Origin of the sequence: Lysobacter niastensis (assembly GCF_015453285.1) — a bacterium.
Classification (GTDB): Bacteria; Pseudomonadota; Gammaproteobacteria; order Xanthomonadales; family Xanthomonadaceae; genus Lysobacter_J; species Lysobacter_J niastensis.
Window position 1 is genome coordinate 56,182 of the sequence record NZ_JADLZT010000009.1, and the last position, 115,343, is coordinate 171,524.

The window sequence follows — 115,343 nt, forward strand, 5'->3', positions numbered from 1 at the left end:
CACCATCGAAGACCTGAAGTCGCACACGTGCATCAACCGGAGGCTGCCTAACGGTCGGCTGTTGTGCTGGGATTTCAAGGTCAATGGCCTCGCACACCCCGTCACGCCGCAAGGCGATATCGTGCTCAACGATGACGACCTGATGATGAGCGCCGTGCGGAACGGTCGCGGGCTGGCGCAGCTACCGGAGTTCCAGGTCTCCGAAGCGTTGCGAAAAGGTGAGTTGGTGACCTGTCTCTGCGAGTTCGCAGCCGACGATCAGGGACATTACCTGTGCTACTTGAGCCGGCGGCAACTGCCCAAGCGCATTCGTGTCTTCATCGACTACATCACCACCCGCGTCCGCGCCTTGAATCTGGCTTGCGTGACGGAAATGGCCCGCTTCCACACAAGCCGGGCGCACGATGCGGATGCACCGAACGCTAGCGATGGAATCACAGGCTGAAGCTCGTATCCGTGCATGGTTCGAATGTCGTGCATTCGGGCCAATGCCTAGGTGCAGGCGATGATCAGCTCCTGGCATCGCCAGAGTTAACGCAGACTCTGCGCGTAGCCCGAGCCTGCGGACCCCAGCCAGCCGCGCATCGCCTGAGCAGCGCGATACCTGACAACCTTGACCCACGATCCACGACACATATGAACACACTGCCCTCCTCCACGGACCTCCTGGACAAGTACTACGGCGATGAAGCGCAAGCGCTCTTCACCAGCCGCGTTCGCGTGACCTCGGGCGAGGCTGGGCACGGATGGTTCTCCGGTCTCGTCAGGTCGGATGACGGTGCGCTTGACCTGAACCTGCGCCTGCACAGCGCACTCGGTGGCCCGGGCGGCGGCACCAATCCGGAGCAACTGCTCGCGGCCAGCTATGCCGCCTGTTTCCACGGCGCCTTGTCGCTGCTGGCAAACCGCGCCGGCGTCGCGCTCACGGAATTGACCGTCGATGCCGCGGTGACGCTCGCCCGCGACCCGATTGATGGGCTCTACCTGCTGTCGGCCGACATTCGGGCAAACCTCCCCGGTCTTGATCGCGCGCTTGCCGCGCAACTGGTGCGCAACACTGAGCGCTTCTGCCCCTTCGCGAAGATGTTCCGACATGGCATCGATCACGTGGTGGCGGTCACGACCGAATCGGAAGCGGGGTCGTCGCACTTCGGACAAGATCACGCCTAACCTCGTCTCACCTATTTCAAGCCATCCACGCATACGGCATTCCGTCGTCGATGCATGAAGCGAGAGGACTGTTGCATCCCTCCCCGGGGCGGCTTACTCGCGTCGGCGTGGCTTAGGGGCACCACCGAGGCCGCAACCGAGGCGACCCCACAGTTCGCCATCGCCTTCAGAACGCGTGACTGACGGTGAGGCTGCCAAAGACTGGCGTCTCCTGCTGCCCGTCGAACTCACGCGTGCCGTGGTATCGGGCTAGCGCGAACTTCCATCGGTGCCGCATTAGCACCACGCCGTATCCGAGGTTCGCGACAACGTGGCGCTTGTCGACGCTGGGACTGTCACGCCAGGTATTTCCGTCCAGGGTGATGTCCAGGAGTACCCAGCGCGTATCAAAAGTCACGAACAGATGCGCGCCGGGTACGTACTGACTCCGCGCATCGCGCGTCGGTGCCGTGTTTTCGCCGGCTGGACGCATCGGAGTGCTTCCGAAGTCGTCCGGAAGGTTCACGCCGAAGCGGAACTCCGCGCCGGTATTGAGGTAGGTCGCCAGGTTGCCAAAGCTACCGCCGTAGTGGGCGATGGTGTCCCATCCCCAGCCTCCTACGCCGTTATCGGTGGAGAAGCGGCGCATGCGTTCGTGGACGAGGCGGAAGACCAACTCGTTCTCCAGCTGGTTGCCCCAGCCCCGGAACTTGTCTGCACCAATGAGCTGATGCACGCCGTTCTGGGCTTGCTTGCCCATCGCCGCCGGCCCGACGATGCCGACCTGCAGCTGCGTGGTGCGCAGCTGGTCGCCTTCGCGTGCGTTGTAGCCAGATCCCATCACCAACACGCCGGCATACGGGCGGTCATCTTCTATCAGTTCGCTGCGACTGAAGTCGGTCGGCGTGTAGATCCTATGCGTTAAGGTCGAGATCATGTTGAGCTGGTCGAACGATTTCGGATGCAACACGCCCAGGTAGCGGTTCGCCAACTTGGCGAGGCGCGGGATGCAAGGATCGTCTGTGTAGTCGCGCAGGTTGGGCGATACCAGCGTCAGCTGCACGCCATTGGTATAGCCCTGGTCCTGCCCGCCGGCCATGTCATTGTCGACACGAAGGTTGATGATCGGACGAGGGCGACCGCTGGTGCACGCTTCGCGCCCTTGCGCCTGGGCAGGTAAGAAAAGACAAAGCGAGAGCGCAGCGGCTGTCTGCAGCCACTTGGCGACGGGATCAGAATGCATACGTTCCGACTATGAAGTCCCGGCTTGTTTGAGCTACGGCCGAAACCTGTCTTGGATAGGTGCTTCTTGCCCGCCGTATCGTCGAGGTGCTGATCGGTTAGGCGGAGGGGGACGCTGAGCCGACATAGGAGGCTGTGCACGACGGCAAGTGCACTCACTTACAGCTGCCTCGACGAACGACACCCGTCGGTACCTATTCCGGCGGACAAGAAGCATTGACGCTTTACTCAGCCCTGATCACCCAGGTCAACATCGGAATCCAAGGCTCAAGGCTGAGAGGACAGGCGACAGGTTAGGTTTACCCTCGTGCCATGGGTAGCCCCAGTGCGGGATGCATTGTGTTGTCCGGCGCGCAATAGAAGAGACCGGCGTTTCGCTGATTGGTATCCCGTCGTTGCCATCGCGGGATCCACCCTCTGATGCATTTCAGTCAACAGCCTGCACACATCGTTGTGGCTACAGCCGCCACTCCCGACCTCCTAGGATCCGGGTCTGTCGAAACGGCTGAACAGAGCGATGGCTACAGACAACATCACGACAGCGCCGGAGCATGTGAGCAGGCGGAATGAGATCGTGCAAAACGTGGCAGACGCGCTTCGGGACAGCCACGGCGCAACAAGCATTGGTGCACTCCTTGCGAGCGCCTCTGTTTCACGGGAGGAAGTCGAACGCGAACTCGGAAGCAACGAGGCGCTCATATCCGCCGTCGCGGAGACCATCGCGCAGCGGCTCATGGTGCCCCTCACCGAGCCTCCGACCGAAGCGTCATTCATCCGTCAGCTTGTCGAATTCTCCCGACGCGCGACGCATGAATATTCTGGCCTGCGGGTGAAGCGTCTCTATCGGATCCTGGTGGCCGATACCACCCACGAGCCCGCGATCAAGGGTGCGGTCTACAGGCACGGACCGGAGCTGGTTCGCAGGGAACTGGCCCGCTTTTTCGCATCAGCACAGTCGGCCGGCGTCAGGCTGGGAGTCGACAGCTCTCTGCTTGCCACCTACTTCATGGCGTTTCTGAGGAGCTATTGGGACCTCTCGGACATGTCAGGAGCGACAACTGGTGCCCCCAGCGATCACGAAATCGGCAAGCTCGTCGAGGTGTTCTTTTCAGGTGTTCAGGCGGAGACGAAGGATGCTTAGGTCCCTCGCCAGGACATTCGCCGACGATTCCGGTCTGTCCGCCATCGGCCGGCCATTCGTGCGCAAGACCGTTCCTATCGCCTGCACACCGAGGACAGAAACGATCGAAACAAACGCCAACGGCTCTCCATTGTCGATTCCACCCGCAACCTGGCTCATCTGTTTCGTGCCGGGATTGCGACATCAATGGTGGCACCGGTTCGCCGATACCAGGCACAAACATGTGTTCGCCCTGAGACCGCTCGGCGATGGCACATGGCTATTGGTAGAACCCTGGTGGACGCGAATGATGGTGAGCGTGCTGACACTGGACGAAGCCGTGAGATTCCTGCGATGGGGCGCCATGGGCGACATCCTGAGGGTGCGCGAGTCGATTCCGGGGCGCGGCAGCCAGTTCCGGGGTTGGGCGAACTGCAGCGTGCTCGTGTCGTTCCTGCTCGGTCGGTCCTATTGGACCTGGACACCCAACGGCCTATACCGGAAGCTGCTGGCAGAACCCGACGTCAAAGCGTTGGACTTGGCCTGCTTCCTGAAGACTCACCTCCTGGAGGAAGTGGGCAAGCACGAAAACGTTGCCCTGAAGGCGATCCCGGCACGGCGCCATGAACAGCTCGAGGAAGTGCTGCTCGAGCTTGGGACGGCCCTCGTTACGGCAATGGTGTCCCCCCCTGCCGTCGGGCTGCACAAGGCCGCAATCTCCGAATGTGTCCGCTTCGATCGCGCTGTCGCTGCCTACTGGGCATCCGGTCCCGAGCGGGCCGCAGCGCGCATCCGGAAAATCTTGCTCGATGCAAGGCAACGAGGTGAGATCGGCTTCGACGATTGCAGGACCGCCGCGCGTCGGTTCCTGGCCATGCTGCAGGGCAACTTTCACATGGAGATTGTCTTTGGCCTTCGCGCTGCACCCTGCGCGAAGGAGGTCCGCGACCATGTCACGTTCGCCGTTGCCGTCTTTCTGCGCGGCGCGCATCCGCCAGGCGCGTCCAGGGAGAACACCACGCGTTGTCGATCGCTCACCGATGGCAACGCAGCACCCGTCGCTCAAGGGCTGATCCGCGAAGTCGGCGAGTCGATTCGTGAGATCGTGCGCGGCGACGACTGGGAATCGGTGGCGGACTGGGCCGAGACGGTGTGGAGTGACTATGTAGCCTGCACGGGACTCACCTGGGAGCAGGCCTCGGGACGCATCCGTCGGGCATGGGAGTCCTGTAGCGCAGCGAGTTCTTGCTCCTCCCCGGGATGATCCCGCTTCGCAAGCTGCCGCCCATCACGGCAGCTTGCGAGCGGCCCATCACCGCGCCAAGCCTCCGGGGCTGAGAGCGATGCGATGAGCGCACCACGTTCCTTCGCTGGGTGGGGACCATGGATGGCCACAAGTTCGAGAGCTTGGAGGTGATCGTGGACGACGAGCAGGGCCTGATTGTGGAGCGTACTATTGCTCTACGACCGTATCCGGCTCTGAAGCTGTTCCGCGACGCCATGTATGAACGCCTCAAGGACAAGCTGCCGCCCGATGTTTGGGACTATCCGGCCGAGGCTTGAGCTCCCGGTGTTGCGGTACTGCAGCAGCATCTCTTGAGGATGCCGATGATGTTGTCCCAATCCTTGCAGCACTACTGGAGCGGCGAGTTTCTCGTCGCCAATGGCCTCATCGGCCTGAACCTGCTCGGCGCGCTGTTGCTGGGCATGCTCGTGGGCTACGAACGTTCCTACCAAGGCCGGGCAGCCGGCATGCGCACCTATGGCCTGGTATGCATGGCATCCACCGCCCTGATCGTGTTCTTGGGATATGCACCGTTGTGGTATGGGGGTTCGGGTGCTCCGGCCTCCGTCGACCCTACGCGCGTAGTGCAGGGCATCGTCACCGGAATAGGTTTTCTCTGCGCAGGCGTGATCATGAAGGATGGCCTGAGTATCCGGGGCCTGACTACAGCGGCTTCCATCTGGGCAGTTTCTGCCGTAGGCATACTGCTCGGTGTCGGCTTCTATGCCGCCGCCCTTCTACTCGCCCTGCTGTGCGCGCTCTCCATGTCGCTGCTGCACCGCCTTGAAGCACGCCTGCCGGGACGCGCCACGCTGGACATCACGGTGACCTTCCGCCAAGACTTCAAGCCCGATCTGGAGGCAGTGGCAAAGCTTGCCCACGCGCGGGGCTACCAGGTCCTGCGCGACAGTCTGTCCATCACGTTCGCCGACAACCAGCCCGTGTGGCGCTTTGCTGCCGTAGCCATAGAAAGATCCAGGGCCCTGTCCCCTGCGATGCTCGCCCAAGAACTTTCTGTTTCCGTGGGCATCGCCAGATTCAGCATCACGCCCGTTCGTAGCTGAGGACAGAACCTACGGAGCTTGATTTGCGCTGGCTCGCTGATCGATTCCCGGCCATGCCCATGGCAGTCACACCAGCAGGCAGTTCGTTGTAGACGCGACCAACGCCTTCGAGGTTTCTTCGTTTAGGCCACTCGCCATCGCGTGCTCCCAGAATCGCCGCTTCGATCGCATGAAAGCTTGTTACAGCAGTCCCAGCTGAGTGGCTTTCAGCGTCGCGGCGGCACGGGTTGAGCAGTCCAGCTTGCGGAATACGCTCTCAACATGTGTGCGCACGGTGCTGGGACTGATGGACAGCTTCTGCGCGACTTGCTTGTTGCTCGCGCCCAAGCTGATCCAGCGCAGGATCTCGCGCTCGCGTTCCGAGAGCAGACCGGCCGATGGTGTGGCCGACGACTTGGCAGTCGTCGACCGCGGCTTGTCGACCAGGGCGCGAACGGCGTCGAGGTCGTAGCGTCCCGCGGCGGCCTCAGCCTTGAGCATGTCGCCTGCGGCAGCCTCAGAGTACGCCTCGCGCCAAGGGCGCGCGGCTCGCAGCGCTACAAGCGCCGCTGCCGCGGCGAGGATGCGCCCCTCCACGGGGAAGTTGGCGTCCTTCGCTTCGCGGAAGTAGCCGGAGCCATCTGGCCGCTCGTACGCGTACGACGCGACTTCCGCCTCGCCGGCGAGCGAGCCGATCTGCCGCGCCGCCCGGCCAGTCCAGTACGGCGCCAAGCGAACGCGCTCCCACGACGATTCTGCGAGGCGGCCCGGTGTGTCCCAGACCATGTTGGGCACTGACGCTCGCCCCATGCCGTGTATTAGCGCAGCGCGATACAGCCGCTGCTGACGCATTTCGTCCAGGCCGAGCTGACGCGCTGCATTGCGCGCCAGTTGGGCAACCTGTCGTGAGTATCCGGTCATCCAGGGCAACTTGAGATCGATCACGTCTGCCAGTATCTCCAGCGACGTCGTGCGGTCGGCAAAGTTCGCGTCCAGTGAGCAAGCGCCACTCAGCGTCGGATCGTTGTCGAGCGCCGCGAGCCATTGCCGGGCGTGCGCCAGCACTACATCGGCGAGTTCGCGCGGATACAGCACCTCGGCACGCTCGCCGATGAGACGGCACGCCTGATCGAAGCCATAGAGCCGGTTGAAGATGTCGAGGTCGCCGGCCAACGAGGCCATGTAGACGGCCATCGGAACCTGGTCGCCGCGCAGGCCATCCGGCGCGCCCGTTCCGTCTTGGCTTTCGAACAGATGACGCAACGCAAACTCGGTGTCGTCGTCGAGGCCCAGCTGCCCCGCGATGTCGCCCGATACTTCGCAGTGGATGCGCGACAGCGAAAGGAACGCCGATCCCTTGTTACGGGTGCCGGAACGAAAGCTGCTCCCGGAGGACTGCATGGCAAGCAGTGCCTTGCGTCCACTCACGTCATCTCCGAACAACTGGGCGAACTCCGGCGCGTTCGCCGTGCAGCCGGACCAGCGCAACAGCGCGACCGCCATGGCGCGTGAGCACGCCGCCTTGCTTGCACCCGATTCATGGGCAAGCTGCCCGGTAATCCAGGCGGCGCGTGGCGAGTGATCGGTGGGCTGCCCCATGGCGAGATCACCGACGAATGCCAGCGACCGGATCACGTCCAGCAAGGGGACGGAGGAATCGTCCACGGCCTTCATTACCTCTGCACGGGGTGGAGGGGAAGTCTATCCCCGCCCTTCCCGCTCGGGCCTCGGTCATTCAACCGATGGTGCGCGCGAGGGCCCGACGGCAATCTGCGCCACAAGGCTGGATCGCCAGCCCTCCGCCGAAAGACCGACCCGCCCACTACCCGCTCCTCTGGAGAATCCCATGAAACTGAAGTCGCTAGCGCTCGCTGCGGTTGCTGCCCTGTCCCTGGCCTCCACCGCTTATGCCGCCAAGCCCACCCAGGCCTCGAAGCCCGTCAAGAACGTCGTGCTCGTCCACGGCGGTTTCGTCGACGGGTCGGGCTGGCAGAAGGTCTACAACATCCTCAAGAAGGACGGTTACAACGTCAGCATCGTCCAGAACCCCACCAGTTCGCTCGCGGACGATGTCGCCGTCACCAAGCGCGTCATTGCCCAGCAGGATGGCCCGGTCGTGCTGGTGGGACATTCCTACGGCGGCGTGGTGATCTCCGAAGCCGGCACCGATCCGAAGGTCGAGCGACTGGTCTACATCGCCGCCTTCGCGCCTGACGCCGGCGAGTCGGTGCAGACGCTGATCGCCAATCCGCCGCCGGGTGCACCGCAGCCGCCGATCCTGCCGCCGCAGGACGGGTTCCTGGCGCTTGATCGCGCGAAGTTCGCTGCTTCGTTTGCAGGCGACCTTCCGGCCGAAGAGGCAGAGTTCATGGCTGCGTCGCAGGTGCCGTGGGGCGTCGAGGCCCTCGCAGGCAAGGTCACCGTGCCGGCATGGAAGTCGAAGCCGAGCTGGTACCTCGTGGCCACCGACGACCGCATGATCCCGCCACCGGCTCAGCAGTCGATGGCCAAGCGTGCGGGTGCGACGGTTGCCGAAGCGGCAGGCAGCCACGCTATCTACGTGTCCCAGCCTGAGGCCGTCGCCCAGCTGATCGAACGCGCGGCCCAGGGCAAGAAGTAAAGCACCGCGCTTCGAGCCGACCCAGCGCCCCGCATTTGCGGGGCGCTACGTTGCGATGGGCGGTCGCATCGTCCCGGACTCTATGAAGCGCTGGTGCCACGACAGTGCCTCGCCCAGCAGGTGCGGTGTGTGTTTGCCATAGCTTTCCCGGCATGCGCGATCGAAGTAGTCCTGAAGCGCAGGGCGGTACGCGGGATGCGAACACGACGCGATGATGCTCCGGGCTCGCTGCTTCGGTGACAGGCCCCGCAGGTCGGCAAGCCCCTGCTCCGTCACAACCACCATGACGTCGTGTTCGGTGTGATCCACATGGCTTGCCATGGGGACGATGGTCGAGATGGCGCCGTCCTTTGCGGTACTCGGAGCCATGAACACCGACAGGTAGGCGTTGCGTGCGAAGTCGCCGCTGCCACCGATTCCGTTCATGATGCGGCTGCCGGCCACGTGCGTGGAGTTGACGTTGCCGTAGATGTCGGCCTCGATCATGCCGTTCATCGCGATGCAGCCCAACCGCCGGATTAGCTCGGGATGATTGGATATCTCCTGCGGGCGCAGCACGATCCGCTCGCGGTAGTACTCGACGCGGGACAGGAACTCGCTGAGGCCGGAGGGGCTCAGCGCGAATGAAGTCGCCGATGCCATCCGCAGCACGCCGGTCCCGATCAGGTTCAGCATCGCGTCCTGTATGACCTCGGTGTACGCGGTCAGGTCCCGGTAGCCGGACCCGCCCAGGCCGTCGAGCACGGCATTGGCGATGTTGCCCACGCCGGACTGCAACGGCAGCAGGTTCTTCGCAAGACGCCCGCGTCTGACCTCGTGCGCCAGGAACTCCAGCAGGTGTCCGGCGATCTGCTTCGATTCTGCGTCCGGCGCCGCGAAGGGCGAGTTCCGGTCCGGGGCATCGACCTCGACCACCGCGATCACTTTGGCGGGATCACATCGAAGGTAGGGCTCGCCGATTCGATCATCCGGATGGAGCAGCGGGATCGGCTTTCGATTCGGCGGCAATGCGGTGCCGTAGTAGACATCGTGCATGCCCTTCAGTTCGGCGGGCTGCCATCGATTGACCTCGAGGATGACCTGCCCAGCCTGCTCGAGCCAGGTCTTGTTGTTGCCGATCGACGAGGAAGGCACAAGGCGGCCCTCCTCGTCGATATCGGTCACCTCGACTACCGCGATATCGATGTTCCCGAAATACCCGAACCATGTGTGCTGGGCGACATGGCTGAGGTGCATGTCGATGTATTCAAGCTCGCCCTCGTTGATCCGGGCTCGCAGCGTGGGATCGGACTGGTATGGCAATCGAAGCTCGATTCCGCGCGCACGCGCGAGCTCGCCATCGAGCTCTGGCGCGGTGGAAGCGCCGGTGAGGACGCGGATGCGGAACTCGTCGCCCGAGTCATTGGCCTGCTGGATGCGCGCAGCGAGCGCCTTCGGCACGGCTTTCGGGTAGCCGGCGCCCGTGAACCCGCTCATGGCCACGGTCATGCCAGGGCGGATCAACGCGGCGGCCTCTTCTGCCGACATGCGCTTCTCGCGCAGCGCTTCGTTGCGGATACGCTCGCTCATGCGCGCCTCATTTTTACCTGGCTTCTTCGCGTATTTCCGCGACCGGCCTAGGCCGCCATGTCGAGGACGATGCGGCCTTCGATCTCGCCTTTGCGCATGCGGTCGAAGATGTCGTTGATGTTCTCCAGCTTGTCGGCGGCAACGGTCGCGGCGACCTTGCCCTGAGCGGCGAACTCCAGCGATTCCTGCAAGTCCAGACGGGTACCGACGATCGAGCCGCGCACCGTTATGCCGTTGAGCACCATGCCGAAGATGTCCAGCGGGAAGCTGCCCGGCGGCAGGCCCACCAGCGACATCGTGCCGCGACGCCGCAACATTCCCAGCGCCTGCTCGAAGGCTTTCGGCGACACCGCGGTGACCAGCGCGCCATGCGCACCGCCGATCTCCTGCTTCAGGAACTGGGCTGGATCGGTGTTGAGTGCATTGACCGTGACGGTGGCGCCCAGGCGCCGCGCCAGGTCGAGCTTGTCGTCATCCACGTCCACCGCGGCCACGTTCAGCCCCATCGCCTTCGCATACTGCACCGCCATGTGGCCCAGGCCGCCAATGCCGGAGATGACCACCCAGTCGCCGGGGCGGGTGTCGGTCATCTTCAGGCCTTTATAGACAGTGACGCCGGCGCACAGCACCGGCGCGATCTCGACAAAACCAATGTCCTTCGGCAGGTGGCCAACGTAGCCGGCGTTGGCTAACACGTACTGCGCAAAGCCGCCGTTGACCGAATAGCCGGTGTTGCGCTGTTGCTCGCACAACGTCTCCCAGCCCCCCAGGCAGTGTTCGCAGAAACCACAGGCCGAATACAGCCACGGAATGCCGACGCGGTCGCCTTCCTTGACGTGGCTGACGTTGGTGCCGACGGCGACCACGTGGCCCACGCCCTCGTGGCCGGGGATGAAAGGCGGCGACGGCTTCACCGGCCAGTCGCCCTCGGCCGCGTGCAGGTCGGTGTGGCACACGCCGCAGGCCTCGATCTTCACCAATACGTCGCCGGGTCCGGGCCGCGGCACGGGAACTTCCTCGATCGCCAGAGGCTGGCCGAACGCACGCACCACCGCGGCCTTCATGGTTCTGTCCATCGCTCGATCTCCTTCGGGGGAAGGTCGGCACCGGCCACCCTACTCCGTGGCCCCTTGCCTGCCGTTGCCTTGAGCGCAACCCGGGTCAGTCGTATCCCCAGACCTTGAGCTGGGCCGACTGCGCTTTGCCAAGGATCTTGTATTGGACGGTCACCGACTGCAGGCGGGCCTTCATCCCCGGAGCATTCGCCGGTGCCGTTTGTCCTCCGGCCTTGATGACACCGACATTCCGCTTCGTGTCGTCGCGGCGGTTGTCCCAGTGCAGGACGAGCGACGTGACCTCCACGTCAGCGCCTTCTACGGAGATCTTCACCTGCTTGATGTTCTTGTCCCACATGCCACCGGTGCTTTTGATTTCAGTGCTCGGGTCGGCGGCCTTCAGCGTCTGTTCGCCGAGCACGAACCATTGGTCCGCCGCAATCGCGATGCCCATGAAGGAAACGGATGCGACCACGAGCGAAGCCATCAAGGTGCGAATGTTCGATTTCATCGACATCTCCTGATTCCAGTGACTGCCGCTGACGCCCTTCGGGAGAGCAGCGGGTGCTGTCCCCGTATATCCATCGCTGCGTTAACGCCGCGTCGGAATCACGGGTGGTGGGTCGGTTACAGAAGGTCGGCTGCGTAGTGCGGCCAATGGATTGCTCATCCATGCCAGGCGGTATCGCATTGCCAGCGGGCGTCATGACACTAGCCGTTGTAGGTGATGAGCACCGTTCCCGGATCGCCGTCAGTGGTACGCGGTTGCCCCGCGCGTGTTCGGGATTGATTCGACCCGATATTTCTGCAATATTGGAAATATGGAAACGAAAGCCGCAATCGACGCCTTGAGCGCCTTGAGCCATGAATCCCGACTGGGCGCGTTCCGGCACCTGGTGCAGGCCGGTCCCGACGGACTGGCGGTCGGCGAACTCCGCGAGCGCCTCGATATCCCGCCGGCGACGTTGACCGCGCACCTCAACGTGTTGCGCGCCGCCGACCTCGTGCACGACCAGCGAGAGGGCCGCGTGATCCGCGTGCGCGCCAACTACGCGCAAATGAATGCCCTGCTCTCCTACCTGACCGAGAACTGCTGCGAGGGGGCGTCGTGCGACGTCGCTGCCGCATGCACGCCGCGCAAAGCGGCGTCCTGAAGATAAGCAATCACCATCCGGGATGACGATGAAACGTGTTCTTTTTGTCTGCGTGGAGAACTCCAACCGCAGCCAGATGGCGGAGGCCTTCGCGCGCATGCACGGTGGCGATGCCATCGAGTCGCTCAGCGCCGGTTCGCGGCCATCGGGCCGGATCAACTCCAAGGCGATCCGATTCATGTCGGAACTGGGATACGACCTGACCACGCACAGTTCGAAGTCGCTCGACCAGGTCGACGGCGAGTTCGATGCCGTGATCACGATGGGCTGCGGCGACAACTGTCCGTGGGTGCCCGCGAAGCGCCGCGAGGATTGGGCCCTGCCCGACCCCCGCGACATGGACGACGATGGCTATCGCGCAGTGCGCGACGAGATCTCGTCGCGGGTGCAAGCGTTGCTGGCGACGCTGTGATGCCGTTGGCGCGCCGGCTGCTTGCCGAATTCGTGGGCACGGCCCTGCTGCTGGCCACGGTGGTCGGCTCGGGAATCATGGGCGTCGCGCTGTCGGGCGGCAATGACGGCATCGCGTTGCTGGCCAATGCCGCCGCGACCGCCGGTGCGCTGTACGTGCTGATCGTGTTGTTCGGGCCCGTCTCTGGTGCGCATTTCAATCCCGTCGTGACGCTGGCGATGCGCATGCGTGGCGAGATCGGCAAGCGCGAAGCCATCGCCTATGTCGTGGTCCAGGCAGTGGCTGCGATCGCGGGCGTGTTGCTGGCGCACGGGATGTTCGACCTGCCGCTGCTGCAGCCGGGCACGCACGCGCGCACCGGCATGGCGCAATGGCTCAGTGAGGCCGTCGCCACGTTCGGACTGCTGCTGACGATCCTGCTGGGAATGCGCCATCGCCCGGCGGCGGTGCCGGCACTGGTAGCCGCGTACATCTTCGCCGCGTACTGGTTCACCGCCAGCACATCGTTCGCCAATCCCGCAGTCACGCTGGCCCGCTCGCTGACGCAGACCTTCGCCGGCATACGGCCTGTCGACGTGCCGGGTTTCGTGCTGGCGCAAGTGCTCGGCATGCTGGCCGGATACGCGATCGCCACGCTGCTCGCGCCGGATGCACGCACGCAACCGGGCGAGGAACCGCCTGCAGTGTCAGCGAAGGATCCTGCCTAGCGGCAGTGCCTATTCCTCGAGGGTGAATCCAACCTTCAAGGTGACCTGCCAGTGAGCGACCTTCCCGTTCTCGACGTGGCCGCGCGTGCCCGTCACTTCGAACCAGCGGATATCGCGGACCGTCTTGGAGGCGCGCTCGATCGCCGTGCGAATGGCGTCGTCGCAGCCGGTGGGCGATGAACCGGTGAGTTCCAGCGTTTTGTAGACGTGATGGGTCATGGTCCTGATCTCCGTGTGTTGGGGCCAGCCGGCGCGTTTGATCGGAAGGCCGGCGGGTTGCCCTCGCCGGCCTCTGGTTGCATCTGGTCAGTGGTTACTTGGCTGGAGCGCTGCCCGGCGGGAAGTCCGCGAACATCTTGTCGATCCCGGCCTGGACCGTGGCGTTGATCTTCTCCTGCGAGCTCGGAATGGTGTCCGAGGCCGTGCCACGCCAGATCGCCTGTTTGGTCTTCGTGTCGAACATGTCGACCACCAGCGTGCCGACGTTGTACGTCCTCACCGTCGTGGTGGCGCTGCCCATGCCCCAGCCACCGCCCCAGCGATAACCGCCCCAGGCGGGACCGCTGTAAAACGTGTCGAGGGTCTGCTGCTGTTGCGTGGCCACGTGTGCGGCGACACCGACATCGGCGTTCGGCGACTGCGTCCAGCCCTTGGACTGCAACTTCGCATCGATGGCCGCAACGATGCGCTGCTGGGCCAGCGGCGATGCGCCTTCCGGCTTGGACAACCAGGTGTAGGTGCGGTAATTGCCGAACTGCGCGCTCGGATCGTGGTCGGTGTTGACCGTCGGCGAACTGGCGCAGCCGGCCAGCACCGCCGTGAGTACGAGGCCTAGAGCAAGAGATTTCATGGAGCCTCCCTGGAATGTCGTGGGTGGATTTCGCGCGGGACGCAGGTCCTGCCGCCGCAGTTCGCGCCTGACTCGCGGTCTAGTGGATAACGCGGAATGCAGGGCGAAATAGCCCCCGGTGGCGTGAAGCACGCGTGAAGCAAGTCGCCGTCTTCCGCGAGCGGATTCCCCTTGTTCCCGGCACCGCTCAGAACGAGATCGGGACGCGCGCCGTCAGGGTCAGGTCCGGCGTATCGCGAGTCAGGCCGGCGCCCACCGCTACGTTGAGCGACACCTTGTCGTTGAAGCGGTAGGTGCCGCCGAGCAACAACGTGCCAAGCGTGAGCCGCACGGCGCCTGGTGCGTCCTGCCCGTTCTGTTCGGCCGGCGCGATGACACTCTGGTCGTAGCCGATGCTGATCGATGCCTTCTCGTTGAGCGCCAGGCCAAGGCCGAGATTGATTCCCCAGATGTCGCCCGCCTTCACGTCGCCGATCGATTCCTTCACCCCGTCGACCAGTGTCCGCGTGACGTTGTCGCGTTCGAAGTTGTAGAGATAGCTGAAGCTGCCGAAGAACACGACCGGGTCGGACGGATACAGCCAGGTCACGCCGGTCTGCATCGATTCGAAACCGGTACCGGTCGGCAGTTCCACAGGAAGTCCGGTGCCGGTCGTGTTGGCGACGCAGCGCGTGATGCAGTCGGTGACGACCTCGAACAGGTCCTTGCCGGTGCGGCTCTTGTAGCGCAGCCAGCCGATGTAGAACGCCTTGTCAGGGCCGCCGCGGTTGATCTGGTAACGGGCCGTTGCCTCGACGTCGCCCAGGCCATGCCCGTCGGCGGTGAATACGTTGTCGACCGCGGTGCCGGTGAAGATCTCGCGGCTGACGGTATCGCCGTTGAGATAAACGTACGGCACCTTCGCTTCGAGTTCGAAGCGGTTGGTGAAGCCGTAGCGGCCGGTGATCGTCGCGATGCCCGACGTGGTCTTGACCTGGCGCACGTCGATCAGGCCGATCAGCAGGGCTGGAATGATCGTGAAGCCGACCAGCGCGACGCGGTCGTTCGACGAATAGCCGTATTGCAACGACGGTTCGAGGATGAACTTGCCTTTCGGCGTCAGCACGCCCGGCTGATCGAAGATCTGCGCGACTTCAGGGGGACGCGAGGCTTCCACCGGCGCTTGGCCGACGGGTTGCGGCTTGTCCTGCTGCGCGATGTTGCGTACCACCGCGGGCGAGCCCTGCTGGCCCACCGCAGGCACCACCGCGACGGGGGCCGCGCCCGCGCCACGCTCGGCATCCAGGCGCTCATCGTTCAGTGCCTGCTGCAGCTGCTGCACGCTCTGTTCCTGCTGCGCCAGCGCCTGGCGCAGCTCCTCGAGGCGCCGCGTCTGTGCGTTGATCTCGCGCTGCATGGCATCGAGCCGGTCGCCGCTGGCCGAAGGCGGCGGTGGCGAGGACGGCTCCTGCGCGTGGACCACCCCGGCCGTGGCGAGCCACAGGCAGGAAACCAGAGTCAGGGGACGAGTCATCGGCGAGGTCTTCATGCGATGTCCTTCGTGAAGAGAACGCGCTGCGATTCGGATTCAGGGTAGCCGCGTGGCGGTGACGATGGCGTCGCGCATCGCCGCCTGTGCGCTCATCTCCTGGAAGAGGCCGAGCGTATCGACCCCGATGTTCAAGGTCGTGACGGCCCGAATATCCTGACCGTCGAGGGTGTTCTGGATGACGACGCCCTGCAGGCCGCCCGCAGGCTCGAAATGGTTGCCCGGACCGATCTGGATCAGCATGCCTTCCTTGAACCGGGCCAGTTCGGTGGCCTGCTCCGTCGTCATGCGGGCGATGTCGGGAATGTTCACGCGCGTAGTCGCGAGCAGTTCGCCGTTGACCATGACGACGCGTTCGATGCCGAAGGAAAGCGTCATGCCGGAGGGTGTGTCGAAACCGCCTCGCAGCGAATCGAGCCGCTCGGGATCGACCGGCTTCCATTCCGGCCCGAATCCGGAATCCGGAAGCTCCTGCCCTGCACCGGCCATGGGCAACATGGCGGCAGCCAGCAGCAGTACAACGGCGATCGTTCGCGGCGTGTCCATGTCCGGCTGCTCAGATGTCGCCCGGCCTGCGCCTGGGCGTGACGATGTTGTAGAGGCTGTCGCGCGCGATGCCGACATCCAGCGGCGCCGGCGGCGCGGTGCCCCAGTCGCGCGGCTGGTTGAAGCGCGCCAGTTCGCGGCGGTTATGCACGACGAACAGCACGCGGTTGTCCCACAGCTTCTCGAACCGCGACAACGGCATGGCTCGGGTGCCACGCGCAGGATCGCCGAGCAGCACGCGTCCGTTGCGCAGTCCTTTGACCACCACGAAATGGCGATATCCGCGGTCGTTGAGCAGAACGATCGCCGGCACGCCTTCTTCCGCCAGCTTGTGCACCGGCAATTCGAAGCCGTCGGCGGCAAACCCGTGGGACTGCAGGTAGCGCCGGATGTCGAGCAGTGAAAATCCTTCGCGTCTTATCTTGGCCTGGTCGCCATTGGCGTACATCTGCGTGAAGACATCCACCTCGGAGACCGGAATCCCGTACTGGTAGGTCAGCAGCGTGGCCGTGGCCGCCGAGCCGCAACTGAAGTCGTACTGCTGCGGCACCGTGGTGCGGAAGCGTGCCTCCTTCACGCTGACGACGCGGACGCGGTAATCGCCACCGGGCGGCACCCGCACATCCACCGTTCCCGCGTGCACGGACGCGCTGGCGAGCGCCAGCGCCACCAGCATGTGCAGGAGCCTGCGCGCGCGCGTCATGGCGAAGGCGGCGGTGCGAACTGCACGTTGACGATCATCGCGTTCTGGATCAACACGTTCGCACCGGTGTTCTGGATCACCGTGGAGATGCCATTCGCGTTGGCGAACGATCCCGCATCGACATTGTTGTGGCCGGTGACGACGTGGTCGGCGGTGTTGTCCTGCACGTTGCCGTTCACCAGGATGTCGTTCTCGACGGTGTCGGCACCGCCGCGCAGCGATTCGAGTGCTTCGAGTGCGATTGGATTTCCCAGCCCTGCATCCGCGGAAACCAGCGCTCCCGACGATGCTCCTTCAGTGTCGATCCCAGGCGGCTGCAGCCATGCCGGATCACCAGGTTCGGCCGCAAACGCGACTCCCGAGGGAATCGCCAGTGCGAAGAAAAACGCGCTGAGTATTGTGTGATGAGCTCGCATGGTCATGCTCCTTCGCCATGCGTTCCCGGTGCGCGTGCGGTCACCCGCGCGGAAAGCTCCCTGCCGGCGGAGGCTCCGGCAGGGAGTTCCAACACGCGCACGACATGCCACAGGCGAACGCCCGTGGCATGTCGAGGGAGCGCGTTTATGGGCCTACGGTCAGGTTGGCCTGCACGGTGACACCCTGCTGGATCAGGGAGGCGATGCCGCTGTTCTGCGCCGCCACCATGATGCCGGCCGCCGACTGCCCAACGCTGGTCATGCTGCTGGACATGTCGAAGGTGCCTGCGTCGTTCGCCACCGATCCACCGGATCCACCCGATCCGCCGGTGCCGTCGCCGCCATTGCCGCCGGTGCCGTCGCCGCCAGTCCCGCCGGCGCCGTCGCCACCGTTGCCACCGGTCGAGGCCAGTGTGCCGCCTGCGCCGCCGCTGGAGGCGCTATTGCCACCTGTCGCGCTGCCACCGGTCCCACCGGAACCGGAGCCGCCATCACCCGCGGTCGCGGCGACTGAGCCGCCACTGCCTGCGGTCGACGTGCTCGCTCCTGCCGTGGCCGAGGCGGACCCCGTCGACCCCGCACCGCCAGTGCCGGACCCGGCACCGCCTGTGGAGTCGCCTTCCTCGCTTTCTGACGATGCCCCGCCTGCGCCGGCCGCTGCGCCGCCAAGCGCAACATCGGCCGCAATCGCGGCGCCGCCATCACCGGATGCATCACCGCCGTCGGCCCCCGTGCCGCCGGCACCACCGCCGGCACCACCATCGCCGCTGTCGCCGGTGCCGCCGCTGGCCAGGCCGCCGTCACCGGAGGCCGACCCGCCATAGCCACCGCTGGCGCTGCCATCACCGCCGGCGCCGCCGTCCCCGCCACCGCCCGCACCTGCGTTGCCCGATCCACCGGACCCGGCATTGCCAGCACCGCCGGCCGCGCCATTGGCACTGCCGTTGTTGGTAGCGATGTTGCCGATGTTGGTGACGCTCAGCCCTGTCACGGATCCTTCAAGCGTGGTCGAAGCCACGATGGAAGAATTGCTGGTGTTGAACGTTGACGTGGCTGTCGCTGTTCCGCCGTTGTTCGCGGCAGCAGCACCGTTATCGGCAGCGTTATCGCCGGTGCTGTTGTCGGAGTTGTCGCTGTTATCGGAGTTGTCGCTGTTGTCGGAATTGTCCGCGGCGGTAAAGGTGTCATCACCTTCGCCGCCATCACCGTTGGTCTGCTGTGCCCAGGCCTGGCTGCCGAACCCAAGGCCAATGAGCACTGCCGTTGTGATCAAGCTTCTACGAATGCGCATTTGTTTTCTCCTTTTGCACCGCGACGTCCCGGGGGAGGCATCGGTCGGTGCACTGGTATCCACGCAACTGCGATGCCAACGACTCTTCACGGGCGCTAAGCGGTTGTTTGGAAAGACAAACGGCAGCTGACGCAAAGCGTCAGTACGGCATTCAGCAGCGTTCGGTACGCCGCATGCGCGTGCTTGTTTCAGAATCGATAACGTGCCCATGCGCTGACTGGGCGCGTGGGCAGTGGCACTCGCGTGCAAGTGATTGATGCTGCTGGCCGGAAAGGGACGAAGCCCGATTCAGTCCGACGTTACGCAGGTGAAACGAAGTCTTTCCCTGCCCTATTACATCGGGTGCACCCGGTTGTGCTTTCAACCGTTTGCAGCAGTGTGCTGATGCAACTTATGCGTTGCGGGAGGGTAACGCTTTGAGTTTCTGAACAATCATGCCTCATCACCACTCACGCCAACGTCACCTCGTGCCGCGTCGCGAGCGGAGCGTAGGCGGTCGAGCTTTTCCTTGAGCTTGATCTCCAGGCCGCGGCCCACGGGCTCGTAATACACGCGCTCGCCCATCGCATCCGGAAAGCCAGTCTGGCCGAGTGCGACACCACCTTCTGCATCATGGTCGTACTGATAGCCCTTGGAATACCCAAGCTGCTTCATCAGTCGCGTCGGTGCATTGCGCAGATGCAGCGGCACATCCTGGGTGCCGTACTCGCGGACATCGCGTCGAGCAGCGTTGTAGGCGTTGTAGGCGGCATTGGACTTCGCCGTGCTGGCCAGGTAGATCGTCAGCTGAGCAAGCGCCAGCTCGCCCTCGGGACTGCCGAGACGGTCAAAGGTGTCCCATGCGTCGATCGCCATCTGCAGGGCGCGAGGGTCGGCCAAGCCGATGTCCTCGACCGCCATGCGGGTGAGGCGTCGCGCCAGGTAATGCGGATCGCAACCGCCGTCGAGCATCCGCGCCAGCCAGTACACCGCGGCATCGGGATTGGAGCTGCGAACGGACTTGTGCAGCGCCGATATCTGGTCGTAGAACTGCTCGCCACCCTTGTCGAAGCGGCGCGTACGATCCGCGAGCACCTGCGCGAGCGTCGCGGCGGTGATCTCTCCGTCCTCGCCTTCGGCCAGCTCCGCGGCGATTTCGAGCAGCGTCAACCCGCGGCGCACGTCGCCGTCGGCAGCGCGGGCGATCTCGGCCAGCGATTCGTCGGCCACGCGCAGGCCACGCGTCCCGAGTCCGCGTTCCTCGTCGGCCAGTGCCAGCCTGAGGGCGGACTGGATGTCGTCGGCGGACACCGCCTCCATGACGTGCACGCGGCAGCGCGACAGCAATGCCGAATTGAGTTCGAACGAGGGGTTCTCGGTGGTCGCACCGATGAAGATGATCGTGCCGCGCTCGATGTGCGGCAGGAACGCATCCTGTTGCGTCTTGTTGAAGCGGTGGACCTCGTCGACGAACAGCACGGTGCGCACGCCCTCGGCGAAGCGCTGAGCCGCCTCGGCCAGCACCTGTCGAACCTCGGGCAAGCCGGACAGCACCGCCGAGATGGCCTGGAACTCCGCGTGCGCGTACCTGGCCAGCAGCAATGCCAGCGTGGTCTTCCCGCAACCGGGCGGCCCCCACAGCACCATCGAATGCACGCGCCCCGATTCGATCGCACGGCGCAGCGCCGACTTCGGCGCCAGCAGTCGGCGCTGCCCGACCATCTCGTCGAGGGTGCGCGGCCGCATGCGCTCGGCGAGCGGCCGCAAGGCGTCGTTATCGACGCTCAGCAGGTCGTTGTCGGGGACGTTGCGGCGGGATCGGCTCACATGCCGATTCTAGCTTGCAGGCAAAGCCCCACGGCGCGACCGAAGGCTCAACCCTCGCCGCCGATCACGTCCACGCCCTTGGGCGGGGTGTACTTGAACTTGTCGGGTGCGAAAGCGGGATTGCGCTTCCAGTCGCTGAAACCGATCTCGGTCTTCTGGCCCAGCACATCGACCACCTGCATGCGCACCAGGCCGCCCTTCCCGAATCCAAGCAGCGCGCTGCGGAAGCTTGCGTCGTCCTGCTTCTTCGGCGTCAGCTGCAGCCAGTTGAGCCCATCGCGCGCGCCGACGTCCTTGACGTTGAACTGCGCGTCGAGCTTGCCCGGATCGATCAGCGCGGACAGCGGGCTGTTCTGCTCTTCGATACCTTGCGGGCGCACGGTGACCTGCTGCAGGTCGGGGTCGTAGACCCATACCTTCTTGCCGTCGGCGACGATCAGTTGCGGGTACGGCTTGGTGTACTCCCACCGGAACAGGCGAGGCGCCGACAGCGCCACCTGGCCGGTGGAGTTTTCCTTGAGCTTGCCCTGCGGGTCGAACACCTTCTGGGTAAAGCGGCCATCCAGGCCCTTCAGTCCCTGGGTGAAGGCGTTGAGGTCGTCGCGCGCACCGGCCCAGGCCGGCAGGGTCAACAACAGCGCGGCCAGAGCGCCGGCTATACGGAATGCACGCATGGAAAACTCCAATCGATCGTTGGCGGCGAGTGTGCCGCGCATTGGCTGAACAGGCTTGTAGCCCGCCCTATTTCGGTGGCGGCGGTGCCAGCACGCTGCGGTCGCCGTTGTGTTCCGGCGCAGTGACTATCCCCGCGGCTTCCATCGCCTCGATCAGGCGCGCTGCGCGGTTGTAGCCGATCTTGAGGCGACGCTGCACGCCCGAGATCGAGGCGCGCCGCGTTTCGGTGACGATGCGCACGGCTTCGTCGTAGAGCGGATCGGACTCGTCGCCGCCACCACCCGATTCCGGCAGGCCGGTTGCGCCCACCACGACGCCATCGCCCAGTGCCTGCACTTCGTCGAGCACGCCCTCGATGTAATCGGGGCCGCCGCCGACCTGCTTGAGATGCTCGACGACGCGATGCACTTCCTCGTCGCTGACGAAGGCGCCGTGCACGCGCTCCGGCATCGCCGTGCCGGGCGGCAGGTACAGCATGTCGCCGTGGCCGAGCAGCGTTTCCGCGCCGGACTGGTCGAGGATGGTGCGGGAGTCGATCTTGCTCGACACCTGGAATGCGATGCGCGTGGGGATGTTGGCCTTGATCAGGCCGGTGATCACGTCGACCGACGGACGCTGCGTGGCCAGGATCAGATGGATGCCGGCGGCGCGCGCCTTCTGCGCCAGTCGCGCGATCAGCTCTTCGACCTTCTTGCCGACGATCATCATCATGTCGGCGAATTCGTCGATGAAGATGACGATGAACGGCAGCGTTTCCAGTGGACGCGGAGCCTCACCGAGTTCCGCGTTCGGCTTGAACAGCGGGTCCATCATCGGCTGACCCGCCTCTTCGGCGTCCTTCACTTTCTTGTTGAAGCCGGCCAGGTTGCGCACGCCCACCGCCGACATCAGCTTGTAGCGCCGCTCCATCTCCGCCACGCACCAGCGCAAGCCGTTGGCGGCTTCCTTCATGTCGGTCACGACCGGCGCCAGCAGATGCGGAATGCCCTGGTAGACCGAGAGCTCCAGCATCTTCGGGTCGATCATCAGCATCCGCAGGTCCTTCGCGGAAGCCTTGTACAGCAGCGACAGCACCATCGCGTTGACCGCGACGGACTTGCCCGAACCGGTGGTGCCGGCGACCAGCAGATGCGGCATGCGCGCCAGGTCGGCCACGGTTGGACGGCCGGCGATGTCCTTGCCCAGCGCCAGTGTCAGCGGGCTGGTGGACTTGTCGTATTCCTTCGAACGCAGCAGCTCGGACAGGAAGATCATCTCGCGCGAGGTGTTCGGCGTTTCCAGGCCGATCACCGACTTGCCCGGGATCACGTCGACGACGCGCACCGACTTCACCGACAGGCCGCGCGCGATGTCCTTGTCGAGCGAGCTGATCTGGCTGACCTTCACGCCCGGCGCGGGTTCCAGCTCGAAGCGCGTGATCACGGGGCCGGGATAGGCACCGACCACCTGCGCATCGATGCGGAAATCCTTGAGCTTGAACTCGATCTGCCGCGACAGCGTCTCCAGCGTCTCTTCGCTGTAGCCCTTGGGTTGCGGCTTGGGGTCGTCGAGTAGCGCCAGCGGCGGAATGCCGGTGCCGTCGCCGGTGTGGAACAGCGGGATCTGCGTTTCGCGCTTGGCGCGGTCGCTCTTCTCGACGACCGGCGCCGGTGGCGGCTCGATCCTGACCGGCGCACGCTTGGCGCGCAGCTCGGTGTCGACCTTGCGTGCTTCTTCGCGTTCCTCGCGGAACGCGCGCGTCTGCTGCCACTCGGTGGCCTGCTGGCTGCCGCGGCGGAACACCTTGCTCAGCAGCGGACCCAGCGCCAGCGTCCACTGGCCAATCTTGTCCATCACCGTCAGCCAGGACAGGCCGGTGGCGAGCGTGACCGAGATCAGCAGCAGCGCGAGCAGGAACAGGTTGCCGCCCACCGGGCCGAAGCCGCTATAGAGCGACTTGCCGACGAGCTGACCGAGGATGCCGCCGCTGCGGGCCGAGAAGTCGGCGGCGGGGCCGACGCGCAGTTCCAGCAGGCCGGTGGCCGACACCAGGAATCCGACGATGCCGACCAGACGCAGCGCGGGACCGAGGTCGACGTCTCCATCGCCATCGCTGTCCATGCCGAACAGCGCGATCCAGGCGATTGCGCCCAGCATCAGCGGCAGCAGGAAGGCGACGTAGCCGCACAGGTACAGCAGCACGTCGGCGGTCCAGGCCCCTACCCGGCCACCGACGTTGTGGAGCGGCGCGGTGATCGAACCGGAATGCGACCAGCCCGGGTCCTGGGGCGAGAAGGTGACGAGACTCGCCAGCAGATACAGCAGCAGCGGCGCGATCAGGATCAGCGCGATGTCGCGCATCAGCCGCTGACGGCGCGGCGACGGCGGGAGTTTCTCCGCCTTGAGTTTCTTCCGGCTTGCCGCGGGTGCCTGCGCCACCGTGATGTTCTGCCTCAGCTACTTACCGTTAGTTATTGAATATACGGCGAAACCCTGCCAGATGACAGGGTTTCGGCGTACATCACATTACCAGCCCCACACGGCTCGTCCTACCCAGCCCCCTGAGTCAGGGGGCGATCCGTGCCGAAGGCGCGAATGGGGGGTACGAAGAGCGTGGCAGGGCCCAAGGTTTGCACGGCAAACCTTGGGGTAATCCCTGGCGAGGACTGGATTACAGCTGCATGCCCTGCAGGGCCGGGTGCACCAGCTTGCCGCCCTCGACATTGATGCCGCGGACCAGCGCCTGGTTCTCGCGCCAGTTGCCCGAAGCCAGCTTGTTGACCCACGGCAGGATCGCCGCGCAGATCGCCTGCGAGCTGGTCTGCGGCACGGCGCCCGGCATGTTGGTCACGCAGAAGTGGGTCACGCCCTCTTCAACGTAGGTCGGCTCCTTCCAGGTGGTCGGACGCGAGGTTTCGAAGCAGCCGCCCTGGTCGATCGAGATGTCGACGACGACGCTGCCCGGCTCCATCGCCTTGAGCATGTCGCGGGTCAGCACGTGCGGAGCCTTGGCGCCCGTCACCAGCACCGCGCCGACGACCAGGTCGGCCGAGGCGACTTCGCGCGCGACGACGTCGGCATACGGGTACAGCGTGGTGACGTTGTTGCCCAGGGCCATCATCTCGTCCATGCGGTCCTGGCGCATTTCGAACACGACCACGTTCGAGCCGCCGGCTGCGGCCAGTTGCGCCGAGGCGCTACCCGCCTTGCCGGCGCCGAACACGACGACCTTGCCGCGCTCGGTCGACGGCAGGCCGCCGAGCAGCTTGCCCTTGCCGCCTTCCGGCTGGTGCAGCAGGTGCGTACCGACCTGCACGGCGATCTTGCCGGCGATGACCGACATCGGAGCCAGCAGCGGCAGGTCGCCGTTCGGCAGTTCGACGGTCTCGAACGCCACGCCGGTCAGGCCGATGTCGAGCAGCTTCTTGGTCAGCACGGGCTCTGCGGCCAGGTGCAGGTAGCAGAACAGCAGGTGATCCTTGCGCAGGTGCTTGAGGTCGCCTTCGATCGGCTCCTTCACCTTCACGATCAGCTCGCCCTTCTCGTACAGCGACGCCGCATCGGGGGCGATCTTCACGCCAAGCTGCGTGTACTGCTCGTCCTTGAAGCCAGACTTGATGCCTGCATCCTTCTCGATCCAGACCTCATGGCCACGCTTGACCAGGTCGCCGGCCGCGGCCGGAACGAGCGCAACGCGCCCTTCAAGAGTCTTGGTTTCCTTGGGAACGCCGATCCGCATATCTCTACCTTCAGGATTTTGTGAGGCCCGCGCCGAGCACGGGCCTGTGTGGGGGGATTTGAAGCAAAAAACGCCGCATCGGCGGCGCGTCCCTGCCATTTTCTCCCAGTCGTGTCGTGGGCCTCACGGCGCAGTGCAACATTGCGTCCGGCCGTGCGCCTTGTTTTGCCCGGGTGCCGCCGCCAAGCTATGGCATCGACCTTCCGTCAACACGCCTGCGTATGGCGGAAACGCCATGCGCAGAAGCGCTCACAACAGCCCGCGATTATACCCATGACCCCATCCAAGCACTCCCGCGTCATCATCCTCGGCTCCGGTCCGGCCGGTTGGACCGCCGCCGTGTACGCCGCGCGCGCCAACCTCAAGCCACTGGTGATCACCGGCCTGCAGATGGGTGGCCAGCTGATGACCACGACCGAGGTCGACAACTGGCCCGGCGACGCGCATGGCCTGCTGGGGCCCGACCTGATGGCGCGCATGCAGGCGCATGCGGAGCGCTTCGATACCGAGGTCGTGTTCGACCACATCCACAGCGCCGACCTGTCGCAGCGTCCATTCAGGCTGACGGGCGACAGCGGTGAATACACCGCCGATGCGCTGATCCTTGCCACGGGTGCGACCGCCAAGTACCTCGGTCTGCCCTCGGAGGAGACATTCAAGGGTCGCGGCGTCTCCGCCTGCGCGACGTGCGACGGCTTCTTCTACAAGGACCAGGACGTGGCGGTGATCGGCGGCGGCAACACCGCGGTCGAGGAAGCGCTGTACCTGTCCAACATCGCGCGCAAGGTCTACCTCGTGCATCGCCGCGACACACTGCGCGCCGAGAAGATCATGCAGGACAAGCTGTTCGCGAAGATCCAGACCGGCAAGATCGAACCCGTGTGGCATCACCAGGTCGACGAAGTGCTCGGCAACGATGCCGGAGTTACTGGCTTGCGCGTGAAATCCGTGCAGGACGGTTCGACGCGCGAACTGTCGATCCATGGCCTCTTCGTCGCTATCGGCCACACGCCGAACACGTCGCTGTTCGAAGGCCAGCTGGAAATGAAGAACGGCTACCTCGTCATCAAGACCGGTCTCGAAGGCAATTCCACGCAGACTTCGGTCCAGGGCGTGTTCGCCGCCGGTGACGTCGCCGACCAGGTCTATCGCCAGGCCATCACGTCGGCCGGCTTCGGTTGCATGGCCGCACTCGACGCCGAGAAGTTCCTCGACAAGGAAGGTTGAGGCGGGAACGCACCTTCGTGGAAATCCGCGCCAACCTGCAGGACAACCTGCCCAGCAGCGACCTGGCGCGGATCCACGATTACCTGTCCCGCGAGTCCTACTGGGCCGCGGGCATCCCGCTCGACACGCTGCACCGCGCCCTGCGGCACTCGATCTGCTACGGCGGCTACCTCAACGGCGAACTCATCGCCTTCGCCCGTTCGATCACGGACCAGGCGACGTTCGCCTATCTTGCCGACGTGTTCGTACTCGAGCCGCATCGCGGCTACGGCCATGGCCGCGCGATCGTGGCCGCCCTCATGGCGGACGAACGGCTGCAAGGACTGCGTCGCTGGCATCTGGTGACGAGGGACATGCAGAAGCTCTATGCCGGACTGGATTTCACGGAGCTGACCCAGCCCGAGCTACATATGCAGAAGCACGATCCCGACGTCTACCGACGCGGCTGACATGGCAACTGCGCGCATCGTCGAATCGCTCGCGGAGATACCGGCCGGAGCCTGGGATGCACTGCACGACGGCCGTAATCCTTTCATCACCCATGCCTTCCTCTCCGGCCTGGAGCAACACGGCTGCCTGCGCGAACGCTGGGGCTGGACGCCTCGCCATCTCACGCTGTGGGAAGGCGACGACCTGATCGCCGCGGCCCCCGCATACCTGAAGGAGAACTCGCACGGCGAGTTCGTGTTCGATCATGCGTGGGCGCATGCCTATGCGCAGCATGGACTCGACTATTTCCCCAAGTGGCTGTGCGCCGTGCCCTACTCGCCGGTAACCGGTCCTCGCCTGCTGGCGCGCGATGGCAGTCACCGCAGGGCATTGGCGGATGTCATGACCGGCCTGTGCGAGCGCAACGGCCTGTCGTCGGTGCACGTCAATTTCCACGACGACGAGGACGAAGCGGCATTCGACGACGAATGGCTGGCGCGCATCGACGTGCAATACCACTGGCGCAACGATCGCGGCTGGAAGAGCTTCGACGATTACCTGGCGGCGTTCGACCACAAACATCGCAAGAACATCCGTCAGGAGCGCGCCAAGGCGGCCCGCGCCGGCATCGGGTTCCGCATCGTCGACGGCGCCCAGGCCACGGAAGAAGATCTCGCCGCCATGCACGGGTTCTATCTCGAGACGTTTGCCGCGTACGGCAACCATCCGGCGCTGACCCTCGAGTTCCTGCAGCACCTGGCCGCGACGATGCCATCGGCGCTGGTGCTGTTTCTGGCAATGCGCGATGGCCAGCCGATCGCCGGCGCCCTGTGCCTGCGCGGCGGCGATACCCTGTACGGCCGCTATTGGGGTGCTAGCGAGACCCTGCCCGGCCTGCACTTCGAGACCTGCTATTACCAGGGCGTGGAGTACTGCCTGCGCCATGGCCTCACCCGCTTCGAACCCGGCGCACAGGGCGAGCACAAGCTGGCACGTGGTTTCATGCCCGCCATCGTGCGCAGCCGCCACTGGATCGCCCACGAAGGATTCCGTGCCGCGCTGAAGATCTGGTGCGCCCAGGAATCGGCATCGATCCGACAGTACGCGGCCACGTTGTCCGCGCACTCGCCATTCAAGGCATCGGCATGAGTGCGATGCCCACCCTGCTCTCGCCAGACCCGGCGTCTCCATTTCCGCCGGTGGAACAGGCGCTGCGCCATCCCGACGGCTTGCTCGCCGTCGGAGGCGATCTGTCGCCGACGCGCCTGCTCAATGCCTACCGGCACGGCATCTTTCCCTGGTACTCCAGAGGCCAGCCGATCCTCTGGTGGAGTCCCGACCCGCGCGCCGTATTCCGTACTGACGGCGTCCTTCTTGGCTCCCGGTTCCGCCGCAGGCTGCGCAGCAGCGACTGGGTAGTCCGTGCCGACACCGCCTTCGCCGAAGTGATCGACGCCTGCGCGCACACGCCGAGACCGGGGCAGCGCGGTACCTGGATCACGAAGGAAATGATTGCCGCCTACATGCGCATGCATGCCCTCGGCCATGCGCACTCCTTCGAGGTGCTCTCGGGGAACCGGCTGGTCGGCGGGATCTACGGCGTCGCGGTGGGGCGGGTATTTTTTGGCGAGAGCATGTTCAGCGTCGAATCGGGTGGCTCCAAGGTCGCGCTGGCGGCCCTCGCCCGCCATCTGCACGAGTGGGGCTGGCCGCTGGTCGACGCCCAGGTTGAGAACGAGCACCTGATGAGCCTTGGCGCGGAGCTCTGGCCGCGGCACCGCTTCAAGGGCGCGGTGGAAACGCTGGGTGCCCAGCCCGGATTGCCGGGGCCGTGGGCGGATCGCGTCGGCGACTGGCCCGCCCACCGGCTCGCGGAGGCCGCGGGCGGGGGCCCGTAAAGGGCGGGTTAACCGATTTTTTGCACCCGAGGCACCCGCATGGCAAAATGCTGGGCTTCGTCCCTCGCCTTATTCCAAGGTCAGGGCACACAGAGATTCCAGGAACCTCATGGCAAAAGACGATGTGATCGAATTCGAGGGCACGGTGGCGGAAACCCTTCCGAACACCATGTTCCGGGTGCGCCTCGAAAACGGGCACGAAATCATTGCCCACATCTCCGGCCGCATGCGGAAGAACTACATCCGCATCCTGACCGGCGATAAGGTGAAGGTCGAGATGACCCCCTACGACCTGACCAAGGGTCGCATCACTTACCGCATGAAGTAACAGCAGTAAGTCATTGACGAAAAAGGCGGCCATCGGCCGCCTTTTTGTTTGCCGCTACTACCGGGAGGCTCGCCGCCTCCCGGCCGCATGGATTAGACCGTGGCCGGCAACAGCTTCTCGGGCTCGGCCTGGGCTTCCACGACCAGTTCGTCGTCCTTGACGTCGACGGTGACCCGGCCGCCGCCGACCAGCTTGCCAAACAGCAGCTCGTCCGCGAGCGGGCGCTTGATCTTGTCCTGGATCAGGCGCGCCATCGGGCGGGCACCCATCAGCGGGTCGAAGCCGTGCTGGGCCAGCCAGTCGCGGGCGGTCGGCGTCGCCGTGAGCGTGACGTTCTTCTCGTGCAGCTGCGCCTCCAGCTCGATCAGGAACTTGTCGACCACGCGCAGGATGTGCTCCATGCCCAGCGCCTGGAACTGCACCACCGCGTCCAGACGGTTGCGGAACTCGGGGCTGAAGCTGCGGCGGATCACTTCCATCGCATCGGTCGAGTGGTCCTGACGGGTGAAGCCGATCGTGCGCCGCGACGCCTGGGCGGCACCGGCATTCGTCGTCATCACCAGGATCACGTTCTTGAAGTTGGCTTCGCGGCCGTTGGTGTCGGTCAGGATGCCGCGGTCCATTACCTGCAGCAGGATGTTGAAGATGTCCGGGTGGGCCTTCTCCACCTCATCCAGCAGCAGCACGCAGTGCGGCGTCTTGACGATCTTCTCGGTCAGCAGGCCGCCCTGGTCGAAGCCGACGTAGCCCGGAGGCGCGCCGATCAGGCGGGACACCGAATGCGGCTCCATGTACTCGGACATGTCGAAGCGGACCAGCTCGATGCCGAGCTGCAGCGCGAGCTGCTTGGTCACCTCGGTCTTGCCCACGCCGGTCGGGCCGGCGAACAGGAAGTTGCCGATAGGCTTGTCGGGATTGGCCAGGCCGGAGCGCGCGAGCTTGATCGCAGAGGTCAGCGTCTCGATCGCCGGATCCTGGCCGAAGATGACCATCTTCAGGTTGCGCTCGAGGTTCTTCAGCACGTCCTTGTCGCTGGCCGATACCTGCTTGGCCGGGATGCGCGCCATCTTGGCGACGATCGTCTCGATCTCCTCGACATCGATCAGGCTCTTGCGCACGCCTTCGGCCAGCAGGCGCTGGCGCGCACCCGCTTCGTCGATCACGTCGATGGCCTTGTCCGGCAGCAGGCGGTCGCCGATGTGCTTGACCGACAGGTCGACAGCGGCATGCAGCGCCTCGTCGGCGTAGGTCACGCCGTGATGCGCCTCGTACTTCGGCTTCAGTCCTACCAGGATCTCGTAAGCCTCGCCCACCGTCGGTTCGACGATGTCGATCTTCTGGAAGCGGCGAGCCAGTGCCCGGTCCTTTTCGAAGATGCCGCGGTATTCCTGGAACGTCGTCGAACCGATGCAGCGCAACTCGCCCGACGCCAGGGCCGGCTTGATCAGGTTGGACGCGTCCATCGTGCCGCCACTCGCACTGCCGGCGCCGATGATGGTGTGGATCTCGTCGATGAAGAGGATCGAATCTGGCAAGCGCTTGAGCTGGGTCAGCACCGCCTTCAGGCGCTTCTCGAAGTCGCCGCGGTACTTGGTGCCGGCCACGAGCGCGCCGAGGTCGAGCGCGTAGATGGTCGCGTCGGCCAGCACCTCCGGCACGTCGCCGTCGACGATGCGCTTGGCGAGGCCTTCGGCGATCGCGGTCTTGCCGACGCCGGCCTCGCCGACGTACAGCGGATTGTTCTTGCGGCGGCGGCACAGGACCTGGATGGTCCGCTCGACTTCGTCGGCGCGGCCGACCAGCGGATCGATCCGGCCTTCGCGCGCGAGCTGGTTGAGGTTGACCGCGAACTCGGCCAGCGCATCGGAGCGGCCTTCGCCCTCGCCCCCCTCGCCCCGCGCCTCGCCCTCCTCGGCATGGTGGCTGCCGTTGTCCTCGGCACCGTGCTTGGCGATACCGTGGGAGATGTAGTTCACGACATCGAGGCGGGCAACGTCCTGCTGGTTGAGGAAGTACACCGCGTGCGAATCCTTCTCGCCAAAGATGGCCACCAGCACATTGGCACCGGTGACTTCCTTCTTGCCGGACGACTGCACGTGATAGACCGCCCGCTGCAGCACGCGCTGGAAACCGAGCGTGGGCTGGGTATCGCGATCGACGTCCTCGGGCAATACCGAGACCGAGGTGGCGATGGCCTGCTCGAGGTCGCTGCGCAGGCGCGCCAGGTCTGCACCGCAGGCCTTGAGGACCGCTTCGGCTGACGGGTTATCGAGCAGGGCCAGCAGCAGGTGCTCGACCGTCATGTACTCGTGGCGCGCCTCGCGGGCACGCTTGTAACACTGGCCGATGCTGTATTCGAGATCCTTGCTGAACATGGGGCTGAAGCCTCCGGAAAGCTACTGCTGTCCTAGATGGGGACGCGCACCGGCATTTCCATGCCGACCCTCATTGGACCTGCGGGGACGGCACCGGTTCCTCTGCTCACTGACAAGGACGTCGTCAGCGATGGATTTAGGCCTTTTCCATCGTGCACAGCAAGGGGTGCTGGTGGAGCCTTGAAAATTCGTTCACCTGGGCGACCTTGGATTCGGCCACCTCACGGGTGAAGACCCCGCAGACGCCGCGGCCGCGGGTATGCACGTGAAGCATGATCTGCGTGGCCTTCTCGGCGTTCATGGTGAAGAAGCGCATCAGCACCTCGACCACGAAGTCCATGGGGGTGTAGTCGTCGTTCAGCAGCAGGACGGAGTACAGGGGTGGCCGGGCGACCTCCGGCTTGCCGGTTTCAACCAATACGCCGTGGTTATGTTCTGGGTTGTTCTGTTTTGCCATGGGTGAATTATAGGGTGCACGGTCCGGACGGGTCGTGGACGGCCGTGCGCGGCGCTGCAACAATGCGGGATGTTTCGTTTGGGCTGGATCATGCGCCTGCGTTTGCTGCTCACCCCTCCGCTGCTGGCCACCGCCCTGCTTCCTTTCGCCGCAGTGGCTGCGGAAGACGCCATGTCGGCCGGAACACAGCGTTCTGCCGGCGCAGCCACCACCATCGCGCAGCAACTGGACTCGCTGGGCTACAGGTACGAGCGCGACAAGACGGGCGACTATCAGCTGACCTTCCGGCTCGATGACGAGCGCACCCAGCTCGTCTACGTCCTTGCCGGCGTCGAGGAGTTCGGCACCCACCGCATCCGGGAAATATGGGCCCCGGCATACCGGGCACCCGATGGCGGGATCCCCGCAGATGTCGCCAACCGGCTGCTCGAAGACAGCCAGTCGAGCAAACTCGGCAGTTGGGTCAAACAGGGCGACATGGCGGTCTTCGTCGTGAAGATTCCGGCCGACGCTTCCACGCAGCAGCTCGACGACGCGATCGATGCGGCCACGCGCAGCGCCGACCAGATGGAAGCCGCATTGACCCCGGACAAGGACGAGTTCTGAGATGAGCTATCGGGAAGGACGTTTCTGGCAGCCCGACGTCACCGTCGCGACGGTGGTGGTCGACGGCGGACGCCTGTTGATGGTCGAGGAGTCGGTCGGCGGCCGCCTGGTGCTGAACCAGCCTGCGGGCCATCTCGAACCCGACGAAACACTGATCGAGGCTGCGCTTCGCGAGACCCGCGAGGAAACGGGCTGGGAGGTGCGGCTGACCGCCTTCGTCGGTGCCTACCAGTGGAAGGCGCCACTCAACGGCGACGGCACGGGCGGCCGTCACTACCTGCGCTTCGCGTTTGCCGCCGAGCCACTCCATCACGACCCTGCACGCCCGCTCGACGAGGGAATCGTCCAGGCGCTGTGGATGACGCCGAGCGAGCTCCAGGCCGCCCAGGCGCGGCACCGCAGCCCTCTGGTGTGGCGCGTGGCAGCGGACTTCCTGGCCGGACGCCGGCAGCCGCTGGAGCTGATCCAGCACCTGCCATGAAGCCCGTACCCGCCGTGAGCGCATCCCGGCCATGACATCGCCGCGCACCATCGTCGGCATGTCCGGGGGCGTCGACTCGTCCGTTGCGGCGTTGCGGCTGCGCGACGCCGGCGAGCCGATCGCCGGCCTTTTCATGCAGAACTGGGCCGACGACGGAAGCGGCGACTGCCGCGCCGAGGACGACCGCCGCGATGCCGTCGCGGTCAGCGGCAGACTCGGCATTCCGATCCATTTCCGCGACTTCTCGCAGGCGTACTGGGACGGCGTGTTCGAACACTTCCTCGCCGAGTATGCAGCCGGCCGCACGCCCAACCCGGATGTGCTGTGCAACCGCGAGATCAAGTTCAAATACTTCCTTGATGCGGCTCATCAGCTTGGCGCGCAGTTCATTGCGACCGGCCATTACGCGCGCGTCGCCGAGGTGGGCGGTCGCCATCGGCTGCTGCGTGCAGTCGACCGCAGCAAGGACCAGAGCTACTTCCTGCACCAGCTCGGCCAGGCGCAGCTGGCATCGACGAAGTTCCCGCTCGGCGAACTGCTCAAGCGCGACGTGCGGCAGATGGCGCTTGAAGCCGGCCTGCCCACCGCAGCCAAGAAGGACTCCACCGGCATCTGCTTCATCGGTGAGCGCGACTTCCGTGAGTTCCTCGGGCGTTACCTGCCTGCCCGTCAGGGCGAGATGCGGACGCCCGACGGCCATGCGATCGGCCAGCACCCCGGCGTGTTCTACTTCACGCTGGGACAGCGCGAAGGTCTGAACATCGGCGGCGTGCGCGGCTTCGAGGCGGCGCCGTGGTACGTGGTCGGCAAGGATGTCGCGCGCAATGTGCTGTATGTCGACCAGGGGGCGGACAGCCCGTGGTTGCAATCGGAGATGCTCTGGTCGGAGACCGCCCATTGGATCGACGGCGCGCCGCCGGCGGCCCGGTTCTCCTGCACCGCACAGACCCGCTACCGCCAGGCCGACGAAACCTGTGAAGTGACGGTCCAGGACGATGGACGACTGGAAGTCCGCTTCTCCCGCCCCCAACGTGCAGTCACGCCCGGACAGTCGCTGGTCCTCTACGACGGCGAGGTCTGCCTTGGCGGCGCCGTGATCGCGGCCACCGACGCTCCGTTGGAACTGCGTCTGCGGAACGACGCAGCGTAAAAACCCGATTCGAACCACCCGATCCATTGGGCGTTCCGCACGGAAGCGCCACCACTTCAGGCAGAGCATGAACGACAAGCGAGTCAACCCGATGCACGAGCGCACCCTGGCGCTGGCCGGGCTGGTCCAGGCACTGGCCCAGGTGCGCCGCGTCGCGGACACCGGCCAGGCCAATGCCGCCATTCTGACCACGGCGATGGACTCGGTGTTCCGGATCGATGCCTCGTCACCCGCCGACGTTTACGGCGGCATCGAGGCGCTGCGCCCCGGCTTGACGCTGCTGCGCGACTACTTCGGCAACCAGGCACGCGACGAGCAGTTGCCGCGCCTCGCGTTAGCCGTGCTCCAACTGGAACGCCGCTTCGTCCGCGAGGATGCGATGGCGGAGCGGGTGCAGGCCGGTATCCGCGCACAGTCCGGCGAGGCCCTGCGCCTCGGCAGCAGCCACCCCGACGTCCTGGCCACCCTTGGCAGCCTGTATTCGGAAACACTCAGCCACCTGCGCCCGCGCGTCCTCGTGCAGGGCAATCCGCACTACCTCGGGCAAGCCACCGTCGTTTCGGAAGTCCGCGCGATCCTGCTCGCCGCCGTTCGTTCGGCGGTGTTGTGGCGCCAGCTGGGCGGCAGCCTTTGGGACCTGGTCCTGCGACGTCGCGACATGCTTGCCGCGATCCAGGGCCACCTGGGCTGAGGTCGCCCAGCAATCTCGCTCAGCCGGAGAACGCTCCCGGCCAACCGCTGCCACCGCTCTGGGCCCATGCCCACGCAACGGCTGCAATCAGCGCCAGTGCGAGCATCCAACGCAACGTCTGTTCGACCCGGTCCCGGGTTTTGTGCGTCTTCATGTTGTCCCCCCTGCAGCGTGCATCTAACGCCAGTACACATTGCAAGTCTGCGATTACTGTCACGCACTGAGCGCACGACGTCGGCCATCGCGCAGGACGATGACAACGAACACAAAAAAAAACCCCGGCCAGGCCGGGGTTTTTGTTGCCGCCGATTCAGAATCGAATGATTCGGAGCCGGCGTTCAAGAGTGAAACATCCCTGCATGATTCAGGATCGCAACATCACGCAGCGACCGTATCCGCGACCTGCTTGTAGTCCTCGATCTGGTCGAAGTTCATGTAGCGGTAGATCTCGGCGCCCTTGGCGTTGATCACGCCGATATCCGCCATGTACTCCTCACGCGTCGGGATGCGACCCAGGCGCGAGCAGATCGCAGCGAGCTCCGCCGAGCCCAGGTACACGTTGGTGTTGCGGCCGAGGCGGTTCGGGAAGTTGCGGGTGCTGGTCGAGAACACCGTCGCGCCCTCGCGCGCCTGCGCCTGGTTGCCCATGCACAGCGAGCAGCCCGGCATCTCCATGCGCGCGCCGGCGGTGCCGAACGTGCCGTAGTGGCCTTCCTTGGTCAGCTCGGAAGCATCCATCTTGGTCGGCGGCGCGACCCACAGTCGCGTCGGGATGTCGCGCTTGCCTTCCAGCAGCTTGGCGGCGGCACGGAAGTGGCCGATGTTGGTCATGCACGAGCCGATGAACACTTCGTCGATGACCGCGCCGGCGACGTCGGACAGCGTCTTCACATCGTCCGGATCGTTCGGGCAGGCCAGGATCGGCTCGACGATTTCGTTGAGGTCGATCTCGATGACCGCGGCGTACTCCGCGTCGGCATCGCCTTCCAGCAACTGCGGGTTGGCCAGCCAGGCTTCCATCGCCTTGATGCGGCGCGCCAGCGAGCGCGGATCGGCATAACCCTCGGCGATCATCCACTTCAGCAGCGTGATGTTGCTGGTGAGGTATTCGATGATCGGTGCCTGGTCGAGCTTGACCGTGCAGCCTGCGGCCGAACGCTCGGCCGAGGCGTCGGACAGTTCGAACGCCTGCTCCACCTTCAGCTGCGGCAGGCCTTCGATTTCGAGGATGCGGCCGGAGAAGATGTTCTTCTTGCCCTGCTTGGCGACGGTCAGCAGGCCCTGCTTGATGGCAGCCAGCGGGATCGCGTTGACGAGATCGCGCAGGGTCACGCCCGGCTGCATCTCGCCCTTGAAGCGCACCAGCACCGACTCCGGCATGTCCAGCGGCATCACGCCGGTGGCCGCGGCGAACGCGACCAGGCCGGAGCCGGCCGGGAACGAGATGCCCACCGGGAAGCGGGTGTGCGAGTCGCCGCCGGTACCCACGGTGTCGGGCAGCAGCATGCGGTTGAGCCAAGAGTGAATGACGCCGTCGCCCGGACGCAGCGAAATGCCGCCACGGTTGGAGATGAACTCCGGCAGCGTGTGGTGCGTTTTCACGTCCACCGGCTTCGGATAGGCGGCCGTGTGGCAGAACGACTGCATGACGAGGTCGGCCGAGAAGCCCAGGCAAGCCAGGTCCTTCAGCTCGTCGCGGGTCATCGGGCCGGTCGTATCCTGCGAGCCGACCGAGGTCATCTTCGGCTCGCAATAGGTACCCGGGCGCACGCCCTCACCTTCCGGCAGACCGCAGGCGCGGCCGACCATCTTCTGCGCGAGCGAGTAGCCCTTGCCGGTGTCGGCCGGGTTCTGCGGCAGGCGGAACAGCGTCGACGGCGCCAGGCCCAGGGCCTCGCGCGCCTTGGCGGTCAGGCCACGGCCGACGATCAGCGGAATGCGGCCGCCAGCACGGACTTCATCCAGCAGCACGTCGGACTTCAGCGCGAACTCGGCGATCACTTCGCCATTCTTCAGCGCCTTGCCGTCGTACGGACGCAGCTCGACGACGTCGCCCATGTTCATCTGCGACACGTCCAGTTCGATCGGCAGTGCGCCGGCGTCTTCCATCGTGTTGTAGAAGATCGGGGCGATCTTGGAGCCCAGGCACACGCCGCCGAAGCGCTTGTTCGGAATGAACGGAATGTCCTCGCCGGTGAACCACAGCACCGAGTTGGTGGCGGACTTGCGCGAGGAACCGGTGCCGACCACGTCGCCGACGTAAGCGACGAGATGGCCCTTGGCCTTCAGCGACTCGATGAAGGCGACCGGGCCGCGCTTGCCGTCCTCTTCCGGCTCGATGCCGTCGCGCTTGTTCTTGAGCATCGCCAGCGCGTGCAGCGGGATGTCCGGGCGCGTGGTCGCGTCGGGGGCCGGCGACAGGTCGTCGGTGTTGGTTTCGCCGGTCACCTTGAAGACGGTGATGGTCAGGCTCTCCGGCACTTCCGGACGGCTGGTGAACCACTCGGCATCCGCCCAGCTCTGCAGCACGGCCTTGGCGTTGGCATTGCCCTGCCCGGCCTTCTCCTGCACGTCGTGGAAGGCGTCGAACATCAGCAGGGTCTTCTTCAGCGCATCGGCGGCGATCGCGCCAACGGCGTCGTCGTCGAGCAGCTCGACCAGCGGATGGATGTTGTAACCGCCGAGCATGGTGCCGAGCAGTTCGGTCGCGCGCTCACGGCTGATCAGCGCGTTCTTCTCGGTGCCGAAGGCGACCGCAGCCAGGTAGGAGGCCTTGACCTTGGCAGCGTCGTCGACGCCGGCCGGCACGCGGTTGGTGATGAGATCGACCAGGAATGCTTCTTCGCCTGCCGGCGGGTTCTTCAGCAGCTCGATGACATCAGCGGTCTGCTGGGCGGTCAGCGGCAGCGGCGGAATGCCCAGCGCGGCGCGCTCGGCAACGTGTTGGCGGTAGCTGGAGAGCATGAAGATTCCCGTCGAAGTGAAGCGGAGAGACACCGAACCGCACTGCACTACCGCCGGCGAGGTATCGCTATCCGGCGTGCAGCGGGTTTGGCAGGGAGTTGCCAGTGCGCGGGAGCCCCCTGAAGGGCGTCCCGACAACCGCGTATTTTGCCCGGAATGGCGTTTTCGGGCAATGCGCATTCACCCGTTTCACCTAACTCCGGCAAGGGTTTACGCGCGCCCGTGGAACGTTCCGGGCCGATACTGGACCAAGGTCTGCACGCTACCTGAATACGATGGAGCGATAATCGCCGGACCGCGCCACGGAACTCCGCGGCGCCCGCCATCGAGCCCGCCGCGCCCCCGTCCGCGGAGAGCACGCCAGCCACATTGCACAGGAGCCATCCCCCATGTCCGACTCCTTCTCCACGCGCCGCCAGCTCGACGTCAACGGACGCCGCCTCACTTACTACAGCCTGCCGGCCCTGGGTGAGCGCTTCGACATCAGCAAGCTGCCGTACTCGATGAAGATCCTCCTCGAGAACCTGCTGCGCCACGAAGACGGCGGAATGACGGTAGGTCGCGAGCACATCGAGGCGGTCGCACAGTGGGACGCCGCGAAGGAGCCCGACACCGAGATCGCCTTCATGCCGGCGCGCGTGGTGCTGCAGGACTTCACCGGCGTGCCGTGCGTGGTCGACTTGGCGGCGATGCGCGATGCGGTGACGCGCCTGGGCGGCAGCCCGAAGCAGATCAACCCGCTGATTCCCTCCGAACTCGTGATCGACCACTCGGTGCAGGTCGACGTGTTCGGACGGGCGGACGCACTCGACCTCAACGGCAAGATCGAGTTCGAACGCAACAAGGAGCGCTACAGCTTCCTGCGCTGGGGCCAGAAGGCATTCGACAACTTTAAGGTGGTACCGCCGAACACCGGCATCGTGCATCAGGTGAACCTGGAACATCTGGCCCGCGTCGTCGTTGAGCGCGAAGTCGAAGGAACGCTGCTGGCGTTCCCCGACACCGTGTTCGGCACCGACAGCCACACCACGATGATCAACGGCATCGGCGTGCTCGGCTGGGGCGTGGGCGGCATCGAGGCCGAGGCGGCCATGCTCGGCCAGCCGTCCTCCATGCTGATTCCACAAGTGGTTGGCTTCAAGCTCACCGGCAGACTGCCCGAGGGCTCCACCGCCACCGACCTGGTGCTGACCGTCACGCAGATGCTTCGTGCGTTGGGCGTGGTCGGCAAGTTCGTCGAGTTCTACGGCGACGGCCTGCAGCACCTGCCACTGGCCGACCGCGCCACGATCGCCAACATGGCGCCGGAGTACGGCGCGACCTGCGGCATCTTCCCCATCGACGCCGAAGCGCTGAACTACCTGCGGCTTTCCGGTCGCAGCAGCGAGCAGATCGCGCTGGTCGAGGCCTATGCCAAGGCGCAGGGACTGTGGCACGAGCCCAACTCCCCACATGCCACCTACTCCGCCACGCTGGCGCTGGACCTGGGCGACGTGAAGCCTTCACTCGCCGGCCCCAAGCGTCCGCAGGACCGCGTGCTGCTGGAAGGCGTGCAGGAGAACTTCCACAAGAACCTCGAAGGCCTGACCGCCAACCGCAAGCCGCGCAAGGAATCGCTGGAGCGCCTGGCCGGCGAAGGCGGCGCGCAGCCGCAGGCCGAACACCTCGCCGCGAAGCCGCGCTCCAAGATCCGCATCCAGGACCAGGATGCCGACCTGACCGACGGCTCGGTCGTCATCGCCGCGATCACCTCGTGCACCAACACCTCCAATCCCGCGGTGATGCTCGGCGCCGGACTGGTCGCGCGCAACGCGGTCAAGCTGGGGCTGAAGGCCAAGCCGTGGGTGAAGACCTCACTCGGGCCGGGCTCGCTGGTGGTGACCGACTACCTCAAGAAGGCCGGCGTGCTCGAGGACCTGGAGAAGCTCGGCTTCTACGTCGTCGGCTACGGCTGCACCACATGCATCGGCAACTCGGGCCCGCTGCCCGACGAAGTGTCCAAGGGCATCGCCGAGAACGAACTGGTGGTCGCCTCGGTGCTTTCCGGCAATCGCAACTTCGAAGGCCGCGTGCATCCCGAGGTCAAGATGAACTACCTGGCCTCGCCGCCGCTGGTGGTGGCGTACGCACTGGCAGGCACGGTCGACATCGACCTCACCAGCGAACCAGTCGGCCACACGGCAGACGGGAAAGACGTGTACCTGCGCGACCTCTGGCCGAGCAACAAGGAGATCGGCGACATCATCTCCGCGACCGTCGGACCGGAACTGTTCGCCCAGAACTACGCCGACGTGTTCAAGGGCGATACGCGCTGGAACCGGATCGCATCACCGGAAGGCGAGTCGTTCCATTGGGAGGGTTCTTCGACCTACATCAAGAACCCGCCCTATTTCGACGGCATGACCATGCACGTGGGGTCCATCCAGGACGTGGAGAACGCACGCGTGATGGGCGTGTTCGGCGACTCGATCACCACCGACCACATCTCCCCGGCGGGCAACATCAAGAAGGATTCGCCGGCCGGACGGTTCCTGATCGAGCGCGGAGTGCAACCGGTCGACTTCAACAGCTACGGCAGCCGCCGCGGCAACGACGATGTGATGGTGCGCGGCACCTTCGCCAACATCCGCATCAAGAACCTGATGCTGGGCGGCGAGGAAGGCGGCAACACGATCTACCACGGCCCGCACGGAGCCACCGAGAAGATGTCGATCTACGACGCGGCGATGCGTTACAAGGCCGACGGCGTACCGCTGGTGGTGTTTGCGGGCAAGGAATACGGCACCGGTTCCTCGCGCGACTGGGCGGCCAAGGGCACCAACCTGCTGGGCGTGAAGGCGGTGGTCGCAGAGAGCTTCGAACGGATCCACCGCTCCAACCTGGTCGGCATGGGCGTGCTGCCGCTGCAGTTCAAGGATGGAGAGAACGCGCAGAAGCTGGGGCTCGACGGCTCGGAAACGATCAGTGTCACCGGCCTGCAGGACGGCGCCGCCAAAACCGCCCTAGTCGTGGCGACGCGCGCCGACGGCAGCTCCAGGGAGTTCGAGGTCAAGGTGTTGCTGCTTACGCCCAAGGAAGTGGAGTACTTCCGCCACGGCGGCATCCTGCATTACGTGCTGCGCCAGCTCGCCTCGAAGAAAGCTTGACCGCTCCGGGACGGGCGTAAGCCCCGCCCGCCGCATTGCGGCGGGCGTTCGGAACGGCCGCGCGGCAGTGCCACGCAAGCGGCCGTCCCTCACCCACCACGGCGGCATCCTGCATTACGTGCTGCGCCAACTCGCCTCGAAGAAAGCTTGATCGCTCCGGGACGGACGGAAGCCCTGCCCGCCGCATTGCGGCGGGCGTTCGGAACGGCCGCGCGGCAGTGCCGCGCAAGCGGCCGTCCCTCACCCACCACGGCGGCATCCTGCATTACGTGCTGCGCCAGCTCGCCTCGAGAAAGGCCGCCTGACGGCACCGGATCGAGCGGAAGCCCCGCCCTCGCGCATCGCGCGAGGGCGTTCGCCAGGCGCGCGCTATCGGGCAGGCCCGAGCGCCGGTGTCCAGCGAATGCTGGTCAGATGCCAGTCGCCGTCTTCCGCGCCAGCCGCTCTCGATCTCGTAGAGCTGCGCGGAATCCGGCAGGAATCGGCCCGACCCGCCGGTCAGGGCTGCGGTGAACCTCACCGTGGCGTGCCCATCTCGCAGCACGATCTCCTGCGGTCCTGCCCGCACGCCGACGTCCCGGTGCTGCAGGAACAGGACCTGCGCCATGCGCCGTGCCTGCTCCCGGTCGAGGCCATCCGGACCGACGAAGTCCTTGGCGAGGTAGCCCTGCAACGCCCCTGGGTCTCGTTGCTCAACGCTCGCCTGCAGCCCGGCAAGCGTCTCGCGCAGCCGCTGCTCAGGCGGGGTTCGCGCGCATCCCGCGAGCACGAGCCCGAACAGGGCCAACGCCAGCGCAAACGAAACCGCCCTGGTGCCCGTTGAAGATTTCCGCATGCGTTCCTCCGCGACGAAGGGCGCATGCTGACATGGATTTCCGCCGCGGTCCGTGCACCTCGCCTGCCCCTGGGCCGCCTTGCCAGCCCCTAGTGCCTATGCTCCAATCCGGGAAAGACCGTACGCCTGCGCATTTGGCAGTGCGGCGATCACCGCGGCATGACAGAGGGGAGCGCGATGAGTTTTGAACGTCCGTGGCTTGCGCAGTATCCGGCCGGCGTACCGGCCCAGATCGATGTCGACGAGTATCCATCCATTGTGTCGGTTCTCGAGAACGCGATCGGCAAGTACCGCGACCGTCCCGCCTTCGCCAACCTCGGCAAGGTCCTGACGTATGCCGAGGCGGACCGCCTGAGCGCCCAGTTCGCGGCCTACCTGCTGGGCGAGCTCAAGCTGAAGAAGGGCGATCGCGTCGCGATCATGATGCCCAACTGTCTGCAGTACCCGATCGCGACGTTCGGCATCCTGCGTGCCGGCCTGACCGTGGTGAACACCAACCCGATGTACACGGCACGCGAGCTGAAGCATCAGCTCGTCGACTCCGGCGCCAGCGCGCTGCTCGTCCTCGACAACTTCGGCCACACCGTCCAGGAAGTCATCGCCGACACGCAGGTCAAGCAGGTCATTACCACCGGTCTGGGCGACATGCTCGGCATGCCGAAGGGCGCCATCGTTAACTTCGTCCTGAAGTACGTGAAGAAGATGGTGCCGGACTACAACATCGCCGGCACGATCCGCTTCAAGGACGCGCTGACGCTCGGCCAGATGCACAAGCTGCCCGAGATCGAGATCGGCCCGGAGGACATCGCGTTCCTGCAGTACACCGGTGGCACCACGGGCGTGGCCAAGGGCGCGATGCTGACTCATCGCAACCTCGTCGCGAACATGCAGCAGGCCTCGGCGTGGATCGGCACCAACGTGAAGTACGGTGAGGAAATCATCATCACCGCGCTGCCGCTGTACCACATCTTCGCGTTGACGGCGAACGGCCTGGTCTTCATGAAGTTCGGCGGCCTCAACTACATGATCACCAACCCGCGCGACATGCCCGGGTTCGTGAAGGAACTGAAGAAGGTTCCCTTCACCGCGATCACCGGCGTCAACACGCTGTTCAACGGCCTGCTCAACACGCCCGGCTTCGACCAGATCGATTTCTCGCGCCTGCACCTGACGCTTGGCGGCGGTATGGCAGTGCAGCGTTCGGTTGCCGAGCGCTGGAAGCAGGCCACCGGCACCACGCTGGTCGAGGCCTACGGCCTGACCGAGACTTCGCCCGCGGCCTGCATCAATCCGATGGACCTGGCCGACTACAATGGCGCCATCGGCCTGCCGATCCCCTCGACCGACGCCTGCCTGAAGGACGAGAACGGCAACACGCTGACCGGCATCGGCGAGGTCGGTGAGCTGTGCATCAAGGGCCCGCAGGTGATGAAGGGCTACTGGCGCCGCCCCGAGGAAACCGCCAACGTCCTCGACGCCGACGGCTGGCTGCATACGGGCGACATGGCCCGTATGGATGAAAACGGCTTCTTCTACATCGTCGACCGCAAGAAGGACATGATCCTGGTCTCGGGCTTCAACGTGTACCCGAACGAGGTCGAGGACGTCATCGCGATGATGCCGGGCGTGCTGGAAGTGGCCGCGGTCGGCGTGGCCGACGACAAATCCGGCGAGGCGGTCAAGGTCGTGATTGTCAAGAAGGACCCGGCGTTGACCGCCGAGCAGGTCAAAGCCCACGCCCGCGAGCACCTGACCGGCTACAAGCACCCGCGCTACGTCGAGTTCCGGACCGAGTTGCCGAAGACCAATGTCGGCAAGATCCTGCGCCGCGAGCTTCGCGACAACCCTGCCGGCGCTTGAGGTTCCACCCGGCAAACCGCCCCGAAAGCCCCTCCTCCGGAGGGGCTTTTCCTTTGCGGCCTTGAAAGCGGGTGTAGCATCGAAATGTGGGCCACATCACGCCGTCCGCCACGCCCACCCCTTCCTGCCTGCGGGCGGCACAGCCGGGGACTGTCAAATGAGCACCATCGAGAAGCTGCACCGCACGCGTAACTATTCGACCCTGCGCGTCGAGTCTGATCCTGCGGGCGATACACATTGGATGTATATGCACGACGACATCGGTCATGGGGTCCGGCCGTGTTTCCGTACCGAACTCATGGACGACATGTGGAGCTTCCTCTCGTCGATCACGCTGCGCGAAAGCCAGCGCCAGCCTGGCCGACTGCGTCACGTGGTCCTCGGTTCCGCAGCCTCCGCCGCTTTTAACCTCGGCGGCGACCTTGACCTGTTCTCGAAGCTGATCCGCTCGAACAACCGCGAACAACTGCTCGCCTATGCGCGCCGCTGCATCGACGGCGTCTACCACCTGCACAACGGCCTCGGCGGCGACGTTCGCACGATCGCGCTGGTCCAGGGCGATGCGCTGGGCGGCGGTCTCGAGCTCGCACTGTCGTGCCACACGATCGTCGCCGAAGAAGGCGTGGACATGGGCCTTCCGGAGGTGCTGTTCGGCCTGTTCCCGGGCATGGGCGCCTATTCGTTCCTGTGCAAGCGCGTCTCGCCGCAGCAGGCCGAAAAGCTGATCCTCGAAGGCACGATCCTCACCAGCGACGAAATGCACCGCATGGGCATCGTCGACGTGCTCGTGCCCAAGGGCGAGGGCGAGGCCGCCGTGCAGGAACTGATCCGCCAGCAGCAGCGTTCGCCGTACGCGCATCTGGCCATGAACGCCGTGCGCGGCATTGCCCAGCCGGTCGGCTACGACGAACTGATGGGCATCACCGAAGTGTGGGTCGATACCGCACTGGCATTGGGTGAGAAGTCGCTGCGCACGATGGAACGGATCGTCAAGGCACAATCGCGTCGTTCGGCCATGGCCGCCTGATGGGTCCGCGCGGGCCGGTCTCCGGCCCGCCCCTCAGGAAGAGCGCTCGTCGCCGCCGCGGGCCTTGCGTGCCCGTTCGCGCGCTTCGAGCGCCGCCTTGCCCTGTGCCAGGCGTTCGTTCAGGCCACCCAGGCGCTGCCGCCATTCGCGTGCGACCTGCCAGTCCGGCAGGCGCATCAGCTCGCCGCTGACGGCAGCGAGCTTGATCAGGCCGAGGTTGCTCGACACGCCCTTGAGCGCATGCGCCTGTTCGCGCACCCGCTCCCAATCTTCCCGCTCGCCCGCTTCCATTAGCGCGGTGACGCAGCCGTCGGCGTCGCGCAGGCATTGCGCGATGAACTCGCGTTCGAAGCCATCGCCCATACCCAGCGCGCCCAGTTCGTCGAGAACCGACGGATCGAACGTGCCATCGCTGACCGGCAAGTCGCTGCGCGCCGTGGAGACTATCGGCGCGGCACTGCGTCCCTTCGACGCGATTTCGGCCAGCGTGTCCAGCAGGCGCGTGGTCGACACCGGCTTCGCCATGAAGGCGCGCGCTCCGGCCTGCTCGCAGGCACCGATCGATTCGGGCGTGACGTCGGCGCTCAGCACGATGACCGGAGTCCTGCGGCTGCTGCCCGCCTCCATCACCCGCAATTGCTTGAGCAGGTCCAGGCCGCTCACGCCTGGCATGTGCAGGTCGGCGATCACGGCGTCGTAATCCGAGGCCTCAATGGCGTTGAGCACTTCTTCACCGCCGTCCACGCAGACCGCGCGGTGTCCCGCCTTCTGCAGCAGCCGCTGCAGCACCATGCGGTTGGCGGCGTGGTCGTCGGCGACCAGGATCTGCAGGCTGCGCACGCGTGCGCGATGGCGCAGGAACGGGTCGGAGAAGGCAATGACGTTCTCAGGCCCCTCGCCCGCTGCGGCCAGCGTAGCCGGCTTGTCCGACGCCGCGGGCCTGACGGCCGGTTCCGGGCGTTGTTCGGCGCGCTGGAAGGGCAACTCGACCCAGAAGCGGCTGCCACGCTGCTCGGTGCTCTCGAAACCGATGCTGCCGCCCATGGCCTCGGTGAGGCCCTTGGCGATCGTCGTGCCCAGGCCCGTACCGCCATAGCGCCGGGCCAGGCTGACGTCGGCCTGCTCGAACGCCTCGAACAGACGCGTCTGCACCGACATCGGGATGCCGATGCCGGTATCGGTGACGGTGAAGCGCAGGCGGACGCGGTCGTGCTCCTGGCGGGCGATAGCCACGTCCAGGCGGACCGAACCATGGTCGGTGAACTTCACCGCATTGCCGGCCAGGTTGATCAGCACCTGGCGCAGGTGCACCACGTCGCCGAGCAGTCGTTCCGGCACGTCGCCGGCCACCTGTATGTCGTAGCGCAGCTGCTTCGCCCTGGCCTGCGGCTGCAGGATCAGCCCGATGCCCTGCACCAGCTCACGCGGCGAGAACTCCACCATGTTGAGCTTGAGCTTGCCCGCCTCGATGGCGGAGATGTCCAGCACGTCCTCGACCAGGGCCAGCAGGCTGCGCGTGGACGCCTGGATCGTGTTGAGGCATTCGCGCTGTTCAGCATCCAGCCGCGTGGTGGCCAGCAGCTCGGACATGCCGGCCAGGCCGTTGAGCGGCGTGCGGAACTCGTGGCTCATGTTGGCCAGGAACCGGCTCTTGGCCTCGTTGGCGCGGCGCGCCTCGTCGGTCGCGCGCGTCAGTGCGCGCAGCAGGCCGGACAGGTAGAACGGAATCGCGACCAGGCCGATCAGCAGACCGACCGCGAGCACGCGGTTGCGGATCCAGTAGTCGTTGAGCTCGATGACGGCGCCGAAGCTGATGAAAGCCATCGCGACGGCGCCGTTGAGATAGTTGTTGCCGTAACGCAGGCCGTTGCCGACCGTCACCCACATCAGGATCACGTAGACCCACGCGAGCGGCTCGCCCATGTGGACCATGGCCAGTCCCATCAGGCCGTAATCCGACAACATGCCGATGACGCGCCGCACGTGCGACTTGCCCGGCGAGGCGAAGATCCAGACGATCAGCACCATGCCGACGGTGAAGCCGAACTCCACCATGTGCAGGACGTTGGCGTACTCCGCGCGAGGCAGGTTGCCGCCGGCGCCGCGCACCAGCATGTAGATGAGCACCACCAGCAGCACGGCGATGCGGACGAACGCCTGGCCGTGTTCGCTGTCCCCGCGCTGGGCCAGCGTGTGGCGCATCCAGGACAGGGCCTGTTTCATGGAGCCTATTCCATACCCGGACGGGTCGATCCGGCTGAATAGCGCTGGCAGATCTCCTCCAGCCGGACCCGGCCGCGGATCAACGCGTCGACACAGCGCGGATCGAACAACCGGCCGCGCTGCGCGTACAGGTAGCCCAGGGCCGCATCCATGTCCCAGGCCTTCTTGTACGGGCGCGGCGAAAGCAGCGCGTCGAACACGTCGGCCACCGCCACGATCCGCGCTTCCAGCGGGATTTCCTCGCCAACCAGCCCGTCCGGATAGCCGCTGCCGTCGTAACGCTCGTGGTGGCGCAGCGCGATCACCGCGCCGGCCTGGATGAAGCGGTTCTGGCTGCCACTGAGCAGCTCGTGCCCGATCCGGGGATGGCGCCGCATCACCGCGGTCTCTTCCTCGGTCAACGGGCCGGCCTTCATCAGCACGGCATCGGGAATCGCGATCTTGCCGATGTCGTGCAGCGGCGCGGACATCTCGATCATCCGCACTTCGTCTTCGAACATGCCGAGCTGTTCGGCGATCAGTCCGGCGACGTGCGCCATGCGTTCGAGGTAGGCGCTGGTGCCGGTGTCGCGGTACTCGATCGCGCGGGCCAGTCGCGACAGCGTCTCGCGCTCGCGTTCCTCGACCTCGTGCATGCTCGACAGCAGGCGTTGTTCCAGCGACAGCGCACGCTGCTTCACGTTCTCGGACTGCTGGCGCAACTGCAGCAGGTTGCGGCAACGCGCGCGCAGTTCGCGCGGGCGCACCGGCTTGACCAGGAAGTCGATGACGCCTGCATCGAGCGCCGCCTGGCGAACCGGTTCGTCGCCGACCACGGTCACCAGGATGATCGGAATGTCGCGATGCAACGGCAGGCGGCGGAAACGCCGGGCGAACTCGAGGCCGTCGATGCCCGGCATGCGGTAGTCGAGCAGCAGCAGGTCCGGCTGGTTCGATTCGCACCATGACAGCGCATTGCCGGGCTCGCCGAAGTCGTGCACGGCAAGCTCGGGCGCGATGTCCTCGATGATGTGGCGCAGCATCGTGCGCGCCGAGGTTTGATCATCGACGATGACTACGTTCACGCTTGCATCCGCATGGGGGCCACCCCCTCAGTGGCTTCTGGCAGCAGGATACCCTGCCTTACCGTCGCTGGGGGACGATCCAGCCCGGCAGCCCCTCAGCCGCCAGTCTCGGGGCGCATGTACGGGAACAGCAGCACGTCTCGGATGGAGGCCGAGCCGGTCATGAGCATGACCAGGCGGTCGATGCCGATGCCCAGGCCACCGGTCGGCGGCAGGCCCACTTCCAGCGCCCGGATGTAGTCGGCGTCGAAGTGCATGGCCTCGTCGTCGCCGCCCTCCTTCGCCGCCACCTGCGCCTGGAATCGCGCGGCCTGGTCTTCCGGGTCGTTCAACTCGGAGAAGCCGTTTGCGATTTCCTTGCCGTTGATGAACAGCTCGAAGCGGTCGGTCAGCTGCGGGTCGTGGTCGTTGGCGCGTGCCAGCGGGCTGACCTCGACGGGGTGGTCGGTGATGAAAGTCGGCTGGATGAGGGTGTGCTCGACAGTCTTCTCGAAGATCTCGAGCAGCAGCTTGCCCCAGCCGTAGGACGCCTTGACCGGCAGCTTCAGTCGGGCGCAATGCGCGCGCATCTTCTCGATGTCGCGCAGGTCCTCGCGCCGGATCTCCGGGTTGTGCTCGAGCACCGCGTCCGTCATCGACCAGCGGCGGAACGCCGGGCCCACGTCGATGTCGTTGCCCTCCCACTGTACCCGGGTCGTACCGAGCACATCCTGGGCGACGTCGCGGATCACGCCCTCGGTCAGGTCCATGATCTCGTTGTACGTGGCATAGGCCTCGTACAGCTCGAGCATCGTGAACTCGGGGTTGTGCCGCGTCGACACGCCCTCGTTGCGGAAGTTGCGGTTGATCTCGTAGACACGCTCGAGGCCACCCACGGTCAGGCGCTTGAGGTACAACTCCGGCGCGACGCGCAGGTAGAGGTCCAGGCCCAGCGCGTTGTGATGGGTCTGGAACGGCTTGGCCGCGGCGCCGCCGGGGATGTAATGCATCATCGGCGTCTCGACTTCGAGAAAACGCCGCGAGTCGAGCCACGCGCGCATGGCGCGGATGATCTTGGAACGCTTGACGAAGACCTCGCGCGATTCAGGCGTGACGATCAGATCCACGTAGCGCTGGCGATAGCGCTGCTCGACGTCGGCCATGCCGTGGAACTTGTCCGGCAGCGGACGCAGCGCCTTGGTGAGCAGGCGCAGCGATCCGGCCTTGACCGACAACTCGCCCGTGCGCGTGCGCGTGAGTTCGCCCTCGACCGACACGATGTCGCCCAGGTCCAGTTCCTTGAAGACCTCGTAGGCATCGCCGAGGAGGTCCTTCTTCAGCCACAGCTGGATGCGCCCCGACTCGTCCTGGATCTGTGCGAAACCCGCCTTGCCCATGTCGCGCTTCAGCAGCACGCGGCCCGCCAGCGAAACACGGTGTCCCTTGCCCTCCAGCGCCTCCGCCGTCCACTGCTCCGCATCGGCATAGGCCGACTGCAGGTCACCGGCGTAGTCGGCACGACGGAAATCGTTCGGGAACGCCACGCCCTGCCCGCGCAACGCCGTGAGTTTGGCGCGACGCTCGGCGATCAGGTGGTTCTCGTCGATGGGCGTCGTGGCGGGCGTTTGTTCGGTCATGGTCGTGGTGGGTTCGGTGGGTCGTCATCCCCGCAAGCGCGGGGATCCAGTGTCTTAGGTACTGCGCTCGGAAGCAAAGGCGCCTGGTCCCCGCCTTCGCGGGGATGAAAGGGGCAGCAGCCTCAAATAGCGTCGGCGCGTTTCGAACCGGCTTCCAGGCCGGATTTCAGGCTGGCCTCGACAAACTCGTCGAGATCGCCGTCGAGCACCTTCTGCGTGTCGCTGCGCTCGATGCCGGTGCGCAGGTCCTTGATGCGGCTCTGGTCCAGCACGTAGTTGCGGATCTGGCTGCCCCAGCCGATGTCGGACTTGGTCGCCTCGACCGCGTCGCGCTCGGCGTTGCGCTTCTGGATTTCCAGTTCGTAGAGCTTGGCGGCCAGCATCTTCATCGCGTTGTCGCGGTTCTGGTGCTGGCTGCGTCCGGTCTGGCAGGCCACGACGATTCCGGTCGGCACGTGGGTGATACGTACCGCCGACTCCGTCTTGTTGACGTGCTGGCCACCGGCACCAGAGGAGCGGTAGACGTCCGTGCGCAGGTCGGCCGGGTTGATGTCGATGTCGATATTGTCATCAACTTCCGGCGATACGAACACCGAGGTGAAACTGGTATGGCGACGGTTGTCGGAGTCGAACGGCGATTTGCGCACCAGGCGATGCACGCCGGTCTCGGTCTTGAGCCAGCCGTAGGCGAAGTCGCCCTCGACCCGCAACGTGGCCGATTTGATGCCGGCGACGTCGCCGCCGCTGACTTCCATCAGCTCGGTCTTCCAGCCGCGCGATTCGCACCAGCGCAGGTACATGCGCAGCAGGATCTCGGCCCAGTCCTGGGCCTCCGTACCGCCGGCGCCCGCCTGGATGTCGACGAAGGCATTGGACGGGTCCATCTTGCCGGAGAACATGCGGCGGAATTCGAGCTTCTCGACTTCCTTGGCGTAGCGCTCGACGTCTTCGACCACGGCCAGCGCGGTGGACTCGTCATCCTCCATCTCGGCCAGTTCCAGCAGTTCGCCGGCGCCGACCAGGCCATCGGTGAGGTTGCGGATGCCGTCGACCACCTTCTCCAGCGAGGAACGCTCACGCCCCAGACCCTGGGCACGCTCGGAGTCGTTCCAGATGTCGGGGCTTTCGAGTTCGCGGTTTACTTCTTCGAGACGTTCGACTTTGGCGTCGTAGTCAAAGGTACCCCCTGAGCGCATCCAGCCGGCCACGGAGGTCGGCGATGCGCTGGCGGGCGGGATTGAGTTCGATCATGTCCGGTGTGATGGCTCAAGGAAACCGGAGAGTCTAACAAACCGTCCGCAACAGCGCCCCGCCCTTGCCTTTGGTCAGCCGAACTTGAACAGCCCCGGCCGCCAGCCGCCCGTATAGCTGGTGCTTGGAGCGCCATAGCCGCTGCTGCTGCCATAACCGGTGCCGAAGCCGGAACCGGCTTCGCGGCCACCACGGCGCCGACGCATGCGTTCCTGCAGTTCCTCGCGGCGGCTGTCCAGCCAGTCGGCGCGACCGACGGCTTCGGGCTTCAGTCCGCGCCGTTCGGCCTCGCCCTGACGGTATTCGATGAAATCGGCGTAGGCGTCGATCTCGTGGCGCAACTCGCGTGCGCACAGCTCGATCATGATCGCGTCGTCGAGGAAACCCAGCACCGGCACGTGGTCCGGGATGGCATCGCCCGGCACCGAGAAATAGGTGAGCGCCGAACGCACATGCTGTGCATCGTCCTCCGACAGCGCCCACCCTTCGTCGCGGATCATCGCGATCAGCGTGTCCAGCATCAGCAGGCGGTCCTTCACGAACTGCGGCGGGTTGCTCTTCTGCGCCGTTTCCAGCAGTTCGATGGCGCCCTGCACGACTTCCTGGTTGGACTTGCCTTCGGCCATGTCCCGCGCCTTGCCCATGGCGCGACTGAAGTGCTCGAGATCCTTGTCGGTCAGCTCAAAGTTGATGGTCAGTGGCATGACGCGCGGCTCCGGGACGGGGAATCCATTCAGCCTAGGTCCGCGCTCGTTGAATTCGCGTCAACGCCGCCGCTGTCAGCAGGGCTCGCGATGGGTCACCACCAGTTGCACCGCGGCGCCGCCGCGATAGTCGTCGGGCTCCAGCCGGTAGGCGATACGGACCCGTCCGGGCGGCGCCTCGCCCGTCCAGCCACCAAATTCGATGGCGTTGAGGCGCAGGCCCGCGTAGCCCAGTTCCAGCTTCAGGTGGCGCTCGCCGACCACGCGCCAGCCCAGCACCGCGAACTCGCCGTCGAACTGCGGCTCGGGGAATCCCTGCCCCCACGGCCCGCCATCGCGCAGCGCCTCGGCGCTGGCACGGTCGAACTCGCCCGCGGCCAGCTCACCGTCGCTCAGCACGTCGGCCTGCAGCAGCTCTGGAGTCAGCGCGGCCGCCGCGACCTGGCGGAAGGCTTCGGCGAAGGCTGGAAACGCCTCGGCGGCCAAGGACATGCCGGCCGCCATCGCATGACCGCCGAAGCGCTCGATCAGCTCCGGATGGCGTGCAGCCACGTCGGCCAGGGCATCGCGAATGTGGAAGCCGGGGATCGAGCGCGCCGAACCGCGCAGCACCTGGCTGCCGGGCTCCGCCGGCGCGAACGCGATCACTGGCCGGTGCAGCCGCTCTTTCATCTTCGACGCGACCAGGCCAACCACGCCCGGGTGCCATTCCGGATCGAACAGGCAAACGGCGGCCGGAGCGGCGCCGTCGGCCAGGGCCACCCGCGACAGGGCCAGTTCGGCCTCGTCGGTCATCTGCTGCTGCACTGCCCGGCGCTCGCCGTTGATCTCGTTGAGCGTCGCGGCGATGTCGCGGGCCTGGCCGAAATCGTCGGTCAGCAGGCACTCGATGCCGAGCGCCATGTCTTCCAGGCGCCCGGCAGCATTGAGCCGAGGCCCGATCGCATAGCCGATGTCGCTGGCGGACAGGCGCCGCGCATCGCGCTGCGAGACTTCGATCAGCGCACGCAGGCCAGCGCAGCCCTGACCCGCGCGCAGCCGGCGCAATCCCGCCGCGACCAGGGCGCGGTTGTTGGCGTCCAGCGGAACCAGATCGGCCACCGTGCCGACGGCGACCAGGTCCAGCAGCACCGACAGGTCCGGCCCGGCATCGCCAAACGCGCCCTTTTCGCGCAGTCGGCGTCGCAACGCCAACAGCACGTAGAACATCACGCCGACGCCGGCCAATACCTTGCTCGGGAATCGGTCACCGCGCAGGTTCGGATCGACGATGGCATCGGCTGGCGGCAACTGTTCGCCCGGCAGGTGGTGATCGGTCACCAGCACCTGCCAGCCAAGCGCCTTGGCGGCCGCGATACCGGCGTGGCAGGCGATACCGTGATCGACGGTTACCAGCAGGTCCGGTTTCAGCGCGGCCAACTCATCGACCAGTGCCGGCGACAGACCGTAGCCATGAACGATGCGGTTGGGCACCGCGTGCGACACGCGCCGCGCACCGAGCATGCGCAGACCGCGCACGCCGACGGCGCAGGCGGTAGCGCCATCACAATCGAAATCGCCGACGACGACGATATGCCGATCCTGCGCGATGGCCTCGATCAGCAACGCCGTGGCGTCGTCGAGACCGCCCAGTTCGTCCGGTGGAAGAAGATTCGCCAGTCTCGGCTGCGCCTGTTCGATGCTGGTCGCACCACGCGCGGCGTACAACCGGCGTAGCAGCGCAGGCATGCCTTCGGGCCACTGCCCCTGGTCGCCGGCTTCGCGCCGCCGCAGCCTCGCGAGCGGTTTCATGCGCCATCACCTTCGGTGGCAGTCGCGGTTGCATTCACGAAGGAACGCAAGGGCCGGCGCCAGAACCGCCAGCGCTGGCTCCGGTTCACGCGATAGAGCGCGCCGTCGCCGAAATCGAAATGGAGGTCGTCGGTCTCGCGGCGGTCCATCGACGCAAGTGCGGGCGCGAACCAGTCGCGCTCCAGCACCGAGAGGTCGCGCGCATCGCGCAGGTCGAACACCGCATCGCCAGCGGCCTTACGCCATTGCACGGGGCGCGGCGTGGCGCTCGCTTTCGTCAGCGATGCCAGCGCTGCAACGGCCTCGTCGTCGCTTGCGACCTCGCTGAAACGGGTCGTCACGTGGTCCGGCAGCTTGCCGGCGCCCCAGAACCACAGCGAGTTGACGGGTGCCTGCCCTGCCGCCACGCGCCGCGCGTTGAGCGGATGGTTGTGCAGCACCACCTGTGCCTCGCTGAGCAGCGCACGCCAGCGTCGGCCCTGCTCGCCTTCCGGCAGGTGGTCGAACAGATCGGCGCCGAGCGCCTGCTCGGGCGGCACGAAATCGGGCAGCTTCGCGCCCTCGGGCATACGCAGGTACCAGCGCGATGGATCCGGTGCGTCGATTGGAAACCCGGTGTCGCCGAACAGCGGCTTCAACGGCCGCAACAGCGCATCGGCATCGGTCGCGCTCAATCCCAACGCGCGGCCGTACGAAAGCAACCGCGCGCCGTTGATGTCGGGCTGGATGTAGGCCGGATCCGCGCGCAGCCACGTCGCATGCGCGGCGTCACCCGCATCGCGCTGGCGTGCCGCAGCCGCGACAGGCCAACCGCGCGGCAACACGTCGAGCACGCGAGCAAGCTGCTCGCCGTCGCGATGGGCGAAATCGGCGCGGGCCAATGCGCGACCCGTCGCCTCGGACAGTCGTTGCCCGCCGAAACGCGATCGGGCCGGCAGGAGCAGCGTGGCGGACGCCATGGCTCAGCCGTTGTAACTGACGCCGACGATCTCGTACTCGCGAATGCCGCCGGGCGCCTCGATGGTGATGCTGTCGCCCTCGTGCTTGCCGATCAGTGCCCGCGCCACCGGCGACGAAATCGCGATCAGGCCCTGCTTGATGTCGGCCTCGAGGTCGCCCACGATCTGGTAGGTCCGCTCTTCCTCGCTCTCCATGTCGGCCAGGTCGACCGTCGCGCCGAACACGACGCGCGATCCTGCGTTGAGCGAAGACACATCGATGACCTGGGCATGCGACAGCTCGGCTTCGAGCTGCTTGATCCGGCCTTCGATGAAGCCCTGTTGCTCACGTGCAGCGTGGTACTCGGCGTTCTCCTTGAGGTCGCCGTGCGCACGCGCTTCGGCGATCGCGTTGATCACCGCCGGGCGCTTGACCGACTTCAGCTCTTCCAGTTCGGCGCGCAGACGCTGCGCGCCCTTCATGGTTATGGGTGCTCGCATTGCAATACATCCTCGTGCCGGCATGGGCCAGCGCAAATCATCTCGGGTACGGCCGACCCTCCGCCTTGAAGGCACGGGGCCGACACTCAGGTCGGATTGTGCACGGAAGCCGGCAAGCCGTCATTCCCGTCCGGGGAATGACGGCACGCTGGGCGGGCTTCAGGCGGCGACGCCGGCCTTCGTGCCCTGCACTTCCGCATGCAACTCCTGCAACGACCAGACCGGGCCGGTGCCGCGGTAGTCGAGCGAGTTGACCAGCGCACGCGCGCCACTGACGGTCGTCGAGTACGTCACGCGGTGCTGCAGCGCCTCGCGGCGGATCGAGAACGAGTCGTTGATGGCCTGGCGGCCTTCGGTCGTGTTGACGATGTAGACGATCTCGCCGTTCTTGATCAGGTCGACGACGTGCGGACGGCCTTCGGTCACCTTGTTGATGCGTTCGCAGGCCAGGCCCTGGGCGGTCAGGAAGGCATGCGTGCCTTCGGTCGCCACCAGCGCGTAACCGCGCTTGACCAGGTCCTGCGCCACCGACAGCACGCGGGTCTTGTCCGGATCGCGCACCGAGATGAACACCTTGCCGCCCTGCGGCAACGCCTTGATGCCGCCGGCTTCCTGCGCACGCGCCATCGCCGCGCCGAAGTTGCGGCCGACGCCCATGACCTCACCGGTCGAACGCATTTCCGGGCCGAGGATCGGGTCGACGCCCTGGAACTTGGCGAACGGGAAGATCGCTTCCTTGACCGAGTAGTAGTCGGGAATGATCTCTTCGGTCGCACCCTGGGCAGCCAGGGTCTGGCCGACCATGCAGCGCGCCGCGATCTTGGCCAGCGCCATGCCGGTGGCCTTCGACACAAACGGCACCGTGCGCGACGCGCGCGGGTTCACTTCGATCAGGTAGATCGTTTCCTTCCCGTGCTCGTCGAAGGTGATCGCGAACTGCGTGTTCATCAGGCCGACGACCTTCAGCGAGGTCGCCAGGGCCTTCACCTGCACACGCAGCTTTTCCTGGATCGCGGGCGTCAGCGAGTACGGCGGCAGCGAGCACGAGGAGTCGCCGGAGTGCACGCCGGCTTCCTCGATGTGCTCCATCACGCCGCCGATCAGCACGTTGCCATCCTTGTCGGCGATGACGTCGACGTCGACCTCGACTGCGTTGTCGAGGAAGCGGTCAAGCAGCACCGGCGAATCGTTCGATACCTTCACCGCGTCGCGGATGTAGCGCTGCAGGTCGGAATCGCCGTGCACGATCTCCATCGCGCGGCCGCCGAGCACATAGCTCGGACGCACCACCAGCGGGTAACCGATCTGCGAAGCGAGCAGCATGGCTTCTTCCGGGTTGCGCGCAGTGCGATTCAGCGGCTGCGCCAGGCCCAGGTCCTGCACCAGCTTCTGGAAGCGCTCGCGGTCTTCCGCCAGATCGATGCTGTCCGGCGTCGTGCCGACGATCGGCACGCCATTGGCCTCGAGCGCGCGCGCCAGCTTCAGCGGCGTCTGGCCACCGTACTGGACGATCACGCCCTTCGGCTTCTCGAGGTCGGCGATCTCCAGCACGTCCTCGAGCGTCAGCGGCTCGAAGTACAGGCGGTCTGAGGTGTCGTAATCGGTCGAGACGGTCTCCGGGTTGCAGTTGACCATGATGGTCTCGTACCCGTCCTCGCGCAGCGCCAGCGCGGCGTGCACGCAGCAGTAGTCGAACTCGATGCCCTGACCGATGCGGTTGGGACCGCCACCGAGCACGATGATCTTGTCGCGGTTGCTCGGATTGGCCTCGCACTCGTCCTCGTAGGTCGAGTACATGTAGGCGGTGGACGTCGCGAACTCGGCGGCGCAGCTGTCCACGCGCTTGTACACCGGGCGCACGCCGAAGGCGCGGCGCAGCGTGCGCACGGCCGTTTCATCGGTGCCGGTCAACTGGGCCAGGCGCGCGTCCGAGAAACCCATGCGCTTGAGCAGGCGCATGCGCGGCTTGTCGAGCGCGGACAGACCGTCCTCGGCCACGGCCTTTTCTGCCGCGATGATCTCCTCGATCTGATCAAGGAACCACGGGTCGACGAACGACAGCGCGTGCACGTCCTCCACGGTCATGCCGGCGCGGAAAGCGTCGCCGATGTGGAACATGCGCTCCGGGCCCGGCTCCTTCAGTTCGCGCTTGAGCTTGGTCAAGCCTTCTTCGCTGCCAAGGTCGAGGCCGGTCGGGTCGAGGCCGACCTTGCCCGTCTCCAGGCCGCGCAGGGCCTTCTGCAGCGACTCCTGGAAGGTGCGGCCCATCGCCATCACCTCGCCCACCGACTTCATCTGCGTGGTGAGGCGGGCGTCGGCCTGCGGGAACTTCTCGAAGGCGAAACGCGGGATCTTCGTGACGACGTAGTCGATGGTCGGCTCGAACGAGGCCGGGGTCGCGCCGCCGGTGATCTCGTTGCGCAGCTCGTCCAGCGTGTAGCCGACGGCCAGCTTCGCGGCGATCTTGGCGATCGGGAAGCCCGTGGCCTTCGACGCCAGCGCCGAGGAGCGCGACACGCGCGGGTTCATCTCGATGACGACGACGCGGCCGTTCGTGGCGTTGATGCCGAACTGCACGTTGGAGCCACCGGTGTCGACGCCGATCTTGCGCAGCACGGCGATCGAGGCGTCGCGCAGGCGCTGGTATTCCTTGTCGGTCAGGGTCTGCGCCGGGGCGACGGTGATCGAGTCACCGGTGTGCACGCCCATCGCGTCGAAGTTCTCGATCGAGCAGACGATGATGCAGTTGTCCGCCTTGTCGCGGACAACCTCCATCTCGAACTCCTTCCAGCCCAGCACCGATTCCTCGACCAGCACTTCGGTGGTCGGCGACAGTTCGAGGCCGCGGTTGACGATTTCGATCAGCTCTTCGCGGTTGTACGCGATGCCGCCGCCGCTGCCGCCGAGGGTGAACGACGGACGGATGATGGTTGGGTAACCCACGCGGGTCTGGATATCGAGCGCTTCTTCCAGCGTGTGCGCGACTTCGGCCTTCGGGCACTCCAGCCCGATCTCCTTCATCGCGACGCGGAACAACTCGCGGTCCTCGGCCATGCGGATCGCCTCACGCGAGGCGCCGATCAGCTCGACGTTGTACTTCTCGAGCACGCCATTGTCGGCCAGGTCGAGCGCGCAGTTGAGCGCGGTCTGGCCGCCCATGGTCGGCAGCAGCACATCCGGCTTTTCCTTGGCGATGATCTTCTCGACCGTCTGCCAGTTGATCGGCTCGATGTACACGGCGTCGGCCATGTTCGGGTCGGTCATGATCGTGGCCGGGTTGCTGTTGACCAGCACCACGCGGTAGCCCTCGTCGCGCAGGGCCTTGCACGCCTGTGCGCCGGAGTAGTCGAACTCGCAGGCCTGGCCGATCACGATCGGGCCGGCGCCGATGATCAGGACGGTTTTGATATCGGTGCGCTTTGGCATGTCAGCGGTTCTCCATCAGCGCAACGAAGCGGTCGAAGAGTGGGGATACATCGTGCGGGCCAGGACTCGCTTCCGGGTGACCCTGGAAGCTGAAGGCCGGCGCATCGGTCAGGGCGATGCCCTGGTTGCTGCCGTCGAACAGCGAGCGGTGCGTCACGCGCACGTTGCCCGGCAGCGTGGCCTCGTCGACCGCGAAGCCGTGGTTCTGCGAGGTGATCATCACGCGGCCGCTGTCGAGGTCCTGCACCGGGTGGTTGGCACCGTGGTGGCCGAACTTCATCTTCAGCGTCTTCGCGCCCGAGGCCAGGCCAAGCAGCTGGTGGCCCAGGCAGATGCCGAAGGTCGGGATCTTCGCGGCGATGAACTCGCGGATCGCGGCGATCGCGTAATCGCAGGGTTCCGGGTCGCCGGGTCCGTTGGACAGGAACACGCCATCGGGCTTCAGCGCGAACACGTCGGCGGCCGGGGTCTGGGCCGGCACCACCGTCAGACGGCAGCCGCGCTCGGCGAGCATGCGCAGGATGTTGTGCTTGACGCCGTAGTCGTAGGCCACGACATGGAACTTCGGTTCGGCGTGCACGAACTCGTTGCGATCCAGGTCAAGCTGGCCGTCGCGCCACTCGTAGCGCTCGCGCGTGCAGACTTCCTTGGCCAGGTCCATGCCCTTCAGGCCCGGGAACTTGCGCGCGGCTTCCAGCGCCTTGGCGACGTCGATCTCGCCAGCCATCAGCGCGCCGTTCTGGGCGCCGCGATCGCGCAGCAGGCGGGTCAGCTTGCGGGTGTCGATGTCGGCGATGGCGACGATGCCGCGGGCCTTGAGCCACTCCGGCAGCGAAACCTGACTGCGCCAGCTGCTCGGGCGGCGCGGCACGTCGCGCACGATCAGGCCGGCGGCCCAAGCCTGCTTGGCTTCGTCGTCCTGGTCGGTGCAGCCGGTGTTGCCGACATGCGGATAGGTCAGGGTCACCAGCTGGCGGGCGTACGAGGGATCGGTGAGGATCTCCTGGTAGCCGGTGATGGCGGTGTTGAATACGACTTCGCCGACCGAAAGGCCGGGCGCGCCTACGGAAACGCCCTCGAAGATGGTGCCGTCTTCGAGTGCGAGGATTGCGGGATGGGTCACGGGGGTCGCCTTTGCTGCCGGGGGGTGCTGACCCCTTCCTTGTCGCGCAGACCCCGGAAAAACCGGGTTGCAGCAAAACGCGGACGCGGTGCGGGACCGGTCCGTCGAAAAGGGGTTCAGGCGAGCAGCGATTCTAGCGGGGAGACCGGGGTAACGCCAGCCTCAATTCAGCCTTTTTGGGCCGGATGAGGCCACGTGTTCAGGACAGCAGGTCCCGCAAACGGTAGCTGCCGGGCGCCCTGCGGGCGAGCCTGACTGCGGCATGCAGCGCGCCACGCGCGAAGATGTCGCGGTTGGTAGCTCGGTGATTGAGCTCGATACGCTCGCCCAGTGTGGTGAACTGGACAAAGTGCTCGCCGACGATGTCGCCGGCTCGCAGCGACTGGTAGCGAGGTTGCGCCCCGCCCTGCTCCGCGCTGGCGCCCAATGCGAGCGCCGTTCCGGAGGGCGCGTCCTTCTTGTGCACGTGGTGCGATTCGACGATGTCGCAGTCCCAGCCCGGCAGCGCGGCGGCCGCCCGTTCGACCAGCTCGCTGAGCACCGCCACGCCGAGGCTGAAGTTCGCCGCCCACAACAGCGGGATGCGCGTCGATGCGGCTGCCATCGCATCGCGCTGCGCGACCTCCAGTCCGGTAGTGCCGGACACCAGCGCGGCGCCGCGTTCGGCGCAGAGCTGCAGGATCGCGTCGAAACCCTCGGGCAGGCTGAAATCGATCGCTGCATCGAACTCGGGCGCGCCCGCCAACTCGGACACGGCGAAATGCGCGACCCCCTCGACCACGCGTTGTGCCGGCTGCGAGCGGGAAACGGCCGCTACGACGACGATATCGTCGCGCTCCTCGGCGAGGCGCAGCAGCGCCTGGCCCATGCGCCCGGAGGCGCCGTGGATGAGGATTCGGATGGGCTGAGGGGCTTCGTTCATGCGCGAAGGCTAATCGCGCACGCCGCAGCCGACAAGTTCACGCATCCGGCGTGCACGCGTCGCATCGTTGCAACCCCTTCACTTCGCGATCAGGCGATACCGACCGCCGCGACTTCGGCTTCCTTCTTCAGGCGCCCCAGCACCTGGTGCATCGCATCCTCGAAGACGTTGTCGCCTTCGCGCAACTGCACGCGGCCGAGTTTCGCCAGCGCCGCCAATTCTTCCGCGGAAGCCACCAGCAGGCGGATGCCGCGACGGTTGACGAACAGTAGCCTCGCGGAAATCGGGCTGACCCATGAGACCTTGGCGGGCTCCGTACGACCGGTTTCCGACGTCAGCTGCACCCAGGTGCCCACCTGCAACGCGCGCATGCGCTCGGCCATGACCGGGTCGTAATCGAGACGATCGTTGCCTCCCACCACCGACAACAGCGGCTCGGGCGGCGCCACCGCGTCCGTCTGCATGGGACGCTCGGGCAGTTGCGCTGCGCTGGCGGACGCATCGTCGCCGGCCACCAGCTGCTCGAGCGTGCGTTGCATGGTTCCCAGTGCACTGTCGGCGGAATCGCCGATGCAACCGGAACTCGCCATGATGGTCTGCAGCACGGCGCGATCCACCGCGGGCTGACGTTCCAACGGGACGCCCAGCTCCGCCATGTCGTAGGCCGCCAACAGGCCCGCAACGGCGTGCAGCGCTTCGCCGTAGCGCGGCGATTCCCTGCCTTCGCGCAGGATCACCTGGGTCAGGTGATGGCCTACGAAATGCGTCACGAAATCGTCGAGCGCCGGCGGCAGGCGGCGGTCGCCGCGGCAGTTTTGCAGGTCTGCGTTGGCATCGGCACGCGCCTGCTCCAGCCGCTCGCGGCCGCGCTGAGATTCGGCGGCGCGTTTCTCGGCAAGCTCCACGCGCTTGCGGTGCTGCGCCATGAAGGCGCGCAACTCACCCTCGAGCGTGTCGAAGATCGCGATGTCTTCGTTGAACTCGGTGACGAGGCGATCGATCGTGGCATCGACGCGATCGAGAAGCTCGCGCTCCTGCGGCCCATCGCCGTGGTTGCCTTCGCAGGCTTCGGCGACCGCATTGAGCAGGCGCCTTGCCGGATGTCCCTTGTACAGGAACATGCGCCGATCCTTCACTGCCACCTTCACGTAGGGCACCAGCAGGCGGCCGATCTTGCGGCGTACGTCCGGCTCGAAATCCCTTTCGTCCAGCAGTACGTCGAACAGCATGCCGACCAGATCGAGCGCGTCTTCGTCCGGATTCGAAAGCAGTACCCGCTCGCCTCCGAGGCCGAGCCGGCGCGCGCTGGACAACACCTCGCTGCGAAGCTGCTCGGCCAGGGACTGGCGGCTGTCGCCGATGGCCATGTCCAGGCTGCGCGGCGGATCGTTCTGCAGCAGCGAGAGCACCGACATCATCTCGACTTCGCGCAGGCGCGGGGCATCCGCGGCCACGGGCGCGGCGGGCGAGCCGGTGACGCGCGTGCGCCAGGACTGCAGCAGTCCGACGAGGCTGGAGAAGAGGGTCTGATCGCCTGCGGCCGGCGCCGCATCCGAGGCGGCATGGGCTTCGACCGGAGCTCCGTGCGCGGCCGGCGCGGGAGCGGGCGCAGGCGGTGCAACAGGCGTCACCGGGTCCAGTCGCGGCAGCACGCCGGCCGCGGCGAGGCGCTCGTTGGCGCGGTCGTAGACCGTCTTGAGTGTGTTGCCGAGTTCGCGCTCGAAGAACTTGAAGAGCGCGATGTGGACGCTCGGGGGCAGTTCGGTACCGATCACCGAGCCACGCATGGCGACGGCGATCGATGCCGGGCTGACCGGGTTGTCGGCGGGCGTGATCGCGGGGCGTTCCAGCAACACCGCGAGCCGCGCTTCCAGGCGCTTCAGCGCCTGGCTGTGCAGTCGGGTCAGCCCGTCGATCATCTGCTCGTCGGCCAACTGCTGTTCGAGCGTGTCCTCGTCGACCAGGCTGAGCTCGACGGAGCCCGCCTTCATGGTCGGCAGCAGGCCGGAAGCGCGCCGGAACCCGTCGATCATGCCGCGTTCGAAGCGCTGCGCCAGCTGCGGCCGGACCCGGCGCAGGTCGCGCAGGGCCGTGAGCTCCGCCCCCTCGCCGCCCGTGCTGCTGCGGTCGAACAGGTAGTCGTCGACGCGGCGCAGGGCCGACTCTAGTGCGGGGACGAGCTGTTCGAGGGATATCTGCTGCAGTCCGGAGAGCAGCAGGCTTGGATCCCGTGCCCCCAGCGTCGGCGATTCTTGCAGGGTAATGGTCATGAGCGGCGCGCAGTACGTCCGCGGTCATGGTAGCGAGGAGGCCCCGCAGTAATGATTGATGGCCGTCAAGGTTGCCTTGCCGACCATCCGCCGCAAATGCGCCGTTCGTCGCCCCAGGATGTCACCCGGTGGTGACGCAATGCGTCACCCTCCGCGAATCACGACGTCATGCGATCCCAGAATCCCTTGACGCCGTCGAGGAACGTCGACGAGCGCGGCGAATGACGGCGCGCACCGTCACCGACGAACGTCGCCTCGAACTTCTCCAGAAGGTCTCGCTGTTCAGGGGTGAGGTTGACCGGCGTTTCCACCACGACACGGCAATAGAGGTCACCCGGTGCGCGGCTGCGCACCGACTTGACGCCCTTGTCGCGCAGGCGGAACAGCTTTCCGCTCTGGGTCTCGGACGGGATGCGCAGTTCGACCTCGCCACCCAGCGTGGGCACGCGGATGACGTCACCCAGTGCGGCCTGGGATATGCGGACCGGCACTTCGCAATGCAGGTCGTCGCCGTCGCGCTGGAAGATATCGTGCTCGCGCACACGCACTTCGACATAGAGATCGCCCGGTGGTGAGCCGGCCGGACCGGCCTCGCCTTCGCCCGCCAGCCGGATGCGGTCGCCGTTGTCGACGCCGGCCGGGATCTTGACCTGCAGCGTCTTGGTGCGCTCGACACGCCCCTGTCCATGGCAATCGCTGCACGGGTTCTGGATGGTCTTGCCGCGCCCGCCGCAATGCGGGCAGGCCTGCTGCATCGAGAAGATGCCGCGCTGGAATCGCACCTGGCCACGGCCGTGGCAGGTGTCGCAGGTTTCGAGCTTGCCATCTGCCGAGCCGCTGCCGTGGCAGGTATCGCACTCGTCGAGCGTGGGGATCTCGATCTGCTTCTCGATGCCACCGACCGCCTCTTCCAGGGACAGCTCCATGACGTAACCGATGTCGGCGCCGCGGCGCGGACCGCGTGCGGCACCGCCACCGAAGATGTTGCCGAAGATGTCGCCGAAGATGTCGCCCATGTCGGCGTAGCCGCCGCCACCGCCCATGCCGTGCTCGAACGCGGCATGGCCGTGCTGGTCGTAGGCGCGGCGCTTGCCGTTGTCGGAAAGGACCTCGTAGGCCTCCTTGCATTCCTTGAACGAGGCCTCGGCGGCCGCATCGCCCGGGTTGCGGTCGGGGTGGTACTTCATCGCGCAGCGGCGATAGGCCTTCTTCAGGTCTTCTTCGCTGGCGTCGCGGGCAACGCCCAGGACTTCGTAGTAATCGCGCTTGCTCATGGAGCCTGGATTCGGGATGCGGTGTTCGGAAAGGGAACGATGTCGGGATGGAAAAACGGGATCCGGATGATCTCATCCGGATCCCGCATTCCTGGTCCGAATCCCGTGCTTACTTCTTGTCGTCCTTGACTTCGGTGAACTCGGCATCGACGACGTCGTCGGCCTTGCCACCGCTGGCGGCGCCCGCTGCGCCGGCACCGGCATCGGCGCCCGGCTGGCCGGCCGAGGCTGCGGCGAACAGCGACTGCGCGGCCTCCTCCAGCGCACGCGACTTGGCCTCGATCTGGGCCTTGTCGTCGCCGCGCATCGCGGTCTCGAGTTCGGCGATCGCACCTTCAGCGCGGCCGATCACGTCGCCCGACACCTTGTCGCCGCTGTCCTTGATCGCGCCGCGCGCCGTGTGGATCAACGCGTCGGCGTGGTTGCGGGCCTGCACCAGCTCGTGGAACTTCTGGTCTTCCTCGCGGTGCGACTCGGCGTCGGCGACCATCTTGGCGATCTCGTCCTCGGACAGGCCCGAGCCGGCCTTGATCTCGACCTTCTGCTCCTTGCCGGTCTTCTTGTCCTTGGCCGACACGTGCAGGATGCCGTTGGCGTCGATGTCGAAGGACACCTCGATCTGCGGCATGCCGCGCGGCGACGCGTCGATGCCGGTCAGGTCGAAGCGGGCCAGCGACTTGTTGTAACGGGCCTGCTCGCGCTCACCCTGCAGCACGTGCACGGTCACGGCCGACTGGTTGTCCTCGGCGGTGGAGAACACCTGCGAGGCCTTGGTCGGGATCGTGGTGTTCTTCTCGATGATCTTGGTCATCACGCCGCCCAGGGTCTCGATGCCCAGGCTCAGCGGGGTCACGTCGAGCAGCAGCACATCCTTGACGTCGCCCTGCAGCACGCCGCCCTGGATCGCCGCGCCGACAGCCACGGCCTCGTCCGGGTTGACGTCCTTGCGCGGCTCCTTGCCGAAGAACTCGGTGACTGCCTGCTGCACCTTCGGCATGCGGGTCTGGCCACCGACCAGGATCACCTCGCTGATGTCGCTGGCACGCTGGCCGGCGTCGTTAAGCGCGATGCGGCACGGCTCGATCGTCCGCTTGATCAGGTCCTCGACCAGCGACTCGAGCTTGGCGCGGGTGAGCTTGATGTTCAGGTGCTTCGGGCCCGAGGCATCCGCCGTCACGTACGGCAGGTTCACTTCGGTCTGCTGGGCGCTGGACAGTTCGATCTTGGCGCGCTCGGCCGCGTCCTTCAGGCGCTGCAGGGCCAGCGGATCCTTGCGCAGGTCGATGCCCTGGTCCTTGTTGAACTCATCGACGAGATAGTCGATGACGCGCTTGTCGAAGTCCTCGCCACCGAGGAAGGTGTCGCCGTTGGTCGACAGCACCTCGACCTGCATCTCGCCGTCGACCGAAGCGATCTCGATGATGGACACGTCGAAGGTGCCGCCGCCGAGGTCGTACACGGCGACCTTGCGGTCTCCGCCCTTCTTGTCCATGCCGTAGGCCAGCGCGGCCGCGGTCGGCTCGTTGATGATGCGCTTGACGTCGAGACCGGCGATCTTGCCGGCGTCCTTGGTCGCCTGGCGCTGGCTGTCGTTGAAGTACGCCGGCACGGTGATGACCGCCTCGGTGACGGTCTCGCCGAGATACGCCTCGGCGGTCTTCTTCATCTTGGCCAGCACTTCGGCCGAGATCTGCTGCGGCGCCATCTTCTTGCTGTCCGCGGTTTCGACCCAGGCGTCGCCGTTCTCGTGCTGCGTGATCTTGTACGGAACCAGGCCGATGTCCTTCTGGACCTCGGCGTCGGTGAACTTGCGGCCGATCAGGCGCTTCACCGCATAGAAGGTGTTCTTCGGATTGGTGACGGCCTGGCGCTTGGCCGAGGCGCCGACCAGCACTTCGCCGTCCTTGGTGAACGCCACGATCGAAGGCGTGGTGCGGTCGCCTTCGGAGTTCTCGATGACGCGCGCCTTGCCGCCTTCCATGATCGCCACGCACGAGTTCGTCGTGCCGAGGTCGATGCCGATGATCTTGCCCATGATGCTGCTCCCTCTCTGATGCTTGAATTCGTTGGGGCGGCCGTGCCGCCGATGTCCGCTATCTGGGGGGCCTTCGCCCCGGGTTCAAGGCGGTGAAGCCCAAGGGCGTCAGTCGTGCCTGGCGACCACGACCAGCGCCGGACGCAGCAGGCGCTCGTTCAGCAGCCAGCCCTTCTGGAAGACCTGGACCACGTCGCCCGGCGCGTGGGTCGCGCTTTCGACCATGCTCATCGCCTGATGATGCTCGGGGTTGAACGGCTGGCCGACCGGATCGACCGCGACCAGGCCGTTGTCGCCGGCAACTTTCATCAGCTGCTTCAGGGTCAGCTCCATGCCCTCGCGCAGGTGCTGGGCCGTGTCGGCCTGCACGGCCAGACCGGCTTCCAGGCTGTCGATCACCGGCAATAGTCCACCGAGCAGGCGCTCGTTGGCGAACTTGCGCGCCATCTCGACGTCGCGGGCCATGCGCTTGCGCTGGTTTTCGAGGTCGGCGCGTTCGCGCAGCGATTCCTCGCGCAGTTGCGTCAACTCGGCCTGGGCAGCTTCGAGCTGGGCTGCGAGCGTGGTGCCGGCATCGGTCTCTGCCACGCCGGGGGTGTCGTTCTGGTCGATATTGGTCATGCCTGCTCCGTCCCTGCGCCGAATGCGCGAAAACTGCGCCTGATGCGCAACAGGGCAGCAATGGGGCCGCCGGACGGGGTTTCAAGCCGATCTGGATGTGCCGGCCATCGAGGCCGGCCGGTGCGACCGGTAGTTGCTACTCGGAGTGGATCGCCGCCCCCAGGGCATCGGCGGCGGCCTGCACCACCGGGATCACGTGTTCATAAGCCATGCGGCTGGGCCCGATCACCCCGAGCACGCCCAGCACCTGACCGCCGGCCCCGTAGGGAGCCGTGACCAGCGACATGCCTTCCAATGGCGCCAGGCCGGTCTCCTCGCCGATGAAGATGCGCACGCCCGGCGCCTGCACCGTGCGCTCTAGCAACTGCAGGATTTCGCGCTTGCGGGCAAAGGCCTCGAACAGCTCGCGCAGCCGGTCTAGGTCGGACAGGTCCTGCACGCCGATCAGGCGGGTCTGGCCGGCCAGGACCATGTCGTCCTGCCCGGGCGTCAGCAACTGCTCGGCCAGTTCGACCGATTGCGTCAGCAGCCGCTGCATCTCGCTCTGGGCGCTCCTCAAGTCATGCAGCAGCGTGGCGCGGATGTCGGCCAGCGTGCGTCCGGCGAAATGGGCGTTCAGGTAATTGGCGACGCGCTCGAGCTCGCTGGCCTCGTAGGGACGACGCACCTGCAGGATCCGGTTCTGCACGTCGTTGTCGGCGAACACCAGGATCGCCAGCACGCGCTGGGTATCCAGCGGCACGAAGTCGATGCGGCGGAACGCGAACTGCTCGCGCTTCGGCACGCTGACCACGCCGACGAAATGGGTCATCGCCGACAGCAGCTCCGACGCACTGCCGAGCAGCGCCTGCGTGCCGGAGCCGGCCGGCAGTTCATGGCGCAGGCGCGCGACCTCGCTATCGGGTAGCGGCCGCACCTGCAGCAGCGAGTCGACAAACAGCCGATAGCCCTGGGCGGTCGGGATGCGGCCGGCCGAACTGTGGGGCGCGCTCAGCAACCCGGCGTCCTCCAGGTCGGCGAGGATGTTGCGGACGGTCGCCGAGCTGACGTCCAGACCGGAATAGCGCACCAGGGTCTGGGAGCCCACCGGCTCACCGCTATGGATGTAGCGTCCGATCAGAGTGCGCAGCAACTGGCGCGCGCGGGGGTCGAGGGAGGGATCGGAGGACCGGCGATTCATGCCTGCGGTATAAGCCGCCGCCGCCGCAGGATGCAAGCGATGCCGTCACGTTGTTCATACAGGCATGGTTCGTACAGGCATGGACCGGCCACCACACCCGGTCTCAGGCCGCGAGACGCGAAGCGACTATCAAGCCGCCACCAACACAAGGCACAATCGCGACCCGATGCTCGCGCACCTTTCCCTCAAGCACTTTGCCGTCGTCAGCGCCGCCGAACTGAGCTTCGGTCCCGGCCTGACAGTCATTTCCGGTGAGACCGGCGCCGGCAAGTCGTTGCTGGTCGACGCCCTCGGCCTGATCTCGGGACTGCGCGCCGACAGCGGCGTGGTCCGGCACGGCGCCGACCGGGCCGAACTGGTCGCCGAGTTCACCCTCGATGACGTACCGCAGGCACGTGCCTGGCTGCACGAGAACGAGCTGGACGAGGAAGAGGCCTGCCAGATCCGCCGGGTGATCCGCGCCGACGGCGGGTCCCGTGCCTGGGTCAACGGCCGCCCGGTGACGCTGGGCCAGCTCGCGGAGCTGGCCGCGCAGCTGGTCGAGATCCACGGCCAGCACGAACACCAGGCCCTGCTCTCCAGAACCAGCCAGCTGGCGCTGCTCGATGCGTTCGGACGCACCGAAGCCGAGCGCCGGCAGGTCGAGTCCGCCGCTGCCCTCTGGGCCGCGCTGCTCGCGGAGCGCGATGCCCTGCAGGAACGCGGCGACGTCTCCGACCGCATCGACTGGCTGCAGCACCAGCACGGCGAGCTCGACCGCGAGGCGCTGGAACCCGATGCCATCGCCCGCCTCCAGGCCGACCATCGCCGTCACGCCCATGCCGCCGGACTGATCGCCGCCTGCGACAACGCTTTCGCCCGTCTGGGCGGCGAAGAGGGTCCGTCCCTTTCGCGCAGCCTGCAGCAGGTGCGCGGTGAACTGCAGCGCGTGGCCGAGCACGAGCCGCAGCTCAACGACGTCGATGCCATGCTCGACAACGCCGCCATCCAGATCGACGAAGCGCTGGCCCTGCTCGACCGCGTGCGCAGCGACCTCGACCTTGACCCGTCCGCCTTCGACGCCATCGAACGCCAGCTCGGTCGAGTCCACGAACTCGCGCGCAAGCATCGCGTGACGCCGGAGCAGCTCGCGGCGCAGCGCGACGCCATCGCCGCCGAACTGGAAACCCTGCGCAGCGCCGGGGTGCGCCTCGGACGCCTGGAAGGCGAAATCGCCGAAGCCCGCCAGGCCTGGCGTGAGGCGGCGGACGTACTCGGCCACGCGCGCCGCGAAGCCGCCGCTCGCCTCGCCTCCGGGACCACCGCCCTGATCGCCGAACTGGGCATGGGCGGCGGCCGCTTCGACGTGGCGATCGAGCCGCTCGAAGCAGATCGCCCTGACCCGCAGGGCGGCGAGCGCGTCGAGTTCCTGGTCGCGGCCAATCCCGGCCAGCCGGCGCGTGCGCTGCGCAAGGTGGCCTCCGGTGGTGAACTGTCGCGCATCTCGCTGGCGATCGAAGTCGCCGCACTCGGACTGGATGCAGTGCCGACGATGGTGTTCGACGAAGTCGATACCGGCATCGGCGGCGCCGTCGCCGAGATCGTCGGCCAGAAGCTGCGCGCACTCGGCGCCAGCCGTCAGGTGCTGTGCGTGACCCATCTTCCGCAGGTCGCCGCGCAGGGCCATTCGCACTACCGCGTCAGCAAGACCGCCAGCGAGGGCGTGACCCAGAGCGCGGTGCAGTCGCTCGACGCGAAGCAGCGCGAGGAGGAACTGGCGCGGATGCTCGGTGGCGTCGAACTGACCCGCGAGGCGCGCGCCGCGGCCAAGCGTCTGCTGGCCGACGTGGACTAGCCGCAGCCCGGCAACTCGATCATCCCGCGCGCTGCGGCGCGTTCATCGACGTCGTCGCGGATGCTTTATCGCGGCGCCTTCTTGCGCACGTAGAGCACCAGCGAGTGCTCTTCGATCTGGTAGCCGTGCTTCTCGGCGATCTTGCGCTGCAGCTCCTCGATCTCGGTGCTCTCGAACTCGATGATCTTGCCGGTGTCGATGTCGACCATGTGGTCGTGGTGATGACCACGGTCCAGCTCGTACACGGACTGGCCACCCTCGAAGTTGTGCTTGAGCACCAGCCCGGCGGCCTCGAACTGCGTCAGCACGCGATACACGGTGGCCAGGCCGATGTCTTCGCCGTGCTCGAGCAGGTGCCGATAGATGTCCTCGGCCGTCATGTGGCGCGGCTTGGACTGCTCCAGCAGGTCCAGGATGCGCAGGCGCGGGTGCGTGACCTTGAGTCCGGCCTTGCGCAGGTCTTCAGATTCCATCGGGGCTCCCTGCTCTTGGGCTGATGCGGTTTCGGACGGGCAACCGAGGCCTCGGGGCCGAACACCTGGTGAACGCGGTCCAGCCGGTGGCGGCGGTTCCTGCGCTTCGTGGGCTTGGCCTTCAGTGTATCATCGGCCCGTTAATCTCCCATCCGCGGTCGCGCCATCCGATGCCCAAGCACTCGATGCACAAGCTCCTGCTCGTCATTTCCGTCGCCCTGATGACCGCGGGCTGCGGCATCCTCTACCGCCAGCCGATCTACCAGGGCAACCTGCTGGAAAAGGCCAACATCGACCAGTTGCAGACGGGCATGAGCAAGCAGCAGGTCTCGTTGCTGCTGGGCACGCCTTCGATCTCCGACCCGTTCCACCACGACCGCTGGGACTACACGTCCACGCAGCGCATCGGCCGCGTCGGCAAGACCGAGAAGAAGAACCTGACGCTGTGGTTCGAGGGCGATGCCCTGGCCAAGTGGGAAGGCGACTACTTCCCGGAGCAGGACGAAGAGATCGCCAACTCCGCCTACAAGCAGTTCGGCCGCAACCTGCCGAAGGAAAAGGACAAGCGCCGCGGGCGCTGAGTCCGGCAACGATTCACCCGGTTTTGCCACCGCGCCGGGATTCGGCGCGCCGGCGGCGTGCGTCCTTGGGGTCTGCCTGCAGCGGACGTAGCAGTTCGACCCGGTCGCCGTCCGCCAGTAGCGACTGCAGGGTGGCCTTCACGCCGAACACGGCATAGCCCGTCGTTTCCACATCATCGGCCCAGCCAGCCTCGCGCAATGCGTCGGCCAGGCTGGCGCCGTCGCGCAGTTCCACTTCCGCCCGCTCGAAGCGTCGCGGCCAGGCGCGAAGCAGCTCGACCCTCACCCGCCGCCCCCGTTCGCGGGGTCGCGGTCGGCGACACGGACGAAGTCGTCGACCATGCGGTCGGCCAGCGCCTGGAAACCCAGTGCCATCGCCGGTCCCAGCAGCTTCACTGACGGCTCGAAATCGAGCGTCAGGGTCACCTTGCACGCTGACTCGTCCAGCGAATGGAACTGCCAACGGCCGCTGAGGCTGCGGAACGGGCCGTCGACCAGCTTCAGGTCGATGTGGTGCGGCGGCACCAGCGTGTTCTCGGTGGTGAACCAGGTGCGCAGCGCCCCCAGGCCCAGGTCCAGTCGCGCCACCATGCGCAACTCGCCGGACTCGATCACCTCGGCCTTGTCGCACCAGTCGAAGCGTCGCGGATAGGCCGCGATGTCGTTGACCAGCGCGAACATGCGCGCGGCGGAGTGTTCAACCAGGGCGGAACGGCGGATGGTCGGCATGGTCGTGGGCCGGGTTCGCGAGTTGCCCGGCAATCAGGGACAATAGCGCGATGGCGAAGAACTCGAGCAACAAGGCCGGCAAGGATAAAGGAAAGGGCGCCGCCGGCGGCACCATCGCGTTGAACAAGCGCGCGCGCCACGAATACCACCTGGAGGAGCGCTACGAGGCCGGCCTGGCACTGCAGGGCTGGGAGCTCAAGGCGATTCGCGCCGGGCGCGCCAACATCGGCGACAGCTATGCCGTGGTCCTGCATGGCGAGATCTTCCTGATCGGCTCGCAGATCACCCCGCTGATCTCGGCCTCGACCCACGTCGTCGCCGACGACCGGCGCTCGCGCAAGCTGCTGCTGCACCGGCATGAGATCGACAACCTGATCGGTCGCGTCCAGCGCGACGGTTACACCATCGTGCTGACCGCGCTCTACTGGAAGGGCAGCAAGGTCAAGGCCGAGGTGGCCCTCGCCAAGGGCAAGCAGGCCCACGACAAGCGCGAGGCCAGCAAGGATCGCGACTGGGCTCGCGAAAAGCAGCGCCTGCTGCGCCGGCACAACAAGGACGCCTGAGCCAGACTGGGCTAATGCCTGCCCTCGCCGGGCAAGGTGAAATAGAACGCGGCACCCTCGCCTTCCGCGCCCTCGGCGCGGATCATGCCGCCATGCCGCTCGACGATCCGCTTCACCGAGGCCAGGCCGATGCCGTGGCCTGCGAACTGGCCCTCGCTGTGCAGGCGCTGGAAAGGCCGGAACAGCTTGTCGACGTACTTCTGCGCGAAGCCCGCGCCGTTGTCCCTGACGAAGAACTCGAACGTACCTTCCGCATCCTCCTCCACCCCGAACTCGATACGCGCATCGGCGCACTCACGGGTGAACTTCCACGCATTGCCGATCAGGTTGCCCAGCAGGTTTCGCAACAGCGCAGCGTCGCCAACCACTTGCAGGCCGGGCGCGATGACGGTTTCCACGGAACGCGGACTGTCGCCCATTCGCAGTTCCTCGACGATTTCGCCGGCCATGCGGCTCAGGTCGACACGCTCCAGTTTCAGCTCGCTACGGCTCAGTCGCGACATCTTCAGCAGCGCATCGATCAGCTCGCCCATTCGCGACGCCGCGCGCCGTACCCGTGAGAGGTAGCCGCGTCCGGTATCGTCCAGCGAAGACTCGTACCGCTCTGCAAGCGTGCGGCTGAAGCCATCGATCGCCCGCAACGGCGCACGCAGGTCGTGCGAGATGCTGTACGCAAACGCCTCCAGCTCCTGGTTTGCCTGGCTCAGTTCGCGCGTGCGCATCGCCACGCGCGCCTCCAGCGTGCGGTTGAGCGCGTGCACGCGCGCCTCCGCGCGCAGGCGCTCGGTGACGTCTTCCACCTGTACCAGGCCGACGATGTCCTGCCCCACGTTGCCCGGGACCGGCGCATAGGTCAGCTGGGCATGGCGCGGCATGCCTCCTTCGCGATGCAGGCGGCGCGTGGTCCGGTGCACGCCGTGACTGTCCGTACTGCCCCCAGCACCGCCAAGCCCGGGCTCGTCATCTTCGAACAGGCTGTCGAAACGTTCGCCGATCAGGTCCTTCGGTTCGCGCCCGACGATGGCGCCCAGCGAAGGATTCGCCTCGACGATGGCGCCGTCGCTGCCCAGCAGCGCCTTGCCGATCGCCGAATACTGCATGGCGACGCGGAAACGCTGTTCGCTGCGCCGGTAGTCCTCGGTCATGCGCATCGCGATGGTGTGGGCGCGCGATTCGGTATGCGCGAGGACCAGTGCGATGCCGTAGAGCAGCAGGCACGCGAACAACCCGAGCGCAAGCAGGTTCTCCAGCGTCTGCAGCCGCGGCGCGGCCTCGGCCAGGGGTGGCGACTCGTACTCGATTCGCCAGCTGCGCCCGTACTGCTCCAGCGCCGCGCTGTGGACGAACGCTGGCTTGCCGCCGCGCAGATGACTCGAAAACAGCAGGCGTTCGACGCCGTCGCCACTGTCGTAGATCCGGAAGCGCGTCTGCCGGAAGTCGCTGCCCAGGGCACCTTCCAGATACGGCTCGAGTCGGATCGGCACGTAGCTCCAACCCTGGATCGCCTTGCGCCGGGCCAGGCGTGTGGCCGGTACACCGCCCCCCTCGTAGACGGGCAGGAACAGCAGCATGCCGACCTTCTGCTCGCCGACATCCTGGATCAGTTCGACCGGCCCCGACAATCGCGGTTGGCCGCTATCCAGCGCAGCTTCCATTGCCGCGCGCCGGACCGACTCCGAATACATGTCGAAGCCAATCGCCGCCACGTTCTCTTCGCTTCGCGGCGCGAGATACAGGATCGGCCCATACACCGGCCGTAACCCGTGCGGCCTGACTTCCAGCAGGCCGTAACCGGACCGGCGCCATTGCAGTTGCAGGTCATCGAGGCCGGCGCTGGGGACGTAGCCAGCGAATCCCAGGCCGACCATGCCTGGAAAGCGCGGCTGGATGCGCATGCTTTCGACAAACGCCTGCCATTGCGCGGCCGTCGGGCGCGCGACCGAAGCAAACAGAGAAGCACCGCCGCGCGCGACCAGTTCGTAGTCGATCATCGGCTGCTCCAGGCGCGAGGTGATCTCGTTGGCCCGGGCAACGAACTCGCTCTGGGCGGTAACGAACTCGCGCTCACGAGCACCGTTCCACGCCATGAACACCAGGATCAGCGCACCGATCAGAACGACGAGCGCCAGCAGGTAGCCGCGGCGCGGCTCGAGCTCGGCCAGCTCACTGGCGTGTGAGGCGTTGGGATCGTCGGCGGCATCCATCCGGGGCAAGCATACCTGCGACCGCGGAGGTGAATGGAGACCCGGCCGTGGCGCCCGACACCTTGAGTCACTGGCCGACGGCCCTATACTGATCGGGCTAGCGAGCGTTATTCCCGGGGGTGCACTGGCTTCGACGGGGGTCGCGAAATCGCCTGGCGCATGCCGAGGGGGTAGCTTTCCTCGTAAATCCAGCTGCAAAACTCATAGTTGCCAACGACGACAACTACGCACTGGCCGCTTAAGGCCTAAGCCCCGAAACTGCTTGTGTCCGTGCTCGCAGCGTAGGGTCATTATCACGGAATCGCTGGGGATGGCTGCCTGTCAGTCTCCGGTTAACCCAAAGCAGGCTGGTCCCTGGATGCGCTTTGCGCGCCGTGCTGTCCGGGGGCGAGATCTAACGGAGCGCTAAGCATGTAGTGCCGGGGATGGAGTGCCTTCGGACGGGGGTTCGATTCCCCCCACCTCCACCATCTTCAGAAGCCCGCCTCACGGCGGGCTTTTTCTTTTCCGCGTCCCCAGCACGCGCTTCCGTGTGCAACAGCCCTTCCAGCCATGCGACTGCGCGGATCCTTGCGCAGTGGCTGTCGTTGCCCGCGTACACATTGTGATGTGCGTCTCATTTTGTGTTTGGCAATGAACATCGGATCTGAACGAGCCGGACCTGAATTGGGCGTTTTTCCCGGGTTATTCGCCGCAGTTCCGAATATGTGACGCGTCACGCAATACGAAATCCAGCCGATTCCTAGGATGCGCCCCTGGCTCGACACGGGAGTGAGCCACGCCATCGAACTCACCCTAGGAACTGCTCATGTCGATTGTTGTTTCCCGTCGCACCCTCACCCAGTCCATCCTCTCGCTGCTGATCGTGCCGGCAGGATTCGCTGTGGGCTCCGCCCAGGCCGCTGACTTCTTCGTTCGCACCGACGGCGGTGACGCCACGCAATGTAACGGCAAGGCTGACGCTCCCTATTCCGGCAGCGGCACCGGCCAGAACTGCGCGTGGAAGCATCCTTATTTCGCGCTGCCGAACAGCGGCACGCCGCGTATCGCCGGCGGCGACACGCTGTACATCGGTTCCGGTGAGTACATGATCGGCTACGGCGCGCCCGGCATGGGCGGCGGCTGTGCGACCGGCGACAAGAGCGCGTGCTCGCTCAGCAAGATCCCCAGCGGCGCGAGCGCCACTGCCAAGACCCGCATCCTCGGCAAGGGCGCGACCGCGCCGAAGCTGTGGGGCGCCGGCGGCACCTGGAGCGTGCTGAACCTCAACGGCAGCAACAACGTCGAGATCGGTAACCTCGAAATCACCGACAAGGACCAGTGCATCAAGGGCCACAGCAACGCTGCGGCCAAGTGCGCCACCACCGGCAACTGGGCCTCGATCGGCCTGTCCGCCAGCGCCTCCAGCAACGTCTACCTGCACGACCTCAACATCCATGGCCTGGGCCTGCACGGCGTCAACGCCGGCGGTCTCGCCAACTGGACGATGGAGCGCGTCAAGATCAACGCCAACGGCTGGGCCGGCTGGGACGGCAACGTCGGCGAATCGTCGAGCAGCAACAGCGGCCAGATGATCCTGCGCCAGGTCGAAATCGCCTACAACGGTTGCGGTGAGAACCCGTCGACCGGCGAGAAGGTCAACTGCTGGGGCCAGAAGGCCGGCGGTTACGGCGACGGTCTGGGCACCTACTACACCGGCGGCCAGTGGCTGATCGAGGACTCCGACGTCCACCACAACACGTCCGACGGCGTCGACCTGCTGTACCTCGACGGCAAGGCCGGCACCACGCTGACCGTGCGTCGCCTGCACTCGTACGCCAATGCCGGCAACCAGCTCAAGACCAACGGCAACGCGACGATCGAGAACTCGGTCCTGACCGGCTACTGCAGCTACTACAGCGGCAAGGGCTTCATGCAGGCCGGCGACCAGTGCCGCGCCAACGGCAACGCGCTGTCGATCTCGATGGTGGACGGCAACGTGGTGAACGTGCGTCACAACACGATCGTCAGCGAAGGCCAGGGTGCGATCATGAACACCGGCGGTTCGGCTTCCGCGAAGCTGAACATCCAGAACAACGCCATCATCGGCAAGCCGTACTACCTGGCGGCCGTCGCCGGCACCAACGTGCAGTCGATCGGTCACATCGTCTACAACAGCACGGCCACGGTGAGCTACGCCGGCAACCTGTTCTACAACGTCAAGAACAGCCAGTGCCCGTCCGGCAGCGTCTGCCAGGATCCGAAGCTGACCAACACGAACCTCGCCTCGTTCGACGCGCAGCCGCTCGCCGGCAGCCCGGTGATCGACAAGGTTCCGGTCATCAGCGGCGTGACCAGCGACTTCGTGCTGGCTCCGCGTCCGTCGGGTGCCCAGGCCGACATCGGTGCTTATGAAGTCCAGGCCGGTGGCACCACTCCGCCGCCGACCAATCCGACCCCGCCGCCGGTCGATCCGACCCCGGCCCCGGTCTGCACGCGCGCCACGCCGTCCGTCAGTCTGTCGGGTTCGACGGCCGCCGTTGCCGCCGGCTCCGCGGTCACGTACACGGTCAACGTCAAGAACAACGATAGCGCCGCCTGCGCCAACACCAGCTTCGCCCTGGCCCGCACGGTTCCGGCCGGTTGGACCGGCACGCTGTCGGCTGGCAGCGTCTCGCTGGCTCCGGGTGCCTCGGGTTCGGCCACGCTGCAGGTGACCTCGTCGGCCACGGCCGCCGCGGGTGGCTACGGCATCGGCACCGGCGTCAGCAGCGCGGCGGGCTCTGCCCACACCGCCAGCGCCTCGGCCACCTACACGGTTGCCGCGCCGGCTGCTCCGGCTCCGACGACGCTGACCGAGACGCTGACTCCCAGCCAGTCGGTCTACAACGCCGGCACCAAGGTTGCGATGACGGCGCGCGTGCTCAAGGCGGGTGTTGCGGTCAAGGGCGCGAGCGTCCGCTTCGAGGCGGTCAAGCCTGACGGCGTCACCAAGATTGCCGGCACCGTCATCACCGACGCCAGCGGCTACGCCAAGTGGAGCTTCGTGAGCGGCACCGGTCCGAGCTCGATCGGCAGCTACAAGGCCAAGTCCGTCGCCACCAGCGGCACCGCGACGGTGACGGCCAGCACGACCTTCCAGGTCAAGTAAGCGTCACAATCCTCGGAGTGCCCGGGAGACCGGGCACTCTTTCCTTTGAAGGCGGCCGCAGAGCTGCATCACGGAGACAGGGGATCCATGCACGACGAGACAGAGGAAGAAGAGCGTCAGGAAGAAGTGACGACGGCGCGGCGGGGACGCCGTGCACTGTACGGAGAAGCACTGACACCCGCGCAGCGGGCCGCGCGTTACCGCAAGCGCAAGCAGCAGCGCATGGGAGCGGCGATGGAAAACCTCGCCGACGCCAGCGATGCGCATCTGCTGGAACTGCTCTACCACCACCTGGCAGGCGAAAGTACGACAACGCCCAGTGCCATCGTGGCCCAGGTGTTGATGGAGTTGTTGAGGCGGTATCCGGACGATTGAACAGTGCCGGCATTCTCGCCTGAAGAAAAAGCCCGCCATTCGGCGGGCTTTTTCTTTTGTTGCGGCCCCGCGATGGAGCAGCAAGTCCGGAGCTTCTGTGCGCTATCTGCCTTCTTCGTGTCCCTGAGATTCTCCCTCGGCGCCCTCTTCCTGCGTGGGTGAAGGCGCCAGTGCCGACTGCGCCTCCGGCGAAACACTACGCAGGTGCACGTCCTGCTGCGGATAGGGAATCTCAATCCCGGCACCCACCAGGCTCGCGTAGACGCGGGACACCAGGTCGCTACGGATGTCGACCGAATTGTCGAAGTCGTACGTCCAGGCGCGCACGGTGAAGTTCAGTGCGCTCGCGCCCAGTCCGGTGAACAACACCACCGGCGCCGGCTCCTTGGCGACGCCGTGGGTAGCGTCGGCCGCTGCCTTCAACAGCGCAGCGACCTGTGCAGGCTCCGATCCATAGGCGACGCCCACGTCGACGTCGAGGCGGCGGTTGCGATCCAGCAGCGTCCAGTTCACGACCTTCTCGGACAACAGCGTGCCGTTGGGCACGATGACGTCGGCGCCCTCGAAGGTCTTGATCGTGGTCGCGCGCATGCCGATGTCGCGGACCCGTCCGGTCGTACCGGTGATGTCGACCACGTCGCCCGGCTGGATCGGCCGCTCGAACATGAGGATCAGTCCGGATACGAAGTTGTTGACGACGTTCTGCAGGCCGAAGCCGATGCCGACACCCAGCGCGCCGAACACGAACGCCAGCTGGCTCACCTTGAACCCGGCCGCCGACAGCGCCACCACCAGCCCCAGCAGCAGCAACGCGTAGTAGGTCAGTGACGCGACACTGTTGCCGACACCGCGCGGCAGAGCCATCTTCGTCAACAAGTGCTCCTGCAGCAGGTAGCGCACCGTCTTGGCCGCCCAGAACGCGATCAGCACCGACACCGCGAATACCAGGACGTGGCCGAGGCTGATCGAGATCTCGCCGAACCGGAACGTATGCTTCAGCGCCCCCTCGGCCAGCGCGTACGCCGGACGGAAGATGCGGAACCGGTTCATCGCGAAGGCCAGCCACATGATGACCGCGGCGGCGGTGAGCAGGCGAGCGAACAACTGCAGCAATGGCAGGCCGTCGCTGGGTCCGATCCGGAACCGGTGCACGCCGCGCTGCACGAGCACCCAGTGCAGGATCGCCAGGAAAACGGTGACGGCCGAATGCAGCACCAGGCCGAAATAGCCGCTGTCGATGATGCCGCTGGTCAACATCTCCGCGAGAGAGACATTGCCCAGAATGTTCGAGGCCGCGGAGATCGCCAGCAAACCCATACTGCCCCAGGCGGCGACATGGATGACCTTGCCTATCCTCCCTGCCAGTCCCGAGTAGCTGGCCTTGCGCGAACGCCACAACAGCCAGAGCGTCAGCAGCATCGCCAGCAAGGTCAGCCCCAGGTGGTAGGAGCGATAGAAGAAGCCGTTGGCAAGGAAGAGGAAGCCGAGCCGCTCGAGCAGATACAGGCCAGCGGCGACGTACGGCCACGGGCCAAGCAGGCGACTGCTTTCCGGAGGCATCAATCGCAGCACAGGCACCAGCGCGACCAGCATCGCGATTTGGTGCAGCAGCAGCGGCGCATCCGGCTCGAATACCAGCACGCCCATCATCGACAGCAGCAACCAGGTCGAAACCGGCCGCCGCAACACCTTGTCGGCCGCCGCGAAACGCGGGTCGGCCACGGAGGCCTCCGCGCGCCGGCTGCGGTAGCCGAGCCACAACAGCAGCGGCAGCAGCAACAGTTGGAACAGGTTGAGCACGCGCGTGTTGCCCAGGTTGGCGGCGCTGTATTCCCGCAGGAACCCGAGCTCGATCTTCATGCCCGAGACGAGGGATTCGAGCGCACCCTGCCCGACCGCGCTCCGGCTGGTGTCGGCCCACAGCGGCGGGGCATCGATGCGGACCAGCCGGCTGTCGATGTAGTCGATGGCGAGGGCCACGACTTTCAATCCTGCCTGGATCCGCGAATCGATCGAGTTTGCGCGCCGGCCGAGGGCGATCTGCTGCGCCAGTGGCGTCGACAGGGCCTGTTCGGCAGCCTTGAGTTGGGTCACCAGCGAATCCACGCGGGCCGACAGCGCTGCCGGCATGTCGCCACGCGCCGCAATCGCCTGCGTCGCCTCCCAATCGGCGCGGCGGTGCGCGAGATCGTCGGCATCCACCGCATACGGCGCGGTGGCATCGCGCATGTCCTTCTGCCAGCGCGAGAACTGCCTGGCGTCAAACTTCCAATGGCGTTCCAGGCTCTCCAGCCGCATCACCGGCAGGGTGCGCAGCTCGTCGCCGCGGAACAGCTTCGCCTTCGTTTCGACCGAACGGGCAATCGCCTCCAGCCGCGGCGACAGCGATGCGGTCGGGTCCGCGGACGAAGCGCGCAGCACCACTTCCTCGGCGAAGCGCTCGTCACTGTCGGCGCGGGAGGGAATGTCCGCGACCGGGATGGCTGCTGGCCCCTTCGCTTCCGCATCGCCGGGGCTCGCGGCCACCTGCGCGGATGCGGAATGACTGGCGAGCGCGAGCGCGGCGCAGAAGATCCAGGCCAGCCATCCGAACCGAACGAGCATGAACGCCTCCGTCAGAACCTGACGCCGCGAGTCTAGGTCATGCAGTCAGGCGCGCATAAGACGCCCCCGCCTCGACCATCTCTGGCTATAACGAAAAAAACCCGCCAATCGGCGGGCTTTTCCAGGTACTGCCGGGCATCAGTCTCCGCGTTTGGCGCGGGCGAATGCGTGGGCCAGGGCGTTGTTGGCGGGAGCCGGTGCCGGCTTGGCTGCCGCAAAGCCACGACCCGGGTCGCGCGGACCTCGTCCATCGCGCTGCCCGCCACGCGCGTCACGCTCATCGCGCGAGGGACGCGGCGCGGGCGCCGCATCGTCCAGCCGGCGCGTCAGGGCGATGCGCTTGCGCGGGATGTCCACCTCGATCACGCGCACCTTGACCACGTCGCCGGCCTTCACGACCTCACGCGGGTCCTTCACGTACTTGTCCGACAGCGCCGAGATGTGGACCAGGCCATCCTGGTGCACGCCGATGTCGACGAAGGCGCCGAACGCGGCGACGTTGCTGACCACGCCCTCGAGGATCATGCCGACCTTGAGGTCCTTGATGTCCTCCACGCCGTCGGCGAAACGCGCCGCCTTGAACTCCGGACGCGGGTCGCGGCCGGGCTTCTCCAGCTCCTTCAGGATGTCGCGCACGGTCGGCACGCCGAACTTCTCATCGGTGAACTGCTCGGCCTTCAAGCCGCGCAGCAACGGCGCGTCGCCGATGACCTGCTTCACTTCGCGGCCGCACTGCTTGAGGATGCGCTCGACCACCGGATACGCCTCCGGGTGCACCGAAGACGCGTCCAGCGGCTGGTCGCCGTCGGCGATGCGCAGGAAGCCGGCGCACTGCTCGAAAGTCTTGTCGCCCAGTCGCGGCACTTTCAGCAGTTCCTTGCGGCTTCTGAAAGCGCCGTTCTGGTCGCGGTAGACCACGATGTTCTCGGCCACGGTCGACGACAGGCCCGACACGCGCGTCAACAAGGCGGCCGACGCGGTGTTGACGTCCACGCCCACCGCGTTCACGCAGTCCTCGACCTTGGCGTTGAGCGCGCGCGCCAGGCGGAACTGGTCGACGTCGTGCTGGTACTGACCGACACCAATCGCCTTGGGCTCGATCTTGACCAGTTCTGCCAGCGGGTCCTGCAGGCGGCGCGCGATCGACACGGCGCCACGCAACGACACGTCCAGGCCTGGAAATTCCTTGGCCGCGAACTCCGAGGCCGAGTACACCGATGCGCCCGCCTCGCTCACCACGATCTTCTGCATCTTCTGTTCGGGCGCGAGCTTGATCAGGTCGCCGGCCAGCTTGTCGGTCTCGCGCGAGGCCGTGCCGTTGCCGATCGCGATCAGCTCGACCTGGTGCTTGGCGCACAGCGCGCGCAGCACCATCAGCGACTGGTCCCACTGCCGCTTGGGCTCGTGCGGGTAGATCGTCGCGGTATCGACCAGCTTGCCGGTACGGTCGACGACCGCGACCTTGACGCCCGTGCGCAAACCCGGATCGAGGCCGAGCACGGCCTTCGAACCGGCCGGCGCGGCCAGTAGCAGATCCTTGAGGTTGTCGCCGAACACGTCGATCGCCTCGGCCTCGGCCTTTTCACGCGCCTGCGCGAACAGGTCCAACAACAGGTGCAGATGCAGCTTGGCCTTCCAGGTCAGGCGGCAGCTGTCGAGCAGCCATTTGTCCGCCGGACGCCCCTTGGCCTGGATGCCGGCATGCACCGCCACGCGCCCTTCGGCCAGCAGGTGACCAGCTTCGGCATCACTGCCCGGGTCGAGGTCGAGGAACAGGAACTCCTCGCGGCGGCCGCGGAACAACGCCAACAGGCGGTGCGACGGAATCTTCGCCAGCGATTCGGCGTGGTCGAAGTAGTCGCGGTACTTCGCGCCTTCGTTTTCCTTGCCCTCGGCAACCCGGGCACGGATCACGCCGACTTCGTGCAGCCAGGTGCGCAACTCGCCGACCAACTGCGCGTCCTCGCCCCAGCGCTCCATCAGGATCGCGCGAGCGCCATCGAGAGCGGCCTTGGCATCGGCCACGCCCTTCTCTGCGTCGACGAAGCTGGCGGCGAATTCTTCCGGCACGAGCATCGGATCGGCGACCAGCCCGTCGGCCAGCGGCTCCAGGCCGGCTTCGCGCGCGATCTGCGCACGCGTGCGGCGCTTGGGCTTGTACGGTAGGTACAGGTCTTCCAGGCGCGCCTTGCTGTCGGCGGCCTCGATGTCGGCACGCAGTTCGCCGGTGAGCTTGCCCTGCTCCTCGATGCTGGCCAACACGGCGGCGCGACGGTCTTCCAGTTCGCGCAGGTAGGTCAGGCGCACCTCGAGGTTGCGCAGCTGCGTGTCGTCGAGCCCGCCGGTGACTTCCTTGCGGTAGCGCGCGATGAACGGCACGGTCGCGCCTTCGTCGAGCAGCGCGATGGCGGCGAGGGACTGGGCGGGCTGGGCGCCGATCTCGTCGGCGATGAGGCGGGCGATCTTGTCGGCGATCTGCCGCGCGGACTTGCTGGCGTTGTCTTGCATTGCTTCCGGTCGTCTGCCCCCGGAATGCGGGGGATGCCGCGATTGTGGCAACGCCGGAGCGTTCGCGGAACCCGTTGACAGATGGGTTTTTCGGCCGGTCGGACCCGAAAAAGAAACGGGCCGCATGGCGGCCCGTTTCGACGATGCGGTAACCCGTGCTCTTACGACTGGATTGGCACCAGCGTGATCTCGACGCGGCGGTTCTGCGCACGGCCGGCTTCGGAATCGTTGCTGGCCACCGGACGTCCTTCGCCTGCACCGACGATGATGAAGCGCTCCCGGTTCAGGCCGCGGCTCATCAGGTAGTTGCCGACGGCGGCAGCGCGGCGCTCGGAGAGGGCCTGGTTGTACGCATCGGTGCCAACGCTGTCGGTGTGGCCGGCGACCTCGACGATGGTCTGGTTGTATTCCTGCAGCGTGCGGGCGACGTCGTCCAGCACCGGGAAGAACTCGGGCTTCAGGGCCGACTTGTCGAAGTCGAAAGTGATGCCGCTGGGCATGTTCAGCGTGATGTTGTCGCCCTGGCGCACGACGTCGACGCCGGTGCCGGCCATCTGTTCGCGCAGCTCACGCTCCTGGCGGTCCTGGTAGTTGCCGATCGCGGCACCGGTAAGACCACCTACGCCCGCGCCGACGAGAGCGCGCTGGCGACGTTCGGTGGCGTCGTCGCCACTCAGCAGGCCCGCCGCGACACCGGCCAGCGCACCGATGATGGCGCCCTTGCTGGTCTTGCTCATGCCCTGCTGCTGTTGCGGCGCCTGCTGCTGTTGCGGGTAGGTCTGACCCTGCGGCGGATAGGGCTGGCCCTGCGGCGGGTACGGCTGCGGTTGCTGCTGGCCGTAGTAACCATTGCTGCCGGTCGCGCAGCCGGCCAGCGTCGCGGTCATCGCCGCGATCGCGAACATCATCTTGATCTGTGCCTTCATATCGATCCTTGTGGGGGAGAGCCTGAACAGGGTTCCAAGCTAACCACGTCCGGAACGATTGCAGGTGACGGGAACCTGACCGGATGGTCGTTCGTCGATGCACATCACTCCGGCATCAAGGCCGCCGCGAGTCCGGCATCGAGCCGTTCGTTCCAGTCGCCCATCAGCGCCAGGTACAGCAGCTTGTCGAACTCGGCACCGAAGCGGCCGATCACTGCATCCGGATCGGGAATCAGCTTCGCATCGGCGATGAGACCGAAATGCACGCGACCGTTGTAACTGAGGATCGAAATGCCGACGCCGATCGAACCGGTCTGCGGCACCCAGAACATCATTTCGCGCAGCTGGCAGCCGGCCAGATACAGCGGCTGTTGCGGACCGGGCACGTTGGTCGCCACCGCCGTCGCCTTGCGGCTGAAAAGGTCGAGCGCCAGTCCCTGGACTTGCGACGGCGCCATGCCCAACGCAGCAAGAAGCCCATAAGCAACAACAGCTTGCCTTGAGTTCTTCAAGTCTTGCATGCACTGCGTTATCCGCTCGAGCCGGCGAATCGGATTGCCCTCGCCGACTGGCAGGTCGAGGAACACCAGCCCGAAGTGGTTACCCAGCTTCTTGGCATGTTCGAGCGGCCGCAGGTTGACCGGCACCGTCGCGCGAAGCGTCACGCCGTCGACATCCTCGCCGCGTTCCATCATGTAATGCCGCAGCGCGCCTGCGGCGGTCGCCATCAGGACGTCATTGACCGTGCAGTCGCAGGCGCGGCCGACGGCCTTGACCTCTTCCAGATCGAGCGGCTCGGCCCACGCCACGCGCTTGCTCGCACCAAGGCGGCCGCGCAACAGCGACGGCGGATCGTCCGGCAGCGTGAGCGCATGCAGCAGTTCGCGCGCGATCTCACTGCCCTCCTTCGCCAGCACGCCCGCCAGGCCAGGATCGCGATAGAGATCCATGCCCTTCTCGACGACCTTGCTGCCCAACTGCATGTAACGGTCGACGGCTCCCACGCGACGGGCGACATCGGCGTGATCCTGCTTGAGCCACGCACGCGGCAGTTCCTCGTCCTTGCCTGGCTCCGGCGAGGTGTCGGTCAGCGACAACAGCACCTGTACCAGCGCGATGCCGTCGGCATAGCTGTGGTGGATGCGCGCGACCAGCGCCGAACCACCGTCGTAGCGCTCGACAAGATGGAACTGCCACAGCGGGCGGTTATGGCTCAGCGGGGTCGAAGCGAGCTGGCTGACGAAGCGCTCGAGCGCACGCTTGCCGCCGCGGCCGGGCAAGGCCGCCAGTTGCACGTGCCAGTCGAGATCGAAGTTCTCGTCGGTCTGCCACGACGCGCCGGCCGGCGTGTCGACGGCCTTCTGGCGGAACCGGCGGTAGGCCAGGAAGCGCTGCTTGACCACCTTGCGCAGACGTTCGAGCGACATCGGCTCGGCAAACATCAGCACGCCGGTGATCATCATCGGATTGGTCGGCCGCTCCATGCGCAGCCAGGCGGTGTCCACCCTTGTCATTGCTTCGCGTCGCGTCGTCCTCGCGCGACGTGCGCGTTTGCCTTGCGCTTCTGCCGTGGCCATGCGCCCTCCCAAGCGTCGCGACGAGTGAATCACGCAGGCCGGAACAGCGTCAACGCGCTCCGCATGCACTGCGCCGGAATGCCAGGGGCCGTCGACGCAACGTGAAGGAAAAGAGCGGCCAGAGTTCGATTGCGAACGCAGGGCAAAGAAAAGGCCCGGAGTGACCGGGCCTTTCCTCCCCCCGCTTCTCCATCCCCTTCAAAGCGGTGCATGTTCGATGGCGCCGCGCCTTACGCACGTACCGTGCCGACTCGGACAGCGCGGCGGACGCTAGCACAGCCCTCCCCGGCACTCTTGTCGCCGCCTTCACACGCAGCGCCCGGCAAAAATCTCGCGCAGAGCGCTGTGGTTCAAGCTTTGACAGGCATGTGCGCCGACACGCACGCCCCGCCGGCCGCCTGCCGGTACCGACAGGCGGCCTGAAAACGTCGCCGGATGGTCGTGATTCGGACCCCGCCTAATCGCCGCGCAATTGCCGATAACGCTGCAATGCGGCCTCGCGTCCGGCCGCCAGATCGACGACCGGATGGGGTGGATACGCCGGTGCCAACCGCCGCAGCTCACCGGGTTCACGCCATGGCGCCAGCCGCAGGGGCAGCGGCAGATTCGCCAGTTCGGGCACCCAGCGCGCGATGTAGCGCCCTTGCCCATCGAACTTCTCGGCCTGGGTGAGCGGATTGAAAACACGGAAGTACGGCGCGGCATCGGCACCCGTGCCGGCCACCCATTGCCATCCCATCGTGTTGTTCGCCAGGTCGGCATCGACCAGCGTGTCCCAGAACCAGCGCGCTCCGTGTCGCCAGTGATAGCCGAGGTGTTTGGTCAGGTAGCTCGCCACGACCATGCGCACGCGGTTGTGCATCCAGCCGGTGCTCCATAGTTCGCGCATGCCGGCATCGACGATCGGCACTCCGGTGCGGCCCTGCTGCCAGGCTTCCAGTGTCGCTGGCGACACGCGGGCCCAGTCGAAACCATCGAAGCGCGAATTGAAGTTCTGCTCCGTCGTATGCGGGAAGTGATGCAGCAGGTGATGAGCGAACTCGCGCCAGCCCAGTTCGCGCAATGCCGCATCGATATCTTGGCCATTGGCGCCACCGCGTTGCGCCTCCAGTGCCGCAGCGACGCGCCACGGCGCGATCTCGCCGAAGTGCAGGTGCGGCGACAGCCGCGAGGTGCCGGCCCGATCGGGAAAGTCGCGCTGTTCGCCATAACCGCGCAGCGCTCCTTCGAGGAAGGTTTCGAGCGCTTCGTGCGCGCCGGCTTCGCCCGGCTCCCATGCCTCCCAGAAGCCGCGGTCCCAACCGCGCGACGGCTGCAACTTCAGCGCTGCCAGTGGGACGCCTTCCGGTCCTTCCCTCCAGGGCGGAATCGCCTTGGGCGCATCAACTCCCGGCGCGAGCCGCCATGCCGCCAGCGCGGCCCGCCAGAACGGCGTGAACACCTTGAAGGGATCGCCCTGCTTCGTCCGCAACATCCATGGCTCGAACAGCAGCGCGGCATTGAAGCTCTCCGCGCGCAGGCCCTGTCCGCGAAGCTGTTGCTTGATGCGGGTGTCGCGGCGCTCATAGGCCGGTTCGTATCGACGGTTCCAGAACACCGCCTCGGCACCGGTAGCGGCGACCAGCGACTGCAAGGTGGGCAAACTCGGGCCAACGAAGTGGCGCAGGCGGGAGCCGTGCTTGCGCAGCGCGGTATCCAGCGCCGCCAGCGATCGATGGCGCCAGGCATCGCTCGCCGCTCCGGGCCGCCAGTCGCCGGCCTCGTCGGGCGCATGGATGTGGATAGGAATTGGGACGTAGCCGCCTTCGATGGCGGCCATCAGGGCCGGGTTGTCCGCCAGGCGCAGGTCGTTGCGGAACCAGACCAGCGCGGGCGGCGACGTATCCGCAGCGGTTCCTGACATCGCCTGCTCCCTTGGGTCGACGCCCCAGTATGCCGCCAATGAATGCGGCAACCGGCGTCTGGCTCAGCGCTCCGCCGATCCGCCCCGGTACTCGCGCGGAATGCGATCGTTGAGTCCGACCAGTATCTCGTAGGGAATGATGCCGGCCCGCTGCGCGAGCGCTTCTGCGGTGATGGCGTCATCTCCCTGCGAGCCGATCAACACCACTTCGTCTTCGTTGAAGGCGCTGTCCTGGCCGATGTCGACCATGAACTGATCCATGCAGACGCGTCCGACAATGGAATAGCGATGACCGCGGATCAGCACTTCGCCACGCGAGGACAACGCCCGCGGGTAGCCGTCTCCGTAGCCGATCGGGATCGTCACCACGCGCGTGTCATGTTCGGGCGCCCAGGTCGCCCCATAGCTGACCGGATGGCCGGCCTTGACGACCTTGAAGTACACGACCTGCGACGCCAGCGACATCACCGGCTTCACCTCGATGGTGCGCAGCGACGCCGGATCCGGCTGGACGCCGTACAGCACGATGCCGGGACGGACCATGTCGAGCCACGTCGCGGGGAAGTGCAGCACGCCACCGGAATTGGCGAGATGCCGGATCGGCATCGGCGCGCCGAGGCGCTCGATGTGCGAGCAGGCGTCGAAGAACCGCTCCAACTGCTGCAGTGTCATCGGAGAGTTGGGATCGTCCGAGCACGCCAGGTGCGAGTAGATGCCCTTCAGCACGCACCAGGGCGATGCCACCGCCGCTTCCACGAACGCACGCGAGGAGTAGCTGTGCACGCCGATGCGTTCCATGCCGGTGTCGATCTTCAGGTGGATCACCGCCTTGCGGCCCAGCGCCTGCGCCGCCGCTTCGACCTGGCGCAGCTTGTCGAGCGAGGACACCGTGATCTCGAGGTCGTGCAGGATGAACTGCGCGACCTGGGGTCCGAAAATGCCTCCGAGCACCAGCACGGGCGCCGTCACCCCGGCATTGCGCAGTGCGATGCCCTCTTCGACGAAGGCCACGCCCAACTGCTCGACGCCCTGCGCCTGCAGGTGCAGCGCGACCGGCACCAGCCCGTGCCCATAGGCGTTGGCCTTGACGATGCCCATCACCGGCACGCCAACGTGCGCGCGGATGCTGCGCAGGTTGAAGGCCAGGTGGTCCAGATCGACCACGATGCGGGTGGGCCGCTCGCTGGCGGCGGGAGGCATGCCTGGTGAGTGGTGCACGTCGTTCCCGAGGGTGATACGCGGGCACCAATTCTAAGCGGGGCTGCGCGTCATATGGCGCAGGCCATGACGCCCGCGATCATCCGCGGTGCGTGCGGCGCAGGGGACCTTCAGTGGCGGGGAGCCGCTACGGATCGCACCGGCGTTCGGTGACCGTCTCGGTCTTGTTCTGGTTGTTTTCCTGGATCTTGCGGCCGGCGTAGCCGCCACCCACGGCACCGGCCACGGTGGCGATCTTCTTGCCGCTGCCGCCGCCGACCTGGTTGCCGAGGAGACCACCCGCCACCGCGCCAAGTGCGGTGCCGGCGACCTTGTGTTCGTCCTTGACCTCCTTCGGGCGCTCCACCTGCACGTCGTAGCAGTGAGGCTCCTTCGCGGTCTTGGAGCTGCTGGTCTTGGAGGACGTTGTCTTGGTGCTTGAGGACGTGCTCTGTCCGCCGGCGTAGGCCGCGCCGGCAAGCGCGATGGCCACCGCCATCACGATGCAGGATGGAATGAGGATGCGCATGGCGATGCTCCCGGGGAGGATTGCTCCACCCTGCGCCCGCTTTGGTTATCGCCGCGTCAAGCCTTTCCGACCATCAATCCGGACCACGCGTACTACTCGAAGCTGCCCACCGAGTCGTGCGACAGGTTGTCGAAACGTGTGTATTCGCCGAAGAACTTGAGCTTGCACGACCCGGTCGGACCGCTACGCTGCTTGCCGATGATGACTTCGGCCAGCCCCTTGTCGGGCGAGTTTTCCTTGTTGTAATAGTCGTCGCGGTAGATGAACACGATCATGTCCGCGTCCTGCTCGATGGCGCCCGATTCGCGCAGGTCGGCCATGACCGGACGCTTGTCGGTGCGCGTTTCCAGCGAGCGGTTGAGCTGCGACAGCGCAATCACCGGCACCTGCAGTTCCTTGGCCAGGCCCTTCAGAGAGCGCGAGATCTCCGAGATTTCGGTCGCGCGATTCTCGCTGTTGCCGGGCACCGACATCAGCTGCAGGTAGTCGATGACGATCAGGCCCAGGCCGTGCTCGCGCTTGAGGCGGCGCGCCTTGGAGGAGAGCTTGACCGGCGACAGGCCGGGCTCGTCGTCGATGAAGATCTTGACCTCGCGCAGCTGGCGGATCGCGCCGGTGACGCGGCTCCAGTCCTCGTCCTCGAGCTGGCCGGTACGCAGGCGCTGCGCGTTGACGCGGCCCACCGACGAGATCAAGCGCATGGCCAGCTGGCTGGCCGACATTTCCATCGAGAACACCGCCACCGGCAGCTTGCTGCGAAATGCGGCGTGCTCGGCCATGTTCAGCGCCAGCGTGGTCTTACCCATCGCCGGGCGCGCCGCCAGGATGATCAGGTCGGTCTTCTGCAGGCCGGCGGTCATCATGTCGAACTCGGTGTAGCCGGTCGGCAGGCCGGTGATCCCGCCGCCATTGGCGTAACGGGTCTGCAGCATGTCGAAGGCTTCCGACAGCGCCTTGGTGACCGGCGTGAAGTCGGTCTTGCCCGAGGTGTTGGCCTGGGCAATGGCCAGCACCTGACGCTCGGCTTCCTCGAGGATCTCGCTGCTGTCGCGGCCGTCGGGCTGGAAGCCGTCGTTGACGATGCCAGTGCCTACGTCGATCAGCTGGCGCAGCGTCGCCTTGTCGCGGACGATCTCGGCGTAGGCCACGATGTTGGCCGCCGAGGGCGTGGTGCTGGCCAGCTCGATCAGGTAAGCGCCGCCGGCGACCTGCTCGATCAGGCCCTGCGATTCGAACCATTCGCCCAGCGTCACGGCGTCGAACGGACGCGCCTTTTCCGCCAGCTCGCGGATCGCGCGGTAGATCAGCTGATGGTCGCGCCGATAGAAGTCCTGCTCGTTGAGCTGGTCGGCGATACGGTCATAGGCCTCCGGCGCCAGCATCAGGCCGCCCAGGACAGCCTGCTCGGCCTCGATCGACTGCGGCGGCACGCGCAGCTGGTCCAACCGCTGTTCGGTCCGGTTGTCGAAACGCTTGTCGCGATCGCCACGAAACCCAGGTCGCGCGCTCATCTCGTTACCGTTCCCCTCGCCGTCTGCGCGGCTTTCGCGGTGTGTTTGAATGGTGCAGGGTTGGCATCGTAGTCACCGGCGCGACTCCCATCCACGGATAAGTCTGTGGATATCGCGTGGATTACTGACGCGCTGGATGGCATGCCGGCGTCTCAGCGGTTGAGATACCCGCCAAACCCGTATGGAAACAAGGGGCGCGATGCGGCGCGCATTACCGGAAAAACAAAGGGCGCCTTGCGGCGCGCATCCCAAGAAAGACAAAGGGCGCCTTGCGGCGCCCCTTGCGTGTTCCTTGCGGAACCTCGTCTTAGGCGACTTCGCCCACGACGATGACCTTGATCTTGGCTTCGGTATCGGCGTGCAGGTGCACAACGATCTCGTACTCGCCGGTGCGGCGCAGCGGGCCTTCGCCCAGCACGACTTCCGACTTCTCGACCTTGTGGCCGGCCTGGGTCAGCGCCTCGGCGATGTCGCGCGGCGTGATCGAGCCGTACAGCTTGCCCTCGGTCGAAGCGTTCGCGGTGATGGTCACCTCGACGCCTTCCAGGTCGGCCTTGCGGGCTTCGGCACCGTCATGGGCAGCCTTGGCCTTGGCTTCGTACTCGGCGCGGCGCGCTTCGAACTCGGCCAGGTTGGTCGGGGTGGCCGGAACGGCCTTGCCGAACGGGACCAGGAAGTTGCGGCCGTAGCCCGGCTTGACGTTGACCTTGTCGCCGAGCTTGCCGAGGTTCTGCACGTTCTGCAGGAGGATCAGTTGCATGGTATTGCTCCGTATTCGTTAGCGAGGCTTGGCCCCGCAGCGGGTTGCGCTGTCCGAAGACACGCGATGCTTTCCTCACCCATGCCCTGTCCCGGATGCGGGACAGGGGGACAAGGCGTTTCCTCCCTGGGGAGGAAACGGCATCGCCTTAGGCGTTGTGGTTGTCGGTGTACGGGATCAGGGCCAGGAAACGGGCGCGCTTGACGGCCGTGGCCAGCTGGCGCTGGTACTTCGACTTGGTACCGGTCACGCGGCTCGGCACGATCTTGCCGGTCTCGGTGAGGTACTGGCGCAGGGTGTTGAGATCCTTGTAATCGATCTCCTTGACACCCTCGGCGGTGAACTTGCAGAACTTGCGGCGGCGGAAGAACTTGGACATGGGGGCAATCCTTAGGCGGCTTCGATGCTGTCGTCGGCGGAATCGGCAGTGCCAACGGCACTGTCGCTATCGTCGTCACGGCGGCGACGCTCGCCGCGCTCGGGCTTGTCGCCCTTCTCATCCTTGAACTTCATGATGAGCGACTGCTCGGTATCGGCCGCATCGCGCTTCATGACGAGGTGACGCAGCACGGCGTCGTTGAAGCGGAAACCGTCGACCAGCTCGTTCAGCACGTTCTGGCTGCACTCGATGTTGAGCAGGACGTAATGGGCCTTGACCAGGTTCTCGATCGGGTAGGCCAGCTGACGGCGGCCCCAGTCTTCGAGACGGTGGATCTTGCCTTCGCCGCTTTCGATCAAGCTCTTGTAGCGCTCGATCATGGCCGGCACCTGCTCGCTCTGGTCCGGATGGACCAGGAACACGACTTCGTAATGACGCATGGTTGTTTCCTTGTGGATGATGGCCGCGCGACTGCGTTGAAACCGCGCGAACCGGATCAGCCCCCCGCCACCCGTACTGGGCGCGGTAGAGCAAGGTCTCCCTGGCTGACGCCGCGGGAGCCGGAAATTATGGCGGATTCAACGGCTTGGACGCAAATCGCGTTGCCAGGGGCCTATGCGCGGGCGGCAGCCGTTCATCCGGGCCGCCCCTCGAGACCGGTCAGGCGCCGCTCGGCGCCTGCTGCCTGGCCGCGATCCAGGCATCGATATGGGCCTCCAGCGCCTTCAACGGCACCGATCCGGTCTCCAGCACCGCATCGTTGAACTCTCGCAGGTCGAACCGGTCGCCGAGCTGTTTCGCGGCTTTCTCACGGAGTTCCGAGATTTTCAGCTGCCCGATCTTGTAGGCCAGCGCCTGGCCCGGCCAGCCGATATAGCGGTCGATCTCGTTGACCACGTCCTGGCGGGTCTTGGGCGAGTTGTCCATGAAGTACTCGATCGCCCGGTCCCGGCTCCAGCCCTTGCTGTGCATGCCGGTGTCGACCACCAGCCGCACGGCGCGCCACATGTCGTAAGCCAACTGGCCCATGCGGTCGTACGGATCGTCGTAGAGGCCCATGTCGGAGCCGAGGCGCTCGGCGTACAGGCCCCAGCCTTCGCCGTAGGCGACGAAGTACCCGACACGCCGGAACATCGGCACGTCCGGCAGCTCCATGCCCCGCGCGAACTGGAAGTGATGGCCCGGCACGGCCTCGTGCAGCGACAGCGCCATCATCTCCCACTTCGGGCGCACTTCCGGCTTGTAGAGATTGACGTAGTAGAAGCCCGCACGCGTCCCATCCACGGCACCGGGCTGGTAGTACGCGGTGGTGGTGTCCGGCGCGATGTTGTCGGGGATCGCCCGCACGCCGTAAGGCAGGCGCGGGATCGTTTTGAAGGCCTTCACGAGTTGCGGGTCGATCCGCTTGGAGATCGCTTCGTACGCCGTGAACAGTTCCTCCGGCGTCTTGTAGAAGAACTTCGGATCGGTGCGCAGGTACTGGAAGAACTCCGCCAGCGAGCCCTTGAAACCGACCTCGACCTTGATCTTCTCCATCTCGGCGCGGATGCGCGCCACTTCCTTCAGGCCGATCTGGTGGATCTGGTCGGCGGTCAGGTCGGTGGTGGTGAAGTAGCCGGCGACGAAGTCGTAGTAGGCCTTGCCATCCGGCAGGTCGATCGCTGCGATCGAGGTCCGGGTCCTGGGCAGGTATTCCTTCGCGAAGAACTCGCCGAACTGGCGGTAGGCCGGGACGATCTTCGTGGCGATGACCTGCCGGGCCTCGCCCTGCAAGGCTGCCCGCTCGGACTCGGGCACCGCGTCCGGGAAACGGGTGAAGGGTTTGTAGAACGGGCTCAGGGCCGGATCGTCGACGATCTGCGCCTGGATCTGCGCGGGCACGCGCTCCATCAACACGCGTGGCGGCGTGTTGCCCGCGGCCACGCCCTCGCGCATCAGCGCTTGGGTCTGCTCGATGGCGACAGGCAGCGCGTTCATGCGCGCCAGCCAGTCGCGATAGTCCTTGGTGGTCGCGAACGGCAACAACTCGGTGATGCCCTCGGCATTCTGGATGCCGCCGCGCTGGCTGACCGGACGCAGGTATTCGCGGAACTTCTGCCGCTCGACGGCCTTCTCCAGGTCCCATACGAACACGTCGTAATGGAGCTGATCGGAGGCCGACAGCGCCTTGCGATCGATCGAGCGTGCGCGCTGCAGGGCCTTCCGGTCGGCGTCCATGCGCGACTGGATCGCGGCCGTGCTCATGTCGGTCCAGCGGTCGTTGTAGCGCTTGTCGCCGCGGTAGCTGGCCTCTTCCGGGCTCTCGCGCATGCCGCGCTCCCATTCGTCATCGAACAGGCGGTAGAGCTCGGTGGTGGCGGCATTGCGGGCCGGCTGGGCCAGCGCCGCGGCAGGTGCCTGGGCATGCACACCAGGCGACACGGACAGGCTGGCGGCGATCGCCGCGGCAAGCAGGACTGGACGGAGCATGCGGATTTCCCCTGGATCAGCGGCCGAGTCTAGCCGGGCCTGATCGGGATACCGCATGGGGAAGCGGGTGGACCTGAGCAGCCGGCTGGCCGCCAGAGTCAAGCGGAGCGCGGACGCCGCGGATCTCAGGCCGCGTCGGCCTTGGTGGTGAAGCTCTCGCCGCAGCCACACTCGGCGGTGACGTTGGGGTTGCGGAACAGGAACTGCTCGCCCAGGCGCTGCTTGACCAGGTCGATGGTGGTGCCATCCACCAGCGGCAGGCTCAGGGCATCGACGAAGATGCGCACGCCCTCCTGCTCGAACACGGTGTCGCCCGCGTGCTGCTCATGCGCCAAGTCGGCCTTGTACTGCCACCCCGAGCAGCCGGTCCGGGTCACGCCAAAGCGCAGGCCCAGCGCACCCGGGGTCTCGACGAGATAGCGCTGGACGCGGTCGAGGGCCGCGGGAGCAAGGGTGACGGACATGGGGTCTCCAGACTCGGGAAGGCACGCGCTGGGCGCATGGCGGACCGATTATACGAGTCGGTGGCGTAACGGCAGCGGGACAAAGCTTCCCACGAGGAGCCTTGCGGCCCGGGCTGGGCCACGCCTCGCAAGCGCCTGCAATCAACCGTTAAACTCCGCCTTCTCCATATCGGCCCGAAGCGGCAAGGATTCAAGAGCATGACGGTGGTCAGCGTCGAGCACGCACTCGCAGGCAAGATGCCTGCCGGCGGCGAAGTCACGGTCCGTGGTTGGGTGCGCACCCGCCGCGACTCCAAGGCCGGCCTGAGCTTCGTCAATGTCAGCGACGGCTCCTGCTTCGCGCCGATCCAGGTCGTCGCGCCAAGCTCGCTGTCCAACTACGAGTCCGAGGTGAAGCGCCTGACCGCCGGTTGCGCCGTGATCGCGACCGGCACGCTGGTAGCCTCGCAGGGCCAGGGCCAGTCGTTCGAGATCCAGGCCAGCTCGATCGAAGTGGTCGGCTGGGTCGAGGACCCGGAAACCTATCCGATCCAGCCCAAGGCGCACTCGCTGGAGTTCCTGCGCGAGGTCGCCCACCTGCGCCCGCGCACGAACCTGTTTGGCGCGGTCACGCGCATCCGCGACTGCCTGGCCAAGGCGGCGCACCGCTATTTCCACGAGAACGGCTTCTACTGGATCAGTACGCCGATCATCACCACCTCCGACGCCGAAGGCGCCGGCCAGATGTTCCGCGTCTCGACGCTGGACGCGGCCAACCTGCCGCGCGACGCCAAGGGTGGGGTCGACTTCGGCCGCGATTTCTTCGGCAAGGAAACCTTCCTGACGGTGTCCGGCCAGCTCAACGTCGAGGGCTACGCGCTGGCGCTGAGCAAGGTCTACACCTTCGGCCCGACCTTCCGCGCCGAGAACAGCAACACCACGCGCCACCTCGCCGAGTTCTGGATGATCGAACCGGAAATCGCCTTCGCCGACCTGGCCGAGGACGCGCGCGTCGCCGAGGAATTCCTGAAGTACATGTTCCGCGCCGTGCTCAACGAACGCGCCGACGACATGGCCTTCATCGCCGAGCGCGTGCAGCCCGACGCGATCACGCGACTGGAGTCGTTCGTCAACGCGCCGTTCGAGCGCATCGAGTACACCGACGCGATCAAGCTGCTGCAGAAGTCGAACAAGAAGTTCGAGTTCCCGGTGGAATGGGGCCTGGACCTGCAGACCGAACACGAGCGCTGGCTGACCGAGGAACACGTCGGCCGCCCGGTCGTGGTGACCAACTATCCCGAGCACATCAAGTCCTTCTACATGCGCCTGAACGACGACGGCAAGACCGTCGCGGCGATGGACGTGCTGGCCCCGGGCATCGGCGAGATCATCGGCGGCAGCCAGCGCGAGGAACGCATCGACATGCTCGACGCGCGCATCGCGCAGTTCGGTCTGGATCCGGCCCACTACGAGTGGTACCGCGACTTCCGCCGCTACGGCACGGTGCCGCACGCCGGCTTCGGTCTCGGCTTCGAGCGCCTGGTGGTCTACGTCTGCGGCCTGTCCAACATCCGCGACGCGATCCCCTTCCCGCGCGCCCCGGGCCATGCAGAGTTCTAAGCGGTGATCCTGTTCTTCGCACTGCTGTTCGTCGCCATCGCCATTGCCGGCTTCTGCGCGTTCGTGATTTTCTGGCCGCTCTCGCTGGTGCATATCCGCGACCGTCATCCGGCCCTGCAGCATTCGCTTGGCGAAGGCGCGTTCGCGCGTCCGTCGGCCTGGGGCTGGCTGCTGCGGCGCGGCTATCTGGTCGCGAATGACGACAATCTCAACGGCCTGGCCAATCCCGCGCGGATCTCGCTGCTGACGATCATCGCCGGGCTGGCCTGCGCCTTCCTGCTTTGGCTGCTGTCGACGGTGGTGGCATGAACACGAATGACCAATGGTGGCTGGCGACGCTCGGCCGGACGGTGATCTGGGCGCGCCTGCGGGTGCTCGAGGCCGGCACGGCGGAAGTCCTGGACAGCGATGGCGTCACCCAGCCGTATGACAGCGAGGACACGGCACGCGCCGCGCTGATGGACGCCGAGTTCGTCGCGCTGGACGGCATCGACGACGGCGACGCGCAGGACCGAGGCTTCGCGCTCGACGAACTCGTTCCGCCGGGCGGCAGCGACGAGCAGTTGCGCGCGCAGATGGTGCAGAAGCTGCCATCGCGGCACTGAGCCGGACTCCATGTACCTGCCGCGCGCCTTCGCCGAGTCCGACCTGGCCGCACTCGACCGGCTCGCGGCGCAGGACAGTTTCATCACGCTGATCACCGTCCACGACGGTGCACCGACCGTCAACCACCTACCGGTGCTGTATCGCCGCGACGGCGACCGGGTCGAACTGATCGGCCACTGGGCCCGGCCCAATCCGCAGGCGCGCCATGCCGGTGCGGCAACGGCGATCTTCCACGGCCCGCATGCGTATGTTTCGCCTGGCTGGTATCCGGACAAGGAAGAAGCAGCCCGCGTTCCCACCTGGAACTACGCGGTGGCGCACCTGCACGGCTCGCTTGAAACCTTCGACGATGAGGCATCGCTGGCCGCCGTCGTCGACGGTCTCACCCGGCAACACGAAGCCGCCGTCGCAGGCGACTGGCGCTTCGAGTTCGAGCGCGACGACCACCGCCGCCAACTGCGCGGGATCATCGGCTTCCGCCTGGTCGCTGAGCGCATCGAGCTGAAGTTCAAGCTCAACCAGAACCACCCGTCGGCCAATCGCGAAGCCGTCGCCGACCGGCTCGCACGGCAGCAGCGCGACGACAGCCGCGACGTCGCCGCGCTGATGCGCGAGCGCAATACATCCCCTACAGGAGACTGAACCATGGATCTCGACCTGACCGGCAAGCACGCCCTCGTTTGCGGCGCGAGCCAAGGCATCGGCCTGGCCGCCGCTCGCGCGCTGGCCGAACTCGGCGCCGACGTGACCCTGCTGGCGCGACGCGAGGAAGTGCTTCGCGACCTCGCCGGCGGTCTGCCCGCGCGCGCTGGACAGGTGCATGGCTGGATCTCGGCCGACAGTGCCGACACCGGCGCGTTGCGAGCCAAGGTCGAGGCACTGGTGGCCGCCAAGCCGGTGCACATCCTGGTCAACAACAGCGGCGGCCCGCCGCCGGGCACCGTGCATGGCGCCCAGATCCCTGCGTTCGAAGCCGCTTACCGCCAGCACCTCATCGCCAACCATGTCCTCGCCGAGGCGGTCATTCCCGGCATGGAGCGCGACGGCTACGGCCGCATCGTCAACGTCATCTCCACGTCGGTGAAGGAGCCCTTGCAGGGCCTGGGCGTGTCCAACACCACGCGCTGGGCGGTGGCGAGCTGGGCCAAGACGCTGGCCACCGAGGTCGCCGCGAAGGGCATCACTGTCAACAACGTGCTGCCGGGTTCCACCGAGACGCCGCGCATCGAGCAGATCATCGGCAACACCGCCAGCAAGACCGGGCGCAGCCGCGAGGAAGTGTTCGAGAAGATGGTCGGCGAGATCCCGATGCGCCGCTTCGCCCGTCCCGAGGAGACGGCCGCGGCGATCGCGTTCCTGTGCTCGCCGGCTGCGTCGTACATCACCGGCGTAAACCTGCCGGTGGACGGCGGGCGCACGCGGTCGCTGTAGTCCTTCGACATCGGCGCTGGCGCGCCTGCGCTCACGACGAGCGGCGAAGGGTCGCGGCGGCAAAAACATACGTGCGGGCACGGGCCGCCACGGCTGCTAAGCTAGGCTGATGCGTCTCAATCACTTCATCGCCGGTGAATCCCGCGAGCCCGCATCGGGCCGCTGGATCGAAGTTTTCGACCCCGCGAATGGCAAGCCGTTCGCCGAGGTCGCGCAGGGAAATGCGCAGGATGTCGAGGCGGCAGTGGCCGCCGCCGAAGCCGCCCTGCCCGCCTGGTCGGCGCTGCCCAACAGCGAACGCGCGCAGTGGCTGGAAAAACTCGCCACTGCGCTTGAAGCGCGCCTCGACGATTTTGCCCACGCCGAATCGCGCGACGGCGGCAAGCCGATCAAGCTCGCACGCGAAGCCGAGATTCCGCGCGCAGTGAGCAACCTGCGCTTCTTCGCGCACGCCGCTACGCAGTTCGCCAGCGAGTCGCACCACGGCCAGGCCGGCCTGAATTACACGTTGCGCCAGCCGCTCGGCGTGGTTGCGACGATCTCGCCGTGGAACCTGCCGCTGTACCTGTTCACGTGGAAGATCGCGCCGGCCCTGGCTGCGGGCAATACCGTGGTCGCAAAGCCTTCCGAAGTCACTCCGGTCACGGCGACGATGCTAGGCGAACTCGCCGCTCAGATCGGCTTCCCGAAGGGCGTGCTCAACATCGTCCACGGTCTCGGCCCGGACGTGGGTGAGCCGCTGGTGGTGCATCCGCGCGTCAAGGCGGTCTCGTTCACCGGCAGCACGCCGGTCGGGCGCCGCATCGCGTCGCTGGCCAGCCCGCTGCTCAAGAAGGTCTCGCTGGAGCTTGGCGGCAAGAATCCGACGCTGGTGTTCGCCGACAGCCAATGGCGCGAACACATCGACACGCTCGTGCGCTCGGCATTCCAGAACTCCGGCCAGATCTGCCTGTGCGGTTCGCGCATCCTGGTCGAACGCCGCATCTACAGCGAGTTCCGCGATGCCCTGGTCGAGCGCGCGAACTCGCTGCGTGTCGGCGACCCGATCGACGAGGACAACCAGCTCGGCCCGCTGGTCTCGCAGGCGCACTTCGACAAGGTCACCGGCGCGCTGCGCCGTGCCCGCGAAGAAGGCGGCCGCGTGCTGTGCGGCGGCCAGGCACTGGACCGCCCCGGCTGGTTCGTCTCGCCCACGGTAATCGAAGGGCTCGGTCCGGATTGCGCGAGCAACCGCGACGAAATCTTTGGACCAGTAGTGACGTTGCAGCCGTTCGACAGCGACGACGAAGCCCTGGCGCTCGCCAATGCCGGCGAATATGGCCTGGCCGCTTCGATCTGGACCCGCGACCTCAATCGCGCCCACCGCCTCGCCGCTCAGCTGCACAGCGGCATGGTCTGGGTGAACACCTGGCTGCAGCGCGACCTGCGCACGCCGTTCGGCGGTGTCGGCGCGTCGGGCCTGGGACGCGAAGGTGGCATGGAGGCCATGCGATTCTTCACCGACGCCAAGAACGTCGGCCTGCACCTGGGATGACGCAATGACCACCGGCCCCCTTGATCTCCTGCTGAAGAACAACCGCGAATGGTCCGAGCGGATCAACCGCGAGGATCCGGACTTCTTCCAGCGCCTGTCCAAGCAGCAGGCACCCGAATATCTGTGGATCGGCTGCTCGGACTCCCGCGTGCCGGCCAACCAGATCATCGACATGGCACCGGGCGAGGTCTTCGTCCACCGCAACATCGCCAACGTCGTCGTCCACACCGACCTCAACTGCCTGTCGGTGATCCAGTTCGCCGTGGACGTGCTCAAGGTGAAGCGCATCCTCGTCGTTGGCCACTACGGCTGCGGCGGCGTGCACGCCTCGCTGCACGGCAAGCGTGTTGGCCTGGCCGACAACTGGCTACGACACGTCACCGACGTCGCCGACAAGCACGGCAATTGCCTGAGCAACGCTGACGAGAGCGAGCGCCACGACCGCCTGTGCGAGCTCAACGTGATCGAACAGGTGCAGAACGTCTGCCTCACCACGATCGTCCGCGACGCCTGGGCGCGCGGTCAGGAGCTGTCGGTGCACGGCTGGGTCTACAGCCTGCGCAACGGCCTGGTCCACGACATGGGCATCAACGTTGACGCCTACGAAGCGTTGGATGGCCTGTACGCGCAGGCCGTGGCCCGCGTCAACGGATACAAGGGAGACTCGCCGCGATGAGCGATGTGATCCGCACCGGAAATGCCCCCCGCCCGGTGGGCCTCTACCCGCATGCCCGTCGCGTCGGCGACCTGCTGTTCCTGTCCGGGATCGGACCGCGCGATGCCGCCAGCAACGCGATCGTGGGCAACGTCCACGACGCACAGGGCTACCTGATCAGCTACGACATCGACGCGCAGTGCCGCGCGGTGTTCGCCAACGTGCGCTCGGTACTGGAAGCCAGCGGCGCGCGCTGGGAGGACCTCGTGGACGTCACTGTCTACCTCACGGACATGGCGCACGACTTCAAGATCTACAACGCCGTGTGGGCCGAATACTTCCCCGATATCGACACGGCGCCCTGCCGGACGACGCTGGGCATCACGTCCCTGCCGACGCCGATCGCGATCGAACTCAAGTGCGTCGCCGTCGTGCGCAACAAACCGGAGTAAGCCCATGCTGCCCGCCCCGCTCAACCTGCAGGCCTGGATCGAGGAACACCGCCATCTGCTCAAGCCGCCTGTCGGCAACAAGGTGGTCTATCTGGGCGACTTCATCGTGATGGTGGTCGGCGGCCCCAACCAGCGCACCGACTACCATTGGGACGAGGGTGCCGAGTGGTTCTACCAGCTCGAAGGCGAGATGGTGCTGCGCATCCAGGAAGATGGAGCGGTCCGCGACATCCCGATCCGCGCCGGCGAGACCTTCCTGCTGCCGCCGCGCGTGCCGCACTCGCCGCAGCGCATGCCCGACTCGGTCGGCCTGGTGATCGAACGCCGGCGCCTGCCGGATGAGCTCGATGGCCTCCTGTGGTTCTGCGAGCAGTGCAACCACAAGCTGTACGAGGAGTTCTTTCCGCTGAAGAACATCGAGACCGATTTTCCGGTCGTGTTCGACCGCTTCTACTCCTCGCGCGAGCACCGCACCTGCAAGGAATGCGGCCACCTGAACCCCGCGCCCGCGAAATACGTGATGCCGGACACCTGAGAGCCTCACGACCGCATGCTGAAGATCGACACCCACGCCCATTACCTCCCGCGCGACTGGCCCAACCTGGCGCGCAAGTACGGCGACGACCGCTTTCCGGTGATTCACCACACCGAGGACGGCCGTCACCGTATCTACAAGGACGGCAAGTTCTTCCGCGAGATCTGGTCCAAGACCTGGGACGCCCAGGAGCGCATCGACGACTACGCCCGTTTCGGCGTGCAGGTGCAGGTCATCAGCACCGTGCCCGTGATGTTCAGCTACTGGGCCAAGCCGCACCATGCGCTGGAGCTGCACCAGGCGCTGAACGAGCACATGGCGGAGACCTGCCGCGACTATCCGCGGCATTACGCGGGGATCGGCACCGTGCCGCTGCAGTCGCCGCGGCTCGCCATCCAGGAGCTGGAGCGCTGCATGGACCAGCTCGGCCTGCAGGGCGTGCAGATCGGCAGCCACATCAACGACTGGAACCTCGACGCGCCGGAGCTGTTCGAGTTCTTCCAGGCGGCGGGCGAACTCGGCGCGGCGATCCTCGTGCACCCGTGGGACATGATGGGTGCGGCCTCGATGCCGAAGTACTGGCTGCCCTGGCTGGTCGGCATGCCGGCCGAGCAGTCGCGTGCGGCCTGCTGCCTAGTGTTCGGCGGCGTGCTGGAGCGGATCCCCAATCTCAAGGTCTGCATGGCCCACGGCGGCGGCAGCTTCCCGTACACGATCGGCCGCATCGAGCACGGCTTCAACATGCGCCCGGACCTGGTGGCCACCGACAATCCGCGCAATCCACGTGAATACCTCAGCCGCATGTACTTCGACTCGTGGGTCGCCGATCCGCGTGCGTTGCAGTACCTGCTCGACACCTGCGGCGTGGACCGCGTGATGCTCGGCACCGACTATCCGTTCCCGCTCGGCGAGCAGGAGCCCGGTTCCGGCATCGCCGCGCTGACGCTGACGTCCGAGCAGCAGTCCCGTCTCTACCACGGCACCGCGCTGGAATGGCTCGGCCTGCCGCTCTCGCGCTTCGCATGAGCGCGAGTGAAGTCCCGCAAAGAGAACTGATTCAGTGACGCACCTCTACTCCGACGACCACGCGCGCGCGCTCGACGCCGCCGACCCGCTGCGCGCCCTGCGCTCGCAGTTCCTCATTCCGCAGCACGATGGCGCCGACCAGGCCTATTTCGTCGGCAACTCGCTCGGCCTGCAGCCGCGCGGCGCACGTGCGCATGTCGAAGAGGTGCTCGACAAATGGGCCTTCGACGCCGTCGAAGGCCATTTCACCGGACAGGCGCAGTGGTTGTCGTACCACGAACTGGTGCGCGAGCCGCTCGCGCGCCTCGTCGGCGCCAAGCCGGTCGAAGTGGTCGCGATGAACACGCTGACCGTCAACCTGCACCTGATGATGGTCAGCTTCTACCGCCCGACCGCGCAGCGTCCGGCGATCCTGATGGAGGCTGGTGCATTCCCGTCGGATCGCCACGCGATGGCCTCGCAGGTCGCCTTCCATGGTTTCGACCCCGCGACCGACCTGATCGAACTCGAGCCTGACGAGCCGAACGGCACGTTCTCGATGGCGGCGATCGAACGCGCCATCGCCGAGCACGGCCCGCGCCTCGCGCTGGTGCTGTGGCCCGGCGTGCAGTACCGCACGGGCCAGGCCTTCGACCTGAAGGAGATCGCGCGACTGGCGCATGCGCAGGGCGCGATGTGCGGTTTCGACCTGGCGCACGGCGTCGGCAACCTCGATCTGGCGCTGCACGACAGCGACGCCGACTTCGCGGTGTGGTGCCACTACAAGTACCTCAACAGCGGTCCGGGCGCCGTCGCCGGCTGCTTCGTGCACGAGCGCCACGCGCGCTCGGATCGGCCGCGTTTCGCCGGCTGGTGGGGACACAACGTCGACACGCGCTTCCGCATGGGCGCCGAGTTCGTGCCGACGCCGGGCGCCGATGGCTGGCAGCTCAGCAACCCGCCGATCCTCGGACTGGCACCGCTGCGCGCATCGCTGGACCTGTTCGACCAGGTGGGCATGCATGCCGTGCGCGCCAAGTCGCTGCAGATCACCGGCTACCTCGAATCGCTGATCCAGCAGCGTCTGGCCGATACGCTGCAGGTGGTCACGCCCGCCGAACCCGAACGCCGGGGCTGCCAGCTCTCGCTGCGCGTGAACGGTGGACGCGAACGTGGCCGTGCGTTGTTCGAATACCTGGCCAGCCGCGGCGTGCTCGGCGACTGGCGCGAACCCGACGTGATCCGCATCTCTCCCGCCCCGCTCTACAACACCTACAGCGACGTGCTGCGTTTCGTGCGCACGGTCGAGGACTGGCGCAATGCCGCATAACCCGCAGGACAGCAACCGCCACATCACCCTGATCGGCGCCGGCCTGGCTGGCGCGGTGCTCGCGACTTTGCTGGCCAGGCGCGGCTGGCAGGTCGATGTCTACGAGAAGCGCGGCGATCCGCGCCTCAAGGGCTATGGAGGTGGCCGCTCGATCAACCTCGCACTGGCCGAACGCGGGCGCCATGCGCTGCGCCTGGCCGGTGCCGACGATGCGGTGATGGCGCAGGCGGTGATGATGCGCGGCCGCATGGTGCACTTCCTTGACGGCCGCACCGACCTCCAGCGCTACGGTCGCGACGACAGCGAGGTCATCTGGTCGGTGCACCGCGGCGAGCTCAACGTCATCCTGCTCGACATCGCCGAGCGCGCCGGTGCCCACCTGCACTTCGACCGCGGCCTGGCGTCGGTCGACTTCGACGCCCGCACCGCCACCTTCACCGATCCACGCGATGGCAGCACGCACACGGCCGGCTTCGTCTCGCTGGTGGGCGCCGACGGTGCCGGTTCGGCGCTGCGCGGCGCGATGGCATCGCAGACCGAACTCGGCGAACGCACCGAGTTCCTCGGCCATTCCTACAAGGAACTGGAGATCCCGCCTGCTGCCGATGGCGGCTTCAGCATCGAACCCAACGCGCTGCACATCTGGCCGCGCGGCCGTTACATGTGCATCGCCCTGCCCAACGACGAGCGCACCTTCACGGTCACGCTGTTCCTGCCCAACGAAGGCGACCCGAGTTTCGCCACGGTGCGCAACGGCGCCGAGGCGCGTGCGCTGTTCGAACGCGACTTCGCCGATGCGGTGCCGCTGATCCCGAACCTGGAGCGCGACTTCGAGCGCAATCCGGCCGGCCTGCTGGCCACGCTGTACCTCGACAGCTGGCACCTGGACGACCGCGCGGTGCTGGTGGGCGACGCCGCGCACGCCATGGTGCCGTTCCACGGCCAGGGCATGAACTGCGCGTTCGAGGATTGCGTCGCGCTCGCAGAGCATTTGGATCGGCAGCCCGATCGTGCCGCTGCGTTTGCCGCATTCCAGGCCGAGCGCCTGCCCAACGCCCGCGCCATCCAGGCGATGGCGCTGGAGAACTACCTCGAAATGCGCGATCGCGTCGACGATGACGACTATTTGTTGCAGCGCGCCCTCGAACGCGCGCTGGCCGAACGTCACCCGGAACGGTTCATGCCGCGCTACTCGATGGTCACGTTCCAGCGCCTGCCCTACGCCACCGCCTACGAGCGTGGCCGCCAGCAGCGCGAACTGCTCGTCGAACTGACCCGCGGTCATCACTCGCTCGACACGCTGGACTGGGCCCAGGTCGACGCGACCGTACATGAGCGTCTTTCGCCCTTGCAGGTGGGCGCATGAGCCTGCGTTCCTGACGGAAGGATTCCATCGCATGCCGGCCAGCTTCCTCTTCTACGACCTGGAAACCTTCGGTGCCGACCCGCGCACGACGCGGATCGCCCAGTTCGCGGCGATCCGCACCGATGCCGAACTGAACCAGATCGAAAAACCGATCAGCATCTTCGTCCAACCGGCCGACGACCTGCTGCCCTCGCCGGCCGCCACGCTGATCACCGGCATCGCCCCGCAGCACGCGCTGCGCGAAGGCATGAGCGAAGCCGCCGCATTCGCGCTGATCTTCGACGAGATGTCGCGAGCGGAAACCTGCAGCCTCGGTTACAACTCGCTGCGCTTCGACGACGAGTTTGTCCGCTACGGCCTGTTCCGCAACTTCTACGATGCCTACGAGCGCGAATGGCGCGGCGGCAACTCCCGCTGGGATCTGCTCGACGTGCTGCGTCTGGCGCACGCGCTGCGTCCGGACGGCATCTGGTGGCCCAAGCGCGAGGACGGCGCGACCTCGTTCAAGCTGGAGCACCTTGCCGAAGCGAACGGGGTGCGCGAGGGCGACGCCCACGAGGCGCTTTCCGACGTGCGGGCGCTGATCGGGTTGGCTCGCAAGCTCAAGTCCGCACAACCGCGGCTGTGGGAGTACGCGCTGCGCCTTCGCGACAAGCGCTTCGCGGCGAGCATGCTCGACGTCGTGGCGATGACGCCGGTGCTGCATGTCTCACAGCGCTTCCCGGCCAGCCGCCTGTGCTCTGCCGCAGTGATTCCAGTCGCGCGCCATCCGCGCATCGACAGCCGCGTGATCGTGTTCGACCTCGACCAGGACCCCGAGGCGCTGCTGCGCATGGACGCGGACGAGATCGCCGATCGCCTGTATACCCCGGCCGCGGACCTGCCCGAAGGCGAACAGCGCATCGCGCTGAAGGAGATCCATCTCAATCGCTGCCCCGCCCTGATCGCCTGGGAGCATCTGCGTGCGCCTGACTTCGAGCGCCTGCGCATCGACCCGGCCCAGGCCGAGCGCCGCGCAGCCATCATCCGCGACGCCGGCCCCGACCTGGTGGAGAAGGCGCGCTGCGTGTTCCGCAGCGATCGCGCCCGGCAGCCGTCGGACGTGGACGCATCGCTCTACGACAGTTTCATCGGCGATGGCGACAAGCGCCTGTTCGCGCAGGTGCGCACCACGCCGCCGCAGGTGCTTGGCCAGCGCGAGTTCGGCTTCCGCGATGCGCGCCTACCGGAACTGCTGTTCCGTTATCGAGCCCGCAACTGGCCGGACACGCTGACCAACGAAGAGCGCGACCGTTGGGACGACTACCGCCGCCAGCGCCTGTGCGGCGAATCCGGGCGTTCCGAGTACAGCTTCGACCGCTTCCATGCCGAAATCGCCGCGCTTCGCGCCGCGCACACGGCCGATGACGGAAAACTCGCCCTGCTCGACCGCCTGGAGGCCTGGGGCCGCGAGATCGGCACCGAGTTGATGGAACCGGCGACCTGAGCCGCCCGCTTTCGATGAGCACGTCTTCATGAGCACGTACTTCAGCGACGCCAGCTTCCGCTTCCTTCGGGGCCTGGCGCGCAACAACGACCGCGAATGGTTCCATGCGCACAAGGGCGACTACGACGCGCACGTGAAGGAACCGTTCCAGCACCTGCTCACCGACCTGCAGCCGGTGTTGCGGCAGGTCAGCGAACACTACCGCTCCGAACCCAAGGGCGTGGGCGGTTCGATGTTCCGCATCCAGCGCGACACCCGCTTCGCCAACGACAAGACGCCGTACAAGTCCTGGCAGGGCGCGCGCCTGTTCCACGAGCGCGGTCGCCAAGTCGAGGCACCGTCGTTCTACCTGCACGTGCAGCCCGGCAACTGCTTCATCGGCGCAGGCCTGTGGCACCCGCAACCGGAGACGCTGCGGCGTGTGCGCCATTTCATCCTCGACAATCCCGGCAGCTGGAAGGCGGCGGCGCACGAGTCGAAGTTCCGCCGCCGCTTCGACCTGGACGACAGCGAGACGCTGACGCGCATGCCGCGTGGATTCCCGGACGACTTCGAGTTCGCGGACGACCTCAAGCGCAAGAACTTCGTCGCGCTTCGCGCCATCGACGACGCAACCATGACCGGGCCGCGGCTGCTGAAGTCGCTGGAGACCGACCTGACGGGACTCGGCCCGTTCACCGACTACCTGTGCGCGGCGCTGGACCTGGAGTTCTGACGCAAGCCGTCACAGCACGGCATCGACTTCGGTCTCGACCAGCCATTCCGGATCGATGAAGCGCACGACCTGGACCACGGTGTTCACCGGCCGGATGGAGCCGAACACTTCGCCGTGGACCTTGCCCACGGCTTCCCAGTCTTCGATCCGCGTCAGCAGCGTGCGCGTGCGGATGACGTTCTCCATGCCGCCGCCGAGCTGCTCGATGGCGAGGCGCGAGATTTCCAGGCAGCGCCGCATCTGGGCGGCCGCATCGCCCACAGCCACGGTTTTGCCGTCCGGCGCCAGCGGGGCGGTACCGGCGACCGAGATGACGTTGCCGATGCGCACTGCGCGGGAAAAACCAAACGCCGGCTCGTACGGGCTGCCGGTCGACACGTTCTGGCGTTCGCTCATGACTGCACTCCGGTCCTGCCCTGGCGGATTCATTCGAGCACGCCGCCGATGAAGCCCGCATCAGGCCTCATAATTCGCGTTCCCCACTCCCAGGGCGCCCGCTTGTCCCCCGCCGACTTCCGCCGCTACGCGCTGTTCTATCTTGGCTATTACGGCGCGCTGGGGGCCTACACACCCTATGTCGGCCGCTGGGTGGCGGCCAACGGTCACAGCGGTTATGTCGTCGGCGCGATGCTGGCGCTGTGGTATGGCGGCCGTATCGTCGCGCCGCCGACCTGGGCGCGGATGAGCGCGCGCAGTCCGTCACCGGGGCACTGGCTGGTAGCCGGATGCGTGTTGTCGCTGCTGGGCTTCGCCGCCTTCGCGGGCTTCGACGCGGGCATGATGCTGTTCGTCACGATGGCCTGGTTCGGTGTGTTCTTCAACGCGGTGATGCCGCAGTTCGAGGCCATGACGCTGTCGGCACTCGGGCAGCGCAACCACGACTACGGCCTCATCCGCATGTGGGGCTCGATCGGTTTCCTGATCGTTGCCGGCACGTACGGCTGGCTGCTGGACCGTCTCGGCAATGACGCGTTCGTGTGGCTCACCCTGCCATGGCTGGCACTGACCGTATTCGCCGCCTGGCTGCATCGCAACGATCGCCCGGCGACCGTGGAAGCTGCGCCGACGAGCGCCGAACCGCTGTGGCGACGCCCGGGGGCGCGTCGGCTCCTGCTCACCGCGATGCTCATGCAGCTCGGTTTCGGGCCGTTCTACGTCTTCTACACGCTGCACCTGCAGGCGCATGGGCATGGCGGCTTCGCCGTCGGCATGCTGTGGGCGATCGGCGTCGTGTGCGAGATCGCGATGTTCTACCTCGCGCCGAGGCTGGTGCAGCGCTTCGGCGCGCACCGCCTGATGACCGCATGCATCCTGGCCACGATGGCGCGCTGGACGATGGTGGCGTTGCTCGGGGATTCGTTTGCCTGGATGGCCGTGGCGCAGACCGGCCATGCGTTGAGCTTCGCCGCATTCCATGCCGGTTGCATGCGGCGCATGGCCGAGTTGTTCCCGGTACGCCGCGACATGGCCGCCGCACAGGGGCTGCTGTACGGCTTCAGCGGCGGCATCGGCGGCGTCGCCGGCGCTGGACTCGCAGCGCTGACATGGCAGGCAGGCGGCGGCGAGCTGGCCTTCCTGTCCGGTGCAGCGATCGGCATCGCGACACTGCTGGCCCACACGTTGGCACTGCGGGCGCCGCGAGCCGCTGCTGCCGAATCCTGAGGTTCCGTGTTTATGCTGTGCCTTCGTCCAACGGAGGCAGTCGAATGAAGCTCGGGATCGCGTTGTTGCTTGCCGCCATGCTGGCTCTGCTCGGCTGGCTGGCGGCCGGACCGTTCATGACGGTCAACGCCATCCGCGAGGCGATCCAGAAGCAGGACTCGGCCGCGCTGTCGGAACACGTCGACTTCCCTGCCCTGCGTAGCAACCTGCGCGCGCAGGCCGAGGACCTGATCGCCCGTCGCGCCGGCTCCGCACAGGACAATCCGATTACCGCGATCGTGCTCGGTGTGGCCAACAGCGCCGCTGGCAGTGCGATCGATGCGCTCGCCACGCCGGCCGGTATCGGTGCGGTACTGGAAGGGCGCGGGCTGTGGCATCGCATCACAGGCGGGGGCATCGGCGGCGACAGCTATTCGCATGCGTCGCCGCCCGACCTGTTGCGCGATGCGAAGTATCGCTTCGAATCGCCTTCGCGCTTTACCGCGACGATCAATGACGCCGACGGCGATCCCGTCGTGTTCGTGCTGCACCGCCATGGGCTGAACTGGAAGCTGGACGATATCCGCATGCCCTGGGGCGATGCGGCCGCGGCGACCGATTGACTCTGTTATCGATAATCGCCTTGTAGGGGTGCACCTGCAGCGATTGCGCCAGCTTCATTCCTCCGGGATTCACCACCCTCTCACGCCGCCGGGGCCAGTCTGTCCGATGGATGCGTGAGCGTCCGCGCGACACGTACCAACGTCGGACGAGGTGACGTTATGAGATTCAAGGCGCTATTGGCGATAGCCGCGATGCTGCCGATCACGGCAGCGCAAGCGGAAGACAAGGTATTCAAGGTCGATCTGGTCAGCACTCAGGAAGTGCCGGCGCTATCGACGGGCGGAAGCGGAGAGTTCAGGGCCCGCATCAGTAACAACGGCAGCGAGATCCAATACGAACTGACGTACGACGGACTGACTGGCAGCCCGACCCAAGCGCATATCCACTTTGGACAGAGGGCCGTCAATGGCGGCATCTCAGCGTTCCTGTGCACGAACCTCGGTAACGCGCCCGCCGGCGTCCAGACACAGGCCTGCCCCGCACAGCCGGGAGTCATCATCGGCACCATTACGACGGCCGATGTGATCGGTCCGGCCGGACAAGGCATTGCAGCGGGCGAACTGGATGAGCTGATCAGCGCGATTCGCGCCGGTGCCGCCTATGTGAATGTGCACACCGCCGCTTTCCCAGGTGGCGAGATCCGCAGCCAGTTGGGCAGCCACCGCCACGATCACTGAGCGTCAGCCGTTGGCGACACCGTGCGGCACATGACCGGCCGCGACATGGTCACGCGCCGAGGCGATGTTGTGCTCGGAATCGTCGAAGAAGATGTCGGCGCCGAATGCTTCCAGGAACGGCCCCTTCGCGCGGCCGCCCAGGAACAGTGCCTCGTCGAGCCGGATATCCCACTCGCGCAGGGTGCGGATGACGCGCTCGTGCGCGGGAATCGAGCGCGCGGTCACCAACGCGGTGCGGATCGGCGCGGCCTGTCCGGTCGGGAACGCCTGCTGCAGGCGATGCAGCGCGTCGAGGAAGCCGCGGAACGGCCCGCCCGAGAGCGGATCGCCGGCATGGCTGCGTTCGTGTTCGGTGAACGCCGCCAGCCCGCCCTGGCGTGACACACGTTCGCCCTCGTCATCGAAGATCACCGCGTCGCCGTCGAATGCGATGCGCAGCTGGTCGTGGCGTTGCTGTGGCGCTTTGGAGGGCAGCAGCGTGGCCGCGGCGACCCCGGCCGCCAGCGCACTGCGGACGTCCTCGGCATTGGCCGACAGGAACAGGTCCGCATTGAACGGCCGGATGTATGGGAACGGCGGCGCGCCATTGCTGAAGGCCGCCCGCTTGATCGCCAGGCCGTGGTGCGCGATCGAGTTGAAGATGCGCAGGCCGCTGTCGGCGGAGTTGCGCGAGATCAGGATCACCTCGACCCGCGGTGCTTCCGACGGCGCGCCGTCGTTGAGCGCAAGCAGTTTGCGCACCAGCGGGAAGGCCACGCCCGGCGCGAGCAGGTCATCCTCGTGCGAGCGCTGGAAGTCCGCATAGGCCTCGATGCCCTCGCGCTCGAACAGCGCATGGCTTTCCTCCATGTCGAACAGGGTCCGGGAGGAGATCGCAACGATCAGGGGGTCGGCATCACGGTCGGGCATGAGGCTATTGTGCCCGGTCCGGCGCCGCGCCGCTGCCAGGTCTGCCGCGTACCGCAACCGCTGTCGCGCTGGCCGTATCGCTGGTAGCAGGTGCCGCCACCGGAACGGCGGCTTGAACGGGGACCCCATGAAGAAGACGCTGTTTGCCACACTGCTGCTCGCCGCCGGTTGCTTCGGCGCACACGCGCAGGACTGCCCGGACCGCTCCGCTTACGCGCCCGCGCGCGAAATCATTGAGGACTGGCAGAAAATCGTCGCGCCGTCAGGGGTGCAGGAGTCCTACAAGACCCGCATCGGCGGCATCGACCAGTGGCTCACCGTTCGCGGCCAGGACCGCGACAACCCGGTCATCCTGTTCGTCCATGGCGGCCCGGCCGCGCCGGTGACGCCGACCCTGTGGCAGTTCCAGCGCCCGCTCGAGGAATACTTCACCGTCGTCGACTGGGACCAGCGCGGCGCAGGCAAGACCTATAACGAAGCCGCACCGGAGTCGGTGGCGGGCACCATCCGCATCTCCCGCTACGTCGACGACGCCATCGAGGTCGCCGAGTACGTGCGCAAGCGGTATGGAAAACGCAAGCTGATCCTGATGGGCCACAGCTGGGGCACGATCGTCAGCATGAAGGCCGCGTTGCAGCGCCCGGACCTGTTCTACGCCTACGTGGGAATCGGCCAGGTCATCAACACGCGCGACAACGAGCGCATCAGCTACGACTACGGGCTGGCGCAGGCCAGGGCCCGCGGCAATGCCGAAGCCGTGAAGGAAATGGAGGCGATCGGCCCGTATCCGGGCAGCACGCCGATCACCCGCGAGCGCATCATCGTCGCCCGCAAGTGGCCTCAGTTCTATGGCGGCCTGACTGCGTTCCGTGAGGATTCGAACTTCTACTACCGCGGTCCGCGCCTGTCGCCCGATTACACGGACAAGGACCGTTGCGCGATCAACCTCGGCAGCGAACTCACCTTGGGTCGCGTGCTGCCGGAGTTCCTGGACGTGGACTTCAAGGGCGTCCACGACTTCCCGATCCCGGTGGTGATGTTCATGGGACGTCACGACTACACAACGCCGTCGGAGCCCACAGAAGCCTGGCTGCAGCGCGTGGCCGCGCCCTACAAGCAGGGCGTCTGGTTCGAGCGCTCGGCGCACATGATTCCGTGGGAGGAGCCGGGCAAGACGCTCGCCAGCCTGTTGCAGTACGTGCGCCCGTTGGCCGACGCCGCGGACGGTGGGGCGAACGGCGGAACTAACGGCCAGTAACCGGACGCGGCTGGTTCGGCTGCGAAGTCGCGTCAGCCGCTGGTGAACTGCTCCGCCAGCATGCGCTCTTCGAGGTTGTGCTCGGGATCGAACAGCAGCGTCACGGTGCGGTCGTGCGATTCGCGGATGGTCACCTCGACCACGTCGCGCACCTCGTGCGAATCGGCGGTCGCACTGACCGGGCGCTTGTAGGGGTCGAGCACGCGGAAGCGCACTTCCGTGTCGGCCTTCAGCACGGCACCGCGCCAGCGTCGCGGACGGAATGCCGCGATCGGCGTCAGTGCGACCACGTTGGCGCCCAGCGGCAGGATCGGGCCGTGTGCGGAGAAGTTGTAGGCGGTGCTGCCCGCCGGTGTCGCCACCAGCACGCCGTCGCAGATCAGCTCGTCCAGGCGCGTCTCGCCGTTGAGGTCGATGCGCAGGTGTGCCGCCTGGCGCGTCTGCCGCAGCATCGAGACCTCGTTGTAGGCCAGTGAGCCCACGGTGGCGCCGGACTCGGTCTGCACGATCATTTCGAGTGGTCGCAGCACCGCGGGTTCGGCCGCGTGCAGGCGCTCCATCAGGGCATCGCCATCGTGATGGTTCATCAGGAAACCGACCGTGCCCAGCTTCATGCCGTATACCGGCTTGCCCAGGCTGCCATGGCGATGCAGCGTCGCCAGCATGAAGCCGTCGCCGCCCAGCGCGACCAGGATGTCGGCGTCGGCGGGTTCGTGCTGGCCATGGCGTGCGACCAGTCCGGCAAGCGCGCGTTGCGCTTCGTCGGCGGGACTGGCGAGGAAGGCGATGCGAGGCGTCGCGGTCATCGGCGGCTCCGGCTGAATGCGCGCAGCATAACCCGGACCGGTTTCAGGATTGGGAAACAACGCGTGACGGCAGCATGGCGCCGCCGCCCCAAAAGCAGTGAGCCCGGCTTTCGCCGGGCCCACCGTGTCGATCAGGCCCCGCTCGAGGCCAGCTGCGCCAGTCGCCGCACCGCCACCGACAAGGTCGGATAGTCGAGCGACTTCTGGGTCAGCAGGTCGGCGAACATCGACTGCGTGAAGCGCAGCGAGGAGTCGTCACGCTTCAGCCAGGCCTCGACCTTGGCGTCGACCGGCTTCTTGCCGCCGTCGCCGAGGATCTGCGAGACCAGCGTCCGCGCCTGCGCGGCCAGTTCGTCGCGCAGCGAACCGCGGGCCAGTGCCTGCCAGCGGCCGTCCACCGGCAGCTGCTCGACCTGCTCGTACAGCCACGGGATGTTCAGCGCCGCGCCGAGCTCGAAGTACGCGCGGGCGACCTCGACCGGCGACAGCTTGCGGGCCTGCGCGATCTCGACGATGTCGCAGCCGAACTCCAGCAGCGGCAGTGCGGCGAGCTGCTCGGCCAGCGATGCCGGCACGCCCTTGCCCTTCCACTCGGCGACGCGCGCGGCATAGGCGTCGCGGCGGGCCGGCGACAGAACGCCCGGCACGGCACCGCGCACGGCCTTCAGGCCGTCGCCGTAACGCGCCATCGCGACGGTGATCTCCGGCATCTTGCCCGGACGCGACAGCAGCCAGCGCGACAGCGAACGCAGCAGGTGCCAGATGACCTGCAGCGCATCGACCTGCACGGACTCGGGCACCTTGCCGTCGAGCGCGTCGATCTGCGCCCACAGGCCGCGCGCATCGACCGCTTCGCGGGCGATGGTGTAGGCCTCGGCGACCTCGGCCGGCGTGCGGCCGGTGTCCTCGGTCATGCGCAGCGTGAAGGTCGCGCCCATGCGGTTGACCATCGAGTTGGTCACCGCGGTGGCGATGATCTCGCGCTTCAGGCGGTGGCCTTCCATCGACTTGGCGTACTTGGCCTGCAGCGGCTGCGGGAAGTAGCGCACCAGTTCCTTCGACAGGTACGGGTCTTCCGGCACGTTGGAGTCGAGCAACTGCTGGAACAGCACGATCTTCGAGTACGACAGCAGCACCGCCAGCTCCGGACGGGTCAGGCCCTGGTCGCGTGCCTTGCGCTCGGCAAGCTCGGCATCCGACGGCAGGAACTCGATCTGCCGGTCGAGCAGGCCCTGCGACTCCAGCGTGCGGATGAAGTGCTGCTTGGAGCCCAGGCGGTGCACGCTCATCCGCTCCATCAGGCTGATGGCCTGGTTCTGGCGGTAGTTGTCGTTGAGCACCAGCTGCGCGACCTCGTCGGTCATGTCGGCCAGCAGCTTGTTGCGCGCCGGCAGCGTCAGCTTCTTCTTCTGCACTTCGCCGTTGAGCAGGATCTTGATGTTCACCTCATGGTCGGAGGTGTCCACGCCGGCGGAGTTGTCGATGAAGTCGGTGTTGAGCAGCACGCCGTGATGGGCGGCCTCGATGCGGCCGAGCTGGGTCATGCCCAGGTTGCCGCCCTCGCCCACCACCTTGCAGCGCAGGTCGCGGCCGTTGACGCGCAGCGCGTTGTTGGCGCGGTCGCCGACATCGGCGTTGGTCTCGCTGCTGGCCTTGACGTAGGTGCCGATGCCGCCGTTCCACAGCAGGTCGACCGGCGCCTTGAGGATGGCGCTGAGCAGTTCGACCGGGCTCAGCGCGGTTACGCCGGCGTCAATGCCGAGCGCGGCCTTGGCTTCGGCCGACAGCGGGATCGACTTGGCCGAGCGCGCGAACACGCCGCCGCCCTTGCTGATCAGCGACTTGTCGTAGTCGTCCCAGCTCGAACGCGGCAGCTTGAACATGCGCTCGCGTTCCTTGAACGTCTTCGCCGTATCCGGGTTCGGATCAATGAAGATGTGGCGGTGGTCGAACGCGGCCACGAGGCGGATGTGCTTGCTCAGCAGCATGCCGTTGCCGAACACGTCGCCCGACATGTCGCCGATGCCGACCACGGTGAAGTCCTGCGACTGGCTGTCGCGGCCCATCGCACGGAAATGGCGCTTGACCGACTCCCAGGCGCCCTTGGCGGTGATGCCCATGCCCTTGTGGTCGTAACCGACCGAGCCACCCGACGCGAACGCGTCATCGAGCCAGAAGCCGTGCGCGCGTGCGATGCCGTTGGCGATGTCGGAGAACGTCGCGGTGCCCTTGTCGGCGGCGACGACGAGGTACGGATCGTCGCCGTCATGGCGGACCACGTTCGAAGGCGGCACGATCTTGCCCTCGACCAGGTTGTCGGTGATGTCGAGCAGGCCGTTGATGAAACGCTTGTAGCAGGCCACGCCTTCGTTGAACCAGGCATCGCGGTTCACCGCCGGATCCGGCAGGTGCTTGCAGAAGAAGCCGCCCTTCGAGCCGACCGGCACGATCACGGTGTTCTTCACCATCTGCGCCTTGACCAGGCCGAGCACTTCGGTGCGGAAGTCCTCGCGGCGATCCGACCAGCGCAGGCCGCCACGGGCGACCGGGCCGAAGCGCAGGTGCACGCCTTCCACGCGCGGGCCGTACACGAAGATCTCGCGGTACGGACGCGGCTTCGGCAGATCCGGCACCTTGCTGGAATCGAACTTGAAGCTGATGTAGTCGGCCGGGCCGCCGTCGGCACGGACGCCATC

The 115,343-nt window shown here is 66.3% G+C and carries 103 protein-coding genes and 1 other RNA gene (2 of these 104 only partly in view); 46 read left to right on the forward strand and 58 right to left on the reverse strand.

Features of this window, described 5'->3' with window-relative positions:
- Together IU514_RS15520 and IU514_RS15525 are read left to right on the forward strand one after the other, a co-directional pair.
- A protein-coding gene (locus IU514_RS15520) for a LysR substrate-binding domain-containing protein (RefSeq protein ID WP_194932056.1) crosses the window boundary here: on the forward strand, positions 1–445 show its 3' end. 596 nt of this gene lie to the left of the window's left edge; 445 of the gene's 1,041 nt are visible here — the last part of the coding sequence; its start codon lies beyond the left edge, outside the window; the stop codon is at positions 443–445.
- Between the two features lie 191 nt (positions 446–636).
- Positions 637–1,170: an Ohr family peroxiredoxin gene (locus IU514_RS15525; protein WP_194932057.1), complete on the forward strand. Its 534-nt coding sequence runs from the start codon at positions 637–639 to the stop codon at positions 1,168–1,170.
- A 166-nt stretch (positions 1,171–1,336) separates the two neighbouring features.
- On the opposite strand, the gene IU514_RS15530 is transcribed toward IU514_RS15525, so the two are convergent.
- Positions 1,337–2,392 (reverse strand): lipid A deacylase LpxR family protein, encoded by a 1,056-nt coding sequence (locus IU514_RS15530; protein WP_194932058.1) that lies wholly within the window; start codon positions 2,390–2,392, stop codon positions 1,337–1,339.
- Between the two features lie 516 nt (positions 2,393–2,908).
- Between IU514_RS15530 and IU514_RS15535 the strand changes: the two genes are divergently transcribed.
- From IU514_RS15535 to IU514_RS15550, 4 genes are all read left to right on the forward strand, one after another.
- Positions 2,909–3,532, forward strand: a complete 624-nt coding sequence (locus tag IU514_RS15535) for a TetR/AcrR family transcriptional regulator C-terminal domain-containing protein (RefSeq protein WP_194932059.1) — start codon at positions 2,909–2,911, stop codon at positions 3,530–3,532.
- The gene (locus IU514_RS15540; protein ID WP_194932060.1) at positions 3,525–4,775 is read left to right on the forward strand and encodes a TetR/AcrR family transcriptional regulator C-terminal domain-containing protein; all 1,251 of its coding nucleotides are present in this window, start codon (positions 3,525–3,527) and stop codon (positions 4,773–4,775) included. Before IU514_RS15535 ends, IU514_RS15540 begins: the two co-directional genes overlap by 8 nt.
- 119 nt (positions 4,776–4,894) lie before the next feature.
- Positions 4,895–5,074 (forward strand): hypothetical protein, encoded by a 180-nt coding sequence (locus tag IU514_RS15545; RefSeq protein WP_194932061.1) that lies wholly within the window; start codon positions 4,895–4,897, stop codon positions 5,072–5,074.
- A 48-nt stretch (positions 5,075–5,122) separates the two neighbouring features.
- A complete protein-coding gene (locus tag IU514_RS15550) occupies positions 5,123–5,860 on the forward strand; it encodes an MgtC/SapB family protein (protein WP_194932062.1) in 738 nt (245 codons plus the stop codon).
- A 180-nt stretch (positions 5,861–6,040) separates the two neighbouring features.
- Here the strand turns inward: IU514_RS15550 and IU514_RS15555 are convergent, their stop codons facing one another.
- Entirely contained in the window at positions 6,041–7,513 is a 1,473-nt protein-coding gene (locus tag IU514_RS15555) for an HD domain-containing phosphohydrolase (RefSeq protein WP_194932063.1), read from the reverse strand.
- Between the two features lie 172 nt (positions 7,514–7,685).
- Here IU514_RS15555 and IU514_RS15560 point away from each other — a divergent pair, with 172 nt between their 5' ends.
- The gene (locus IU514_RS15560) at positions 7,686–8,459 is read left to right on the forward strand and encodes an alpha/beta fold hydrolase (protein WP_194932064.1); all 774 of its coding nucleotides are present in this window, start codon (positions 7,686–7,688) and stop codon (positions 8,457–8,459) included.
- A gap of 45 nt (positions 8,460–8,504) precedes the next feature.
- Here the strand turns inward: IU514_RS15560 and scpC are convergent, their stop codons facing one another.
- The 3 genes from scpC to IU514_RS15575 all read right to left on the reverse strand — a co-directional run bounded on the left by scpC (position 8,505) and on the right by IU514_RS15575 (position 11,594).
- The gene (scpC, locus tag IU514_RS15565) at positions 8,505–10,028 is read right to left on the reverse strand and encodes a succinyl-CoA:acetate CoA-transferase ScpC (protein ID WP_194932065.1); all 1,524 of its coding nucleotides are present in this window, start codon (positions 10,026–10,028) and stop codon (positions 8,505–8,507) included.
- A 47-nt stretch (positions 10,029–10,075) separates the two neighbouring features.
- A complete protein-coding gene (adhP, locus tag IU514_RS15570; RefSeq protein ID WP_194932066.1) occupies positions 10,076–11,104 on the reverse strand; it encodes an alcohol dehydrogenase AdhP in 1,029 nt (342 codons plus the stop codon).
- A gap of 85 nt (positions 11,105–11,189) precedes the next feature.
- Entirely contained in the window at positions 11,190–11,594 is a 405-nt protein-coding gene (locus tag IU514_RS15575) for a hypothetical protein (protein ID WP_194932067.1), read from the reverse strand.
- Between the two features lie 310 nt (positions 11,595–11,904).
- On the opposite strand from IU514_RS15575, the gene IU514_RS15580 reads away from it, so the two are divergent.
- From IU514_RS15580 to IU514_RS15590, 3 genes are read left to right on the forward strand one after another with little or no spacing between them, the layout of a single operon-like run.
- Entirely contained in the window at positions 11,905–12,237 is a 333-nt protein-coding gene (locus tag IU514_RS15580) for an ArsR/SmtB family transcription factor (RefSeq protein ID WP_194932068.1), read from the forward strand.
- A gap of 28 nt (positions 12,238–12,265) precedes the next feature.
- Entirely contained in the window at positions 12,266–12,649 is a 384-nt protein-coding gene (locus IU514_RS15585) for an arsenate reductase ArsC (RefSeq protein ID WP_194932069.1), read from the forward strand.
- Positions 12,649–13,356, forward strand: a complete 708-nt coding sequence (locus IU514_RS15590; protein ID WP_194932070.1) for an aquaporin — start codon at positions 12,649–12,651, stop codon at positions 13,354–13,356. The genes IU514_RS15585 and IU514_RS15590 overlap by 1 nt, the downstream gene beginning before the upstream one ends.
- 9 nt (positions 13,357–13,365) lie before the next feature.
- On the opposite strand, the gene IU514_RS15595 is transcribed toward IU514_RS15590, so the two are convergent.
- The 11 genes from IU514_RS15595 to ald form a co-directional block, all read right to left on the reverse strand.
- Positions 13,366–13,575 (reverse strand): dodecin, encoded by a 210-nt coding sequence (locus IU514_RS15595; RefSeq protein ID WP_194932071.1) that lies wholly within the window; start codon positions 13,573–13,575, stop codon positions 13,366–13,368.
- 94 nt (positions 13,576–13,669) lie between these two features.
- A complete protein-coding gene (locus tag IU514_RS15600; RefSeq protein ID WP_194932072.1) occupies positions 13,670–14,206 on the reverse strand; it encodes a DUF4136 domain-containing protein in 537 nt (178 codons plus the stop codon).
- 187 nt (positions 14,207–14,393) lie between these two features.
- Complete coding sequence (locus tag IU514_RS15605; RefSeq protein WP_228760787.1) at positions 14,394–15,719, reverse strand: acetate kinase; 1,326 nt, start codon at positions 15,717–15,719, stop codon at positions 14,394–14,396.
- Between the two features lie 54 nt (positions 15,720–15,773).
- Positions 15,774–16,280, reverse strand: a complete 507-nt coding sequence (locus tag IU514_RS15610) for a hypothetical protein (RefSeq protein ID WP_194932074.1) — start codon at positions 16,278–16,280, stop codon at positions 15,774–15,776.
- A gap of 10 nt (positions 16,281–16,290) precedes the next feature.
- Positions 16,291–16,983: a C39 family peptidase gene (locus tag IU514_RS15615; protein ID WP_194932075.1), complete on the reverse strand. Its 693-nt coding sequence runs from the start codon at positions 16,981–16,983 to the stop codon at positions 16,291–16,293.
- Positions 16,980–17,399, reverse strand: a complete 420-nt coding sequence (locus IU514_RS15620; RefSeq protein ID WP_194932076.1) for a hypothetical protein — start codon at positions 17,397–17,399, stop codon at positions 16,980–16,982. Before IU514_RS15620 ends, IU514_RS15615 begins: the two co-directional genes overlap by 4 nt.
- A 145-nt stretch (positions 17,400–17,544) precedes the next feature.
- Positions 17,545–18,900 carry a hypothetical protein gene (locus IU514_RS15625; protein ID WP_228760801.1) on the reverse strand — a complete coding sequence of 452 codons (1,356 nt, stop codon included), beginning with the start codon at positions 18,898–18,900 and terminating at the stop codon, positions 17,545–17,547.
- 222 nt (positions 18,901–19,122) lie between these two features.
- Positions 19,123–20,415, reverse strand: coding sequence for a replication-associated recombination protein A (locus tag IU514_RS15630; protein WP_194932156.1), 1,293 nt, complete (start codon positions 20,413–20,415; stop codon positions 19,123–19,125).
- 128 nt (positions 20,416–20,543) lie between these two features.
- Positions 20,544–21,170: an outer membrane lipoprotein periplasmic chaperone LolA gene (gene lolA / locus IU514_RS15635; RefSeq protein WP_194932077.1), complete on the reverse strand. Its 627-nt coding sequence runs from the start codon at positions 21,168–21,170 to the stop codon at positions 20,544–20,546.
- 67 nt (positions 21,171–21,237) lie between these two features.
- Positions 21,238–23,589: a DNA translocase FtsK gene (locus IU514_RS15640; protein ID WP_324187858.1), complete on the reverse strand. Its 2,352-nt coding sequence runs from the start codon at positions 23,587–23,589 to the stop codon at positions 21,238–21,240.
- A gap of 232 nt (positions 23,590–23,821) precedes the next feature.
- A complete protein-coding gene (gene ald, locus IU514_RS15645) occupies positions 23,822–24,889 on the reverse strand; it encodes an alanine dehydrogenase (protein WP_194932078.1) in 1,068 nt (355 codons plus the stop codon).
- 273 nt (positions 24,890–25,162) lie between these two features.
- On the opposite strand from ald, the gene trxB reads away from it, so the two are divergent.
- The 5 genes from trxB (at position 25,163) to infA (ending at position 28,771) form a co-directional block, all read left to right on the forward strand.
- On the forward strand, positions 25,163–26,116 hold the full coding sequence (trxB, locus tag IU514_RS15650; RefSeq protein ID WP_194932079.1) for a thioredoxin-disulfide reductase: 954 nt from the start codon (positions 25,163–25,165) through the stop codon (positions 26,114–26,116).
- 17 nt (positions 26,117–26,133) lie between these two features.
- Positions 26,134–26,565, forward strand: coding sequence for a GNAT family N-acetyltransferase (locus IU514_RS15655; protein WP_194932080.1), 432 nt, complete (start codon positions 26,134–26,136; stop codon positions 26,563–26,565).
- A gap of 1 nt (position 26,566) precedes the next feature.
- Positions 26,567–27,694: a GNAT family N-acetyltransferase gene (locus IU514_RS15660; RefSeq protein ID WP_194932081.1), complete on the forward strand. Its 1,128-nt coding sequence runs from the start codon at positions 26,567–26,569 to the stop codon at positions 27,692–27,694.
- On the forward strand, positions 27,691–28,443 hold the full coding sequence (aat, locus tag IU514_RS15665; protein ID WP_194932082.1) for a leucyl/phenylalanyl-tRNA--protein transferase: 753 nt from the start codon (positions 27,691–27,693) through the stop codon (positions 28,441–28,443). Before IU514_RS15660 ends, aat begins: the two co-directional genes overlap by 4 nt.
- A gap of 109 nt (positions 28,444–28,552) precedes the next feature.
- Complete coding sequence (infA, locus tag IU514_RS15670; RefSeq protein WP_031372296.1) at positions 28,553–28,771, forward strand: translation initiation factor IF-1; 219 nt, start codon at positions 28,553–28,555, stop codon at positions 28,769–28,771.
- Positions 28,772–28,863: 92 nt separating this feature from the next.
- Here infA and clpA read toward each other — a convergent pair whose 3' ends face one another.
- Together clpA and clpS are read right to left on the reverse strand one after the other, a co-directional pair.
- Positions 28,864–31,146: an ATP-dependent Clp protease ATP-binding subunit ClpA gene (clpA, locus tag IU514_RS15675; protein ID WP_194932083.1), complete on the reverse strand. Its 2,283-nt coding sequence runs from the start codon at positions 31,144–31,146 to the stop codon at positions 28,864–28,866.
- Positions 31,147–31,282: 136 nt separating this feature from the next.
- Complete coding sequence (clpS, locus tag IU514_RS15680) at positions 31,283–31,603, reverse strand: ATP-dependent Clp protease adapter ClpS (protein WP_194932084.1); 321 nt, start codon at positions 31,601–31,603, stop codon at positions 31,283–31,285.
- Positions 31,604–31,774: 171 nt separating this feature from the next.
- Here clpS and IU514_RS15685 point away from each other — a divergent pair, with 171 nt between their 5' ends.
- The 4 genes from IU514_RS15685 to hflD all read left to right on the forward strand — a co-directional run bounded on the left by IU514_RS15685 (position 31,775) and on the right by hflD (position 34,531).
- The gene (locus IU514_RS15685) at positions 31,775–32,209 is read left to right on the forward strand and encodes a hypothetical protein (RefSeq protein WP_386761167.1); all 435 of its coding nucleotides are present in this window, start codon (positions 31,775–31,777) and stop codon (positions 32,207–32,209) included.
- A 1-nt stretch (position 32,210) separates the two neighbouring features.
- Positions 32,211–32,690 carry an NUDIX hydrolase gene (locus tag IU514_RS15690; protein ID WP_194932086.1) on the forward strand — a complete coding sequence of 160 codons (480 nt, stop codon included), beginning with the start codon at positions 32,211–32,213 and terminating at the stop codon, positions 32,688–32,690.
- 31 nt (positions 32,691–32,721) lie between these two features.
- Positions 32,722–33,840, forward strand: a complete 1,119-nt coding sequence (gene mnmA / locus IU514_RS15695) for a tRNA 2-thiouridine(34) synthase MnmA (RefSeq protein WP_194932087.1) — start codon at positions 32,722–32,724, stop codon at positions 33,838–33,840.
- 91 nt (positions 33,841–33,931) lie between these two features.
- On the forward strand, positions 33,932–34,531 hold the full coding sequence (gene hflD / locus IU514_RS15700; RefSeq protein WP_194932158.1) for a high frequency lysogenization protein HflD: 600 nt from the start codon (positions 33,932–33,934) through the stop codon (positions 34,529–34,531).
- Between the two features lie 19 nt (positions 34,532–34,550).
- Here hflD and IU514_RS19115 read toward each other — a convergent pair whose 3' ends face one another.
- On the reverse strand, positions 34,551–34,685 hold the full coding sequence (locus IU514_RS19115; protein WP_267464045.1) for a hypothetical protein: 135 nt from the start codon (positions 34,683–34,685) through the stop codon (positions 34,551–34,553).
- A gap of 224 nt (positions 34,686–34,909) precedes the next feature.
- The gene (acnB, locus tag IU514_RS15705; RefSeq protein WP_194932088.1) at positions 34,910–37,495 is read right to left on the reverse strand and encodes a bifunctional aconitate hydratase 2/2-methylisocitrate dehydratase; all 2,586 of its coding nucleotides are present in this window, start codon (positions 37,493–37,495) and stop codon (positions 34,910–34,912) included.
- Positions 37,496–37,884: 389 nt separating this feature from the next.
- On the opposite strand from acnB, the gene acnA reads away from it, so the two are divergent.
- The gene (gene acnA, locus IU514_RS15710) at positions 37,885–40,641 is read left to right on the forward strand and encodes an aconitate hydratase AcnA (protein ID WP_194932089.1); all 2,757 of its coding nucleotides are present in this window, start codon (positions 37,885–37,887) and stop codon (positions 40,639–40,641) included.
- Positions 40,642–40,906: 265 nt separating this feature from the next.
- Here the strand turns inward: acnA and IU514_RS15715 are convergent, their stop codons facing one another.
- The gene (locus tag IU514_RS15715) at positions 40,907–41,476 is read right to left on the reverse strand and encodes a hypothetical protein (RefSeq protein ID WP_194932090.1); all 570 of its coding nucleotides are present in this window, start codon (positions 41,474–41,476) and stop codon (positions 40,907–40,909) included.
- Between the two features lie 177 nt (positions 41,477–41,653).
- Here IU514_RS15715 and IU514_RS15720 point away from each other — a divergent pair, with 177 nt between their 5' ends.
- Both IU514_RS15720 and IU514_RS15725 read left to right on the forward strand, forming a co-directional pair.
- Positions 41,654–43,336 (forward strand): long-chain fatty acid--CoA ligase, encoded by a 1,683-nt coding sequence (locus tag IU514_RS15720; protein WP_194932091.1) that lies wholly within the window; start codon positions 41,654–41,656, stop codon positions 43,334–43,336.
- Between the two features lie 157 nt (positions 43,337–43,493).
- Positions 43,494–44,363: a crotonase/enoyl-CoA hydratase family protein gene (locus IU514_RS15725; RefSeq protein ID WP_194932092.1), complete on the forward strand. Its 870-nt coding sequence runs from the start codon at positions 43,494–43,496 to the stop codon at positions 44,361–44,363.
- Positions 44,364–44,396: 33 nt separating this feature from the next.
- Here the strand turns inward: IU514_RS15725 and IU514_RS15730 are convergent, their stop codons facing one another.
- From IU514_RS15730 to hrcA, 16 genes are all read right to left on the reverse strand, one after another.
- Positions 44,397–46,586, reverse strand: coding sequence for an ATP-binding protein (locus IU514_RS15730; RefSeq protein ID WP_194932093.1), 2,190 nt, complete (start codon positions 46,584–46,586; stop codon positions 44,397–44,399).
- A 5-nt stretch (positions 46,587–46,591) separates the two neighbouring features.
- Positions 46,592–47,650, reverse strand: coding sequence for a cyclic di-GMP phosphodiesterase response regulator RpfG (gene rpfG, locus IU514_RS15735; RefSeq protein ID WP_194932094.1), 1,059 nt, complete (start codon positions 47,648–47,650; stop codon positions 46,592–46,594).
- Positions 47,651–47,745: 95 nt separating this feature from the next.
- A complete protein-coding gene (lysS, locus tag IU514_RS15740) occupies positions 47,746–49,266 on the reverse strand; it encodes a lysine--tRNA ligase (protein ID WP_194932095.1) in 1,521 nt (506 codons plus the stop codon).
- A gap of 122 nt (positions 49,267–49,388) precedes the next feature.
- Positions 49,389–50,517, reverse strand: a protein-coding gene (gene prfB / locus IU514_RS15745) for a peptide chain release factor 2 (RefSeq protein ID WP_194932096.1) whose coding sequence is annotated in 2 segments (ribosomal slippage) — positions 49,389–50,441 and positions 50,443–50,517 — 1,128 coding nt in all. Because the reading frame shifts where the segments join, the coding sequence is not laid out codon by codon here.
- Between the two features lie 74 nt (positions 50,518–50,591).
- The gene (locus IU514_RS15750; RefSeq protein WP_194932097.1) at positions 50,592–51,221 is read right to left on the reverse strand and encodes a YkvA family protein; all 630 of its coding nucleotides are present in this window, start codon (positions 51,219–51,221) and stop codon (positions 50,592–50,594) included.
- 75 nt (positions 51,222–51,296) lie between these two features.
- Positions 51,297–53,012: a single-stranded-DNA-specific exonuclease RecJ gene (gene recJ / locus IU514_RS15755; protein WP_194932098.1), complete on the reverse strand. Its 1,716-nt coding sequence runs from the start codon at positions 53,010–53,012 to the stop codon at positions 51,297–51,299.
- Positions 53,009–53,971 carry a phosphoglycerate mutase gene (locus tag IU514_RS15760; RefSeq protein ID WP_194932099.1) on the reverse strand — a complete coding sequence of 321 codons (963 nt, stop codon included), beginning with the start codon at positions 53,969–53,971 and terminating at the stop codon, positions 53,009–53,011. Before IU514_RS15760 ends, recJ begins: the two co-directional genes overlap by 4 nt.
- A gap of 3 nt (positions 53,972–53,974) precedes the next feature.
- Positions 53,975–54,451 (reverse strand): transcription elongation factor GreA, encoded by a 477-nt coding sequence (greA, locus tag IU514_RS15765; RefSeq protein WP_194932100.1) that lies wholly within the window; start codon positions 54,449–54,451, stop codon positions 53,975–53,977.
- Positions 54,452–54,610: 159 nt separating this feature from the next.
- Positions 54,611–57,877, reverse strand: coding sequence for a carbamoyl-phosphate synthase large subunit (gene carB, locus IU514_RS15770; protein ID WP_194932101.1), 3,267 nt, complete (start codon positions 57,875–57,877; stop codon positions 54,611–54,613).
- A gap of 1 nt (position 57,878) precedes the next feature.
- On the reverse strand, positions 57,879–59,000 hold the full coding sequence (carA, locus tag IU514_RS15775) for a glutamine-hydrolyzing carbamoyl-phosphate synthase small subunit (protein WP_194932102.1): 1,122 nt from the start codon (positions 58,998–59,000) through the stop codon (positions 57,879–57,881).
- Between the two features lie 199 nt (positions 59,001–59,199).
- Complete coding sequence (gene dapB, locus IU514_RS15780) at positions 59,200–59,922, reverse strand: 4-hydroxy-tetrahydrodipicolinate reductase (protein WP_194932103.1); 723 nt, start codon at positions 59,920–59,922, stop codon at positions 59,200–59,202.
- 89 nt (positions 59,923–60,011) lie between these two features.
- Positions 60,012–62,192: a DUF1631 family protein gene (locus tag IU514_RS15785; protein ID WP_194932104.1), complete on the reverse strand. Its 2,181-nt coding sequence runs from the start codon at positions 62,190–62,192 to the stop codon at positions 60,012–60,014.
- Between the two features lie 158 nt (positions 62,193–62,350).
- A complete protein-coding gene (gene dnaJ / locus IU514_RS15790) occupies positions 62,351–63,466 on the reverse strand; it encodes a molecular chaperone DnaJ (RefSeq protein WP_194932105.1) in 1,116 nt (371 codons plus the stop codon).
- Positions 63,467–63,575: 109 nt separating this feature from the next.
- Positions 63,576–65,501, reverse strand: a complete 1,926-nt coding sequence (gene dnaK, locus IU514_RS15795; protein ID WP_194932106.1) for a molecular chaperone DnaK — start codon at positions 65,499–65,501, stop codon at positions 63,576–63,578.
- 108 nt (positions 65,502–65,609) lie between these two features.
- On the reverse strand, positions 65,610–66,122 hold the full coding sequence (gene grpE, locus IU514_RS15800) for a nucleotide exchange factor GrpE (RefSeq protein ID WP_194932107.1): 513 nt from the start codon (positions 66,120–66,122) through the stop codon (positions 65,610–65,612).
- A 136-nt stretch (positions 66,123–66,258) separates the two neighbouring features.
- Complete coding sequence (gene hrcA / locus IU514_RS15805; protein WP_194932108.1) at positions 66,259–67,302, reverse strand: heat-inducible transcriptional repressor HrcA; 1,044 nt, start codon at positions 67,300–67,302, stop codon at positions 66,259–66,261.
- 166 nt (positions 67,303–67,468) lie between these two features.
- On the opposite strand from hrcA, the gene recN reads away from it, so the two are divergent.
- Positions 67,469–69,136, forward strand: a complete 1,668-nt coding sequence (gene recN, locus IU514_RS15810; protein ID WP_194932109.1) for a DNA repair protein RecN — start codon at positions 67,469–67,471, stop codon at positions 69,134–69,136.
- Positions 69,137–69,201: 65 nt separating this feature from the next.
- Here recN and fur read toward each other — a convergent pair whose 3' ends face one another.
- A complete protein-coding gene (gene fur, locus IU514_RS15815; RefSeq protein ID WP_194932110.1) occupies positions 69,202–69,609 on the reverse strand; it encodes a ferric iron uptake transcriptional regulator in 408 nt (135 codons plus the stop codon).
- Between the two features lie 185 nt (positions 69,610–69,794).
- On the opposite strand from fur, the gene IU514_RS15820 reads away from it, so the two are divergent.
- Positions 69,795–70,190 (forward strand): outer membrane protein assembly factor BamE, encoded by a 396-nt coding sequence (locus IU514_RS15820; protein WP_194932111.1) that lies wholly within the window; start codon positions 69,795–69,797, stop codon positions 70,188–70,190.
- 13 nt (positions 70,191–70,203) lie between these two features.
- Here the strand turns inward: IU514_RS15820 and IU514_RS15825 are convergent, their stop codons facing one another.
- Both IU514_RS15825 and IU514_RS15830 read right to left on the reverse strand, forming a co-directional pair.
- Positions 70,204–70,476 (reverse strand): RnfH family protein, encoded by a 273-nt coding sequence (locus IU514_RS15825; RefSeq protein ID WP_194932112.1) that lies wholly within the window; start codon positions 70,474–70,476, stop codon positions 70,204–70,206.
- A complete protein-coding gene (locus tag IU514_RS15830) occupies positions 70,473–70,919 on the reverse strand; it encodes a type II toxin-antitoxin system RatA family toxin (RefSeq protein WP_194932113.1) in 447 nt (148 codons plus the stop codon). The genes IU514_RS15825 and IU514_RS15830 overlap by 4 nt, the downstream gene beginning before the upstream one ends.
- Before the next feature lie 50 nt (positions 70,920–70,969).
- On the opposite strand from IU514_RS15830, the gene smpB reads away from it, so the two are divergent.
- Positions 70,970–71,482 carry an SsrA-binding protein SmpB gene (gene smpB / locus IU514_RS15835; protein ID WP_194932114.1) on the forward strand — a complete coding sequence of 171 codons (513 nt, stop codon included), beginning with the start codon at positions 70,970–70,972 and terminating at the stop codon, positions 71,480–71,482.
- Between the two features lie 11 nt (positions 71,483–71,493).
- Here the strand turns inward: smpB and IU514_RS15840 are convergent, their stop codons facing one another.
- Positions 71,494–73,686: a CHASE domain-containing protein gene (locus IU514_RS15840; RefSeq protein WP_228760796.1), complete on the reverse strand. Its 2,193-nt coding sequence runs from the start codon at positions 73,684–73,686 to the stop codon at positions 71,494–71,496.
- A 115-nt stretch (positions 73,687–73,801) separates the two neighbouring features.
- Between IU514_RS15840 and ssrA the strand changes: the two genes are divergently transcribed.
- The 3 genes from ssrA to IU514_RS15855 all read left to right on the forward strand — a co-directional run bounded on the left by ssrA (position 73,802) and on the right by IU514_RS15855 (position 77,191).
- Positions 73,802–74,156, forward strand: a transfer-messenger RNA (tmRNA) gene (ssrA, locus tag IU514_RS15845).
- Between the two features lie 338 nt (positions 74,157–74,494).
- The gene (locus IU514_RS15850; RefSeq protein ID WP_194932116.1) at positions 74,495–76,816 is read left to right on the forward strand and encodes an NEW3 domain-containing protein; all 2,322 of its coding nucleotides are present in this window, start codon (positions 74,495–74,497) and stop codon (positions 76,814–76,816) included.
- An 87-nt stretch (positions 76,817–76,903) separates the two neighbouring features.
- Positions 76,904–77,191, forward strand: a complete 288-nt coding sequence (locus IU514_RS15855; protein WP_194932117.1) for a hypothetical protein — start codon at positions 76,904–76,906, stop codon at positions 77,189–77,191.
- A 102-nt stretch (positions 77,192–77,293) separates the two neighbouring features.
- Here IU514_RS15855 and IU514_RS15860 read toward each other — a convergent pair whose 3' ends face one another.
- From IU514_RS15860 to IU514_RS15920, 13 genes are all read right to left on the reverse strand, one after another.
- On the reverse strand, positions 77,294–79,795 hold the full coding sequence (locus IU514_RS15860) for a mechanosensitive ion channel family protein (protein ID WP_194932118.1): 2,502 nt from the start codon (positions 79,793–79,795) through the stop codon (positions 77,294–77,296).
- A 138-nt stretch (positions 79,796–79,933) separates the two neighbouring features.
- Entirely contained in the window at positions 79,934–82,303 is a 2,370-nt protein-coding gene (locus IU514_RS15865) for a Tex family protein (RefSeq protein WP_194932119.1), read from the reverse strand.
- A gap of 161 nt (positions 82,304–82,464) precedes the next feature.
- On the reverse strand, positions 82,465–83,235 hold the full coding sequence (locus IU514_RS15870) for a YiaD family glycine zipper/OmpA-like lipoprotein (protein ID WP_386761304.1): 771 nt from the start codon (positions 83,233–83,235) through the stop codon (positions 82,465–82,467).
- A gap of 98 nt (positions 83,236–83,333) precedes the next feature.
- Positions 83,334–84,743, reverse strand: a complete 1,410-nt coding sequence (locus tag IU514_RS15875) for a WS/DGAT/MGAT family O-acyltransferase (protein WP_267464046.1) — start codon at positions 84,741–84,743, stop codon at positions 83,334–83,336.
- 520 nt (positions 84,744–85,263) lie between these two features.
- On the reverse strand, positions 85,264–86,709 hold the full coding sequence (locus IU514_RS15880) for a cryptochrome/photolyase family protein (RefSeq protein ID WP_194932121.1): 1,446 nt from the start codon (positions 86,707–86,709) through the stop codon (positions 85,264–85,266).
- Positions 86,710–86,772: 63 nt separating this feature from the next.
- Positions 86,773–87,927: an alanine racemase gene (gene alr / locus IU514_RS15885; protein WP_194932122.1), complete on the reverse strand. Its 1,155-nt coding sequence runs from the start codon at positions 87,925–87,927 to the stop codon at positions 86,773–86,775.
- Between the two features lie 127 nt (positions 87,928–88,054).
- On the reverse strand, positions 88,055–88,435 hold the full coding sequence (locus tag IU514_RS15890; RefSeq protein WP_194932123.1) for a glycine zipper 2TM domain-containing protein: 381 nt from the start codon (positions 88,433–88,435) through the stop codon (positions 88,055–88,057).
- Between the two features lie 92 nt (positions 88,436–88,527).
- Positions 88,528–89,946, reverse strand: coding sequence for a replicative DNA helicase (locus IU514_RS15895; RefSeq protein WP_194932124.1), 1,419 nt, complete (start codon positions 89,944–89,946; stop codon positions 88,528–88,530).
- A 307-nt stretch (positions 89,947–90,253) separates the two neighbouring features.
- On the reverse strand, positions 90,254–90,706 hold the full coding sequence (gene rplI / locus IU514_RS15900; protein ID WP_194932125.1) for a 50S ribosomal protein L9: 453 nt from the start codon (positions 90,704–90,706) through the stop codon (positions 90,254–90,256).
- A 148-nt stretch (positions 90,707–90,854) separates the two neighbouring features.
- Positions 90,855–91,085, reverse strand: coding sequence for a 30S ribosomal protein S18 (gene rpsR / locus IU514_RS15905; RefSeq protein WP_031372470.1), 231 nt, complete (start codon positions 91,083–91,085; stop codon positions 90,855–90,857).
- An 11-nt stretch (positions 91,086–91,096) separates the two neighbouring features.
- A complete protein-coding gene (gene rpsF, locus IU514_RS15910; RefSeq protein ID WP_194932126.1) occupies positions 91,097–91,525 on the reverse strand; it encodes a 30S ribosomal protein S6 in 429 nt (142 codons plus the stop codon).
- A 220-nt stretch (positions 91,526–91,745) separates the two neighbouring features.
- Positions 91,746–93,554, reverse strand: coding sequence for a DUF885 domain-containing protein (locus IU514_RS15915; protein ID WP_194932127.1), 1,809 nt, complete (start codon positions 93,552–93,554; stop codon positions 91,746–91,748).
- Positions 93,555–93,679: 125 nt separating this feature from the next.
- The gene (locus IU514_RS15920) at positions 93,680–94,018 is read right to left on the reverse strand and encodes a HesB/IscA family protein (protein ID WP_194932128.1); all 339 of its coding nucleotides are present in this window, start codon (positions 94,016–94,018) and stop codon (positions 93,680–93,682) included.
- 198 nt (positions 94,019–94,216) lie between these two features.
- On the opposite strand from IU514_RS15920, the gene asnS reads away from it, so the two are divergent.
- From asnS to IU514_RS15990, 14 genes are all read left to right on the forward strand, one after another.
- Positions 94,217–95,617, forward strand: coding sequence for an asparagine--tRNA ligase (gene asnS, locus IU514_RS15925; protein WP_194932129.1), 1,401 nt, complete (start codon positions 94,217–94,219; stop codon positions 95,615–95,617).
- Between the two features lie 3 nt (positions 95,618–95,620).
- Positions 95,621–95,926: a hypothetical protein gene (locus IU514_RS15930; protein WP_194932130.1), complete on the forward strand. Its 306-nt coding sequence runs from the start codon at positions 95,621–95,623 to the stop codon at positions 95,924–95,926.
- On the forward strand, positions 95,923–96,222 hold the full coding sequence (locus IU514_RS15935) for a hypothetical protein (protein ID WP_194932131.1): 300 nt from the start codon (positions 95,923–95,925) through the stop codon (positions 96,220–96,222). The genes IU514_RS15930 and IU514_RS15935 overlap by 4 nt, the downstream gene beginning before the upstream one ends.
- 10 nt (positions 96,223–96,232) lie before the next feature.
- Positions 96,233–96,865 carry an FMN-binding negative transcriptional regulator gene (locus tag IU514_RS15940; protein ID WP_194932132.1) on the forward strand — a complete coding sequence of 211 codons (633 nt, stop codon included), beginning with the start codon at positions 96,233–96,235 and terminating at the stop codon, positions 96,863–96,865.
- 3 nt (positions 96,866–96,868) lie between these two features.
- A complete protein-coding gene (locus IU514_RS15945; protein ID WP_194932133.1) occupies positions 96,869–97,654 on the forward strand; it encodes an SDR family oxidoreductase in 786 nt (261 codons plus the stop codon).
- A gap of 109 nt (positions 97,655–97,763) precedes the next feature.
- Positions 97,764–99,188, forward strand: coding sequence for an aldehyde dehydrogenase (locus IU514_RS15950; protein WP_194932134.1), 1,425 nt, complete (start codon positions 97,764–97,766; stop codon positions 99,186–99,188).
- A 4-nt stretch (positions 99,189–99,192) separates the two neighbouring features.
- A complete protein-coding gene (gene can / locus IU514_RS15955) occupies positions 99,193–99,864 on the forward strand; it encodes a carbonate dehydratase (RefSeq protein ID WP_194932135.1) in 672 nt (223 codons plus the stop codon).
- The gene (locus tag IU514_RS15960; protein WP_194932136.1) at positions 99,861–100,295 is read left to right on the forward strand and encodes a RidA family protein; all 435 of its coding nucleotides are present in this window, start codon (positions 99,861–99,863) and stop codon (positions 100,293–100,295) included. The genes can and IU514_RS15960 overlap by 4 nt, the downstream gene beginning before the upstream one ends.
- Before the next feature lie 4 nt (positions 100,296–100,299).
- Complete coding sequence (locus IU514_RS15965) at positions 100,300–100,830, forward strand: 3-hydroxyanthranilate 3,4-dioxygenase (RefSeq protein WP_194932137.1); 531 nt, start codon at positions 100,300–100,302, stop codon at positions 100,828–100,830.
- A 15-nt stretch (positions 100,831–100,845) separates the two neighbouring features.
- Positions 100,846–101,856 (forward strand): amidohydrolase family protein, encoded by a 1,011-nt coding sequence (locus IU514_RS15970; protein ID WP_194932138.1) that lies wholly within the window; start codon positions 100,846–100,848, stop codon positions 101,854–101,856.
- Between the two features lie 34 nt (positions 101,857–101,890).
- Positions 101,891–103,165 carry a kynureninase gene (kynU, locus tag IU514_RS15975; RefSeq protein ID WP_194932139.1) on the forward strand — a complete coding sequence of 425 codons (1,275 nt, stop codon included), beginning with the start codon at positions 101,891–101,893 and terminating at the stop codon, positions 103,163–103,165.
- Positions 103,155–104,531, forward strand: coding sequence for an FAD-dependent oxidoreductase (locus IU514_RS15980; RefSeq protein WP_194932140.1), 1,377 nt, complete (start codon positions 103,155–103,157; stop codon positions 104,529–104,531). Before kynU ends, IU514_RS15980 begins: the two co-directional genes overlap by 11 nt.
- Positions 104,532–104,562: 31 nt before the next feature.
- Positions 104,563–106,017: an exodeoxyribonuclease I gene (sbcB, locus tag IU514_RS15985; RefSeq protein WP_194932141.1), complete on the forward strand. Its 1,455-nt coding sequence runs from the start codon at positions 104,563–104,565 to the stop codon at positions 106,015–106,017.
- Positions 106,018–106,045: 28 nt separating this feature from the next.
- Positions 106,046–106,732 carry a DUF2461 domain-containing protein gene (locus tag IU514_RS15990; RefSeq protein ID WP_194932142.1) on the forward strand — a complete coding sequence of 229 codons (687 nt, stop codon included), beginning with the start codon at positions 106,046–106,048 and terminating at the stop codon, positions 106,730–106,732.
- Between the two features lie 9 nt (positions 106,733–106,741).
- On the opposite strand, the gene IU514_RS15995 is transcribed toward IU514_RS15990, so the two are convergent.
- A complete protein-coding gene (locus tag IU514_RS15995; protein WP_228760789.1) occupies positions 106,742–107,128 on the reverse strand; it encodes a RidA family protein in 387 nt (128 codons plus the stop codon).
- A 102-nt stretch (positions 107,129–107,230) separates the two neighbouring features.
- Here IU514_RS15995 and IU514_RS16000 point away from each other — a divergent pair, with 102 nt between their 5' ends.
- The 3 genes from IU514_RS16000 to IU514_RS16010 all read left to right on the forward strand — a co-directional run bounded on the left by IU514_RS16000 (position 107,231) and on the right by IU514_RS16010 (position 109,674).
- Positions 107,231–108,394 carry an MFS transporter gene (locus IU514_RS16000; protein WP_194932144.1) on the forward strand — a complete coding sequence of 388 codons (1,164 nt, stop codon included), beginning with the start codon at positions 107,231–107,233 and terminating at the stop codon, positions 108,392–108,394.
- A 44-nt stretch (positions 108,395–108,438) separates the two neighbouring features.
- Positions 108,439–108,996, forward strand: coding sequence for a DUF2939 domain-containing protein (locus IU514_RS16005; protein ID WP_194932145.1), 558 nt, complete (start codon positions 108,439–108,441; stop codon positions 108,994–108,996).
- 159 nt (positions 108,997–109,155) lie between these two features.
- Entirely contained in the window at positions 109,156–109,674 is a 519-nt protein-coding gene (locus IU514_RS16010; RefSeq protein ID WP_194932146.1) for a CHRD domain-containing protein, read from the forward strand.
- Positions 109,675–109,677: 3 nt separating this feature from the next.
- Here IU514_RS16010 and IU514_RS16015 read toward each other — a convergent pair whose 3' ends face one another.
- Entirely contained in the window at positions 109,678–110,583 is a 906-nt protein-coding gene (locus IU514_RS16015) for a 5'-nucleotidase (protein ID WP_194932147.1), read from the reverse strand.
- A gap of 127 nt (positions 110,584–110,710) precedes the next feature.
- Between IU514_RS16015 and IU514_RS16020 the strand changes: the two genes are divergently transcribed.
- Positions 110,711–111,841: an alpha/beta fold hydrolase gene (locus IU514_RS16020; protein ID WP_194932148.1), complete on the forward strand. Its 1,131-nt coding sequence runs from the start codon at positions 110,711–110,713 to the stop codon at positions 111,839–111,841.
- Between the two features lie 32 nt (positions 111,842–111,873).
- Here IU514_RS16020 and IU514_RS16025 read toward each other — a convergent pair whose 3' ends face one another.
- The gene (locus IU514_RS16025; protein ID WP_194932149.1) at positions 111,874–112,647 is read right to left on the reverse strand and encodes an NAD kinase; all 774 of its coding nucleotides are present in this window, start codon (positions 112,645–112,647) and stop codon (positions 111,874–111,876) included.
- 131 nt (positions 112,648–112,778) lie between these two features.
- Positions 112,779–115,343, reverse strand: the 3' portion of a protein-coding gene (locus tag IU514_RS16030; RefSeq protein WP_194932150.1) for an NAD-glutamate dehydrogenase. 2,457 nt of this gene lie beyond the right edge of the window; only the last 2,565 of its 5,022 coding nucleotides appear in the window; its start codon lies off the right edge, out of view; its stop codon occupies positions 112,779–112,781.

Coding starts and splice junctions, on each gene's coding strand:
- IU514_RS15525 (WP_194932057.1), top strand. CDS start 637: ATGAACACACTGCCCTCCTCCACGGACCTCCTGGACAAGTACTACGGC.
- IU514_RS15530 (WP_194932058.1), bottom strand. CDS start 2,392: ATGCATTCTGATCCCGTCGCCAAGTGGCTGCAGACAGCCGCTGCGCTC.
- IU514_RS15535 (WP_194932059.1), top strand. CDS start 2,909: ATGGCTACAGACAACATCACGACAGCGCCGGAGCATGTGAGCAGGCGG.
- IU514_RS15540 (WP_194932060.1), top strand. CDS start 3,525: ATGCTTAGGTCCCTCGCCAGGACATTCGCCGACGATTCCGGTCTGTCC.
- IU514_RS15545 (WP_194932061.1), top strand. CDS start 4,895: ATGGATGGCCACAAGTTCGAGAGCTTGGAGGTGATCGTGGACGACGAG.
- IU514_RS15550 (WP_194932062.1), top strand. CDS start 5,123: ATGTTGTCCCAATCCTTGCAGCACTACTGGAGCGGCGAGTTTCTCGTC.
- IU514_RS15555 (WP_194932063.1), bottom strand. CDS start 7,513: ATGAAGGCCGTGGACGATTCCTCCGTCCCCTTGCTGGACGTGATCCGG.
- IU514_RS15560 (WP_194932064.1), top strand. CDS start 7,686: ATGAAACTGAAGTCGCTAGCGCTCGCTGCGGTTGCTGCCCTGTCCCTG.
- scpC (WP_194932065.1), bottom strand. CDS start 10,028: ATGAGCGAGCGTATCCGCAACGAAGCGCTGCGCGAGAAGCGCATGTCG.
- adhP (WP_194932066.1), bottom strand. CDS start 11,104: ATGGACAGAACCATGAAGGCCGCGGTGGTGCGTGCGTTCGGCCAGCCT.
- IU514_RS15575 (WP_194932067.1), bottom strand. CDS start 11,594: ATGAAATCGAACATTCGCACCTTGATGGCTTCGCTCGTGGTCGCATCC.
- IU514_RS15580 (WP_194932068.1), top strand. CDS start 11,905: ATGGAAACGAAAGCCGCAATCGACGCCTTGAGCGCCTTGAGCCATGAA.
- IU514_RS15585 (WP_194932069.1), top strand. CDS start 12,266: ATGAAACGTGTTCTTTTTGTCTGCGTGGAGAACTCCAACCGCAGCCAG.
- IU514_RS15590 (WP_194932070.1), top strand. CDS start 12,649: ATGCCGTTGGCGCGCCGGCTGCTTGCCGAATTCGTGGGCACGGCCCTG.
- IU514_RS15595 (WP_194932071.1), bottom strand. CDS start 13,575: ATGACCCATCACGTCTACAAAACGCTGGAACTCACCGGTTCATCGCCC.
- IU514_RS15600 (WP_194932072.1), bottom strand. CDS start 14,206: ATGAAATCTCTTGCTCTAGGCCTCGTACTCACGGCGGTGCTGGCCGGC.
- IU514_RS15605 (WP_228760787.1), bottom strand. CDS start 15,719: ATGACTCGTCCCCTGACTCTGGTTTCCTGCCTGTGGCTCGCCACGGCC.
- IU514_RS15610 (WP_194932074.1), bottom strand. CDS start 16,280: ATGGACACGCCGCGAACGATCGCCGTTGTACTGCTGCTGGCTGCCGCC.
- IU514_RS15615 (WP_194932075.1), bottom strand. CDS start 16,983: ATGACGCGCGCGCGCAGGCTCCTGCACATGCTGGTGGCGCTGGCGCTC.
- IU514_RS15620 (WP_194932076.1), bottom strand. CDS start 17,399: ATGCGAGCTCATCACACAATACTCAGCGCGTTTTTCTTCGCACTGGCG.
- IU514_RS15625 (WP_228760801.1), bottom strand. CDS start 18,900: ATGGGCACGTTATCGATTCTGAAACAAGCACGCGCATGCGGCGTACCG.
- IU514_RS15630 (WP_194932156.1), bottom strand. CDS start 20,415: ATGCGGCCGCGCACCCTCGACGAGATGGTCGGGCAGCGCCGACTGCTG.
- lolA (WP_194932077.1), bottom strand. CDS start 21,170: ATGCGTGCATTCCGTATAGCCGGCGCTCTGGCCGCGCTGTTGTTGACC.
- ald (WP_194932078.1), bottom strand. CDS start 24,889: ATGCGGATCGGCGTTCCCAAGGAAACCAAGACTCTTGAAGGGCGCGTT.
- trxB (WP_194932079.1), top strand. CDS start 25,163: ATGACCCCATCCAAGCACTCCCGCGTCATCATCCTCGGCTCCGGTCCG.
- IU514_RS15660 (WP_194932081.1), top strand. CDS start 26,567: ATGGCAACTGCGCGCATCGTCGAATCGCTCGCGGAGATACCGGCCGGA.
- aat (WP_194932082.1), top strand. CDS start 27,691: ATGAGTGCGATGCCCACCCTGCTCTCGCCAGACCCGGCGTCTCCATTT.
- infA (WP_031372296.1), top strand. CDS start 28,553: ATGGCAAAAGACGATGTGATCGAATTCGAGGGCACGGTGGCGGAAACC.
- clpA (WP_194932083.1), bottom strand. CDS start 31,146: ATGTTCAGCAAGGATCTCGAATACAGCATCGGCCAGTGTTACAAGCGT.
- clpS (WP_194932084.1), bottom strand. CDS start 31,603: ATGGCAAAACAGAACAACCCAGAACATAACCACGGCGTATTGGTTGAA.
- IU514_RS15685 (WP_386761167.1), top strand. CDS start 31,775: ATGTCGGCCGGAACACAGCGTTCTGCCGGCGCAGCCACCACCATCGCG.
- IU514_RS15690 (WP_194932086.1), top strand. CDS start 32,211: ATGAGCTATCGGGAAGGACGTTTCTGGCAGCCCGACGTCACCGTCGCG.
- mnmA (WP_194932087.1), top strand. CDS start 32,722: ATGACATCGCCGCGCACCATCGTCGGCATGTCCGGGGGCGTCGACTCG.
- hflD (WP_194932158.1), top strand. CDS start 33,932: ATGCACGAGCGCACCCTGGCGCTGGCCGGGCTGGTCCAGGCACTGGCC.
- IU514_RS19115 (WP_267464045.1), bottom strand. CDS start 34,685: ATGAAGACGCACAAAACCCGGGACCGGGTCGAACAGACGTTGCGTTGG.
- acnB (WP_194932088.1), bottom strand. CDS start 37,495: ATGCTCTCCAGCTACCGCCAACACGTTGCCGAGCGCGCCGCGCTGGGC.
- acnA (WP_194932089.1), top strand. CDS start 37,885: ATGTCCGACTCCTTCTCCACGCGCCGCCAGCTCGACGTCAACGGACGC.
- IU514_RS15715 (WP_194932090.1), bottom strand. CDS start 41,476: ATGCGGAAATCTTCAACGGGCACCAGGGCGGTTTCGTTTGCGCTGGCG.
- IU514_RS15720 (WP_194932091.1), top strand. CDS start 41,654: ATGAGTTTTGAACGTCCGTGGCTTGCGCAGTATCCGGCCGGCGTACCG.
- IU514_RS15725 (WP_194932092.1), top strand. CDS start 43,494: ATGAGCACCATCGAGAAGCTGCACCGCACGCGTAACTATTCGACCCTG.
- IU514_RS15730 (WP_194932093.1), bottom strand. CDS start 46,586: ATGAAACAGGCCCTGTCCTGGATGCGCCACACGCTGGCCCAGCGCGGG.
- lysS (WP_194932095.1), bottom strand. CDS start 49,266: ATGACCGAACAAACGCCCGCCACGACGCCCATCGACGAGAACCACCTG.
- IU514_RS15750 (WP_194932097.1), bottom strand. CDS start 51,221: ATGCCACTGACCATCAACTTTGAGCTGACCGACAAGGATCTCGAGCAC.
- recJ (WP_194932098.1), bottom strand. CDS start 53,012: ATGAAACCGCTCGCGAGGCTGCGGCGGCGCGAAGCCGGCGACCAGGGG.
- IU514_RS15760 (WP_194932099.1), bottom strand. CDS start 53,971: ATGGCGTCCGCCACGCTGCTCCTGCCGGCCCGATCGCGTTTCGGCGGG.
- greA (WP_194932100.1), bottom strand. CDS start 54,451: ATGCGAGCACCCATAACCATGAAGGGCGCGCAGCGTCTGCGCGCCGAA.
- carB (WP_194932101.1), bottom strand. CDS start 57,877: ATGCCAAAGCGCACCGATATCAAAACCGTCCTGATCATCGGCGCCGGC.
- dapB (WP_194932103.1), bottom strand. CDS start 59,922: ATGAACGAAGCCCCTCAGCCCATCCGAATCCTCATCCACGGCGCCTCC.
- IU514_RS15785 (WP_194932104.1), bottom strand. CDS start 62,192: ATGACCATTACCCTGCAAGAATCGCCGACGCTGGGGGCACGGGATCCA.
- dnaJ (WP_194932105.1), bottom strand. CDS start 63,466: ATGAGCAAGCGCGATTACTACGAAGTCCTGGGCGTTGCCCGCGACGCC.
- dnaK (WP_194932106.1), bottom strand. CDS start 65,501: ATGGGCAAGATCATCGGCATCGACCTCGGCACGACGAACTCGTGCGTG.
- grpE (WP_194932107.1), bottom strand. CDS start 66,122: ATGACCAATATCGACCAGAACGACACCCCCGGCGTGGCAGAGACCGAT.
- hrcA (WP_194932108.1), bottom strand. CDS start 67,302: ATGAATCGCCGGTCCTCCGATCCCTCCCTCGACCCCCGCGCGCGCCAG.
- recN (WP_194932109.1), top strand. CDS start 67,469: ATGCTCGCGCACCTTTCCCTCAAGCACTTTGCCGTCGTCAGCGCCGCC.
- fur (WP_194932110.1), bottom strand. CDS start 69,609: ATGGAATCTGAAGACCTGCGCAAGGCCGGACTCAAGGTCACGCACCCG.
- IU514_RS15820 (WP_194932111.1), top strand. CDS start 69,795: ATGCACAAGCTCCTGCTCGTCATTTCCGTCGCCCTGATGACCGCGGGC.
- IU514_RS15830 (WP_194932113.1), bottom strand. CDS start 70,919: ATGCCGACCATCCGCCGTTCCGCCCTGGTTGAACACTCCGCCGCGCGC.
- smpB (WP_194932114.1), top strand. CDS start 70,970: ATGGCGAAGAACTCGAGCAACAAGGCCGGCAAGGATAAAGGAAAGGGC.
- IU514_RS15840 (WP_228760796.1), bottom strand. CDS start 73,686: ATGGATGCCGCCGACGATCCCAACGCCTCACACGCCAGTGAGCTGGCC.
- IU514_RS15850 (WP_194932116.1), top strand. CDS start 74,495: ATGTCGATTGTTGTTTCCCGTCGCACCCTCACCCAGTCCATCCTCTCG.
- IU514_RS15855 (WP_194932117.1), top strand. CDS start 76,904: ATGCACGACGAGACAGAGGAAGAAGAGCGTCAGGAAGAAGTGACGACG.
- IU514_RS15860 (WP_194932118.1), bottom strand. CDS start 79,795: ATGCTCGTTCGGTTCGGATGGCTGGCCTGGATCTTCTGCGCCGCGCTC.
- IU514_RS15865 (WP_194932119.1), bottom strand. CDS start 82,303: ATGCAAGACAACGCCAGCAAGTCCGCGCGGCAGATCGCCGACAAGATC.
- IU514_RS15875 (WP_267464046.1), bottom strand. CDS start 84,743: ATGACAAGGGTGGACACCGCCTGGCTGCGCATGGAGCGGCCGACCAAT.
- IU514_RS15880 (WP_194932121.1), bottom strand. CDS start 86,709: ATGTCAGGAACCGCTGCGGATACGTCGCCGCCCGCGCTGGTCTGGTTC.
- IU514_RS15890 (WP_194932123.1), bottom strand. CDS start 88,435: ATGCGCATCCTCATTCCATCCTGCATCGTGATGGCGGTGGCCATCGCG.
- IU514_RS15895 (WP_194932124.1), bottom strand. CDS start 89,946: ATGAGCGCGCGACCTGGGTTTCGTGGCGATCGCGACAAGCGTTTCGAC.
- rplI (WP_194932125.1), bottom strand. CDS start 90,706: ATGCAACTGATCCTCCTGCAGAACGTGCAGAACCTCGGCAAGCTCGGC.
- rpsR (WP_031372470.1), bottom strand. CDS start 91,085: ATGTCCAAGTTCTTCCGCCGCCGCAAGTTCTGCAAGTTCACCGCCGAG.
- rpsF (WP_194932126.1), bottom strand. CDS start 91,525: ATGCGTCATTACGAAGTCGTGTTCCTGGTCCATCCGGACCAGAGCGAG.
- IU514_RS15915 (WP_194932127.1), bottom strand. CDS start 93,554: ATGCTCCGTCCAGTCCTGCTTGCCGCGGCGATCGCCGCCAGCCTGTCC.
- IU514_RS15920 (WP_194932128.1), bottom strand. CDS start 94,018: ATGTCCGTCACCCTTGCTCCCGCGGCCCTCGACCGCGTCCAGCGCTAT.
- asnS (WP_194932129.1), top strand. CDS start 94,217: ATGACGGTGGTCAGCGTCGAGCACGCACTCGCAGGCAAGATGCCTGCC.
- IU514_RS15935 (WP_194932131.1), top strand. CDS start 95,923: ATGAACACGAATGACCAATGGTGGCTGGCGACGCTCGGCCGGACGGTG.
- IU514_RS15940 (WP_194932132.1), top strand. CDS start 96,233: ATGTACCTGCCGCGCGCCTTCGCCGAGTCCGACCTGGCCGCACTCGAC.
- IU514_RS15945 (WP_194932133.1), top strand. CDS start 96,869: ATGGATCTCGACCTGACCGGCAAGCACGCCCTCGTTTGCGGCGCGAGC.
- IU514_RS15950 (WP_194932134.1), top strand. CDS start 97,764: ATGCGTCTCAATCACTTCATCGCCGGTGAATCCCGCGAGCCCGCATCG.
- can (WP_194932135.1), top strand. CDS start 99,193: ATGACCACCGGCCCCCTTGATCTCCTGCTGAAGAACAACCGCGAATGG.
- IU514_RS15960 (WP_194932136.1), top strand. CDS start 99,861: ATGAGCGATGTGATCCGCACCGGAAATGCCCCCCGCCCGGTGGGCCTC.
- IU514_RS15965 (WP_194932137.1), top strand. CDS start 100,300: ATGCTGCCCGCCCCGCTCAACCTGCAGGCCTGGATCGAGGAACACCGC.
- IU514_RS15970 (WP_194932138.1), top strand. CDS start 100,846: ATGCTGAAGATCGACACCCACGCCCATTACCTCCCGCGCGACTGGCCC.
- IU514_RS15980 (WP_194932140.1), top strand. CDS start 103,155: ATGCCGCATAACCCGCAGGACAGCAACCGCCACATCACCCTGATCGGC.
- sbcB (WP_194932141.1), top strand. CDS start 104,563: ATGCCGGCCAGCTTCCTCTTCTACGACCTGGAAACCTTCGGTGCCGAC.
- IU514_RS15990 (WP_194932142.1), top strand. CDS start 106,046: ATGAGCACGTACTTCAGCGACGCCAGCTTCCGCTTCCTTCGGGGCCTG.
- IU514_RS15995 (WP_228760789.1), bottom strand. CDS start 107,128: ATGAGCGAACGCCAGAACGTGTCGACCGGCAGCCCGTACGAGCCGGCG.
- IU514_RS16005 (WP_194932145.1), top strand. CDS start 108,439: ATGAAGCTCGGGATCGCGTTGTTGCTTGCCGCCATGCTGGCTCTGCTC.
- IU514_RS16010 (WP_194932146.1), top strand. CDS start 109,156: ATGAGATTCAAGGCGCTATTGGCGATAGCCGCGATGCTGCCGATCACG.
- IU514_RS16015 (WP_194932147.1), bottom strand. CDS start 110,583: ATGCCCGACCGTGATGCCGACCCCCTGATCGTTGCGATCTCCTCCCGG.
- IU514_RS16020 (WP_194932148.1), top strand. CDS start 110,711: ATGAAGAAGACGCTGTTTGCCACACTGCTGCTCGCCGCCGGTTGCTTC.
- IU514_RS16025 (WP_194932149.1), bottom strand. CDS start 112,647: ATGACCGCGACGCCTCGCATCGCCTTCCTCGCCAGTCCCGCCGACGAA.